The sequence below is a fragment of the Ensifer sp. R1-3 genome, assembly GCF_056739175.1.
On record NZ_CP096515.1, the window covers coordinates 788352 to 902652 of the forward strand.

100 protein-coding genes, 2 pseudogenes and 1 riboswitch (2 of these 103 only partly in view) are annotated in these 114301 nt (G+C 62.6%); of the genes and pseudogenes, 47 read left to right on the plus strand and 55 right to left on the minus strand.

What is annotated here, in order from left to right:
* From M1D43_RS03840 to M1D43_RS03855, 4 genes are all read right to left on the minus strand, one after another.
* Positions 1 to 444 carry the start of a hypothetical protein gene (locus M1D43_RS03840; protein ID WP_318853612.1) on the minus strand. It extends 495 nt beyond the left edge of the window, so 444 of the gene's 939 nt are visible here — the first part of the coding sequence; the start codon lies at positions 442 to 444; its stop codon lies beyond the left edge, outside the window.
* Positions 445 to 549: 105 nt separating this feature from the next.
* On the minus strand, positions 550 to 2283 hold the full coding sequence (locus M1D43_RS03845; RefSeq protein WP_153313523.1) for a TadG family pilus assembly protein: 1734 nt from the start codon (positions 2281 to 2283) through the stop codon (positions 550 to 552).
* Between the two features lies 1 nt (position 2284).
* Positions 2285 to 2707, minus strand: a complete 423-nt coding sequence (locus M1D43_RS03850) for a TadE/TadG family type IV pilus assembly protein (RefSeq protein ID WP_003535062.1) — start codon at positions 2705 to 2707, stop codon at positions 2285 to 2287.
* Between the two features lie 937 nt (positions 2708 to 3644).
* Complete coding sequence (locus M1D43_RS03855) at positions 3645 to 5564, minus strand: LTA synthase family protein (protein WP_153313524.1); 1920 nt, start codon at positions 5562 to 5564, stop codon at positions 3645 to 3647.
* 268 nt (positions 5565 to 5832) lie between these two features.
* Between M1D43_RS03855 and M1D43_RS03860 the strand changes: the two genes are divergently transcribed.
* On the plus strand, positions 5833 to 7515 hold the full coding sequence (locus tag M1D43_RS03860) for an NAD+ synthase (protein WP_010969513.1): 1683 nt from the start codon (positions 5833 to 5835) through the stop codon (positions 7513 to 7515).
* 2 nt (positions 7516 to 7517) lie between these two features.
* A complete protein-coding gene (locus M1D43_RS03865) occupies positions 7518 to 8345 on the plus strand; it encodes a TolB family protein (protein WP_153313525.1) in 828 nt (275 codons plus the stop codon).
* Positions 8346 to 8355: 10 nt separating this feature from the next.
* Here the strand turns inward: M1D43_RS03865 and M1D43_RS03870 are convergent, their stop codons facing one another.
* A complete protein-coding gene (locus M1D43_RS03870) occupies positions 8356 to 9378 on the minus strand; it encodes a LacI family DNA-binding transcriptional regulator (RefSeq protein WP_318853614.1) in 1023 nt (340 codons plus the stop codon).
* A gap of 97 nt (positions 9379 to 9475) precedes the next feature.
* On the opposite strand from M1D43_RS03870, the gene M1D43_RS03875 reads away from it, so the two are divergent.
* The 3 genes from M1D43_RS03875 to bluB all read left to right on the plus strand — a co-directional run bounded on the left by M1D43_RS03875 (position 9476) and on the right by bluB (position 12843).
* Positions 9476 to 10669, plus strand: a complete 1194-nt coding sequence (locus M1D43_RS03875) for a phytanoyl-CoA dioxygenase family protein (RefSeq protein ID WP_153313526.1) — start codon at positions 9476 to 9478, stop codon at positions 10667 to 10669.
* Positions 10670 to 11040: 371 nt separating this feature from the next.
* Positions 11041 to 11862, plus strand: coding sequence for an SDR family oxidoreductase (locus M1D43_RS03880; RefSeq protein ID WP_127540103.1), 822 nt, complete (start codon positions 11041 to 11043; stop codon positions 11860 to 11862).
* 39 nt (positions 11863 to 11901) lie between these two features.
* Positions 11902 to 12114, plus strand: a riboswitch (cobalamin riboswitch).
* 45 nt (positions 12115 to 12159) lie between these two features.
* On the plus strand, positions 12160 to 12843 hold the full coding sequence (gene bluB, locus M1D43_RS03885; protein ID WP_003534102.1) for a 5,6-dimethylbenzimidazole synthase: 684 nt from the start codon (positions 12160 to 12162) through the stop codon (positions 12841 to 12843).
* 457 nt (positions 12844 to 13300) lie between these two features.
* Here the strand turns inward: bluB and M1D43_RS03890 are convergent, their stop codons facing one another.
* The 4 genes from M1D43_RS03890 to M1D43_RS03905 form a co-directional block, all read right to left on the minus strand.
* Positions 13301 to 14428 (minus strand): DUF2865 domain-containing protein, encoded by a 1128-nt coding sequence (locus M1D43_RS03890; protein WP_127540099.1) that lies wholly within the window; start codon positions 14426 to 14428, stop codon positions 13301 to 13303.
* 167 nt (positions 14429 to 14595) lie between these two features.
* The gene (locus tag M1D43_RS03895) at positions 14596 to 15240 is read right to left on the minus strand and encodes an acyl-homoserine-lactone synthase (protein WP_003534106.1); all 645 of its coding nucleotides are present in this window, start codon (positions 15238 to 15240) and stop codon (positions 14596 to 14598) included.
* A 156-nt stretch (positions 15241 to 15396) separates the two neighbouring features.
* On the minus strand, positions 15397 to 16134 hold the full coding sequence (locus M1D43_RS03900) for a helix-turn-helix transcriptional regulator (RefSeq protein ID WP_003534108.1): 738 nt from the start codon (positions 16132 to 16134) through the stop codon (positions 15397 to 15399).
* Positions 16135 to 16338: 204 nt separating this feature from the next.
* Positions 16339 to 18651, minus strand: coding sequence for an NADP-dependent malic enzyme (locus M1D43_RS03905; protein ID WP_003534110.1), 2313 nt, complete (start codon positions 18649 to 18651; stop codon positions 16339 to 16341).
* A 242-nt stretch (positions 18652 to 18893) separates the two neighbouring features.
* On the opposite strand from M1D43_RS03905, the gene M1D43_RS03910 reads away from it, so the two are divergent.
* Together M1D43_RS03910 and M1D43_RS03915 are read left to right on the plus strand one after the other, a co-directional pair.
* Positions 18894 to 19739, plus strand: coding sequence for a UDP-2,3-diacylglucosamine diphosphatase (locus M1D43_RS03910; protein WP_153313564.1), 846 nt, complete (start codon positions 18894 to 18896; stop codon positions 19737 to 19739).
* 248 nt (positions 19740 to 19987) lie between these two features.
* On the plus strand, positions 19988 to 21211 hold the full coding sequence (locus M1D43_RS03915; RefSeq protein ID WP_153313566.1) for an MFS transporter: 1224 nt from the start codon (positions 19988 to 19990) through the stop codon (positions 21209 to 21211).
* Here the strand turns inward: M1D43_RS03915 and dgcA are convergent.
* Complete coding sequence (gene dgcA, locus M1D43_RS03920) at positions 21163 to 22146, minus strand: N-acetyl-D-Glu racemase DgcA (RefSeq protein ID WP_498814104.1); 984 nt, start codon at positions 22144 to 22146, stop codon at positions 21163 to 21165. The two genes, M1D43_RS03915 and dgcA, sit on opposite strands and share 49 nt — an antisense overlap.
* Before the next feature lie 185 nt (positions 22147 to 22331).
* On the opposite strand from dgcA, the gene M1D43_RS03925 reads away from it, so the two are divergent.
* The 6 genes and pseudogenes from M1D43_RS03925 (at position 22332) to M1D43_RS03950 (ending at position 26978) form a co-directional block, all read left to right on the plus strand.
* Entirely contained in the window at positions 22332 to 23471 is a 1140-nt protein-coding gene (locus M1D43_RS03925; RefSeq protein WP_003534118.1) for an ABC transporter permease, read from the plus strand.
* An 11-nt stretch (positions 23472 to 23482) separates the two neighbouring features.
* Positions 23483 to 24292: an ABC transporter ATP-binding protein gene (locus M1D43_RS03930; protein WP_153313569.1), complete on the plus strand. Its 810-nt coding sequence runs from the start codon at positions 23483 to 23485 to the stop codon at positions 24290 to 24292.
* A 90-nt stretch (positions 24293 to 24382) separates the two neighbouring features.
* The gene (locus tag M1D43_RS03935) at positions 24383 to 25753 is read left to right on the plus strand and encodes an MlaD family protein (RefSeq protein WP_003534122.1); all 1371 of its coding nucleotides are present in this window, start codon (positions 24383 to 24385) and stop codon (positions 25751 to 25753) included.
* Positions 25754 to 25834: 81 nt separating this feature from the next.
* A complete protein-coding gene (locus tag M1D43_RS03940; RefSeq protein WP_003534124.1) occupies positions 25835 to 26449 on the plus strand; it encodes an ABC-type transport auxiliary lipoprotein family protein in 615 nt (204 codons plus the stop codon).
* A 26-nt stretch (positions 26450 to 26475) separates the two neighbouring features.
* Positions 26476 to 26671: pseudogene (locus M1D43_RS03945) on the plus strand (type II toxin-antitoxin system RelE/ParE family toxin); the annotation flags it as partial.
* Between the two features lie 13 nt (positions 26672 to 26684).
* A complete protein-coding gene (locus tag M1D43_RS03950; protein ID WP_015007636.1) occupies positions 26685 to 26978 on the plus strand; it encodes an addiction module antidote protein in 294 nt (97 codons plus the stop codon).
* A gap of 75 nt (positions 26979 to 27053) precedes the next feature.
* Here M1D43_RS03950 and M1D43_RS03955 read toward each other — a convergent pair whose 3' ends face one another.
* Both M1D43_RS03955 and hemF read right to left on the minus strand, forming a co-directional pair.
* On the minus strand, positions 27054 to 27332 hold the full coding sequence (locus M1D43_RS03955; RefSeq protein ID WP_153313570.1) for a BON domain-containing protein: 279 nt from the start codon (positions 27330 to 27332) through the stop codon (positions 27054 to 27056).
* Between the two features lie 84 nt (positions 27333 to 27416).
* Entirely contained in the window at positions 27417 to 28328 is a 912-nt protein-coding gene (gene hemF / locus M1D43_RS03960; RefSeq protein WP_028011984.1) for an oxygen-dependent coproporphyrinogen oxidase, read from the minus strand.
* A gap of 202 nt (positions 28329 to 28530) precedes the next feature.
* Here hemF and M1D43_RS03965 point away from each other — a divergent pair, with 202 nt between their 5' ends.
* Together M1D43_RS03965 and M1D43_RS03970 are read left to right on the plus strand one after the other, a co-directional pair.
* Positions 28531 to 28791, plus strand: coding sequence for a hypothetical protein (locus M1D43_RS03965; protein ID WP_003534130.1), 261 nt, complete (start codon positions 28531 to 28533; stop codon positions 28789 to 28791).
* A gap of 140 nt (positions 28792 to 28931) precedes the next feature.
* Complete coding sequence (locus tag M1D43_RS03970; protein ID WP_153320629.1) at positions 28932 to 30119, plus strand: MFS transporter; 1188 nt, start codon at positions 28932 to 28934, stop codon at positions 30117 to 30119.
* Here M1D43_RS03970 and soxR read toward each other — a convergent pair.
* Positions 30116 to 30601: a redox-sensitive transcriptional activator SoxR gene (gene soxR, locus M1D43_RS03975; RefSeq protein ID WP_010969496.1), complete on the minus strand. Its 486-nt coding sequence runs from the start codon at positions 30599 to 30601 to the stop codon at positions 30116 to 30118. The genes M1D43_RS03970 and soxR overlap by 4 nt on opposite strands.
* Before the next feature lie 78 nt (positions 30602 to 30679).
* On the opposite strand from soxR, the gene M1D43_RS03980 reads away from it, so the two are divergent.
* Positions 30680 to 31252 carry an NADPH-dependent FMN reductase gene (locus tag M1D43_RS03980; protein WP_010969495.1) on the plus strand — a complete coding sequence of 191 codons (573 nt, stop codon included), beginning with the start codon at positions 30680 to 30682 and terminating at the stop codon, positions 31250 to 31252.
* Between the two features lie 52 nt (positions 31253 to 31304).
* Here the strand turns inward: M1D43_RS03980 and M1D43_RS03985 are convergent, their stop codons facing one another.
* The gene (locus tag M1D43_RS03985) at positions 31305 to 31766 is read right to left on the minus strand and encodes a tRNA (cytidine(34)-2'-O)-methyltransferase (protein WP_003534138.1); all 462 of its coding nucleotides are present in this window, start codon (positions 31764 to 31766) and stop codon (positions 31305 to 31307) included.
* A 474-nt stretch (positions 31767 to 32240) separates the two neighbouring features.
* Here M1D43_RS03985 and M1D43_RS03990 point away from each other — a divergent pair, with 474 nt between their 5' ends.
* The 5 genes from M1D43_RS03990 (at position 32241) to M1D43_RS04010 (ending at position 39172) form a co-directional block, all read left to right on the plus strand.
* Entirely contained in the window at positions 32241 to 34094 is a 1854-nt protein-coding gene (locus M1D43_RS03990; RefSeq protein ID WP_153313572.1) for an ABC transporter ATP-binding protein, read from the plus strand.
* 59 nt (positions 34095 to 34153) lie between these two features.
* Positions 34154 to 36076, plus strand: coding sequence for an ABC transporter ATP-binding protein (locus M1D43_RS03995; RefSeq protein ID WP_192923419.1), 1923 nt, complete (start codon positions 34154 to 34156; stop codon positions 36074 to 36076).
* 314 nt (positions 36077 to 36390) lie between these two features.
* On the plus strand, positions 36391 to 36969 hold the full coding sequence (gene petA / locus M1D43_RS04000; RefSeq protein ID WP_003534144.1) for a ubiquinol-cytochrome c reductase iron-sulfur subunit: 579 nt from the start codon (positions 36391 to 36393) through the stop codon (positions 36967 to 36969).
* Between the two features lie 14 nt (positions 36970 to 36983).
* A complete protein-coding gene (locus M1D43_RS04005; protein WP_003534151.1) occupies positions 36984 to 38264 on the plus strand; it encodes a cytochrome b in 1281 nt (426 codons plus the stop codon).
* Positions 38265 to 38296: 32 nt separating this feature from the next.
* Positions 38297 to 39172, plus strand: coding sequence for a cytochrome c1 (locus M1D43_RS04010; protein ID WP_003534153.1), 876 nt, complete (start codon positions 38297 to 38299; stop codon positions 39170 to 39172).
* Positions 39173 to 39840: 668 nt separating this feature from the next.
* On the opposite strand, the gene M1D43_RS04015 is transcribed toward M1D43_RS04010, so the two are convergent.
* Together M1D43_RS04015 and M1D43_RS04020 are read right to left on the minus strand one after the other, a co-directional pair.
* Complete coding sequence (locus tag M1D43_RS04015; protein ID WP_015007803.1) at positions 39841 to 40806, minus strand: IS110 family RNA-guided transposase; 966 nt, start codon at positions 40804 to 40806, stop codon at positions 39841 to 39843.
* Positions 40807 to 41220: 414 nt separating this feature from the next.
* Entirely contained in the window at positions 41221 to 47490 is a 6270-nt protein-coding gene (locus M1D43_RS04020; protein ID WP_153315068.1) for an apolipoprotein A-IV repeat region-like domain-containing protein, read from the minus strand.
* A gap of 616 nt (positions 47491 to 48106) precedes the next feature.
* On the opposite strand from M1D43_RS04020, the gene M1D43_RS04025 reads away from it, so the two are divergent.
* The 3 genes from M1D43_RS04025 (at position 48107) to M1D43_RS04035 (ending at position 49499) form a co-directional block, all read left to right on the plus strand.
* The gene (locus M1D43_RS04025) at positions 48107 to 48475 is read left to right on the plus strand and encodes an Hpt domain-containing protein (protein ID WP_003532977.1); all 369 of its coding nucleotides are present in this window, start codon (positions 48107 to 48109) and stop codon (positions 48473 to 48475) included.
* Positions 48476 to 48882: 407 nt separating this feature from the next.
* Positions 48883 to 49203: a 2Fe-2S iron-sulfur cluster-binding protein gene (locus tag M1D43_RS04030; protein WP_003532979.1), complete on the plus strand. Its 321-nt coding sequence runs from the start codon at positions 48883 to 48885 to the stop codon at positions 49201 to 49203.
* A 128-nt stretch (positions 49204 to 49331) separates the two neighbouring features.
* Entirely contained in the window at positions 49332 to 49499 is a 168-nt protein-coding gene (locus M1D43_RS04035; RefSeq protein WP_010969489.1) for a hypothetical protein, read from the plus strand.
* A 189-nt stretch (positions 49500 to 49688) separates the two neighbouring features.
* Here the strand turns inward: M1D43_RS04035 and M1D43_RS04040 are convergent, their stop codons facing one another.
* Complete coding sequence (locus M1D43_RS04040) at positions 49689 to 50324, minus strand: DUF922 domain-containing Zn-dependent protease (protein ID WP_003532981.1); 636 nt, start codon at positions 50322 to 50324, stop codon at positions 49689 to 49691.
* 196 nt (positions 50325 to 50520) lie between these two features.
* Between M1D43_RS04040 and folP the strand changes: the two genes are divergently transcribed.
* From folP to folK, 3 genes are read left to right on the plus strand one after another with little or no spacing between them, the layout of a single operon-like run.
* Positions 50521 to 51372, plus strand: coding sequence for a dihydropteroate synthase (gene folP / locus M1D43_RS04045; protein ID WP_153315070.1), 852 nt, complete (start codon positions 50521 to 50523; stop codon positions 51370 to 51372).
* Positions 51373 to 51386: 14 nt separating this feature from the next.
* Positions 51387 to 51758 carry a dihydroneopterin aldolase gene (gene folB / locus M1D43_RS04050; RefSeq protein ID WP_003532985.1) on the plus strand — a complete coding sequence of 124 codons (372 nt, stop codon included), beginning with the start codon at positions 51387 to 51389 and terminating at the stop codon, positions 51756 to 51758.
* Positions 51745 to 52269 (plus strand): 2-amino-4-hydroxy-6-hydroxymethyldihydropteridine diphosphokinase, encoded by a 525-nt coding sequence (folK, locus tag M1D43_RS04055; protein WP_153315064.1) that lies wholly within the window; start codon positions 51745 to 51747, stop codon positions 52267 to 52269. Before folB ends, folK begins: the two co-directional genes overlap by 14 nt.
* 39 nt (positions 52270 to 52308) lie before the next feature.
* Here the strand turns inward: folK and M1D43_RS04060 are convergent, their stop codons facing one another.
* The 4 genes from M1D43_RS04060 to M1D43_RS04075 form a co-directional block, all read right to left on the minus strand.
* Positions 52309 to 52860 carry a hypothetical protein gene (locus M1D43_RS04060; protein ID WP_003532990.1) on the minus strand — a complete coding sequence of 184 codons (552 nt, stop codon included), beginning with the start codon at positions 52858 to 52860 and terminating at the stop codon, positions 52309 to 52311.
* Between the two features lie 134 nt (positions 52861 to 52994).
* Positions 52995 to 54074, minus strand: coding sequence for a YcjF family protein (locus M1D43_RS04065; RefSeq protein ID WP_153315062.1), 1080 nt, complete (start codon positions 54072 to 54074; stop codon positions 52995 to 52997).
* The gene (locus M1D43_RS04070) at positions 54071 to 55570 is read right to left on the minus strand and encodes a YcjX family GTP-binding protein (protein WP_153315060.1); all 1500 of its coding nucleotides are present in this window, start codon (positions 55568 to 55570) and stop codon (positions 54071 to 54073) included. The genes M1D43_RS04065 and M1D43_RS04070 overlap by 4 nt, the downstream gene beginning before the upstream one ends.
* A gap of 168 nt (positions 55571 to 55738) precedes the next feature.
* The gene (locus tag M1D43_RS04075; RefSeq protein WP_153315058.1) at positions 55739 to 56275 is read right to left on the minus strand and encodes a SixA phosphatase family protein; all 537 of its coding nucleotides are present in this window, start codon (positions 56273 to 56275) and stop codon (positions 55739 to 55741) included.
* A 406-nt stretch (positions 56276 to 56681) separates the two neighbouring features.
* On the opposite strand from M1D43_RS04075, the gene dksA reads away from it, so the two are divergent.
* The gene (gene dksA / locus M1D43_RS04080; protein WP_003532995.1) at positions 56682 to 57101 is read left to right on the plus strand and encodes an RNA polymerase-binding protein DksA; all 420 of its coding nucleotides are present in this window, start codon (positions 56682 to 56684) and stop codon (positions 57099 to 57101) included.
* Between the two features lie 92 nt (positions 57102 to 57193).
* Here the strand turns inward: dksA and M1D43_RS04085 are convergent, their stop codons facing one another.
* On the minus strand, positions 57194 to 58159 hold the full coding sequence (locus M1D43_RS04085) for a flagellar biosynthetic protein FliO (protein WP_027990910.1): 966 nt from the start codon (positions 58157 to 58159) through the stop codon (positions 57194 to 57196).
* Between the two features lie 367 nt (positions 58160 to 58526).
* Between M1D43_RS04085 and cckA the strand changes: the two genes are divergently transcribed.
* Positions 58527 to 61136, plus strand: coding sequence for a cell cycle histidine kinase CckA (gene cckA / locus M1D43_RS04090; protein ID WP_003532998.1), 2610 nt, complete (start codon positions 58527 to 58529; stop codon positions 61134 to 61136).
* Between the two features lie 421 nt (positions 61137 to 61557).
* Here the strand turns inward: cckA and M1D43_RS04095 are convergent, their stop codons facing one another.
* A complete protein-coding gene (locus M1D43_RS04095; protein ID WP_015007623.1) occupies positions 61558 to 62490 on the minus strand; it encodes a pseudouridine-5'-phosphate glycosidase in 933 nt (310 codons plus the stop codon).
* 138 nt (positions 62491 to 62628) lie between these two features.
* The gene (locus tag M1D43_RS04100) at positions 62629 to 63588 is read right to left on the minus strand and encodes a carbohydrate kinase family protein (protein ID WP_153314894.1); all 960 of its coding nucleotides are present in this window, start codon (positions 63586 to 63588) and stop codon (positions 62629 to 62631) included.
* Positions 63589 to 63921: 333 nt separating this feature from the next.
* Here M1D43_RS04100 and recA point away from each other — a divergent pair, with 333 nt between their 5' ends.
* Positions 63922 to 65007, plus strand: coding sequence for a recombinase RecA (recA, locus tag M1D43_RS04105; protein ID WP_010969478.1), 1086 nt, complete (start codon positions 63922 to 63924; stop codon positions 65005 to 65007).
* Positions 65008 to 65246: 239 nt separating this feature from the next.
* On the plus strand, positions 65247 to 67910 hold the full coding sequence (gene alaS, locus M1D43_RS04110; RefSeq protein ID WP_127541536.1) for an alanine--tRNA ligase: 2664 nt from the start codon (positions 65247 to 65249) through the stop codon (positions 67908 to 67910).
* 144 nt (positions 67911 to 68054) lie between these two features.
* Here alaS and M1D43_RS04115 read toward each other — a convergent pair.
* From M1D43_RS04115 to M1D43_RS04125, 3 genes and pseudogenes are all read right to left on the minus strand, one after another.
* A pseudogene (locus M1D43_RS04115) lies at positions 68055 to 69516 on the minus strand (DUF1254 domain-containing protein).
* Between the two features lie 55 nt (positions 69517 to 69571).
* Positions 69572 to 71095 (minus strand): DUF1254 domain-containing protein, encoded by a 1524-nt coding sequence (locus M1D43_RS04120; protein WP_153314896.1) that lies wholly within the window; start codon positions 71093 to 71095, stop codon positions 69572 to 69574.
* Between the two features lie 88 nt (positions 71096 to 71183).
* Positions 71184 to 71750, minus strand: a complete 567-nt coding sequence (locus tag M1D43_RS04125) for an SMI1/KNR4 family protein (protein ID WP_153314898.1) — start codon at positions 71748 to 71750, stop codon at positions 71184 to 71186.
* A 153-nt stretch (positions 71751 to 71903) separates the two neighbouring features.
* On the opposite strand from M1D43_RS04125, the gene M1D43_RS04130 reads away from it, so the two are divergent.
* Complete coding sequence (locus tag M1D43_RS04130; protein ID WP_153314900.1) at positions 71904 to 72926, plus strand: helix-turn-helix domain-containing protein; 1023 nt, start codon at positions 71904 to 71906, stop codon at positions 72924 to 72926.
* A 107-nt stretch (positions 72927 to 73033) separates the two neighbouring features.
* On the opposite strand, the gene M1D43_RS04135 is transcribed toward M1D43_RS04130, so the two are convergent.
* On the minus strand, positions 73034 to 74248 hold the full coding sequence (locus M1D43_RS04135) for an NADP-dependent isocitrate dehydrogenase (protein ID WP_010969471.1): 1215 nt from the start codon (positions 74246 to 74248) through the stop codon (positions 73034 to 73036).
* 306 nt (positions 74249 to 74554) lie between these two features.
* Here M1D43_RS04135 and M1D43_RS04140 point away from each other — a divergent pair, with 306 nt between their 5' ends.
* The 8 genes from M1D43_RS04140 to M1D43_RS04175 all read left to right on the plus strand — a co-directional run bounded on the left by M1D43_RS04140 (position 74555) and on the right by M1D43_RS04175 (position 83876).
* Positions 74555 to 76570, plus strand: coding sequence for an FUSC family protein (locus M1D43_RS04140; protein WP_153314902.1), 2016 nt, complete (start codon positions 74555 to 74557; stop codon positions 76568 to 76570).
* Between the two features lie 50 nt (positions 76571 to 76620).
* A complete protein-coding gene (locus M1D43_RS04145) occupies positions 76621 to 77451 on the plus strand; it encodes an RNA methyltransferase (RefSeq protein WP_010969469.1) in 831 nt (276 codons plus the stop codon).
* Positions 77438 to 78271: a glutamate racemase gene (gene murI, locus M1D43_RS04150; RefSeq protein WP_015007614.1), complete on the plus strand. Its 834-nt coding sequence runs from the start codon at positions 77438 to 77440 to the stop codon at positions 78269 to 78271. The genes M1D43_RS04145 and murI overlap by 14 nt, the downstream gene beginning before the upstream one ends.
* Positions 78272 to 78408: 137 nt before the next feature.
* Entirely contained in the window at positions 78409 to 79923 is a 1515-nt protein-coding gene (locus M1D43_RS04155; protein WP_127541529.1) for an ATP-binding protein, read from the plus strand.
* 251 nt (positions 79924 to 80174) lie between these two features.
* Positions 80175 to 80792: a 30S ribosomal protein S4 gene (gene rpsD / locus M1D43_RS04160; protein ID WP_003533017.1), complete on the plus strand. Its 618-nt coding sequence runs from the start codon at positions 80175 to 80177 to the stop codon at positions 80790 to 80792.
* A gap of 145 nt (positions 80793 to 80937) precedes the next feature.
* Positions 80938 to 81885 carry a glutaminase gene (locus M1D43_RS04165; protein WP_010969466.1) on the plus strand — a complete coding sequence of 316 codons (948 nt, stop codon included), beginning with the start codon at positions 80938 to 80940 and terminating at the stop codon, positions 81883 to 81885.
* Between the two features lie 285 nt (positions 81886 to 82170).
* Positions 82171 to 83055: a tRNA 2-thiocytidine(32) synthetase TtcA gene (gene ttcA / locus M1D43_RS04170; RefSeq protein WP_340086682.1), complete on the plus strand. Its 885-nt coding sequence runs from the start codon at positions 82171 to 82173 to the stop codon at positions 83053 to 83055.
* Positions 83052 to 83876 (plus strand): inositol monophosphatase family protein, encoded by an 825-nt coding sequence (locus M1D43_RS04175; RefSeq protein WP_003531372.1) that lies wholly within the window; start codon positions 83052 to 83054, stop codon positions 83874 to 83876. Before ttcA ends, M1D43_RS04175 begins: the two co-directional genes overlap by 4 nt.
* A gap of 115 nt (positions 83877 to 83991) precedes the next feature.
* Here the strand turns inward: M1D43_RS04175 and M1D43_RS04180 are convergent, their stop codons facing one another.
* The 8 genes from M1D43_RS04180 to M1D43_RS04215 form a co-directional block, all read right to left on the minus strand.
* Positions 83992 to 85305 carry a multidrug effflux MFS transporter gene (locus M1D43_RS04180; RefSeq protein WP_013844494.1) on the minus strand — a complete coding sequence of 438 codons (1314 nt, stop codon included), beginning with the start codon at positions 85303 to 85305 and terminating at the stop codon, positions 83992 to 83994.
* Between the two features lie 57 nt (positions 85306 to 85362).
* A complete protein-coding gene (locus M1D43_RS04185; protein ID WP_017263637.1) occupies positions 85363 to 86610 on the minus strand; it encodes a multidrug effflux MFS transporter in 1248 nt (415 codons plus the stop codon).
* 341 nt (positions 86611 to 86951) lie between these two features.
* On the minus strand, positions 86952 to 87287 hold the full coding sequence (grxD, locus tag M1D43_RS04190; RefSeq protein WP_003531377.1) for a Grx4 family monothiol glutaredoxin: 336 nt from the start codon (positions 87285 to 87287) through the stop codon (positions 86952 to 86954).
* Between the two features lie 164 nt (positions 87288 to 87451).
* Positions 87452 to 87694 carry a hypothetical protein gene (locus M1D43_RS04195; protein WP_013844493.1) on the minus strand — a complete coding sequence of 81 codons (243 nt, stop codon included), beginning with the start codon at positions 87692 to 87694 and terminating at the stop codon, positions 87452 to 87454.
* 7 nt (positions 87695 to 87701) lie between these two features.
* The gene (locus M1D43_RS04200; RefSeq protein ID WP_003531391.1) at positions 87702 to 87935 is read right to left on the minus strand and encodes a BolA/IbaG family iron-sulfur metabolism protein; all 234 of its coding nucleotides are present in this window, start codon (positions 87933 to 87935) and stop codon (positions 87702 to 87704) included.
* Positions 87936 to 88060: 125 nt separating this feature from the next.
* Entirely contained in the window at positions 88061 to 90292 is a 2232-nt protein-coding gene (gene purL / locus M1D43_RS04205) for a phosphoribosylformylglycinamidine synthase subunit PurL (RefSeq protein ID WP_153314906.1), read from the minus strand.
* 395 nt (positions 90293 to 90687) lie between these two features.
* Complete coding sequence (locus tag M1D43_RS04210) at positions 90688 to 91278, minus strand: acyloxyacyl hydrolase (RefSeq protein WP_153314910.1); 591 nt, start codon at positions 91276 to 91278, stop codon at positions 90688 to 90690.
* Positions 91279 to 91369: 91 nt separating this feature from the next.
* Positions 91370 to 92788 carry an aminotransferase-like domain-containing protein gene (locus tag M1D43_RS04215; protein ID WP_153314912.1) on the minus strand — a complete coding sequence of 473 codons (1419 nt, stop codon included), beginning with the start codon at positions 92786 to 92788 and terminating at the stop codon, positions 91370 to 91372.
* A 175-nt stretch (positions 92789 to 92963) separates the two neighbouring features.
* Here M1D43_RS04215 and M1D43_RS04220 point away from each other — a divergent pair, with 175 nt between their 5' ends.
* Positions 92964 to 93113, plus strand: a complete 150-nt coding sequence (locus M1D43_RS04220) for a DUF1127 domain-containing protein (protein ID WP_017263638.1) — start codon at positions 92964 to 92966, stop codon at positions 93111 to 93113.
* 101 nt (positions 93114 to 93214) lie between these two features.
* Here the strand turns inward: M1D43_RS04220 and M1D43_RS04225 are convergent, their stop codons facing one another.
* From M1D43_RS04225 to purC, 4 genes are all read right to left on the minus strand, one after another.
* Positions 93215 to 93622, minus strand: a complete 408-nt coding sequence (locus tag M1D43_RS04225; protein WP_028010898.1) for a hypothetical protein — start codon at positions 93620 to 93622, stop codon at positions 93215 to 93217.
* 105 nt (positions 93623 to 93727) lie between these two features.
* Positions 93728 to 94399, minus strand: a complete 672-nt coding sequence (gene purQ, locus M1D43_RS04230) for a phosphoribosylformylglycinamidine synthase subunit PurQ (RefSeq protein ID WP_153314914.1) — start codon at positions 94397 to 94399, stop codon at positions 93728 to 93730.
* A gap of 81 nt (positions 94400 to 94480) precedes the next feature.
* Positions 94481 to 94723: a phosphoribosylformylglycinamidine synthase subunit PurS gene (purS, locus tag M1D43_RS04235; protein WP_318853871.1), complete on the minus strand. Its 243-nt coding sequence runs from the start codon at positions 94721 to 94723 to the stop codon at positions 94481 to 94483.
* An 18-nt stretch (positions 94724 to 94741) separates the two neighbouring features.
* A complete protein-coding gene (purC, locus tag M1D43_RS04240) occupies positions 94742 to 95506 on the minus strand; it encodes a phosphoribosylaminoimidazolesuccinocarboxamide synthase (protein ID WP_003531407.1) in 765 nt (254 codons plus the stop codon).
* Positions 95507 to 95734: 228 nt separating this feature from the next.
* Between purC and M1D43_RS04245 the strand changes: the two genes are divergently transcribed.
* Positions 95735 to 96049 carry a DUF1476 domain-containing protein gene (locus M1D43_RS04245; protein WP_003531408.1) on the plus strand — a complete coding sequence of 105 codons (315 nt, stop codon included), beginning with the start codon at positions 95735 to 95737 and terminating at the stop codon, positions 96047 to 96049.
* A gap of 64 nt (positions 96050 to 96113) precedes the next feature.
* Here the strand turns inward: M1D43_RS04245 and M1D43_RS04250 are convergent, their stop codons facing one another.
* Genes M1D43_RS04250 through M1D43_RS04280 form a run of 7 tightly spaced genes read right to left on the minus strand, consistent with a single transcriptional unit; the run spans position 96114 to position 102563 of the window.
* The gene (locus M1D43_RS04250; RefSeq protein WP_003531410.1) at positions 96114 to 97172 is read right to left on the minus strand and encodes a 4-oxalomesaconate tautomerase; all 1059 of its coding nucleotides are present in this window, start codon (positions 97170 to 97172) and stop codon (positions 96114 to 96116) included.
* A gap of 23 nt (positions 97173 to 97195) precedes the next feature.
* On the minus strand, positions 97196 to 97702 hold the full coding sequence (locus M1D43_RS04255; protein WP_153314917.1) for a tripartite tricarboxylate transporter TctB family protein: 507 nt from the start codon (positions 97700 to 97702) through the stop codon (positions 97196 to 97198).
* A complete protein-coding gene (locus tag M1D43_RS04260) occupies positions 97699 to 98688 on the minus strand; it encodes a tripartite tricarboxylate transporter substrate binding protein (RefSeq protein WP_014526839.1) in 990 nt (329 codons plus the stop codon). The genes M1D43_RS04255 and M1D43_RS04260 overlap by 4 nt, the downstream gene beginning before the upstream one ends.
* 25 nt (positions 98689 to 98713) lie before the next feature.
* Positions 98714 to 100231 (minus strand): tripartite tricarboxylate transporter permease, encoded by a 1518-nt coding sequence (locus M1D43_RS04265; RefSeq protein WP_153314920.1) that lies wholly within the window; start codon positions 100229 to 100231, stop codon positions 98714 to 98716.
* A gap of 1 nt (position 100232) precedes the next feature.
* On the minus strand, positions 100233 to 101117 hold the full coding sequence (locus tag M1D43_RS04270; RefSeq protein ID WP_153314922.1) for an NAD(P)-dependent oxidoreductase: 885 nt from the start codon (positions 101115 to 101117) through the stop codon (positions 100233 to 100235).
* Between the two features lie 40 nt (positions 101118 to 101157).
* Entirely contained in the window at positions 101158 to 101832 is a 675-nt protein-coding gene (locus M1D43_RS04275; RefSeq protein ID WP_003531418.1) for a 4-carboxy-4-hydroxy-2-oxoadipate aldolase/oxaloacetate decarboxylase, read from the minus strand.
* Positions 101829 to 102563: a PIG-L deacetylase family protein gene (locus M1D43_RS04280; RefSeq protein ID WP_027990662.1), complete on the minus strand. Its 735-nt coding sequence runs from the start codon at positions 102561 to 102563 to the stop codon at positions 101829 to 101831. Before M1D43_RS04280 ends, M1D43_RS04275 begins: the two co-directional genes overlap by 4 nt.
* 112 nt (positions 102564 to 102675) lie before the next feature.
* On the opposite strand from M1D43_RS04280, the gene M1D43_RS04285 reads away from it, so the two are divergent.
* Positions 102676 to 103914 carry a LysR substrate-binding domain-containing protein gene (locus tag M1D43_RS04285; protein WP_498814108.1) on the plus strand — a complete coding sequence of 413 codons (1239 nt, stop codon included), beginning with the start codon at positions 102676 to 102678 and terminating at the stop codon, positions 103912 to 103914.
* 26 nt (positions 103915 to 103940) lie between these two features.
* On the opposite strand, the gene M1D43_RS04290 is transcribed toward M1D43_RS04285, so the two are convergent.
* Positions 103941 to 104495: an RBBP9/YdeN family alpha/beta hydrolase gene (locus M1D43_RS04290; RefSeq protein WP_003531424.1), complete on the minus strand. Its 555-nt coding sequence runs from the start codon at positions 104493 to 104495 to the stop codon at positions 103941 to 103943.
* Between the two features lie 161 nt (positions 104496 to 104656).
* Here M1D43_RS04290 and M1D43_RS04295 point away from each other — a divergent pair, with 161 nt between their 5' ends.
* On the plus strand, positions 104657 to 105466 hold the full coding sequence (locus M1D43_RS04295) for a DUF2189 domain-containing protein (protein WP_003531425.1): 810 nt from the start codon (positions 104657 to 104659) through the stop codon (positions 105464 to 105466).
* A 73-nt stretch (positions 105467 to 105539) separates the two neighbouring features.
* Here M1D43_RS04295 and M1D43_RS04300 read toward each other — a convergent pair whose 3' ends face one another.
* The 7 genes from M1D43_RS04300 to M1D43_RS04330 form a co-directional block, all read right to left on the minus strand.
* Positions 105540 to 105845 carry a PilZ domain-containing protein gene (locus M1D43_RS04300; RefSeq protein WP_003531426.1) on the minus strand — a complete coding sequence of 102 codons (306 nt, stop codon included), beginning with the start codon at positions 105843 to 105845 and terminating at the stop codon, positions 105540 to 105542.
* A 254-nt stretch (positions 105846 to 106099) separates the two neighbouring features.
* Positions 106100 to 107407: an adenylosuccinate lyase gene (gene purB / locus M1D43_RS04305; RefSeq protein WP_003531428.1), complete on the minus strand. Its 1308-nt coding sequence runs from the start codon at positions 107405 to 107407 to the stop codon at positions 106100 to 106102.
* Between the two features lie 63 nt (positions 107408 to 107470).
* Entirely contained in the window at positions 107471 to 108028 is a 558-nt protein-coding gene (locus M1D43_RS04310; protein WP_153314924.1) for a hypothetical protein, read from the minus strand.
* Positions 108028 to 108765: a DUF2259 domain-containing protein gene (locus M1D43_RS04315; protein ID WP_127517156.1), complete on the minus strand. Its 738-nt coding sequence runs from the start codon at positions 108763 to 108765 to the stop codon at positions 108028 to 108030. Before M1D43_RS04315 ends, M1D43_RS04310 begins: the two co-directional genes overlap by 1 nt.
* On the minus strand, positions 108762 to 109442 hold the full coding sequence (rpe, locus tag M1D43_RS04320; RefSeq protein ID WP_027990667.1) for a ribulose-phosphate 3-epimerase: 681 nt from the start codon (positions 109440 to 109442) through the stop codon (positions 108762 to 108764). The genes M1D43_RS04315 and rpe overlap by 4 nt, the downstream gene beginning before the upstream one ends.
* Positions 109443 to 109504: 62 nt before the next feature.
* Positions 109505 to 110512, minus strand: a complete 1008-nt coding sequence (locus M1D43_RS04325) for a P1 family peptidase (protein WP_192923492.1) — start codon at positions 110510 to 110512, stop codon at positions 109505 to 109507.
* Positions 110509 to 111597, minus strand: a complete 1089-nt coding sequence (locus tag M1D43_RS04330) for a branched-chain amino acid ABC transporter substrate-binding protein (protein ID WP_153314926.1) — start codon at positions 111595 to 111597, stop codon at positions 110509 to 110511. The genes M1D43_RS04325 and M1D43_RS04330 overlap by 4 nt, the downstream gene beginning before the upstream one ends.
* A gap of 159 nt (positions 111598 to 111756) precedes the next feature.
* On the opposite strand from M1D43_RS04330, the gene M1D43_RS04335 reads away from it, so the two are divergent.
* The 3 genes in view from M1D43_RS04335 to M1D43_RS04345 are tightly spaced (at most 24 nt apart) and all read left to right on the plus strand, a layout consistent with a single transcriptional unit that may run on beyond the window.
* Positions 111757 to 112284, plus strand: a complete 528-nt coding sequence (locus M1D43_RS04335; protein WP_003531440.1) for a flavin reductase family protein — start codon at positions 111757 to 111759, stop codon at positions 112282 to 112284.
* A gap of 24 nt (positions 112285 to 112308) precedes the next feature.
* Complete coding sequence (locus M1D43_RS04340; RefSeq protein WP_003531441.1) at positions 112309 to 113238, plus strand: AAA family ATPase; 930 nt, start codon at positions 112309 to 112311, stop codon at positions 113236 to 113238.
* A 5-nt stretch (positions 113239 to 113243) separates the two neighbouring features.
* On the plus strand, positions 113244 to 114301 hold the 5' portion of the coding sequence (locus M1D43_RS04345; RefSeq protein WP_153314928.1) for a vWA domain-containing protein. 205 nt of this gene lie beyond the right edge of the window; the window shows 1058 of its 1263 coding nt (coding positions 1-1058); it begins with the start codon at positions 113244 to 113246; its stop codon lies off the right edge, out of view.

The window sequence follows — 114301 nt, forward strand, 5'->3', positions numbered from 1 at the left end:
TTCGCTGACCTCGGTCGGCTCGAGGGGACGCGCTCTCTTGGTACGTCCGCCGGATGCCGGCTGAAGCATCTTGTAAGCGACCAGTTCCGCGAGGAAAGCGGCGGCCGTGTTGCGGCTGGCGCCCCCGGTATCGCGCATGAATTTGAGCAACCGTGCGGCGGTGATGCCCGATTCCGGGTTGTTGACGTCCCGTTCGAGATGGAGCGAATAGGCCGCTTGCGTCAGCATCCACTTCTGGTGTGACGCCACCAGGCGCGCCACGCGCGGAAAGAGGTCATTGAGGGCGATCAGCGTTCGCGCGCCTGCCTGCAATATCTGCGGGAAATTAGGATTTCGCACCAAGTCGCTAACCGTCAAGCCGGTTGGCACCTGCTGCTCAGAGCTGCCCTTCTCCGCGACCCGCTGCATCTGCTGCGCGTGCCCCCACTCCTGCGCTGGGGGCACTGCATGGTCCCTTCGCCCCACATTTACCATTCACGCGTTATGCTCAATGCGCAAGGCCTGCGTTTTGTTTCACACGAAATTGAAATCTGCACGTGTGCGAGCGCTTTACTGAACAAGAACGGGCCGTTGGCATTTGACGCCGGTGACGCGCACGTCGGCCTCGCCGACGCGCACGCCGACCAGGAGCAGGAGATTGTAGAGCAATTGATCGACGGGTGCGGTCACGGCGCCGAGTGTTTGCGCCAGAGCCTGCTGCAACAAAGTCGGGCTTCCGATCGAGAGGAGACGGCCCACATTGATCTGCGCGTCGAGATTGCCGAGCAGGGTCTTGGTCGTCGATGAGAGGATATCCCTGGTCGAGACGGTCTTGATCGTCCGCGAGGAAACCTCGGCAGGGCTGAATGCCAGGCGAGAGGGTTGCAGGTTCTTGGACTCGACATGGGCGATGCCGTCGATCTTGATGAGACCGTCGAGGAGCCGCGCCCGCGTCACCCGGGCATCGGACGAAAAGCTCGACAGGACGGTGGGATCGACATCGCCGAGGGCGATCTCCGCCACGCCCGGGACCGCATCTATGATCACCGCCGCATTCTCCGGCGTTCCGCCGTAGCAGCGGATATCCGAGAGCTTTGCTTCCGCATGGGCGAGTTCGACATAGATCGGTAGCCGTATGCGGGTCCCGGCGAGAGCCGCGAGACCGTCGATGACGACTTCGACAGCGAGGCGCGTTTGTGCCGTTCTTACGGCCGCGCCGGGTGAACCCAGGCGATGGCTCGGCGTTTCCACGGGCGGTTCGCCGATCGCGAGCCTGACTTTTACCGAGGCGATGCCCGGCAAACCCGCAACGGCGTCGAGTGCGATCTGATGCTCGCCGTTGGCGATCACCGCAGCGGCGGAGACGATCTGCAATGCACTGACTTTCATCGCCCAGTCCGAGCCGGCATCGACGCTGAGGCTCTTCTTCGGGTCGATGTTGAGGATCTGCGCCAGAGTGAGTGTCTGCTTGTTCCCGACTGTCGCGAGTTCGACGGCCTTGAGCGCTGAAGTCACCGTTCCGGAGAGGCCCTGCACAAGCCGAAGCGACCCGAGCAATTGCGGCATCGTCAGCTCCGCCGTCAGCACGTCTTCGTAGGAAGCGGCCGTGAGACTGAGGCGGGTGGCGATGATCTTGAGGAATGGCTGGATATCGATGTCGGCGTCGATCAATGCCTCGTAATCCATGACCTTCAGCGCAATATTGGTGCCGAGCATCTGGCCGAGGATCGCGTTCAAGAGACCGCCGTTGAGGCTGGCAAGGCGGGAGCCGACGGAGAAGGCAGCGATCTTTGAACTCGCCGCGGTACCGATGACGCTCAAATCCGGCGGCTCGCTGAACAGCGCCGCGAGATAGATGTCGCCCTTCTTCTCAAGCGTAACCTGGACGGCGTCGGCGGGCAGGGCCCCCCTGATGAACCTTTGGCCGGCATCGATCGCCGGGTCGGGGACGTAGCGCCCGCGCACGATCGTCGCCACCCCCTTGGCGGCGGTTTCGACGTCGTTCGGCAGCAGCTTGCCGTCGACCGTCATCAGGCCCGAGGGAGTCGAGACGGCGAAGCCGAGATCGTTGCTCCGGAAGTGGGCGAGGACGGTCTCTTCGGCGGAGCTTACATTGGCGGCCGCCGCAATGGAGGCGAGGTCCGCGACAGACTGCAGCTCGCGCCGCTGAAGGGTAAGATAGCCGTAATCGATGCCGAGCCCCATCGACGCGACCACCAGCGGCATGACGAGCGCCGCCGAGACCCCAATATTGCCGGTGCGGGACTTCAGGCATCGGCGGAAGGCGGTTGTCGCTCCATGCATCTCAGATACCTCCCACGCGTATCGTCGCGTAACGCTCGATCTGCTCGCCCGGCAGGGCAAAGGTGAAAAGCTTCCAGATCGGAAGATCGCTTGCGTCGTAGGAAATGGTGACGGTGAACTGGTTGGTATTGTTGGCGTCATCGCGGACGGTGACGTTCATACGGGAGGAGTCGATGAAGGTCTGGTTCATCGTCGTGCGCCGGATGTAATCGGTGGCAAGGCGCTCCCGTTCTTCCTGCGAAAGGCCCGCAATCGCAGTCCGCGCCGCATCCGCGGCGACCTGCTGGATGGAATGTGCGGCGCTCAGATAGATCCCGTAGGCTATCAGCGTCAGCACGCACATGAAGAAAAGCGGCGCAATGATCGCGAATTCAATGGCGGCAGCACCCTTCCGACTGGCGAGCAGGCGGTTGAAAACGGACATGCAGCATCTCCGAGTATTCTGAGTATTTGTTTCCAATTGTCCCTGCAGCTTCAGGGTGCGCCACAATCGTTAATTTTCTTATACTTTTTCAACCCATTGTTTTTCCTCGTGGAATATTGCCTTTTAGGAAATCTTTATTCGCGTTTTAATTGATTCACAGGAGGTCTTGCCACATTTCATGTAGTTGAAAGCAGTCGCCGCAAGGACTTGGCCTGGCTGGATTCCTGTGACGAGCACAGGAATGAGGGAGGCGGGAAGCACGGCCTACGAGAAGTATTCCGAGGGACCGGGACCCTCTCTCCCCTCATCCCTGTGCTCGTCACAGGGATCCGTCAGCGCCGCGTCTGCGGCGCGGGAGAGTCTTTTCAGCCCAATGACTTGGCCTGGCTGGATTCCTGTGACAAGCACAGGAATGAGGGAGGCGGGGATGCAAGGCCTACGAGAAGTATTCCGAAGGACCGTACCCTCTCTACCTCATCCCTGTGCTCGTCACAGGGATCCAGCAGCGCCGCGTCTGCGGCGCGGGAGAGTCTTTTCAGCCCAATGACTTGGCCTGGCTGGATTCCTGTGACGAGCACAGGAATGAGGGAGGCGGGGATGCACGGGCGTTACGGCAACCTTCGCTCGAAGGACATGCGCGCCATCTCCTTCCGCACGGCCTATGAGAAGTATTCCGAAGGACCGTATCCTCTCCACCTCATCCCTGTGCTCGTCACAGGGATCCAGCGGCGCCGCGTCTGCGGCGCGGGAGAGTCTTTCCAGCCCAATGACTTGGTCTGGCTGGATTCCTGTAACAGGCACAGGAATGAGGGGGGCGGCGGGGAAGCATGACCAATGAGAAGTATTCCGACGGACCGCACCCGCTCCACCGTCATCCGGTGCTCGTCACAGGTATCCAGCGCGGAGCGCTTGTGCTTCGCCCTCCGACCGAGTCCGTTCACAAACCGGCGCTGTAAAGCTCGGCATGGGACTTGAAGAAGCGCTCGGTGCTGTAGCGCTTGCCGAACATCATGTCGTGCTGCAGGAAGCGGTAGTCACGCAGCGATGCGGGGACCTTCGGCTGGCGCAGCCAGTCGGCGACGTCCTTGCCGTTCTTGCGGATCAGCATGTAACGGTCGAGGACACGGTAGTGGTCGTAGACCTTGCCCAGGAACCCCGTGTAGTAGGGATGCTCGTAGCCGGCCTGTTTCAGGATCTGGTAGGAAAGGAAGGCCGGGCTGATCGTGCCGATGTTCTTCTTCGAACCCGTCTTGTTCGACCAGACGACGAGCGGCGTTTCATGCTCAGCCTTCATCTGATCCTTCGGTCCCTTGCGCTCCGCCGTAATGCCCTTCATGTAACCGGTGCTGGAATAGACCGTATTCAGCGGCGGCAGGTGGTCGCCAAAGAGAACGATGATCGTCTCCCGGTCGCGTTCTTTCGCCCAGTCCATCAGCATCTTGAGGCTGTCGTCAGCCTCCTTCACGCCTTGCGCATAGGTGGCGAGCACCTGGCGATCGGCTTCGGGAAGGTCGCCCTCGACCTTGATCGTGTTCTTCGCATAGCGGTTGGCCTCATACGGACCATGGCCCTGCAGGGTCACCGCGAAAAAGAAGAAGGGGTCCTCCACTTCGTCCGCCTGGCGGATGATTTCCTTCGTCAGGGACTCGTCCGACGCGAAGATGCCGCGCTTCTGCATGGCCGGCATGTTCTCTTCCGACCGGAACATGTCGAAACCGAAGGCCTTGTAGACGGCTGTGCGGTTCCAGAACCACCCCTGGAAAGGGTGAATGGCGCGCGAAACATAACCCTCGCCGCGGAAGAACGTGGCGAGCGAGGGAATGGGATTGCGGATATATTGCTGGTAGGGGATGCTGCCATAGGGCAGGAACGCGTTGGAAAAACCGGTCAGCGCTTCGAATTCGACATTGGCGGTCATGCCGCCGAACTCCGGAGAAAAGACGTTGCCGCCCTGCAGTTCACGGATTGTCGGCATGGGATCGGGCGTCAGCTTCACCTTGGGAAGACGGGTCGGATCCCAAAAGGATTCGCTCATCAGCACGATCACGTCCGGTTTGCCGCGATGGGTCGTGCCGGCGGGAAGCGGCTTTACCGGAATCCGGTCGATCGCGTCCGCCATATAGCCGGCCGGCGCGTTTACATTGGCCATCGGGAGGTTGATGGCAAAGGCAAGCGCGAAGCCGTTATGGCGGTAGTTCTCGGTCTGATCCCACATGATCGGGATGACCCGAAGCCGGTCACGGATCCACGAGAACTGGTTGTAGTCCATGATGTTCCAGAATGCGACCAACAGCGGCAGGGCGAATGCGATCCGCATCAGCCGCTCCCGACGTGTCAACTTGGGAAAGTTCTGCCAGGCGAACCGCAACAGGAGAGCGCCAACGACGATGGCCGCGATCAACCCGGCGACGACGCCGACCGCGGTCCACGGCCTGTCCTTCACGAGTACCGGCATCAGTTCCATGATCTGCCGGCCGAAAAGAAAATCGGTCGGATAGAGCGGATCGGACAGGAAGACCTGCTTCTGCTGACTGATGAATGCCGGCACGACGGCGAGCGGCGCGATGAGCAGCGCGGCCTTGTGTTCGCGACCGAACAGGGCATCGACGCCAAGCATGGCGAGGAAGAATACGGCGACCGTGGTCCAGGCCGGGCGCATGGGATCTGCGAAATAGGCGACGGTGTCGGGCCAGGACCAGCGCACGATCACTTCGACGGTGAAGACGAGCGCTATCGCAATGAGAAGCGTGAAGAGCGCACTGCGCGCGCCCGACAGGGTTCTCGTGTATCTTGCGGAAGAGCTTTCCCCGTCGGCGTAGACTTGAGAGCTGCTCACGGCGGAATCGATACGGGCCAACGGGCGTCTCCAGTTTCACAAATATTTCACTCCACCGTCATACGACTGTCATCTTGAACAGGGGATGAATGGCGGAAACGGCGCCGCCGCCGCCTGGTTCCTGTGGCCGCGCAAGAATTTCTGCACTTCGTGTAACGGTCCGAAAACACGGAGCTTTTCGGATTTTTTCCGCCGGATCTCGATTGAGTGTGGGTTTTTTCCCGCCGGATGCGGTAAGAACAACGCGAACGAAACATGCATTCGCTGACGAGAGACGACGGGCCCGCTCATGACTGCACAGAAAGCCGCTCCCTCAACGCTACGGATCGCCGTGGCACAGCTCAATCCGACGGTCGGAGACATTGCCGGCAACGTTGCAAAGGCACGCGAGGCACGGACGGCGGCGGCGCGCGAAGGCGCCGATCTGCTGCTTCTGACCGAACTCTTCATCTCCGGCTATCCGCCGGAGGACCTCGTCTTGAAGCCCGCTTTCCTGAAGGCCTGCGAACAGGCGGTGGAGAAGCTTGCGGCGGAGACGGCAGATGGCGGGCCGGGCGTCGTCATCGGCTTTCCGCGGCAGGCCGCCGGCCTCCGGCACAATTCCGTTGCGGTTCTCGACGGTGGCAGGGTCATCGCCATCCGCGACAAGGTCGACTTGCCGAACTACGGCGAGTTTGACGAAAAGCGCGTCTTCGACGCGGGTGAGATGCCGGGCCCGGTGAATTTTCGCGGCGTGCGGATCGGCATTCCGGTATGCGAGGACATATGGGGCGATCTCGGCGTCTGCGAGACCCTCGCGGAGAGTGGCGCCGAAATCCTCCTGTCGCCGAACGGCTCGCCATACTATCGCGGCAAGGTCGACGTGCGCCATCAGGTGGTGCTGCGGCAGGTGATCGAGACCGGCCTCCCGATGATCTACGCCAACCAGCTCGGCGGCCAGGACGAGCTGGTTTTCGACGGCGCGAGTTTCGCCTTCAACGCGGACAAGTCGCTGGCATTCCAGATGAGCCAGTTCGAAGAGGCGGTCGCCGTCTCCGAATGGAAAAGGGGCGCGGGCGGCTGGATCTCGGCCAACGGGCTCAAGTCGCGCATACCGGAAGGCGAAGAGGCGGATTACCGCGCCTGCATGCTGGGCTTTCGTGATTACGTCAACAAGAACGGTTTCAGGAACGTCGTTCTTGGCCTGTCCGGCGGCATCGATTCGGCGATCTGCACGGCGCTTGCGGTGGATGCGTTGGGCGAGGAGCGGGTTCGCACGGTCATGCTGCCCTACCGCTACACCTCGCGCGAATCGTTGCGGGATGCCGAGGCATGCGCCAAGGCGCTCGGCTGCCGCTACGACATCGTAGCGATCGAAGAACCGGTCGAGGGCTTCCTCAGCGCGCTCGCCGACACGTTCGAGGGAACCGAAGCGGGCATTACCGAGGAAAACCTGCAGAGCCGCACGCGCGGGACGATCCTGATGGCGATCTCCAACAAGTTCGGCTCCATGGTGGTGACGACGGGCAACAAATCCGAAATGTCGGTCGGTTACGCCACGCTTTACGGCGACATGAACGGCGGTTTCAATCCGATCAAGGATCTCTACAAGATGCAGGTTTACGCGCTGGCACGCTGGCGAAACGGCACCGTTCCGCCGGGAGCGCTAGGCCCGTCAGGCGAAGTCATTCCGCAGAACATCATCGACAAGGCGCCGTCGGCCGAACTCCGCCCCGACCAGACGGATCAGGATTCGCTGCCGCCCTATCCCGTGCTCGACGACATTCTCGAATGCCTGGTCGAGAAGGAGATGAGCACGGAGGAGATCGTCGCCCGCGGACATGAGGAGGCAACCGTTCACCGGATCGAGCACTTGCTCTACATCGCTGAATACAAGCGCCGCCAGTCGGCGCCGGGCGTGAAGATCACCAGGAAGAATTTCGGCCGCGACCGGCGTTATCCCATCACCAACCGCTTCCGCGACAGGGGGTAATCATGCGCAGTTCGGTGGAGATCTTCGACATTGCGACCGGCGAGACGCGCGTCGTCTGGCAGACGGAGCGGTTGGTCGAGGCACCGAACTGGTCACCCGACGGAAAATTCCTCATCATCAACGGCGACGGCAGGCTTTACCGGCTTGGCTTCGACGGTTCCGATCCCACGGAGATCGACACCGGCTTTGCGCGGCACTGCAACAACGATCACGGAATCTCGCCCGACGGCAGCACGCTCGTGATCAGCGACAAGACGGAATTCGGCAGTTCGGCAATCTATCTCCTGCCGGCAGAGGGCGGCACGCCGCGGCTCGTCACACGCAACCTGCCGTCCTACTGGCACGGCTGGTCGCCCGACGGGCGCATGCTGGCCTATTGCGGGATCCGCGATCAGGTCTTCGACATCTACACGATACCGGTCGATGGCGGGGAGGAACGCCGCCTGACGCAGGGGCAGGGCCGCAATGACGGGCCGGACTGGTCTGCGGACGGGGAGTGGATCTATTTCAATTCGAGCCGTACCGGCCGCATGCAGATCTGGCGGGTTAGGCCGGACGGCAAGGATGTCCAGCGCATCACCGACGGCCCTTATGGCGACTGGTTTCCGCACCCTTCTCCGGACGGCAGACACCTGCTCGTGCTCTCCTATGACGGCGATGTCTTCGATCACCCGCGCGATCTCGACGTGCGTCTCCGCCTGATGGATCCGGACGGCGGCAATGCGCGCGTACTGCTCGAACTCTTCGGCGGGCAGGGGACGGTGAATGTCCCGAACTGGTCGCCCTCGGGCACCGCCTTTGCCTTCGTACGCTACGAACCGGAGGAATAGCCAGCGGGGGTCAGATACGCGGCAGGTTGTAAGGGGTGATTACTTCGACCGCGGAAAGATGCCGCTTTTCGGAGGCGCGCAGTGCGCCCCGGCGCTCCATGACCGCGTGGAAAGCCATGTGGACGTCCGTTTTCAGGTCGTGGTGAAGAACGAACTGGACCAGGCCCTGACGCAGGAGATCCAGATTGTCCTCGTCGAGGTCATGAGCGACGAAGAGAGCGCAGCCGCGTTGCATCTGTCCGAAGGCGTCGAGCACAGCGCGATTGCCTCCGCCGATCGAATAGGCAGCATTGATCTCCGGATGGCTGGCGATTGCCTTGAGGGCAAGAGCGCCTGTCTCCTCGTTCCTGCCATGGCCCTCGCTGATCTCGACCACGCCGATATGCGGATATTTTTCCCGCAGCACGCGGCGAAAACCGATCTCGCGTTCCTCTTCGCCGCGGAAGCGGCTGCTCGATATGGTGACCAGCACAGTCGCAGGCCGGTCCGCGAAGCGCTCGCCGATCAGGTAGGCTGCGGTTTCACCGGCGGCGCGGTTGTCAGCCCCGGCATAGGCCGTCCGCGATGAATGCGGCAGATCGGTAACGAGCGTGACGACCGCAACTCCCGCATTTTCGAGCCGCGCCACGGCGGCCGCAATCTCCGGCACGTCGGGCGCCTTGAGGACTACTCCGTCGGCTCCCCGAAGCCGAATACGGTCGAGCAACTGGCTGATGTCCTGCGGCCGCATGGTCTCGGCGAAATGGAACCGGGACCGGAAAACCGTAGGCATGAAGGTCGCGGCTTCGCTTTCGAATGCCTTGCGCACCGCTTCGGTGAAGCGTTCCGGCGCCTCCATCACCACGTCGACGGCATATTTGCGTCCCTGTACCTCAAGGCCCGCCTGCTGTCTCTCGAGTTCACGAATGGCTGCATTGACGCGCATTACCGTTTGCTGGCGCACGCCCTGCCGGCCGTTGAGGACGCGATCGACGGTCGCCGTACTGAGTCCCGCCTGGAAGGCGATGTCCTTGACAAGAAACGGATGTGCCACCGATCCCTCCTGATGGCTTTTTGATGGATTCCTGCTCTATATCAGAAGCGGGCAAGCCGTATAGTCGCATCATCGTCATCCTTGAGGAGGAGAGCTGATGAAGACGGACAATCCCGCGCGGGCGCGTCTGGAACGCGTGTGGCTCAGTGAGGCGGCCTGCGATATCGAGGAATTTCGTGCGGCGGTCGAGCACCGTGTCAGCCTGGCGGACTATCCGTACGCGGCGGACTGCCAGAAGAACGTCCTGATTTATGACAGCGCCCGTCTTGCCGGCGATTGCGCCACGCAGGACGGCAGGCGGTCGGTGCTTGCGGAGATCTGCGAGGCGCTTGCGACGGGGCCGGGCGTGGCGGTCTTCAAGCGCGCCTTCACCGATACGCGGGTGATCGACGAAGCAAGCCGCATCTTCGACGAGATCATCGAGGAACAGCACCGCACCAACAGCGGCGGCGGCGATCATTTCGCCAAGCCCGGCGCCAACGACAGGATCTGGAATTCACTCGAAAAGCACTGCCTGAAGAACCCCGAGAATTTCGCGGCCTATTACGGCAACGCCATCATCGCGCTCGTCAGCGAAGCCTGGCTCGGTCCGAACTACCAGATGACGGCGCAGGTCAACCGCGTCAATCCCGGCGGCGCGTCTCAATCGCCGCATCGCGACTATCATCTCGGCTTTCAGACCTCGGCCGTTATAGAGCAGTATCCGGCGCATGTGCACAGGCTCTCGCCGGTCCTGACGCTCCAGGGCGCGGTCGCCCATTGCAACATGCCGGTCGAAAGCGGGCCAACCCTGTTCCTGCCCTATAGCCAGACGTATCTGCCCGGATATCTCGCTTTGAAACGGCCGGAGTTCCGCACCTATTTCGAAGAGAACCACGTGCAATTGCCGCTGGAGAAGGGCGACGTCGTGTTCTTCAACCCGGCGCTTTTCCACGCCGCGGGCAGCAACCGGTCTGCCGGAATCAAGCGTGTGGCCAATCTTCTGCAGGTATCCTCCGCCTTCGGCCGGGCGATGGAAACGGTGGATCGCGAACACATGTGCGCCGTGCTCTTTCCGGCTCTGAAAGTTCTTGCGGCCGGAGGCAAGCTCACGCAGGACGAAATTGCCAATGCGGTTGCCGCGTGCGCCGAGGGGTATTCGTTCCCGACCAATCTCGATCGTGATCCGCCGGTTGGCGGTCTGGCGCCCAGGACGCAGGCACAGCTGATGCACGAAGCGCTCGCCGGCGAATGGAGTGTTGAGGCGTTTGCCGAAGCGCTGGCCGATCAGGCGGCGAAAAAGCTAAGCTAGCCGTCTTGGCTTAAGGTCTTTTGAGATCTTGAGTTTATCACGGCTACTGCGAGATGGATGATGGCGTTGGTGCTCTGGTGGATTTGTCGGGGCGTAGGGCGGTGCGGACAAGGTTGCCGAGCACGTCGGTCAGCGTGGGGAGGACTGCAATCTCTCCTCCTCATCTCTGTGCTTGTCACAGAGATCCAGCAGCGCCGCGTCAGCGGCGCGGGAGGAGTTCTTTCAGCCCAAGGACTTGGTCTGGCTGGATCCCTGTGACGAGCACAGGGATGAGGAGATCAGACAAGTAGCGGCGGGTATCCCAAATCTCAACAGGCATTAATGCACGCTCACCAAGGCATATTCACCAACATCTCAAAGGGAGGATCAGGATGAGCACGGACCACGCCCGACTGGACGGGAAGATCGCCATTGTGACCGGGGGCACGCAGGGGCTCGGTGCCACGATTGCCGCACTCTTCGCGGAGCGCGGCGCCGCCGGCGTCGTCATTTGCGGGCGCAACGCGGCGAAGGGCGAGGCGAAAGCTGCCGAGATCGCCGCGGCGACGGGTTCGAAGGTCGTCTACGTACCGGCGGATCTCGAGCGGGTGGAGGATGCCCGTGCCGTCGTGGCGGCTTGCGACCGCGCCTTCGGCCGCGTCGATGCGCTGGTCAACGCCGCAGCGATCACCGACAGGGGTACGATCCTCGACACCAGCCCGGAACTCTTCGACCGGATGTTCGCGGTCAATGTGCGGGCGCCATTCTTTCTGATGCAGGAGGTGATAAAGGTGATGCGGCGCGAGAAGACGGAGGGCACGATCGTCAATATCGGCTCCATGTCGGCGAAGGCGGGTCAGCCCTTCATCGCAGCCTATTGTGCGTCGAAGGGGGCGCTGGAGACGCTGACCAAGAATACCGCCTATGCCGTCCTTCGCAACCGGATACGGGTCAACGGCCTCAACATCGGCTGGATGGCCTCGGAAGGCGAAGACCGGATCCAGCGCGAATATCACGATGCGCCGGCGAACTGGCTCGAAAAGGCGGCAGCGAGCCAGCCCTTCGGCAGGCTCGTCGACCCGGCCGAGGTCGCGCGTGCCTGCGCCTATCTCTCATCGGCAGAATCCGGCCTCATGACGGGTTCCGTCATCTGCTTCGATCAGTCGATCTGGGGTGCCTATGACGCCTCGCCTCATCCGGAGGCGCCGCTCTGAAGCTCCCGCTTGCTTGCCTTGCCTTTCGTGGGGACCTGTGGCCATATGCGCCCGTCAGGTGCCCGCGAAATGCGGGAGAATCGGGAAGCCGGTGCAGTTCCGGCACGTGCCCAACGCTGTGAAGGGGACGTTCTCGCCGAAAAGGGCTCTGAATCTTTTCAGAGCTTTGCCACTGAATATTGAAGCTATTCGGGAAGGCGGCGCGAACGGATGATCCGAAGTCAGAAGACCGGCCTGGCGAGATAGACCGGCCCCGCGCGGACGGCGGGAGGTTTCCGCATTGTTGGGGATCGAACGATGCTGCCTGACCCGAACGGCTGCCTTACGGCCGCCGGAGCTTTTTCGTCGGACGAGCGCGCCGCCGTCTATCGTGCCATTGAGACGCGTCGCGACGTGCGCGACGAGTTCCTGCCCGAACCATTGTCCGAGGAACTGATCGCCCGCCTGCTCGGTGCGGCGCACCAGGCGCCGTCCGTCGGCTTCATGCAACCCTGGAACTTCGTGCTCGTGCGCCAGGACGAGACGCGGGAGAAAGTCTGGCGGGCTTTCCAGCGCGCCAATGACGAGGCCGCAGAGATGTTTTCCGGCGAAAGGCAAGCGAAGTACCGGTCGCTGAAGCTCGAAGGCATTCGCAAGGCGCCGCTCAGCATTTGCGTGACCTGCGACCGGACGCGCGGCGGAGCGGTCGTCCTGGGCCGCACCCATAATCCGCAGATGGATCTGTACTCGACCGTTTGCGCCGTCCAGAACCTCTGGCTCGCCGCGCGGGCGGAGGGCGTGGGCGTCGGCTGGGTCAGCATTTTCCACGAGAGCGAGATCAAGGCTATCCTCGGAATCCCGGATCATGTCGAAATCGTCGCCTGGCTCTGCCTCGGTTTCGTCGACAAGCTGTATCAAGAGCCGGAACTCGCCGCGAAGGGCTGGCGACAGCGCTTGCCGCTCGAAGATCTCGTTTTCGAGGAAGGCTGGGGCGTCCGTTAGATGACGATGTTATTAGGTCGGTCGACCAAAAAACTTGAACGCGATCAATTCCAAGAGGTTAGAGCGGGATGCAGCGGAAAACCGCACACACTTTTCCTCACCCCGCCCCAAGGCCTGTTGAGTTTCGGGATACCCGCCGCGGCTTGTTGATCTCCTCATCCCTGTGCTTGTCACAGGGATCCAGCCAGACCAAGTCCTTGGGCTGAAAGGACTCTTCCCGCGCCGCAGACGCGGCGCTGCTGGATCCCTGTGACAAGCACAGGGATGAGGAAGAGGAGAGATTGCAGTCCTTCGATACGTACAGCGCCGCGCGTCTTATCAGACGCGCTTTGATCTTCTGCATGTTTTTGTCCTTTGATCGGCAACGGTCAAAGGACAAGTCCAGTAGGCCGCGCAGTCGGTACTCAAGGAATTCAAGAGCATCGCCATTCTTGCAGAATGCTCGCAACGGCGTATGTCAGTTTTCCTGCAGCGGCTGGTAACGGGGCCCAAGCGGATGCTTGAGGTCGATCGCGCTCTCTTCCTGCGGAAGGAAGGTCGGACCGACGACGCGGACCTTGTTTTTGGCCGGGTCGTAGGGCCGCTCTTCTATCGGCTTGGCCGGCGCCTTCTTCTCGCTGTCAATGGTTATGACCGACGGGCTGACGACGGTGAGCTTGCCGGCGGAGCCTGCCTTTTGCCCGTTGGCATCCGTTGCGGGGTCCGGGATTCCGCAGCCACAGATGCCGGGTGAGCCGACACTGCGCGCCCGGTAGGCGAAGGCCGTTGGGAGATCGGTGTAGGGCCGGCCCGTCGTCGCCGAAATCATCTGGTCGGCTTCTTCCGTCGCGAGCACATGATAGTAGAGCTCCGTCTCCGCACCCGGGCATCGCGCGCGGCAGAGATCGGCGTCGCGACCGAAGTCTGCCGGCGTGGCATGCGAGGAGATGGGAAAGAAGGCGCCATCGCATGTCCTTACGCACATGGTTCTGAGGCTGCCGGCGAAATCGTCATCCGTGAGCGGTAGCTCGGCCCGGGGGGCGTCGAGCAGAAGCGGATAGGCATCGCTGTCCGGCGGCAGGTCGCGCAGGATGTTCCGGTGAACCTCCTTTCCCTCGGCGGCGCTCGCAAACTGGCCTTCGGCGCTTCCGGCATCCCAGCCCTCTCGGGGCGCTCCCGAGCAGCCGTTGAGTTCCATGGCAGCGAGGATGCGCCGGCGAACGTCGTCGTCACCACCGCCGATCAGATGCCTACGCTGCGCCTTGAGTTGCCGCAGATTCTCCTCCATCCGCGCGATCGTGTCGTCGAGTTCGGCGCAAGCGGCCTCGTCATCGCCGCCGATGACGACGACGCTGTCGCTGCTGCATTCCATTCGGCGGCGATCGTTCTTGGCGCGGCGCAACTCGATGTTCTGGCGGGAGACCGCACCGGTGAAATCGCGCAGGCTGGCATTCGTCGTGAAACCTGTGGGAAGGCCGGCGAGGCGTGCGCCCAGCCGTTCGCAAACGCCGGACGCTGCGGCCGGGCCGGCTGCGGCCAGCGCCAGCGGTACGAGAACCGCCGCGATGCGCCGGATCTTGGATGCCACTTTCGGGGACGCGGACACGTGCTTCTTCCTGCATTGCAGCGGACCGTTGCCGATGTGTCCGCCTTACCGTCTCATCATAGGACCTTGTCGAGATGGCGCAACGGGAAGAGGGCATCTGCGTTAATTCGCAATGCCCGTGGATGGAAGCTGTGGGCCGTGCGATCTGCACGGCCCGGATTATCGGGTCAGGCGGCGCGTGCCGTTTCAAGCGACATCGGGCGATCGAGAACGGTGCCCTCGATGGAGGCCACCGCCTTCATCGTTTCGAGCAGGTTCCTGCTCACCTCCCACGCGATGGCGACCGCATGGACGGAGCCGATCCTGTGCGGATCGGCGATGCGCTCCCCAGGGCAACCCATGCGGCGGAACATTCGCTCCAGGAACACATCGGTGACCGTGACGATATGGCTGATGCCCGAGGCAAGGCTCATTTCGCCCACACCGCACATCAGTTCGGCCGCGGCGATGGTGACCTGGTTCGATGCGCGATCCTGGGAGATTTCGGGATCGATGCAGAAGCGGCTCGATTCCCACACCGACGCACTACGGATTTCCGGATTGTCCCCGAGCAGGATCGGGAACGTATCGTCCAGCATATTCGGACCGAGCGTCGGAAGGAGCCTGAGGGAGCCACGAATCTTGCCGGTGTCCGGCGAGTACGACATGACATAGAGCGGATTGGCCTTGTCGTAGTGGTCGATTTCCCAGTCCCCTTCGGTCTTGACGTCCCATTTCAAGAAGTCGTGGAACACGCGCTTACGCAGCCGGAACATCTCGTCGATGGCCTGGGGGTGCTGGCTGCGACCGTTTCCGTTCACTATCCTGATCATTTTTTCGCTCCATGCGTGATTACGCGATGTAGCGATGCTGTCAGGCTCGGATGACACATGTAACTGTCTATAGTGACAGTTTATTTCCTCATTTTTTCCCAATAGATTTGTGGGGGAATCTGCGAGTGGCCGGTCCTGTCCCGGGCCGGCAACCCGTCAGATGGTGGGGATCAGAGCATGTCGAACAGCGTGCGCTACAGCTTGCGTGTTGGACACTACATTGAGTTTGCGGCGGGCATTGGTCATGAAGAAACGCACCGTTCGCTCGGATATGCCGAGAATCGTTGCGATCTCCCAGTAGCTCTTGCCGGCCGCCGACCACGTGAGCACCTCCGTTTCCCGCCCGGTCAGGCGGAGATCGCGCTCGTCGAGCGCCCCGGCCATCGCCGAATGTTCGAGCATGGAGGCGTGGAAGAGGTTGGCAGCCAGCTGGAAATCGCGCAGATGGCAGCGGCGGTAGGCGGACCACTCAACCGGCGACATGTTTGCACCGATTGCGAGAAGCGCCATGCGGCCCGCAGGCGAGGGGAGCGGTAAGGCCACGCCTTCGGTGGAAAGCCCGATTTCTTCGGCCGCCTCGAAGAGGGGCTCGCATTCCGGAAAGCGGCGCCGCGCTGTCGCCCATTCCACCGGCCTGACGCCGCCGAGCGCAAGCTTGAGGATCGGGTCGATCCTGTAAAGCCCCCTGGCGGCGTAGATTTCGGCGGCGTAGGCGCCGAAAGTGTGATGCAGGCGGCAGATTCTCAAACCATCCGGAAGAGACTCCGCCTCCAGATACAGGAGATGCGAGATGTTGAAGGTTCGACGCATCAGGGCGAAGAAGCGCTCGGGGTCTGCGCAACCTCCATATTCCACGATATCCAGCAAATTGAGGACAGCCTGTTGATTAGCCATGCCGTAACACCGAAACTTGCCCCTATAATAAACATGGTTTACGGCGGCCGGTTTTGTCTAGTGCAATATTTCATAAACGGTGCAGTAATCCCGCTTATGCAATCATAAGTTGACTTTTTGGCCAAATATCGCTGACGCGGCTGCGTCGGTCCCGTGAAAGCGGCGTTTTTCCGCCCTCCAGTGAATGAGGAGGCGCGCCACCCCTCAGACGGGATGGCTTGATTCGACGACGGCCAGCGCTGCCATGTTGACGACGCCGCGCGAGGTGACGGACGGCGACAGAATATGCGCCGGCAGCGCCGAGCCCAGAAGGATCGGGCCGACATGCAGGCTGTCCGTCATGGTTTTGACCACGCCGAGCGTGATATTGGCCGCGTCGAGATTGGGGAAGACGAGCAGGTTCGCTTCGCCGTTCAGCGTGCTGTCCGGCATCACGCGTTGGCGCAGGACCTCGGAGATGGCGGAATCGCCGTGCATCTCTCCGTCCACCTCGAGATCGGGGGCGAGCTCGCGCACGAGCTGCAGTGCGGTGCGCATCTTGAAAGCGCTCTCGGAATCGCGCGAGCCGAAGTTCGAGTGGGAGACGAGGGCAGCACGCGGCGTGATGCCGAAGCGGCGGATTTCGTTTGCCGCCATCACCGTCGTCTGAGCGATCTCCTCCGCGCTCGGGCTGAAGCTCACATAGGTATCGGTGAAGAAGGTCGCGCCGCGTTGTGAGATCAGGAGGCTGAGCGCCGAGAAGTCGAGTACGCCCGAACGCTTGCCGATGATCTGCGATACATCGCGCAGATGCCTGCTGTAGCGTCCCTCGACCCCGCAGATCAGCGCGTCCGCCTCGCCGCGCTTGACGGCGAGCGCGCCGATGACCGTCGTATTCGTGCGCACGATCGTGCGGGCCGCCTCGGGAATGACGCCGAGCCGCCCGACGAGGGCGAAATAATCATCGACATAGTCGCGATAGCGGGGGTCGCCCTCGGGATTGACGACCTCGAAATCGACATCGGGGCGGATTCTGAGGCCGTAGCGCCGCAGGCGGGTCTCGATGATTTGCGGGCGGCCAATCAGGATCGGCTTGGCCGTGCCTTCTTCCAGCAGCACCTGGGCGGCGCGCAGCACCCGCTCATCTTCGCCCTCGGCGAAGATGACGCGGTTCTTCGCCGCGTTCTTCGCTGCAGCAAAGACCGGCTTCATGATGAAGCCGGAGCGGAAGACGAAACGGTTGAGCTTGTCGAGATAGGCGTCGAAGTCCTGGATCGGACGCGTGGCGACGCCGCTTTCGGCCGCCGCCTTTGCAACGGCCGGCGCAATGCGCAGGATCAGCCGCTGATCGAAAGGCGAAGGGATCAGATAGTCGGGGCCGAAGACCGGCGTTTCGCCGGAATAGGCGCGCGCGGCGACATCCGACGGTTCCTCGCGGGCAAGGCCGGCGATCGCGCGGACCGCCGCCATCTTCATTTCTTCGTTGATGGTGCGTGCGCCGCAATCGAGCGCGCCACGGAAGATATGCGGGAAACAGAGGACGTTGTTGACCTGGTTCGGGAAGTCCGAGCGTCCGGTGCAAATCATGGCATCGGGCCGCGCGGCGCGGGCCACCTCTGGCATGATCTCCGGCGTAGGATTGGCCAGCGCCATGATCAGCGGCTTTTCGGCCATCCGGGCCAGCAGTTCAGGCTTGAGGACGCCGGCGGCCGAGAGCCCCAGAAACACGTCCGCCCCGCCGATGCTGTCGGCGAGCACGCGATTGTCGCTCTCCTGCGCGTAGACGGCTTTCCACTCGTCCATCAGGGCCTCGCGCCCTTTGTAGACGAGACCTTCGATGTCGTGGACCCAGATGTTTTCGCGCCTGGCGCCCAGCGTGACGAGGAGGTTGAGGCAGGCAAGCGCCGCCGCCCCGGCACCCGAGGCCACGATCTTGGCCTCGGCAATGTCCTTGCCGGCGAGTTCCAGGCCGTTCAGGACGGCGGCCGCGACGATGATCGCGGTCCCGTGCTGGTCATCGTGGAAGACCGGTATTTCCATTTTCTCGCGCAGACGCCGCTCCACCTCGAAACATTCGGGAGCTTTGATGTCCTCGAGATTGATGCCGCCGAAGGTCGGCTCCAGCGCCGAGATGACGTCGACCATCCGATCGACCGTCGGTGCGTCGATCTCGATGTCGAAGACGTCGATCCCTGCGAACTTCTTGAAGAGAACAGCCTTACCTTCCATCACGGGTTTGGAGGCGAGGGGACCGATATTGCCGAGGCCGAGAACGGCGGTGCCGTTCGATACCACGGCGACGAGATTGGCGCGGGCGGTGAAATCGGCTGCGGTCTCGGGATTGTCCTTGATGGCGAGGCACGGTGCGGCGACCCCGGGTGAATAGGCGAGCGCCAGGTCGCGTTGGTTCCCGAGCGGCTTGGTCGGCTGAATCTCGAGCTTGCCGGGGCGGGGATAGCGATGGAAGAAGAGTGCCTGCTGATCGATGTCTCCGCTGGCGGGAACGGCCTGGGATTTCGCTTTATCGCCCGTGTTCATGCCTTTGCATTCCTTGAATTCTTGCGTGGACCCGAGAGCGCGTTTGTGAAATCGCGTTCACGTCCGGTGCTGATAGATGTCGTGCCTTTTGGCATGAATCGCCCGGCACGTACAGTTTCGACGCGGTTCTTTCCAGCATGGCTACTCGGCGCTCGCTGCGTGCTCGGCGTCCCATGTCATCTTCCTGAAACACGAGTCTGATTTTGACGGTCGTGAAACGGCTAAACCAGGATGAGGCTGGCATGGCGGCGGCATCGGCACCCCAACAGGATTCCGTTCGGAAACTGCGGACGCTTTTCATTTCCGATGTTCATCTGGGCTCGAAAGCGGCCAAGACGGACTTTCTCCTGGATTTCCTGCGGCACCACGAGGCGGAGACGATCATTCTCGTCGGGGATATCGTGGACGGCTGGCGTCTCAAACGCAGCTGGTATTGGCCGCAATCCTGCAACGACGTGGTCCAGAAGCTTCTGCGCAAGGCACGAAAAGGCACGCGCATCATCTACATCCCCGGCAATCACGACGAGTTCCTCCGGGACTTTCCGGGCGTTCACTTCGGCGGTATCGAAGTGGCGCAGCGCTATCTCCACAAGGGCGCGGACGGGCGGACCTATCTCGTGCTGCACGGGGACGAGTTCGACGTGGTCGTGCGCAACGCACGCGTTCTCGCCTATCTCGGCGACTGGGCCTACGACATGGCGATCGCCATCAATATAGGCCTTGCGGCGATACGTCGTCGTCTCGACATGCCTTACTGGTCGTTTTCCTCCTGGGCCAAGCTGCAGGTCAAACATGCGGTGAACTTCATCGGCGAGTTCCAGAAAGTCGTGACCGAGGAAGCCCGTCGTCACGACGCGCAAGGCGTGATCTGCGGCCACATCCATCATGCGGTCATCGAGGACATCGACGGCATCCGGTACATAAACACGGGCGACTGGGTGGAGAGTTGCACGGCGATCGCCGAGCATCACGACGGCACGATGGAGCTCATCACCTGGCACCAGATGCGCGGCGACACCGCCGCTGGGCAGCGAGCCGGGGAGGCCGAGACGATGCCCGTCAGGCGGTTGGCACCGCAGGCCGCCTGAGTGATTCTGCGGGGTAAGGGAAAACTCCCGGAGGGAGCCGGCTATCGTTCCGGTGGACAAGCACCCGCAGTGACGAGCGGGATGAGGAAAAGTGTGCGCGGTTTTCCGCCCGCATCCCGCGTCTCAACTTTTTGGTATCGATCACGTTCATGTTTTTAGGTCGACTCGACCTAAAACATCGTGATCTAGCCGATGGCAAACACACGCGCGGTTGTGCTAATGGTGGCCCACAGCCATCAGGTCCTTCCATGATTCCGTCATCTGCTCCCGCATTCGTCGCGGGGCCCCCGCCGCGCCATTTCGCACTCCGCATCGCGCTTCTCTTCTCAGCGCCGCTGATCGTCAACGGTTTCGCCATGCCGTACTTTCCGGTCTGGCTGAGCAGCCTGTCGCTCAGCGACTTCGAAATCGGCATAGTGCTTGCAGTTCCGATGTTCGTCCGGGTAATCACCGCACCACTGGCGGGCGTTCTCGCAGACCGCATCGGCGAGCGGACGATCGTCCTGATCTGGTCGGGTATCCTATCCTTCGCCGGAGCCGTCGTTCTTTTCTATGCGCAGAGCTTCTGGCCGGTGCTCGTCATCTACACGCTGCAATCTGCGGTTTATTCGCCCTATGTGCCGATCGTCGAGGCGATCGCCCTTTCGGGCGTGCGGCGCTGGGGCTTCGACTATGCGCAGATGCGTGTCTGGGGATCGGTCGCCTTTATCGGGGCGACGATGCTGGGTGGCTGGCTGATCGGAGTCGTCGGCGGGCAGATGGTCCTGCCCGCCATGGCGGCGGGCTTCGCGCTCACCATCCTTTTGGCGGTGGCCGCGCCGCGTGTCGGCCGTCCGCGCAGGCCATCACCGATTACCGCAATCACCGAGCCGCCGCCGCAATCGCTGCGACAGGCGGATCTGCAACTGCTGCTGGTCGGCGTGACGCTGGTCAACAGCAGCCATGCGATGCTCTTCGCCTTCTCTGCCATCTATTGGCAGCATATCGGCTACAGCGGCACCCAGATCGGCATTCTCTGGAGTGCCGGCGTCGCGGCGGAAGTGCTGATGTTCTTCCTCGCCAGGGCGATCGTCCGCCGTTTCAGCATCTGGACGATGATCTTCTCCGGCTGCCTGCTCGCGGTCGTACGCTGGCTGATCTTCCCGATGGATCTCGGCTTCTCGGGCTATTTCGTTCTGCAGTGCTTTCACGCCTTCACCTATGCGATCATGCATACGGGCATGCAGCACAAGCTGGTCGAGCGTGTCGCGGAGGAGCAGGAGGCGTCGGCGCAGGGGCTCTACTTTTTCTACACCGGCATCTTCACGGCGATCTTCACCTTTCTGTCGGGCTATTTCTACGCCTGGTTCGGCGTCGACGGCTTCTACTCCATGTCGGCGGTCGCGCTTTCGGGCTGCCTTTTCACCTTCCTCGGCTGGTATCTTCAGCCCCAGAGGCTGGCCTCCGGCGGAAAGACGAGCGAGGCCTCGTAGCGAAGGCCCGGCGAGCGGTCTTTCGAGAGCAGCAGCGGTCCGTCGAGATCCACGAAATCCGCGTCCTGCGCGACGAGTACCGCCGGCGCCATGGCGAGCGAACTGCCGACCATGCAGCCGACCATGATCTTCAGGCCGAGGGCTTCGGCCGCAGCGCGCATGCGCAGGGCCTCCGTCAGCCCGCCGGTCTTGTCGAGCTTGATGTTGACCGCATCGTAGCGGCCGACGAGCCTTTCGAGGTCCTCCGTGGCATGCACGCTTTCGTCGGCGCAGACGGGTACCGGGCGAGGCAGGGAGGCGAGTATCTCGTCGCGGCCGGCGGGCAGCGGCTGTTCGATGAGGCTGATGCCGTTCTCGGCGCAGGCGGCGAAGTGGGCGGCAATGTTGGCTTCCGTCCATCCCTCATTGGCGTCGAGAATGATGCGGCTCCCCGGCGCGCCGCTCCTGACGGCGCAAATGCGCGCCGTGTCGTCTGACGTTCCGACTTTCACCTTGAGAAGCGCCCGATGGGCGTGTTTCGCGGCCTGGGCCCTCATCTCCTCCGGCTCGGCGAGCGACAAGGTGTAGGCGGTGGTCAGAGGCGTCGGGCCAGCGATTCCGGCGAGCTCGGCAGCGGAGCTTCCGCTGCGCTTTGCCTCGAGATCCCACAGGGCGCAGTCGACCGCGTTTCGCGCGGCGCCGGCCTTCATCGCCGTCTGCAGGTCGGTGCGGGTCATGTCCTCTTCGATGAGGGGCCGCACGGTCTCGATGGCGCTCAGCACCGACTCGACCGATTCGCCGTAGCGGGCATAGGGCACGCACTCGCCCCAACCCGATAGCTCGCCGTCGGTGACGCGGCAGGTGACGACGCTTGCCGTGGTTTTCGAGCCGCGCGAAATGGTGAAAGCGCCTGCGATCGGGAAATGTTCGACGGTGGCTGTAAGAGTAATCGGCATAGGGACCCCATGACTTCATCCGCTCCGGACCGCGAATGGCGGAGTTTTGCGAAGCTTGCGGCCCATTGTGTCATTTCTGTCGCACCAAGGGCACTGTACGACTTTGAATTCCCGCATGATTTTGTCATCAAATCGATTCTGGTTTAAGAGACTATGCGGAGAACGAACTGAAAGACCGATATCACGTGACGCGTGCCCAAACAGAGACCGCTGCCGACGTCGTCGTCGATGAGGGCGCCGCCGGAAACGGTCGGCGCTATGTGTTCAGCGGCGACTGGCGGCACGAGACGGCGGAGGCGATGGCCGCCAAGCTGAAGCGGCTTGAAAAGCCCGCGGGCGGCCAGAGCGAATTCGACTTCTCCGGCATCACCCGGATGGATACGGCGGGTGCGTGGATCATTCGCCGCTTCATGAATGGGACAGCCGACGAAGTTCGTTTCACGGGCGGCGAGCGCTACGCCGAATTGGTCCGCGCACTGCCGAAGCAACTGCGTCGCCCGGAAGAGAGTGCGACGAGAATGCCGCTTTTCCAGCGGCTGTTTACGCCCGTGGGCGAGCTGACGGTCTCCATCTGGACCGACACGGTGGCTGCCATGTTCATCCTGGGCTCTGCGGTACGCGGCGCGCAGATGAAGCTCGGGCGTCACGCCGGCGTTTCGCCTGCTGCGATCGTCCACCAGATCGACCGTATGGGCGTCATGGCGACGCCGATCATCACCCTGATGTCGTTCCTGATCGGCGCCATCATAGCGCAGCAGGGAGCGTTCCAGCTCCGCTCATTCGGCGCGGAGATTTTCGTGGTCGATCTCGTCGGCATCCTGCAATTGCGCGAGATCGGCGTGTTGCTTACCGCGATCATGATCGCCGGTCGGTCGGGCAGCGCGATTACTGCCGAGATCGGCTCCATGAAGATGCGCGAAGAGGTCGATGCGCTCAAGGTCATGGGCTTGAGTCCGGTCGGCGTTCTTGTCTTTCCGCGTCTCGTGGCGCTGACGATCGTCCTGCCGCTCCTGACGATCATCGCAAACTTCGCCGCGCTTGCCGGCGCCGCCATGGTGGCATGGACCTATTCCGACATCACGATACCGACCTTTTTGGCGCGGTTGCAGGAAGCGGTCGATTTCTCCTCGGTCGCGGCCGGCATGATCAAGGCGCCCTTCATGGCCCTCATCATCGGCGTCGTTGCCGCAGTCGAGGGACTGAAGGTCGGAGGCAGCGCCGAGTCGCTCGGGCGGCGCGTGACCTCCTCCGTCGTCAAATCCATATTCGTCGTGATTCTGATCGACGGATTGTTCGCCATGTTCTACGCGGCAATCGATTTCTGAGGTAGGCGAACATGGTTCAGGCGGTCATCGAAAAGCAAGCGGATGCGGGGGGCAAGCGAGAGGCGGTCCTCTCCGTTCGCGATCTGACCGTCGGCTTCGGCGACCATGTCGTTCTCGACAATCTCAATCTCGAAGTGCTGCGGGGTGAAATTCTCGGCTTCGTCGGCGCCTCCGGTACCGGCAAGTCCGTACTGATGCGCACGGTCCTTCGGCTTCTGCCGAAACGTTCCGGCACGATCGAAATTCTTGGCGCCGACTACGACAGCATGGGCGAGGCCGAGCGCATCGCACTTGATATGCGCCTCGGCGTGCTGTTCCAGCATGGCGCGCTTTTCTCCGCCCTGACGGTGCGTGAGAACATCCAGGTGCCGATGCGCGAATATCTCGATCTGCCGCAAGACCTGATGGACGAGCTCGCGCGCCTGAAAATCGAACTGGTCGGCCTCGCACCGGAGGCCGCGGAGAAATACCCTTCGGAGCTTTCCGGCGGCATGATCAAGCGCGCGGCGCTTGCGCGCGCGCTCGCGCTCGATCCCGACCTCGTCTTTCTCGATGAGCCGACGTCCGGCCTCGATCCGATCGGTGCTGCGGAGTTCGACGAGTTGATCGCCAAGCTGCGGGACACGCTTGGATTGACCGTGTATATGGTGACGCACGATCTGGACAGCCTGTTCTCGGTCTGTGACCGGATCGCGGTGCTCGGCAAGAAGCGCGTTCTCGTCGAAGGCACCATCGAGGATATGCTCACCTGCGACGAGCCCTGGGTGAAGTCGTATTTCCGGGGCAAGCGCGCAAGGGCAATCGTGCGCGAGCAGGATTGAGCCGGGAATGCGCAGGCGGGGGAGCTACGGCAAGCCTGCTCGCAGAAGTACATGAACAGGCGGCAAGGGCCGCAAAGGTAGGTAATGCCGATGGAAACTAAAGCGAATTATGCCATTGTCGGCTTCTTCACCGTCCTGGTCATCGCCGCGGCCTTCGGCTTCGTCTACTGGATGTCGCAATATGGCCGGACCGGCCAGATGGTCGAACTCGTCGTCAACATTCCCGGATCGGCCAATGGTCTGTCGGTGGGCTCACCGGTGCGCTTCAACGGGATCAACGTCGGCAGCGTGCGTAATCTTGCGATCGACGCCAACGATCCTCGCTATTCGATTGCGATCACCGAAGTCTCGGCCGATGCCCCGGTCATGAAATCCACGACGGCGACGCTCGAGGTGCAAGGGCTGACGGGAGCGGCCTATATCGAGCTCAGCGGCGGGCGCAAGGGGGACGAAAACATCCTCAAGACCGCGCTGGAAAAGGGCACCCAGGCGCATATCCTTGCCGATCAGTCGAGCGTCACCAGCCTGCTGGCGACCGCGGACCAGATCCTCGACCGAGCGAATTCGGCGATCACGGATATCCAAAGCTTCGTCACCGACGTCCGTGGCCCGCTGACGTCAACCATCGGCAACGCGGAGCGCTTTTCCAAGGCGCTGGCGGACAATTCCGGTGCGATCGACCAGTTCCTGAAAAGCGTCGAACAACTGTCGGGCTCCGTCAATGCAGCATCGAAGAAGCTCGACGATACGCTTGCGAGCGCCGACAGGCTGATCAAGTCGGTGGACCCGAAGAAGATAGACAACATCGTCAGCAATGCCGAGCAGGTGAGCAACAATCTGAAGGATGCTTCGGGCGGGGTATCGGAAGCGATCGCCGGATTCCGGCGTACGGTGGAAACTTACGATCAGTTCGGCAAGAGCGCGCAGGAGACGTTGAAGCGGGTCGATACGCTGGTAGCCGCCGTCGACGCGCAGAAGGTCGGGCTGGTTGTCAACGACATCACGGCCGCGAGTGCGGACGCCCGCAAGGTCGCCGCACAGGTTTCGGACTTTGCCGAAAAGATTTCCGCCCGGCAGGATGATATCGATCAGACGATCACCGATTTCACGCAAATGTCCAACAAGCTGAATGCGGCATCGAACCGGGTCGACAGCATCCTGGTGAAGATCGACGGCTTCCTCGGCGACGCGGATGCTCCGTCGCTTTCTGCGCAGGCACGCGAAACGCTCGAGTCCTTCCGGCGGGTGGCGGAAAACCTGAATGCGCAACTGGGCCCGATCGCGGAAAATCTCAAGCGTTTCTCCAATTCGGGACTGCGGGACGTGGAGGCGCTCGTCGGCGACACGCGCCGCACGGTTCAAAGCCTGCAGAATACGATTTCCGATTTCGATAAAAATCCGCAGCGCCTTTTGTTCGGCGGCGAAACGGTTAAGCAATATGATGGCCGCACGCGGCGGTGATTCGTTTATCGAGGGTCGCGGGCAGGTTGCGTTGAGGGCGGGGAGCTGAACGGCGCCGCGTTGTTAGGGGATATTTGGCGTATGGGTTTTCCGGGTCTGGTAGGTTTTCGTGGCGCGGCGGCGTCCCGGTCTGCGGTGGTCCTTGCATTGGCGGCGATGCTGGCAGGGTGCGGCTCGCGCCAGGCGGCGAACGACACGTTCAGCCTGGCGTCCGTTCCTGCCGTGGAGCGTCCGGGGGCTACAAACCGCCAGCTTCTCGTTCCGGAACCGACGGCGCTGAAGACCCTGGGCAGCGACCAGATCGTGGTTCGCCTTTCGAGATCGGAACTGCAATATCTCGCCAGGGCCCAATGGGGAGACAGTCTGCCGCGCATGGTGCAGGACAGGCTCGTCCAGACCTTCGACAATACAGGCAGGATTCGCGTCGGCAAGCCCGGCCAAGGGCTCGCCATCGATTATCAATTGATAACCGAGCTCAGAGCCTTCGAAATATCTACCGATGGAGCGGCAACGGCGGTCGTCGAGATATTCGCCAAGATACTGGATGACCGGAACGGCACCGTCCGCAAACAGCAGGCCTTCCGCGCCGTCGTGCCCGTGCGAGGCGCCGGCAATCCCGCTTTCGTCGCCGCGCTCGATGCCGCGTTCGCCCGGGTCGCGGCCGATATCGTGGGCTGGACGCTCAGCTCCATCTGAAGGAAGTCCTCCAGGAGCTATCGCCCCTGTGCCGGCTGGCGCAAGGGAATCCCGGCGACGTCTCGCCGGTTGGAGAAGGTATCAGTGAACTGCGCATTCGTCACGGCCCTGGGTATCGGGTTTATCCAGAAGCGCGGGGAACTGATCATTCTGCTCTTGTGCGCTGGGGACAAGGGCACACAGGATAGAGACATCGGAACGGCGAAAGAGATCGCCGCCTAATGGAGTGATATCGATGTCTGAAAAGTTTACCGAGTTTGACGTGTCAGATCTGCTCACCAGCGAAGGCGCCATTGAGGCTTTTCTGACCGAGGCAATGGAAACGGGGGATGCGCAACATATCGCTTCCGCCCTCGGTGCGGTTGCTCGCGTCAAAGGGATGACCAAGATCGCCCGCGAGACTGGCCTTGCTCGTGAACACCTGTATCGCTCGCTTAGCGAGAACGGGAATCCGACACTCGAGACAACGCTTGCCGTGCTCAAAGCCTTCGGTTTTCACCTGATGCCGAAACACGATGCGGCCGTCTGACGCTGGATGAAAGCCTGAACTGAATTTATTGTTCCTGATCTGAGATCAGCCGCTTTTCTGCAGGTGAAAGGCTGTTCAACCCCTCCCGACCTTCGCGAGTTCGATGCGATTGACCACCTCGGCGACCCCTTCGACCGATCGGGCCGCCTCTCCCGCGCGGGCGATCTCCTCTTCGGTCGCCACTGTACCGGCGAGCAGGATCGTACTGCCCGAGCCGGTCACCGTGACCTCTATGGCGTCGAGGCCGGGCGCGACTGCAAGACAATGAGCGACTCGGCGCTCGAGTTCGGCCGGATCTTCGGCAGGCAGCCTCTCGGGGTCACCGCCGAAGAATGTCCGTTTCTTGAAGACCATGCGTCGCTCCTTCTCTCCTGGAGAGGGAAACGCCGAGGCGGCGCATTTGTTCGCCGTCTCAAGGGAGGCCGAATAAGCTGCGATTCACGGCCAGCGTACGAGTGGGGGCAGGGAGGAGAGAATCGACTCCACATTGCCACCGGTCTTGAGACCGAAGATCGTGCCACGGTCGTAAAGAAGGTTGAACTCGACGTACCGGCCACGGCGCACGAGCTGCTCGTTTCGATCCTGCTCGGTCCAGGGCTTGTTGAAATTTGTCCGGACGATTCTCGGATAGACGAGTGCGAAGGCCTTGCCGACATCGCGCGTGAAGGCGAAATCCGCATCCCAGCCGCCGAGCTCCTCCGCAGAACGCAGCCAATCGTAGAAAATCCCGCCGGTGCCGCGCGGCTCGTTCCGGTGCTTCAGATAGAAATACTCGTCGCACCACTGCTTGAATTTTGCATGATCGGCGACGGGGTGCCGATTGCAGGCGATCTCCATGGCACGATGAAAGAGCACGGTATCCGGATCGGTCATGATGCGCCGGCGGTCAAGGACCGGCGTGAGGTCCGCACCGCCGCCGAACCAGTTGCTGGTGGTCACGACCATGCGCGTGTTCATGTGCACGGCGGGGACATTGGGATTGACCGGGTGGGCGATCAGCGAAATGCCCGATGCCCAGAAGCGCGGATCGTCGCTCGCGCCGGGTATCTGTTCGCGGAACTCCGGCGAGAACTCGCCGAAGACGGTGGAGGTGTGAACCCCCACTTTCTCGAAGACGCGTCCTTCCATCATGGACATGCGACCGCCGCCGCCGGCGCCTTCCTCGCGCAGCCAGTCCTTGGCGACGAACCGGCCTGCGGGACGATCCGACAGCGGACCCGTCAATTCGTCCTCTATCGCCTCGAAGGCGGCGCAGATCGTGTCGCGAAGGCTCTCGAACCAAGCCTTTGCCGCTGCCTTCTTGTCTTCGATGTCGGCCGGCAGGCCCTGTGGCAGTTGCGGTCTTTCCATGGGGATGCACTTCCGTTCGCGGATTTCCCTACTGAAAACCGCCGATTCGATGTCGCCGCCACAGTCCATATTTTCAGCTGCTTGGCAACGGTGCCACGGCGACAGCGACAGTCTACCGCAATCAAGGCCTCAGCGGAGGATCGGGACAAATGACTGGCAATAATGCGGCGCTCATCCTATCTTTTCGCCAGAGGTATGGCCCATGGCGAAGATACCCCCAGGACCGCCGCTGGACGGCTTGCGGCGCCAGATCGCCCGGCATCGCCGGGAGCATCCCACACGAAGAGACGGGCTTTTCGTGCGCGAGACGTTTCGGCTCGAGCGCGACGCCGCGCGGGCCAAGGCGCGGGAGTGGTTCGATACCTGGCCAAAGGCTGCCTATTGGACCGAAGTCGAGAGCTGGCGCCAGCTCGAAGGCGGCGAGATCGAGTTCACGATGCGCCGTCTCCCGAGCGCAGACTGATTGCGCCCAATCCCACCGCTGGCACCGACAGGCAAGAAAAATCTTCGGCGATCGATAATAGCGTGGCCAAGGTCATGGAGGCGCGCTAAACCATTTGGTGTTTCCCTCTCGCCATTGCGCGTACTCCCGAACCTGCCCCGATGCCCGTTCTCCGTTCCATCATCGTGCTCTCCATCACTCAGATCATCGCTTGGGGAGCGATGTTCATGTTCGTCTCGGTGACGGCGGCCGGAATGGCGGACGATCTTCTCCTGAGGCCCTCGGCAATCTATCTCGGCCCGACCGTCATGCTGGTCGCGATGGCCTTCTGCTCACCATTGCTTGCGCCGGTCTACGCGCGCCACGGGGCGCGGCTCGTGCTCGCTTTCGGTTCTGCAGCCGCGGCTCCGGGGCTGTGGTTGCTGGCCGGCGCCGGAGGTCCGGTTTCCTATTTTGCGGCCTGGGGCATTCTTGGTCTGGCCGGGGCCGCAGCACTCACGACTTCGGCTCAGGTGTTCCTGACAGAGATCGCGGGCGAGGGCGCGCGTCGTGCCATCGGGGCGCAGATGCTCGCCATGGCGCTCGCGCCCACGATCGCCTGGCCGGTCACGACTTTCTGCGAGGCGGCTCTCGGTTGGCGCGGCACATTCGTCCTCTATGGCGCGGTCATGCTCCTCGTCTGCGCGCCCTTGCATTTGTTCGCCTTGCCCAGACGCGAGCCGCCGAAACGCAATCCCCGGGTCCCCAATTCGAATCGATCTGCGTCGCCGGCTGCTGTTCGTCGCCAGTGGCGCGTCGTTGCCCTGATCACGGCGGCGGTCGCGCTCAACGGCTTTGTTACCTGGGGCTTTCAGCTCGTGGTGATCGATCTTTTCCGCAGCTTTGCCGTGCCCGGCTACCTGGCGGTCGGCTTCGGATCGGCCATCGGTTTCATCCAGCTCTCGGCGCGGCTTTTCGATTTCCTCGGCGGCAATCGCTGGGACGGGTTGACGACGGGCCTGGTAGCCGCGGCGATCATGCCGCCGGCACTGCTGGCGCTCGCGCTTGGCGAAGGGGCGGAATGGTCGATCATTCTCTTCCTCGTGCTCTATGGCCTTTCAAGCGGCGCCATGTCCGTCAGCCGGGCGACGATGCCGCTCGTCTTCTTTTCCTCTGCGGAATATGGGGCGGTGGTGGCGCGCCTCGGCCTGCCGCTCAACCTCGCTTTCGCGGCGGCCCCGCCGTTCTTCTCCTTCCTGCTTGGCGAGGCGGGCAACAGGTGGACGCTGGCGTTCGCGCTTCTCTGCTCCCTCGGTGCATTGGCCAGCATGGCTCTGCTCTCCCGTATGAGGCCTGCGAAGCCGGGTTAGCTCGCCTCATGCTCCGTCCCGTCGGCGGGATCGATGAGGCGCGGCCCCGTTCCTTCGGAGGCAAGAACGTCCCATGGATTGCGCAAGGGACAGTCGCGCATCGACAGGCAACCGCAGCCGATGCAGCCTGTGAGCTGATCGCGCAGCGCCGTCAGGTTTGCGATCCGCTCATCGAGCTGCTGCCGCCAGGTCTTCGAGAGCCGTCCCCAGTCTTCGACCGTCAGCGGCCGGTCGTCGGGGAGCACCGACAGGGCCGACTGGATCTCGGCAAGCGGGATACCCGTACGCTGGGCAACCTTGATCACGGCCACCCGCCTCAGCACGGAACGCGGGTAGCGCCGCTGATTGCCCCGGCTGCGATTGCTGCGGATGAGCCCCTTGGCCTCGTAGAAATGAAGCGTCGACACCGCGAGGCCGCTGCGTTCGGCCACTTCGCCGACCGTCAGCTCGCGCTTGATATCATTGGGCTTGTCTTTTTTCACGGCTGCTATTGACCTCAACTATAGTTGAGGTTCTATAGCATGAGCTCCCTGCAACCGACAACATGGAGCCGACACAGCATGACTGAGAAGATGACCCTTGCCTTGATCTACGGCAGCGCACGGCAGGGCCGTTTCTGCGATACGGTCGCCAGCTGGCTCATTCGTGAGCTCGAGACATCCGACGTGTTCAGCCTGACGATCATCGATCCCGTCAGAATGAAAAGCGCTCGCGGCGACAAATCCGCCGGACCAGCCGAGTGGATGGAACGGAAGGTCGCCGAAGCGGACGCATTCATCGTCATCACTCCGGAATACAACCACGGCTACCCGGCGGCGCTGAAGGAGATGATCGATGCGGTCTATGAGCCCTGGCACGCAAAACCGGTCGCCTTCGTTTCCTATGGCGGCGCATCGGGCGGCATAAGGGCCGTCGAGCAATTGCGGCAGGTCTTCGGCGAATTGCATGCCGTCACCCTGCGCGACGGCATCTCCTTCGCCAAGGCCTGGTCGAAGTTCGATGCGGCGGGAAATCTCTACAAACCGGAAGAGATGCGAGCGCCGCTGTTCCTGATGATCGACCGGCTGACCTGGTGGGCGCGCACGCTGAAATACGCGCGCAAGGCGACCCCTTATAACGAGATCGCCGCATGAGCGCCGTCAGGATCGCCGGACTCCCGTACCGTTGATGGCCGCCCGTTTCGGCTCAGAAAGCACCGGTCTGCCGCAGCGCTTCGCCGGCGATCATGGCGGCTGCCATGGCGATGTTGAGCGAACGCTGGCCGGGCGCCATCGGTATGAGGATGCGCGCGTCGGCCCGCTCGTGGACGTGATCGGGAACCCCGGCGCTTTCCCTGCCGAAGAGAAGGACGTCGTCCGGCCGGAAGCTGAAGCGCGTGTAGGGAGCGGCCGCCTTGGTGGAGGCGAGCACGAGGCGTCTGCCGGTGCTCGACCGCCATGTTTCGAAACGCTCCCAGCTGACGTGCCGCGTCATGGTTACCGCCGCGATATAGTCCATTCCCGCACGCTTGAGATTGCGGTCCGAAAGATCGAAACCGGCCGGCTCGATGATGTCGACCGAAAGACCGAGGCAGGCGGCGAGCCGCAGGATCGTTCCGGTATTGCCAGGAATGTCAGGCTGGTAGAGGGCGATGCGGAGGTCGTTCATGCGCTTGCCGAAAGATTGATCGTGGGAGTGATTGTGATGACCGTCTATGCCACCGATCGGCCTCACGATCCATGGTCGGGTGTGCTCCGACGCGGTTCATTCGGGGGCGCTGCTTTTGCCGCCGCTAATTTGTGCCGTATTGGCAACAGACCACCGGCCGGTGAAAAAATGGGCAAGAAAATGCCTGCGACAATCTGGCATGGCGGCGCGAATGAGGATAAAGCTCAGTCCTCTTCAACGCGAACCGAAGGAGGCATGCATGACTGTTCTGATGTTGACGCGCCTCCCACGAGTAACACGGCCTTTCCTGGCCTGACCGGTTCCGCGCCTCTGCTTCTTTCGATCGAGCGATGCGCGCTCCGGTTCATCCGGAGGTCATGGCCCGCTCGCGGGCGTCATTTCCGGGTTGCATTTTTCAAGATAAAGAATGCGGGGCGACCCGCTTTCCTTCAAGATATCTGAAGGGGCTAGACAATGTTCGGCTGGTTTGAATCCCGCCTCGATCCTTATCCGACGGAGGAGCCGACGCTTCCGCCGAAGGGTCTCTTTGCCTTTTGCTGGCACTACACCAAGCCCGCGGCTCCGTGGCTCTTGATCATGTCGATCTGCACCATGCTGATCGCGATCGGAGAAGTGGCCCTGTTCCAGTTCCTGGGCAATGTGGTCGATTGGCTGTCCACCGCCGATCGCGAAACCTTTCTTGCGACCGAGGGCGGCAGGCTCGCCTGGATGGCAGCGCTGATCCTCATCGGCCTGCCGGGGCTGGTGGCGCTCGACTCCTTCGTCATGCATCAGGTGTTGCTCGGCAACTATCCGATGATCGCGCGTTGGCAGATGCATCGCTATCTGCTGAGGCAGAGCATGACGTTCTTCGCCAACGAATTTGCCGGGCGCGTGGCGACAAAGGTCATGCAGACGTCGCTTGCCGTCCGTGAAACGGTGATGAAGATCCTCGACGTCTTCGTCTATGTGGTGAGTTATTTTGCGACGATGTTGATTGTCGTGGCGGCCGCGGATTGGCGCCTCGTGATGCCGCTCGGGTTGTGGCTCGTCATCTATATCGTGATCGTCACCTATTTCGTTCCGCGGCTGCAGAAGATCTCCAAGGAACAGGCCGACGCGCGCTCGATGATGACCGGCCGCATCGTCGACAGCTACACCAACATAGGCACGGTCAAGCTTTTCTCCCATGCAGGGCGGGAGGAGACATACGCTCGCGCGGGCATGGACGAATTCCTGGGCACTGTTTACCGGCAGATGCGGAAGGTCACGCTCTTCCACATATTCGTCTACGCAAACAACTGTATCGCCCTTTTCTCCGTCGGCGCCCTCGGAATCTATCTGTGGCTGACGAGCGGAATCTCCATCGGCGCGATCGCCGTTGCGATCGGTCTTGCGATGCGTGTCAACGGCATGTCGCAATGGATCATGTGGGAAGTTTCGGCGCTGTTCGAGAATATCGGCACGGTCTATGACGGCATGGGCATGATGACCAAGGCGCATGACATCGTCGACAAGCCGACTGCCGTGACGCTCAAAGCCGACCAGGGTGCGATCAGCTTCGAGGACATCCGCTTTCACTACGGTAAGTCCAAGGGAGTCATAGACCGGCTGTCGCTGGATATCCGGCCCGGGGAGAAGATCGGTCTGGTCGGCCGCTCCGGCGCCGGCAAGACGACCTTGATGAACCTGCTTCTGCGCTTCTACGATCTGGAATCCGGCGCGATCCGGATCGACGGCGTGGACATCTCGACGGTCACGCAGGACAGCCTGCGTTCACAGATCGGCGTCGTGACGCAGGACACGTCGCTCCTGCACCGCTCCATTCGCGACAACATCGCCTATGGGCACCCACAGGCAAGCGACGACGACATCATTGCCGCCGCGAAGAAGGCGAATGCCTGGGACTTCATCCAGACGCTCGAAGACAATCTGGGCAGGCGAGGGCTCGACGCTCAGGTCGGCGAACGCGGCGTCAAGCTTTCGGGCGGCCAGCGGCAGAGGATTGCGATCGCCCGCGTTTTCCTGAAGGACGCACCGATCCTCATCCTCGACGAAGCGACCTCTGCGCTCGACTCGGAGGTAGAGGCCGCGATTCAGGAAAATCTCTTCGCGCTGATGTCCGGCAAGACGGTGATTGCCATCGCCCACCGCCTGTCCACGCTGACGGAGATGGATCGCCTGGTTATCCTCGAAGCCGGCCGGATCGTCGAGACCGGTTCTCACAGCGAACTCGTCGCCAGGCGCGGCATCTATGCCGATCTCTGGTCTCGCCAGTCCGGCGGCTTCATCGCCGACGAGGTCGAAAAGGAGGAGGCGGCGGAGTAATCCGCGGCCTCCCGCGCCTCAGCGGGCCGAGTCCAGCGGTCCGGAGTTACGCAATTGTAATGGGCGCGACAGCGAAAACGGATTGCCCGGATTTCAGAACCGCCTATATCGGAACAATGCTGCGCGCCATCGTCAAGATTTTCGAGAACTGGATTGACCCCTTTGCGCCGCGCGAGCGGTTGCAGCCGCCGCGATCGCTCTGGGGTTTTGCCTGGTTTTACGCCAGCCAGGCGAAAGGTCCTTTTTTCGCCATGGCCGTTCTCGGCGGGCTGGTGGCAATGCTGGAAGCCGGCCTGTTCTATTTCGTCGGCCGGCTTGTCGATGTGCTCGATACGATCCGGCCGGAGGACGGCTGGCAAGGGTTGATTTCGACCAACGGGCCGGAACTGCTCTTCATGCTGCTTACGGTCCTGGTGTTCCGCTTCCTTGCGGTGACGCTTGCCGCACTCGTGGAGGAGCAGTCGATCATCACGGGCTTCCTCAACCTGGTGCGCTGGCAATCCTATGTCCATGTCGCGCGGCAGTCGCTCGCCTTTTTTCAGAACGACTTTTCCGGGCGGATCGTTACCAAGGTCTGGACCGGCGCACAGGCGACGAGCGACCTGATCGTCTCGCTGCTGCAGGTGGTCTGGTTCATCGTCATATACACGGCTTCGACCATGGCGCTGATCGCCCAGTTGGACTGGCGGTTGGCGGCGATGGTCGCCTTCTGGATCGTGGTCTTCCTGGTGCTCGCCCGCTATTTCGTCCCGCGTGTACGAAAGCATGCCCGCGACACGGCGGAGATGGCGTCGATGCTGAACGGCCGCATGGTCGATGCCTATGCGAACATCCAGACGCTGAAGCTCTTCGGCAGTGACGAGGAGAACGATCGTTACATTCGGGGGGGCTTTCACCGTTTCCAGGGAGCAGTCATCCCTTTCACACGTCTGCTCACCGGCGTGAGGGCATCGCTCGCGCTTTTGTCCGGCATGATGATCGCGGCGATCGCGGTCTACGCGGTTCACTTGTGGCTGGCGGGCGCGGTCAGTTCCGGCGCCGTCGCGTTCACCCTTGCGCTGGTCCTGCGCCTCAACATGCTGCTCGGGCGGATGATGTCGCAATTCAATGCGATCATGCGCAATATCGGCACGATCCAGAATTCGGCCGAACTGGTATCGCAGCCGATCGGGCTGACCGACCGGCCGGGCGCACCGGAACTGCAGGTCACCCGTCCGGAAATCCGCTTCGAACATGTGACGTTTCACTACGGCAGGGGCGGCGGGGTCATCGACAACTTTTCCCTTACCATCCGCCCGGGCGAGAAAGTCGGCATCGTCGGCCGTTCGGGTGCCGGCAAGTCGACCCTCGTCAATCTGCTGTTGCGCTTCTACGACCTCGAAGGAGGGCGAATCCTCATCGACGGACAGGACATCGCTGCCGTCCGGCAGGAATCGCTGCGCAGCCAGATCGGCATGGTCAGCCAGGACACGTCGCTCCTGCACCGATCGATCCGCGACAATATCCTCTTCGGGCGACCGGGGGCGGGCGAGGAGCAGTTGATCGAGGCGGCGCGCAAGGCGGAAGCCTATGACTTCATCGTCGATCTGCAGGATCAGCGCGGCCGTAGAGGCTTCGATGCACATGTGGGCGAGCGCGGAGTCAAGCTTTCCGGCGGCCAGCGCCAGCGTATCGCGATCGCCCGGGTCATGCTCAAGGATGCGCCGATTCTCGTGCTGGACGAGGCGACTTCGGCGCTCGATTCGGAAGTGGAAGCGGCGATCCAGTCCAATCTGGAGCGGCTGATGCAGGGCAAGACGGTGCTGGCCATTGCGCATCGGCTATCGACGATCGCGGCGCTCGACCGGCTCGTCGTCATGGACAGGGGCCGTATCGTCGAGGACGGCACGCATGCCGAACTGATCGCCAATGGTGGTCTCTACGCCGATCTCTGGTCGCGCCAGTCGGGCGGTTTCATCGCGCGCGAAGAGGCCGCGGAATAGGGCGCTCCGCGGTGCGGCTATAACCCGTCAAGTCCTTGTGCCAATTGGTCGCGCCTTTCCCCGCGACAATCTGCCCGCGGCCCCTTGTCAAGGCTGGACATAATCTGCGATCAGGCATAGAACGCGCCGGATTGATGGGGAATCTGCGTGCAGAATTTTTCCCGGATTCTGACATCCGATCCGTGGCTTGCCTCAAGGGGCCGGATGGGGTGCCAGCGTTTGACGGGGCGTGATTCCAGGCTCGGGACGGGGCAGGAAGCGCGCCGGGGGCGGATGCGGTTTCCGCAACATTTGCGTGAGAGGATGTTTTAGCCGTGAGCGAACACGAGACTTCAAGCGAGACCATGGGCGAGCCCACTCGCCGCGATTTCCTATACCTGGCTACCGGTATGGCCGGCGTCGTCGGCGCCGGTGCGGCGGCATGGCCGTTCATCGACCAAATGCGTCCGGACGCATCCACGCTGGCGCTTGCTTCGATCGAAGTCGACGTTTCGAGCTTGCAGCCGGGCATGTCGCTGACGGCGAAGTGGCGCGGCAGACCGGTCTTCATCCGCAACCGCACCGATAAGGAAGTGGAAGAGGCCAAGGCCGTCGCACTCGAAGAATTGAAGGATCCGGTGGCCCGCAACGCCAACCTTCCGGCCGATGCCGAGGCAAGCGATCTCGATCGTTCCGCCGGCGAAGGCAAGGAAAACTGGATCATCATGGTGGGTGTCTGCACCCATCTCGGTTGCGTGCCGCTCGGTCAGGCGGGCGACTTCGGCGGCTGGTTCTGTCCCTGCCACGGCTCGCACTACGACACGGCCGGCCGTATCCGCAAAGGCCCGGCACCGGAAAACCTCGCCGTGCCCACCTTCTCGTTCGTTTCCGACACAGTCATCAAGATCGGTTGAGGGGACTACTGATAATGAGTGCTGATCATTCAACCTACACGCCAACGACGGGCATCGAGAAGTGGGTTGACTCCCGTCTTCCTCTGCCCCGGCTCGTTCACGACTCGTTCGTCTCCTATCCGGTTCCGCGCAACCTGAACTATGCTTACACCTTCGGTGCGATGCTCTCGGTGATGCTGATCGTGCAGATCCTCACCGGCATCGTCCTGGCCATGCATTATGCCGCAGAAACGAGCGTCGCCTTCAATTCGGTCGAGAAGATCATGCGCGACGTCAATCACGGTTGGCTGCTGCGTTACCTGCACGCCAATGGCGCGTCGTTCTTCTTCATCGCGGTCTACCTGCATATCGCCCGCGGCCTCTATTACGGCTCCTACAAGGCGCCGCGAGAGATCCTCTGGATCCTCGGCGTGGTCATCTATCTCCTGATGATGGCGACCGGCTTCATGGGCTACGTTCTGCCCTGGGGGCAGATGTCCTTCTGGGGTGCAACCGTCATCACCGGCTTCTTCTCGGCCTTCCCGCTGGTAGGCGAGTGGATCCAGCAGTTCCTGCTCGGCGGCTTCGCCGTCGACCAGCCGACGCTGAACCGCTTCTTCTCGCTGCACTACCTTCTGCCCTTCATGATCGCCGGCGTCGTCGTCCTGCACATCTGGGCGCTGCACGTTACCGGCCAGACCAACCCGACCGGGGTGGAGGTCAAGTCCAAGTCCGACACCGTGCCCTTCACGCCCTATGCGACGCTGAAGGATGCGCTCGGCGTATCGGTCTTCCTGATCGTCTATGCCTGGTTCGTCTTCTACATGCCGAACTTCCTCGGACACCCGGACAACTATATTCCGGCGGACGCGCTGAAGACCCCTGCTCATATCGTTCCGGAATGGTACTACCTGCCGTTCTACGCGATGCTGCGCGCGATCACCTTCAACGTCGGCCCGATCGACTCCAAGCTCGGCGGCGTTCTGGTGATGTTCGGCTCGATCCTGATCCTGTTCTTCCTGCCCTGGCTCGATACGTCGAAGGTCCGGTCGGCCGTCTACCGCCCGTGGTACAAGCTGTTCTTCTGGATCTTCGTTGCTGACTGCATCCTGCTCGGCTGGCTGGGTTCGCGCCCGGCGGAAGGCCTCTATGTCGTGATGTCGCAGCTCGGCACGTTGTACTACTTCGCCTTCTTCCTCGTCATCATGCCGATCCTCGGTCTGATCGAGACGCCGAAGCGCATTCCGAACTCCATCACCGAAGCGGTGCTGGAAAAACAGAATGCCAAGGCGCAGTTGAAGCCCGCACGCGCCTGACCGGAACAGCGATCGATAAGGAATCCACAACAATGAAAAAGCTTGTTACAGGCATTCTGTCACTCGCTGTCGTCGCCGGTCTCGGTTTGGGGGCGGCGTTGGCCCAGGGAGAGGAAGAGGGCGGCGAAGAGCACGCTGCCGGCGCCACGCCTCACTATCCGATCCACAAGCCGGAACAGCAGGACTGGACCTTTGCCGGCCTGTTCGGCCACTACGACAAGGGTCAGTTGCAGCGCGGCCTGAAGGTCTACACCGAGGTCTGTTCGGCCTGCCACTCGATGGAGCTCGTCTCCTTCCGCACGCTCGAGGACCTCGGTTACTCCGAAGCACAGGTGAAGGCCTTCGCAGCGAACTATGAAGTCGAGGACGGTCCGAACGCGGATGGCGAGATGTTCACGCGCAAAGCCGTTCCGTCCGATCACTTCCCGCCACCCTTCCCGAACAAGGAAGCGGCGGCTGCATCGAACAACGGCGCGGCACCGCCGGACTTCTCGCTGATCGCGAAGGCACGCGGCATCGAACGCGGCTTCCCGCAATTCGTCTTCGACATGTTCTGGCCCTACCAGGAAGGCGGTCCCGACTACATCCATGCGCTTCTGACCGGCTACCAGGATCCGCCGGCGGGCGTGGAAGTGGCCGAGGGCACGCACTACAACCCGTATTTCGCCAGCGCCGCGGCACTGGCGATGGCACCGCCGATCTCCGACGACCAGGTCACCTATGACGACGGCGCCCCCCAGACCGTCGACCAGTACGCCAAGGACGTCTCCGCGTTCCTGATGTGGGCTGCCGAGCCGCACCTGGAAGATCGCAAGCGCACCGGCTTCATGGTCATGGTGTTCCTGCTCATCTTCACCGGCCTCATCTACCTGACGAAGAAGTCGGTCTACGCGAACAAGGAACATTGATCCGTTTGCTGGTCAGCAGGCGCGATTGACAGGAAGCCTCGGTTTTTACCGGGGCTTTTTTGTTGCGGGGCAGCCGATCGTTCGAGCAGTGCGTTCGCCGCCGCCGCTAATCCGCCTGCCGGCACCTTCTCCCCATTTCATGGCTACGGCATGCACATATCTCTTGCGGTCCGGTGCGGCGGATACTGCTCATGAAAGGATCCCTCGGGAACCCAACCGCCTCAACCCCGCTCAGTCGGGGTTGCCCCTCAACCGGCTGCCGCCACCTTCTCCCCGCAGGCGGGGAGAAGGGATATGCCGCGCCCGCTCGCTCCCTCGGGCGCGCGGTGAATGCGGGGTTCAGTTGGCGCCGCTTGTCCCTTCTCCCCGCCTGCGGGGAGAAGGTGCCGGCAGGCGGATGAGGGGCGGGTGACCGCTAATGCCAATGTCAGCGCATACGGGTTTGATCCCAAGGACCCATCCGCAAGCCTCGCCACTGCTGGAAATACAGATGCCGCCACTCCGGAGTAAGTCCGCGAGGGGCTGGACAACAAGAGATATGTGCATGCCGTAGCATCGAAATGGGGAGAAGGGACAAGCGGCGCGCCCTTCGCCCTGATCTGAATATGTGCGGAGCCTTGCCGCGAGTCCCCTTCGCCCCGCTTGCGGGGAGAAGCGCAACCATTAGACTAAGCGCAAGAATTTTGTTGTGGCGCGCTTTTCGTCCATGGGGTTTGGCGCTTGACGACGGTGTTGGCGAAGATGATGAGTTTGCGGACGCAGGCGATGAGCGCCGCTTTGTGGGATTTGCCTTTTGCGGTGAGACGGTCGTAGAGCTCAACCAGCGTCTCGTTCCAGCGCTGCGACGCCGGTAAGGCGGCATTGAACAGGGCCCTGCGGACGCGCGCCCGTCCGCCGGCGATATGGCGCTCGCCTTCACGCTTGCCGCTCTGGTCGTCATAAGGCGCCACGCCGGTCAGCGCGGCGATCTCCTCACGGTCGACCCTGCCGAGTTCGGGCATCAGAATGACCAGGGTGAGTGCCGTACGGATGCCGATGCCGTCGATGCTTTCGATCAGATCAAGCTTCCGGGCGAGATCGTCATGCTCGCGGACAGCGGCCTGCAACAGCGCGAGCTGGGCTTTGCAACGGCTCTTGAGCTCACCGATGGAACGATCGATCTCCTCGAGGATCCGCCTGTCGGTGAAACGCTCGCGGCGGGTCTTGAGGCAGGCTATATCGGCTTCGATCTGCTCGATGAACAGCAGCCATTCGCCAAACGCGATCAGCCGGCTATCCGGCGCATGGCATCGCGCATCCGAACGGGCAGCGCACTCGGCGATCAGCGCGGCGTCGAGCTGGTCGTTCTTGGCTCGGCGCAGCTTATAGAGGCCGAAAGCGCGCACTTGCCGCGGCTGCAGCAGGACGACCTCAAAGCCTCTCTGATGCAGATACGCAATCACGTCGCGCTCATATCCGCCGGACGCTTCGATCCCGACCCGTCCGATCCCCTGCCGCTCGAGCCAGTCAGCCAGAGTCTGCCAGCCGTCGGCGTTGTTGGGCACTTTCTGTTTGTCGCTCACCGGGTAGGTGGCGACATCAAGCCATGTCTTCCCGGTATCAATACCGGCCGCTTTCATGCTAATCTCGGTCATCCTTGTCGTCCCTGCCTTGCATACGAACCAGGTTGTTCCAGCAACCATTCGGGCCACGATGAGGAACCGACCGCGATCCTGCTTCTCCGTAACCCCCAAAGGTTCTGGTGCCGGCGATCCGACGGTCGGCGCCTTTGGCCGGGCGGCCGCCCGGCCAAAGGCATACCGAATCCTTTACAACATTTCTTATGCAAGGTGCCGGCAGGCGGATGAGGGGCTGGAGCAGTCCACCTCATCCTCTTTAGATCACGATGATTTTAGGTTGGGTCGACCTGAAATCATGAACGTGTCGATTTCAGAATTGAGACGCAGGATGCGGGTCAAAGACCGCATACACTTTTCCTCATCCGCGCTAACCCAATAAAAAACGGCCCCGTCTTGCGACGAGGCCGTTCCCGAGAGACCGATTGCGTGTCAGCTGAAGCGCCCTGCCGCGTGGGCAAGCATGGTGTAGACCTTGCCGGTATCGGACGTCAGATAGGTCTGCGTGATGCGCTTATCCGGATCGTTGCGCGCCACATCGGCGAGCAGCTTCTCGAAATCGGCGATATACCGGTCGACGGCGGTGCGGAACTCCGGCTCGCGATCGTATTTGCGCTTGATCTCGTCGAAGGTCTGCTGCCCTTTCAGCGTGTAGAGCCGGCGGGTGAAGACGTCCCGTTCGCCGCGCTGATAGCGCCGCCAAAGCTCGACGGAAGCGTCGTGGTCGATCGCGCGCGCAATGTCCACCGAGAGCGAATTCAGCGACTCGACCACATGGCGGGGGTTGCGGCTGTCCCCGGCCTTTGCGACCGGCTGGCTTTCCGCCGACCGCGGCCGTGCTGCTGCGGGCTCTTCCTCGCGGGACGCGGCGCGCAGGAGATCGCGCATCCAGCCGCCGCCTTCTTCGGCACGTTCCTCCGTTGCCGGCGGCCGGGCAGGCTGCAGCGGACGGGTGGCCTGCTCTATGCCCAGGCTTCCGCGCAGAGCGGCATTCGGGGCCGGCTGAGGTGCGGCAGGCTGCGGCGCGGCGACTTGCGGTGCGGCGGCTTGTGGGGCGACGACGCGGGCGGCCGGGGCAGCGGGGGCTTCCTGCTGGCGAACCGGCTGGGCGACTTCGAGCTGCGAGGACGACTTGCCGATGATCTCGGACAATTCCTGCAGCGCCTTGATCTGCTCGCCGACGGCGCGCCGCATCAGCGCGGCATTTTCCTTGGCCTCTTCCGGAAGGTCGAAAGCACCGCGCTTCAATTCTTCGCGGGTCATGTCGAGTTCCTTGCGGATTTCGCCGGCGGAACGACGGATGTCGTCGGTTGCGCCGTTGAAACGGCCGATCGCATCTTCGATCGCCTGGCGGACTGCTTCGCGCAGCTGCGCCGCGACGCCGTCGGACTTCTTGCCGCTCTCCGCCAGCATGCGCTCGACGTCGGAAACCGAGGCACCGATAGTGCCGCGCAGCCGCGACGCGGCGTCCTTGGCACGCTCTTCCACGGAGGCGAACGCTCCTTCGAGCGCCTGGCCGGCTTCCTCGCCGGTCTTTGCCATGACTTGACGCAGGGCCTCGGACGCGCTGAGTGCACGTCCCTCCACCTGCGAAAGCGTCTTGTTTGCGTCGGCGAAGGACGTTTCGACGCCGGAGCGCAGCCTGTCGGCGATCTGGCGTGAGCGTTCTTCGGCCTGCGAGAAGACCCCTTCGACCGAAGCGGCAGCTTCATCGCTCGCCTTCACAAGCGTATCGCGCAGGGCTTCGGCAGCTTCGGTTGCCCGCTGTTCGGTGTTCGACAGCAGTCGGCCCACATCGGAGAAGGAGGATTGGATGCCACTGCGCAGATTGCCGGCAACCTGGCCGGAGCGTTCCTCAGCGCGTTGGAACGCGCCGTCGACGAAGCCCTCGAGTGCCCGCATGGTCCGCTCGATCTCCTCCGAACGCTGGACGAGCCCGACAGACAGCGTCCGGAGAGCGTCCTGGCGCTCTTCGAGTGTGCTGACCAGGTTCGACTGGGCGGCGGCGAGGAGGTCGGAAGCCTGTCCGAGAACCTTCGAATGGTCTTCGAAGCGGCCGACGATGCCGCCGATCTGCGACAATGTCGAGGAGGAAATGTCCGACAGCTTGTCGACTTTGCCTTCGATCAGGCGGGTCGAGGTGGAAAGCATGTCGGAGGCTTGCCGCGCGGTCTCCGAGACCTTTGCGGCGGTCGCCTCGAGCCGCTGGTCCATATCTCCGAGATTGCCGCTCGCCTGGTCGATGACCGTGGCGATCGCCGAATTGCTTGACGCAAGCTGGTCGATCAGGCCCATGGCCGTCGATTGCAGCCGGTTCTCGACCATCTTCATCGCCTTGGCGGTCTCTTCCGCACGCAACGAGATGGCGTCGAGCGTCTCGCCGGTCCGTTCGGTGATGGCGTTGATGAGCGCGGCGTTTTCGGCACGCAGGCGGTCGGCGCTTTCCTGGGTGAGGGAAGCGATGCGCTCGGCCGCCTCCTTGCCGGTAGCGGCATATTGTTCGATAACCGGGCGAGCCTGCTCGTCGAGAAGACGCGACAATTCCATCGAGCGCCCGGCGAGCATCGAGTTGAGTTCGCGGGTGCTTTCGTCGAGCGTGCTGCGGATGGACTGACCGCGCGCATCGAGCGCTTTCTCCGCCTCGGTCAGGCTCTGCTGAATGCTCTTGGCATGGGTCGCGATCTGGCTGTTGGTCGAGGCCAGTCGGGCGGTCGCCGTGTCCGCGGCCTCCGCGACCGAGCGGGCGAGATCGGCGTGGCGTGCGGCCGTGGCCGATGCGGTTTGTTCGATCGACGATGCAAATTCGGCGTTGCTCGCCGCGAGCGCGCCGGCGAAATCCGCGCCCGCCTTGGACAGGAGCCCGGCCGAGCGGGCGGCTTCCGCGTCGATCTCCTGGGTGGCGTCGCTGACGGCACCACGCAGGCTGGTGACGAGCGCGGCGGCTTTCCCCTCGATCGTGCGGTTTACGTTGTCGAGGCCGATATTGAGGGCCCGATCCATCGTGCCGAGCCGCTCCTCGATCCGGCCGGTGCCGGCTTCGATGGCAGTCGATATGCGCGTTGCCGCTGCCTCGCTGATCCGGTCGATCTCGCCTGCGCGCTCACCGAGACTGTCGGCGATCCGCTGGCCGGCATTGTCGACGATGGCATTGACGCTGCCGACGCTGTCGCGGATGCGCTCTTCGAGGGAGCCGAGGCTCGTTTCGATGCGGGCGCCGGTATCACCGAGAATGGCGTCGACGTCGCCGACGCTGCCGCGGATACGTTCTTCCAGGGAGCCGAGGCTTGTTTCGATGCGGGCGCCGGTTTCGCCGAGAATGGCGTCGACGTCGCCGACGCTGCCGCGGATGCGTTCTTCGAGCGAACCGAGGCTTGTCTCGATGCGAGCGCCGGTTTCGTCGAGGCGGCTATTGACGCCGCTGATCGAAATGTCGACGCGGTTGGTGAGCGTGTCGGCCGCCAGACTGATCTGATCGGCTGTTTCGGCCAGGCGTTCGGCAATCTCGCCCGTCGTCGAGCGCATGCGGGAGTCGAGCGCCTCAGCGCTGCGATCGATCGCTCCGGCGATCGATGCCTGGCGCTCCTCGAGCGACATTTCGAGCATGCTGGCGCTGGTCGCCAGAGTAGTGGCCATCGCTATCGACTGGTCGGACAGCAACTCTTCGAGCCGCTCGCGTCCCTGGCCAACCGACAGGTTGATGGTGTTGATCCGATCGTCAAGTGTCGTGCGCAATTGCTCATGGGTCGTCGCCAGCGTGTCGCGCAGTTGCGCGGCCTTGCCGGAGAGCGTCCGATCGATCTCGGTCGCCTTGTCGGCAAGCGACGCGGTTGCTTCCGACGTGCGGGCGGCGAGCGCCTCGGTGCTGCGCTCGATCGCTCCGGCAATCGAGGCCTGGCGCTCTTCCAACGACATTTCAAGCATGCTGGCGCTGGTCGCCAGCGTCGTCGCCATCGCCATCGACTGATCCGAGAGCAGCTCTTCCAGCTGCTCGCGGCCCTGGCCGACGGCAAGGTTGATCGCGGTGATCCGGTCGTCGAGCGTCGAGCGGATCTGGTCGTGCGTCGTCGTCAGCGTATCGCGCAGGTGTGAGGCCCTGCCGGTGAGCGTCTGTTCGATCTCGGCCGCTTTTCCTGCAAGCGAAGCCGTTGCTTCCGACGTGCGGGCGGTAAGCGCCTCCGCAATCTCGGCGCTGGTGCCGGCCAGCGTCTCGGAAATCTTTCCGACGCGGCTGCTCAGGTCCTCGGCGATGCGGGCGCTGGTATCGGTGAGCGTATCGGCGATCAGGCTGACGCGACCGCCCAGGTTTTCGGCGACTTCGGAGACGCTCTGCGAAAGCTTGTTCTCGATCTCGCCGACGCGGTCGGTCATGGTCTCGGCGACCGCCATGGCGCGGAAAGTCAGGCTGTCTGCGACGTCCTCTGCATGACGGCTGAGCGAGTCAGCCATTTCGCTGGCGCGGGCCGACATGGTGGAGTTGATCTGCGTCGCGCGTTCGGCGAGCACGCCGTCGAGCGCTGCGGTCTGGGTGGACAGCGCGTCGGTAATCGTCTGGCCGCGCTCTGAGAGGACGCGCTCCAGCCGGTCTGCGGTGCCGCCGACGGCACTTTCAATGACGCTTGCTCCGGAGGTGAGGGCGGTCGACAGTGCAGCCGTACGCTCCGAAAGCGTGTTGTCGAGGCGATGCTGGCTCGCGGCGATCGCGCTCGTGATTTCGTCGGTGGAGCCGGTAAGGGTCTGCTCGATGCGGGCATGAGCAGACTGCAGGCCCTCGATGAAGGCGGACGTACGGGAGTCGAGTCCGTCCGTCAGGCTTCGTTCGCTCGTCGTCAGCGCGTTGGCTAGCGCATCGGCGCGCTGGCCGAAGCCGTTTTCGATGCGCTCCTGCGCTTCGGTCAGGGCGCCCATCAGCGAACCGGTCTTGTCCGAAAGTACGCTCTCGATGCGGTTGTGCGCGTTGCCGATCAGGCTGCTGAGCTCGGAGGTGCGGCTGCCGATCGTCTCCTCGATGAAGTCCTGCGTCGCGCCGAGCGCCGTTGCCAGGGTGAGCGACTGCTCGGAAAGCGCCGAATTGATCTTGTCCACACTGCTGTCAAGGGCGCCGCCGATGGCCTCCGAGCCGCCGGAAACGGTCTCGTTGATCCGGTGGAGGCTTTCCATGAGCTTGGTGTCGAGCTGGCTCGCCCGCTTGTCGAAGGCGCTTGCAAATTCGTGGAAGCGTTCGTCGAAGGCGCTTGCCAATTGGCCGACCGTCGTCTGCAGCTTTTCCTCGAAAAAGCCGCCGCGCAGATCGAGATCCATGATGGCGTCGTCGGCGCTCGACTTGAGGCTTTGGCGGAAGCTCGCTCCCTTTTCGTCAAGGGCCGAGTTGAGCGAGGAAAGCACGTCGTCGAGGCCGCCGGAAATCGCCTGCTGGCCTATCCTGAGGCTCTCATTGAGATCGCGCGTCCGGGCGATCAGCGTCTCGTTGAGCTGACGGGCGCGTTCGTTCAGGGCGGCGTTGAGCTTCTCGGTATTGGCGTCGAGCGTCGAGGCACGGGTTTCGAATTGGCTGAGCAACTGCTCGCCACGCTGCGTCAGGTTATCGCTGAGTGCATCGAGACGCGCGTCGAATTCGTTGCTGAGCGCCACTCCGGCGGTCGTCAGGCCCGAAAGCAACGCGTCGGTCCGGGTGGTCAGCATGGTGCTCAGATTTTCGAGCGCATGGTCCGATTTGTCGGTAAGTGCCGCGGCCCGGGTATCGATGAGCGAAGCGAAGGCCTCGCCGGAGACGGCGATGCGCGACGCAATGTCCTCGCTTGCCGTTTCGAGGTCGTCCTTCAGCTTGGTATGCGCGCCAGCGATCGCCGTGCGGATCCGATCCGAATGGCCGATGATCGCTTCGCGTTCGAGACCAAGCTCCTGGACGAGCGTGCGGACACGCAGTTCGTTTTCGCTGTAGCTGCGCTCGAGTGCGCTGACTTCCGAATGCACGAGCGCTTCGAGCTCGGTCGCCCGGGCGATGGTGCGCTCTATGCCCTCGTTCATCGCCGAGACTTCGCGGCGCACGGCCTGGCCGACCGTCATGACGCGGTCGGCGGCATTGGTTTCCGGCTCGGCGAGGCGCATCGCAACCTCGGCCATCGAACGCGCGGCGCTGCGCAGTTCCTGAGCACGCGCGATCATGATCGCGAAGGAGAAGAAGAGCATGACGGGCAGGGCGATGCCGAGCAGGATGCCGATTGCTCCAGGCATGGCCGCGAGATCGCCGAGAGAGCGGATCTGCCAGATCCCGGGCGCATAAAGAAGGTGGGCGACGCCAAGCCCGGCAACCGTCCAGACCAGTGAAATGATGGCAGCGACCCGGATTGCCGCGCGGCTCGAGCGAACCTCCAGCGAACGCAGCATGGCGGCTGGAGATTTGCGCGTGTCGTCGTTGGCGGGCGCCAGGGGAGGCTGCTTCGGCGCCATCTCGCTCGCAAAACTGCGCGGTGCTTCCGCGCCGCGCGCGGACTTCGGAGCTTCCTGTTGCGCTCGTGCGGCGCGGGCCTCACCGGATCCGGCGGCCTGCCGGGCGGTCTCGGACACATTTTCCGGCACCGGCTCGTCCAGGGAAGTCTCGTCGTTCAAGGCCGACTTCAGGTCGTCAAAGTCGATCTTCAGGGCAGCTTCCAGCGCCTGGAATGCCTTTTCGTCGATCGACTCGTTGGTCTTCTTCGTCGCCATACGGATACGCCTCACTACTATTGCCCGATGATGGCCGTCTTCCTGTGCCGCCAGGTGCCCAGCAGAACATCCGAACCAGGGCGGTGACCGCAAGGTCCAAGCTTCGCAATGAAGCCATAGATTGACTGATCACCCATTACATCGCCTCGATGGATAGCCGCAGCCTATGCCCTGCGACACCTTGTGACGCAGCTTATCCACCGGAACAGTTGCCATTTTCATATACGGACCCGTTCCTAATCGTATCGTAGTGACACATTAGCCGGGCTCTTACAATTATGAGCGTTCCCCATTCATTAAAATCCTAATGATTTCTTAACGGAAACACGGTCTCCGGACCCGAAAAGCCAAGGGAATCAGCCGGTTTAATGGCCGTTAACCATTTCCTCAATTTTTCTGCCTCCATTGCGCCGCGTTTTAGGTCAATGGCAGTGCCGCGCACCGATAATCCTGTTTGAAAACGGTGCGATTGTTTAGAGCGGGATGAGGAAAGTGTGTGCGGTTTTCCGCCCGCGTCCCGCTCTAATTTCTTGGTGACGATCACGTTGATGTTTTTAGGTCGACCCGACCCAAAAACATCGTGATCTAGGCGAAATCGATTGTAGGAAACGAGCCCATGGCGGCACTCAAGATAGCCTTCGAGGTACCGGACACCCCCGCAAATTCCATTCCCTCCAGCAAGAATCCCATCGACCTTGCGCATCTCTACAAACAGACGATGGGGGACACGGCGCTCGAGATCGAGGTTTTGAAGCTCTTCGCCCGTCAGGCACGCCAGGCGATGGCCGAGATGGCGGAGCGTGACGCAGAGGCCTGCAGCCAGGAGGCCCACCGTCTGAAGGGGGCGGCTCTCGCGGTCGGTGCGGTCGCAGTCGCCGAGGCTGCAGCCGCCATCGAGAAATGTCCCGCCGACGCTGCACTGCAGAGCGCTCTCGGCGCTGCCGTTCTCGAGGCAGAGCTCTTCGTTTTGAAACTCTGCCGTTGAGCTGCAGCACGCCCTGATCGGGCGCAGGACCGGGATGAGGAAAAGTGTGGGCGGTTTCCGCCCGCATCCCGCGCCTCAACTTCTTGGAATCGATCACGTTCATGTCTTCAGGTCGACCCGACCTGAAAACATCGTGATCTGGTCGCTGCTGCGGCTTGTCGCTATTGTGCATGTCGTTGTCCCAAAACCGCTGCGCACTTTTGGGCCGGATGCCTTAAAACCTATCATCAAACGCGATCTGCCCAACCGCCGCGGCAATTTGAGGCTGTGCGGATGGGCCGCATCGTGTTGACTGGCCGGATGATTTGTTGGAAGAACGTGCCCTGAATTCAAAGCCGGGGCACCGCCTAGTCCTGACAAGCCCTGTGCCAGCCGGCCGGCCCCTTCAATTCGTTCCGGAAAGAGAAATGACAAAACTTACGATCGTAGCCTTTGACGGCGCGCGCCACGAACTCGATGTCGAGAACGGCTCCACGGTCATGGAGAATGCGGTTCGCAATTCGGTCCCCGGGATCGAAGCGGAATGCGGCGGGGCCTGCGCCTGCGCGACCTGTCATGTCTATGTCGACGACGCCTGGGCGGCCCAGGTCGGCACGCCCGAAGCGATGGAAGAGGATATGCTGGACTTCGCCTACGACGTGCGTCCGACCTCGCGTCTCTCCTGTCAGATCAAGATGAGCGAAGCTCTGGATGGGCTCGTCGTTCATGTTCCCGAGCGCCAGGCCTGACCGGCTCGAAGGGCCATCGTCGCAAAAAAAAAGCCTCGCCGGTCAATCGACAAGCGAGGCTAGGAGGGCGCATCGCATGCAGATGAGGGAGGGAACATCTGCCGCACCAGGACACGCCAGGAGAACCTGTGCTGCCTCATCGCCCGGATAATGCTGCATTAGCCGAAGACGACGAAGCCAAACTCACGCCGGTTGCCACTAAAACGCGAGATCTCGGTATCGATCCGCAATCCAATGTCAACTTCATCGAGCAGTTGAACTTCGGTTCCTCCGCTCGTTGCATGATTTTAATATAGCTGAGTCGGCTGCTGCTCGCTATCGTTAGATTCCGCCAGTAAAATACTGTGGGTTTCTGGCGCTTTCTTCTGAAGCTGAATTTATATCCTACCGTTTCTTTGGGGTATTCCGATCCAAAGAGCAAACACGGTCCCGCGTATCGCGCGGCGGCGATGCACGGCCTGCCTCACGTCATCAGCAGGTCTTGATCAGCGGGTCTTGGCGTTCTTCTTCAGGCTTTCGAGGCGGTATTGCAGCAACCGGATCATCCGCCGGTCGAAATTCGCCGCCTCGGTGCGGTCGAAGCGCGCCTGGTCCTTGTCGTGCCGCTCGACTTCCTCGGCGCTCACTTCCGCTACCCGGGCCTGCATGCGCTCGCAACTGTCCTCGGCTTTCAATGAAAGCAGCGCCTTTTCCATCTGGCGCGCGTGAATGCGCGCGATCTCCGCATGGCGTTCCTCGTGGCGCTTGATGTCGCTCGCCAGCGTGTCCCAGACCAAGGCCAGATCGCGACCCGCCTGTCGACGATACTTCCAGCGCGGCAGAATGATGCGCGTGTTGAGCGTGACCTTGGCCGAGCCCACCGCGCAGCGGTCGTCGCGACTGACATAGGTGACCGTGCCGCCGAACTTGATCCGGGTGGCGCCCGGATGCCGCGTTCCGGTGCTCTTCATCATGGGGCCGGACGCCGAAAGCGCCTTGTCGAGTTCTGCGGCCGTGCGCCCGCCGATCGAGAAGTAGGAGATTCTCTTGCTGATCAGTGTTTCGCCCGAGGCATTGCCAAACGGGACGCCGACGAGCAATGCGACCAGGGCTGCACGCAGCGGGATATGTAGTCGGGACATGGAAGCGCGTTCTCGCCGGTTGAACTTCATTGAAGCTTGGGGCATAGCCAAAGCCAGCGCAACACAAATCGGCCCCAACCGACGTCGACAAGCTTGCATGGTATGTGAGGAAGACGTCATAAGATGTTGCTTTCGAAAGATATATTTGCACCATGACGGGCGGTTAATTCGAGCCGTTCAGCTGCGGACCGGAACAATGACATACGATCCATTTCAGCCTTCTCGCTGGCATTTGGCGCATGGACGCGATCTCGAACTGGGCCCGCGTGGCGTTTTGATGGCGATCATCAATGTTACACCGGATTCATTTTCCGACGGCGGGCGCTTCGCTGATCCTGACGCTGCTGTCAGAGCCGCGCTGCGCGCACTGGAGGCGGGCGCGGAAATCCTGGATATTGGCGGCGAATCCACGCGCCCGGACGCCAAACCGGTCAGCGCCGACGAGGAACAGGCCCGCATCCTGCCCGTTATCACGGCGATCGCGCGGCAGTCCCAGGCCGTCATTTCGGTCGATACTTACCGCGCGGAAACCGCCCGTTTGGCGGTTGACGCCGGCGCCCACATCGTCAACGACGTGCACGGGCTCCAGCGCGAGCGGGCGATCGCGACCGTGGCGGCCGAGACGGGGGCCGGGCTCTGCATCATGCATACCGGACGCGACCGGGAAAAACTGAGCGATGTGATCGAGGATCAGTTCCATTTCCTGGAGCGATCCCTGCAGATCGCCGCCGCCGCCGGCGTAGCGCGGGAACGGATCGTGCTCGATCCGGGCTTCGGATTCGCGAAGGACACGAACGAGAACCTCGAACTGATGGCGCGCTTCCGGGCGTTGCATGAGTTTCGACGTCCGCTTCTCGTCGGAACGTCGCGCAAGCGCTTCGTCGGCGCGGTGACCGGCCGGGAGGCGGGAGGCCGCGACGTCGGTACCGCCGCGACGACGGCGCTCCTCAGAACTGCCGGCGCTGCGATTTTTCGGGTACATGATGTCGCAATCAACAGGGATGCGTTAGCGGTGGCCGATGCTATGCTGGCCGCAAAGAACAGCTGACGGGACATGAAGCCATGACTGCGACCTACACGATCACACTGAAGAACTGCGCGTTCTTTGCCCGCCATGGCGTGCTCGACGAAGAGGAGTTCCTCGGGCAGCGTTTCTTCGTCGATGCGGAACTCGTGGTCGATCAGGGGACGGCGCTTGCCGAGGACTGCATCGACGACACCGTGCATTACGGCATCGCCTTCGCCGAGATCGAGAGGATCGTCACTGGACGCCGGCGTTACCTGATCGAAGCGCTGGCGCTTGAGGTCGCCAAGACGCTTTGCGCCCGTTTTCGCCAGATTCGCAAAGCGAAAGTCTCCATCCGCAAGCCGAACGCGCCGGTTCCGGGCATTCTGGACTACGTGGAAGTCACGGTCGAGCATGTCGCCGAATAGGAGCTGGCGGCACGCGATACTCGGTCTCGGCGGCAATCTCGGCGATCCGCGCCGGTCGATGGCAGAAGCCCTGCGGGCGCTCGACGCGCGGTCCGATTGCCGGGTCGTCGCGGTGTCGCGGCTCTACCGCACGCCGCCATGGGGCAAGACGGATCAGGATTGGTTCTTCAACGCCTGTGCGGAAGTCGAAACGACGCTGGATCCGGAGGCATTGCTTGCGGCCTGTCTCGATATCGAACGGGCCATGAAGCGCGTGAGAATGGAGCGCTGGGGTCCCCGAACCATCGACATCGATCTCCTGACCTTCGGTGACCTCAACAGGGCGAGCGCGACGCTCACGCTGCCTCATCCGCGCATGACCGAACGGGGCTTCGTGCTGAAGCCGCTCGCCGACTTCGCGGCAGACCTTGCCGTCGAAGGACGGACAGTCATTGAATGGCTGGGCCGGGCGGATGTGACGGGCATCGAAGTGGCCGACGAAAACGTCGAATGGTGGCGCGCGGAGGAATAGGCAGAGAGGCCGTGATCGCGTATCTGTCGGGAAGGGTGGCTACTCGATCGAACCGACGGCGATATCGTCCATCTGCCGGTTGAGGCTCACGCCGATGACCGGGACCATGGTGTCCTCGACCTTCACCGAGATCGTGATGTTCATGGTTTCTTCGCCCTGCAGGCGCGCGATCATCGCACCATTAAGCTTTTTGCGGTTGATCCCGACGACCACCTTGTCCTTGGCAACGCTGCCGGACACGACATCGAGACCCTTGCCCTCGGCTCCGTCCAGGAACTTTCCAGTGTAGCTGTTGCCCTTCCGAACGATCGTCGCCGACATCGGCTGCTTGAACACCCCGACGCGGCAGAAACCGTCCAGTTTCAGGCCGGCTTCATTTCCGGGGGCCGCTTCACCGGTGAGATCGCAGGTAAACTTCGTGCCCTTGTACTTGCCGGCAACGATTTCGCCCGGGCCTTTCCATTGCCCGGCAATCCTGTCGAAGAACGCCTTGTCGCGGGCGCCGGAGAACGCGGGTGTCGCAAGGCCCGCGGCGGCGACAAGCGCGATAACGGCAACGCCGCGAACAATCGGAGAAGGGCGCGAGAGCATGAGCAGTCCTTGATGGATCAAGCTGGAAACTGACGCCTACATTGCCGTGAAAATGGTTAACGGATGGTTTCATTCCGGCTTCCATGCCGCCTTATCTTGCGAAGAGAGCAGGGCGCCGGCGATGTGATCGACGATCAGCCGGCTGAGCCCTCGGACCGTGCGGTGCCCGGCGCCAGGTCGCCCAGAAAGTCGCCGATGCTGGGGCGCTTCAGCGCGCGAAACGGCATCGGCCTGCAGAGATCCATCGCCGCGATCCCGATGCGCGCCGTCATCAGCCCGTTGATCACGCCCTCGCCGAGGCGCGCGGACAGCTTGGATGCCAGGCCGTGGCCGAGGATCTGCTGGATGAGGCTGTCGCCGACGGCGATCGAGCCCGTGACGGCGAGATGTGCGATGACATCGCGCATCAGGCGCAGCAGGCCGAGCGTGCCCGGGCGGCCGCCATAGAGTTCGGCCATGGCACGGATCATCCGCGCGGATTCGTAGATCACGTAGCCGAGGTCCACGAGAGCGCGGGGACTGACGGCAGTCACGATCGACACCCGCTTCGCGGCGCCAAGAATGATCCGCCGCGCCTCGCGGTCGAGAGGCGCCAGCAATTCACGTTCCGTCAGTTCGATGAGATGGGGTGCATCGATGATGTCGCCCTCGGTCTCCGCCAAGCGGGCGCGGCCCTTGGCCGTCCGGGGATTGCCGGCGAGCAGGTGAACGAGCCTCGCGGTCGCAGCGCGCGCGGCTTGCGTCTTTCCGGATGCGGCGGCCGCGGCGAGATCGGCCTTCAGCGTCTGGACGGCGGTCAGCTGCATCATGCCGAAGACTTCGCGCGCGACCACGATCAGGAAAGCGATGACGCCGATCGCCACGACTGCGACGGCTCCATAGCCAAGCCAGTCGGCGCGCGAAAAGAGATCGCGCACGAGCCGGTCGATCCAAAGCCCGAGCGCAAGCGAAACGAGGATGCCGAACGCCCCCGCGGCGATCTTGCCGAAGGAGAGCCGGCGCCGACGCGGCATTGCTTCCGGCAGGTTGAGCGATTCGACAGCCGCGGTGGTCCCGATGAACGGGTCCTCGGCATCGGGCTTCATGACGACCTTTTCGCTAAAACTTCCCGGTGCGCGCCGCGGCCTCTGTTCCATCCCGCGTTCGGTGGCCTCCTCGGCTTCCACGGAAAAGGCGGCCGGCCTGCGTCGACGGTCGTTGAAATCATCACTCATGCCAGGCGATCTCCGAGCAGGAACTGCATGGCCCTGTCGAGCCGGATATGCGGCACGGAGAGTTTCAATCCGCCGCGCGTCTGTTCGAGGTGCGGCGGTCGGAAGCGGACGAAATTCAGTTCCGGCATCGCTTGCTCTGGAGCGGAGGCGGATAGGGCGGATGCGGAGACGCGGTCGACGGCTTCAAAAAGAAGTTCAGGATCTTCCGGTAAGTCTCCTGGAAATATCGCTGTTTTCTTTTCGCCGTCGAATATCTCGCCATTGATCTTCTCACCGGCGATCGGCGTTCCGACGATCACGGGCAAACGATGGCCATCGTGGTCCACGGTTGCCTCGCGCGTTGCTCTGACAGATGCGAGCGCCATGACCTCAAGGCCCGCGCCGCTCATTCCTATTCGCTCGGTCGCCCGGCTGACGAGGCGAGCCGTGATGCGTTCGAGCCGGTCGTGACTTTCGTGGTGCAGGTGATCGGCCTTGGTGGCGGCGATCAGTACGCGGTCGATCTTGCGCGTAACGAACGAGGTCAGCCAGGAATTGACGCCGGGCCGGAAGCAGGCAAGCACGTCTGCCAGAGCCTGTTCCAGATCCTTCAGCGCCTCCGTGCCGCGGTTGACCGCCTGGAGCGCGTCGACAAGCACGATCTGGCGGTCGAGGCGGGCGAAATGTTCGCGGAAGAACGGTTTTACGACATGCGTCTTGTAGGCTTCGTAGCGTCGCTCCATCATCGCCCAGAGCGAACCCTTTGGCGCGCGGCCGGGCGGCAAGTCGGGGAGCGGCGAGAAGGTCAGCGCCGGCGACCCTTCCAGATCGCCCGGCATGAGGAACCGGCCAGGCGGCAGGGTCGAGAGGGACCGGTCGTCCTCCTTGCAGGCCTTGAGATAGGCGGTGAAACTCTCGGCAAGCCGGCGGGCGCTGCCTTCCTCGGCCGGCGTCGAAGCTCCGAGCGCGTCGGCAAGTCCCAACCAATCGCTCGACAGTTCGGCGCGCATGCCGGTGCGCGCGCGTTGAACCGTTGCGTCGCTGAACTGCCGGAAGTCCTGGCTGAGCAGCGGCAGATCGAGCAGCCATTCGCCGGGGTAATCGACGATGTCGATCGACAGCCGCCCGGGAGAGAGCAGGCGACTCCAGCCGCTGGCGCTTTCGTAATCGAGCGTGATCCGAAGCTGCGATATGGCCCTGGTCGAATCCGGCCAGGACCGATCCCGAACCAGCGCCGCAATGTGATCCTCATATTGAAAGCGCGGCACCGCGTCGTCGGGCTGCGGTTCGAGCCGGATCTTGGACACACGGCCCGAGCGGACCGGTTCGAAAACCGGCAGCCGCCCTCCGTTCAGCAGGTTGTGGACGAGCGACGAGATGAATACGGTTTTGCCGGCCCGCGAAAGGCCGGTGACGCCGAGCCTGACGGACGGGGTGACGAGACCCGCTGCGCGGTCGGCGAGATTGTCCAGGGCGATCAGCGCGTCGTCTTTGAAGCTGGTGAGAATGGGCGCCAAATTCTTTCGTCCCTTCGGGAATGATGAGCGGTACGGTTGATTTGCCGATATCCCAACCGGGGCGCGGGCATCCGCGTAGCGTCTGGAGCGATATAGGAAATGTTTCCGTCAGCGCAACAACGCGAAGCGAATTCGCCGTTTCCGCAGGCGGAAGCGGCTGGCAAGGCCTCATCCTTTCTCGGCTTCTTCAGGGGCGGGAACGAGGAACTTCGAAAGTGTCGCGGTCCATGCTGTTCCGGCTTTCGGCCGCGCCGCAAAATCGATCACCGCCATTCCGGCCGGCGGATATCCGTCAGCGAGTGCCGCAGCTGCCCGTTCTTCACCCAGAGTTCGTCGAAAGAGCTCCTCCATCATCGGATTGTGCCCGATGATCATCAGCGAGGGTCGGCTCGCATGTGCCTCGACAAGGTCGGCATAGACGGTTGTGGGTCCGGTATAGAGTGTGTCGAGGTAACGAATGTCGATATCTTCGTCAAATGCGCGGTATAGCGGTTCGGCCGTCTGCCGGCAGCGGACGGCTGTCGAGCAAAGGATCAGGTCCGGCCTGATGCGATGGTCGGCTGCGGATTGTGCCGTCAGTTCCGCCTCCGCAAAGCCGACATCGTCGAGTGCGCGATCGAAGTCGCTCTGGCCGGGCAGAGCCCAGCCCGATCGGGCATGGCGAAGCAGCAGAAGCTGGAAGGCCGGGACGACGCTGTCTTGCATGTATTCACCCGGTGTTGGAAATCCCCAGGATGGTGGCGTCCGTCGTGCCGACGGCTCGAAACGCCTTGCGGATGCTCCGTTGTCCCGCCGGTCGGCGTAAAGATCAAGCCGCGCTTCGCGGTTTTTTGATCCGGCGGGCCCATTGAACCGACGCCCGTCGCGCACCAAATGTCGCAATCCGAAACGCCGCCTTGCTCGCCCATGGAACGTCAAACGGCTGGCGCCGTCGGCGGTGAGCGGTGTTTCGGCGTTTAAGACTATGCGTGTAATTGTGATGAAATATTAGCCGGTTAGCCTGCGATGCGGGCAGTGTTAAAATGCAGTTAAGCACTGATTACAAGGCTTGAATCAGAGCTTCCATAGGTCTATACACCGCCGCAATGAGATGTTCTTCAGGAGAATCGCGTTGAGTGAGAAGATCGATCTTAGTACCTATGTCCTGTCGGAGGACGAGGATTTTATGAATGCGAACCACCGGGCATACTTTCGTGCGAAGCTGAATGCCTGGAGAAACGACATCCTTCGCGAAGCCCGCGAGACACTGGATCACCTGGCGGAGGAGAGCGCCAATCATCCTGATCTTGCGGACCGCGCCTCATCCGAAACGGACCGGGCGATCGAATTGCGCGCTCGGGACCGTCAGCGGAAGTTGATTGCCAAGATCGATGCCGCGTTGCAGCGGCTCGATGAAGGCACCTACGGATACTGCGAGGAAACCGGGGAGCCGATCGGACTGAAGCGCCTGGACGCCCGACCGATCGCAACTCTCTCGATCGAGGCGCAGGAACGTCACGAGCGTCGCGAGAAGGTCTACCGGGACGAATAAGTCCGGGGACATCGTTGGGACTATCGAAAACGGCGCGGTTCGACCGCGCCGTTTTCATTTGTGCATCGATGCGTTGTTCCGGGATGTACGAATTACAATTTGCGGCTCACGGAGATATCGGCGAGCATCCTTTCCATCTCCTCTTCGATCGTCGGCTCCTTGCGGGTGTCCTGCGAGGGCGATCCGAGTACCGGTTCCTGGCGACCGGCGGGCCTGATCTCCGGACGCGGCGGCCCCGAAGGTGTGAAGCGTTGGAGATCGCCGCTGATTTCCGCATCGAGCATGCGCTCGAATTCTGCGGCTGCTTCCGGCGCGGCGGGCCGAGGCGGGAGAGATTGGCCCGGCATGCCCTTTACCGGTTCGATCGCCGTAAGCGGGACGGGGCGCTCGTCGCGAGCCGCGGGCTCCACCGGAAGCGGGCGGTCACGCACCGCGCCGAAATCGGTATGCGACGGCTCGATGGCGGATACGGGCGGAATGTGAGGTGCAGGTAGAGGCCTGGAGACCTGCTGCGGCTGCGACGAGCCGAGTGCGGGGGCCTGCTGCTGATCCGGGACCACGCGCACTGGAGGCTCCGGGCGCGCGGCGACCCGCGGCGGCTCACTCGGGCGCGCCGGTTGCCGCACGGGTTCGGCCGCAGCTTCCGTCGGGAGAGGGGGCTCGGGCGGGACAGGGGAAGGAACAGGCCGGGGCCGGACTTCCGCAATCGGGGCGCGGGTCGTCTTTTCTTCCGGCTCCGCCTGAAGCGTGGCCGGAACCGGGTTTTCTCCCTCGGGCGCGATGCGGCTTTCGATCACGATGTCCGTCGGGCCGCCGATCATGATCAGGTGTTCGACGTCGTCGCGGCGGACGAGCACCAGGCGCCGACGCGTGTCGACTGCGGCGGCATCGAGCACCGCAAGCCGCGGCTGTCTGTTCTTGCCGCCGCGGACGAAGGGAGAGGAGGGCTTGTTGCGCATGAGCCGAAGCACGGCCACGAGGCACAAGAGACCGATCGCAACCGCTCCGGCCGCGATCATGAACCGGCTGGCGTTGTCCCCGAGGATTGTTTCCATCATAGGCTGAACTCCTTACTGCCGCTTCGCATGGCAACATTTGACGGCTTTTTTCGGGCTTGGACAAGCTTCGGCCCGACATTCCCTGTGAATTGACCGCAGCGCTTCCGCAGAGACGCTTTTTGCTGTTATCTCTGATTGTTAAAGATGATTCCAGGTCGATGCGCGAAAGCGCCGAGGGCGGCCATCGATTTCGCGACGATGCCTTCGGACCCGGCCACCGCATGGTTCCTTAACCGGAAACGGATTGGGGGATAAATCATGCGGCAATTCAAAGTATTGCAGCGGCCCTTGTGCATCCACGGGGATGTACGGCACTGCAAGCGCTCGGGATCGCGTTCGATGCGACCCGGCAGCAGGTGAGGACCCGATGACGAAATTGCGGCAGGCAGGTGACTACCAGATGCCGGTCGTTGACCGGGGCGTTCGTCCGGGAACCATCCTCAGGATCATCCTGCTTGCGATCGTCCTCACCGCGTCGGCCGCCGCTTTCGTCGTCTTCAAGGACCAGCTCGAAAACGAGATCGTGCTCGGTATTCTCGGCGTGCTGGCCATGGTGGGCATATTCTTCCTCGTTTCTTCCGTCATCGGCTTTATCGAGGTGATGCCGCAATCGCGGCCGGACGAACTGGCGCGCGCCTTCCTCGACGCGCATGAAGACGGGACGATCGTGACCGACCGCAAGGGGCGCATCATCTATGCCAACGCCGCCTATGGTGCCCTGACCGGCACCAAGAGCGCGGCAGGCATTCAGTCGCTCGAAACGATCCTGTCGCGCAACCGCGAGGCGACGGAAGCGATCTATCGCCTGACCAACGGTCTGCATGAGGGCAAGCAGGGTCACGAGGAGTTCCGGCTGCTGAAACCTCTGGCGAACGGCAAGGTGGCTGGCTCCGGCGCCCATTGGTATCGGCTGAAGGCGCGGGTATTGCCGCTCGAGGATGCGGGCAGCAATCCGCTCTACCTGTGGCAGATCGCGGATATTACCGCCGAGCGCGACGAGCAGGAGCGCTTCTTCAAGGAGCTGCAGAACGCGATCGACTATCTCGACCACGCACCCGCGGGCTTCTTCTCCGCCGGGCGAAAGGGCGAGATCTTCTATATCAACGCGACGCTCGCCGATTGGCTCGGAATCGACCTGACGAAGTTCCAGCCCGGCTCCGTCAGCATTGCCGATCTGGTCGCGGGCGAGGGGCTGGCGCTCGTACAATCGGTACAGGCGGAGCCCGGTCTCAAGAAGACCAAGATCCTGGACCTCGATCTCAGAAAGGCCAACGGCCAGAGCCTGCCGGTACGCTTGATTCATCGCGTTTCCTCAGCGCGGGACGGTGCGCCAGGCGAAAGCCGGACGATCGTGATGTCCCGGGAAGGCGACGATGGCGATCAGTCGGCGTCGAATGCCGCGATGCGGTTCACCCGCTTCTTCAACAACACGCCCATGGCAATCGCCTCGGTGGATGGAAACGGCCGCATTCTCAGAACCAACGCTCCGTTCATGAAGCTCTTCGCCGGGCTCGTTTCGCAGGACGAGGTCGAGCGCGGGGCGCTGATCGACGCTGTCGTGCATCAGTCCGAAAGAGGGCGTCTGCAGGAGTCGCTGGCTGCCGCGAAGGACCGGCAGAGCGATATCGCACCGATCGACGCGCTTCATCCCAAGGATGAGGGGCGTCACTTCCGCTTCTATGTCAATGCAGTCATCGACCAGAGCGATCAGGCGCCCGAGGAGGCTGCGATCATCTACGCCCTGGAGATCACCGAGCAGAAGGCGCTCGAAAACCAGATGGCGCAGACGCAGAAGATGAATGCCGTCGGAACGCTCGCCGGCGGCATCGCCCATGATTTCAACAATGTCCTGACGGCCATCCTGCTTTCCGCCGACCATCTCCTGCTGTCGGCGCGGCCGGCGGATGCGACCTTTGCGGATCTGATGGAGATCAAGCGTAACGCCAACCGGGCAGCCGTGCTCGTGCGGCAACTGCTCGCCTTCTCGCGCAAGCAGACGATGCGTCCGACGGTGCTCAATCTCACCGACGTTATCGGCGATCTCAGGATGCTCGTCGACCGGATGACCGGCACCAACGTCAAGGTCGAGGTGGACTACGGCCGCGATCTCTGGCCGGTCAAGACGGACCTCGGCCAGTTCGAACAGGTGCTCCTGAACCTCGCCGTCAATGCCCGCGACGCCATGCCTGCCGGCGGGATCATCACGCTTAGGACACGCAATCTGCCGGCGAGCGAAGTGGCGGCGCTTGGACGGCGCGAACTGCCCGAGGAAGACTTCGTCATGGTCGAGGTGTCCGACCAGGGTACCGGCATTCCGCCGGAAATCATGGACAAGATTTTCGAGCCCTTCTTCACCACGAAGGATGTCGGCAAGGGCACCGGGCTCGGACTGTCGATGGTTTACGGCATCGTGAAGCAGTCCGGCGGCTATATCTATCCCGAGTCGGAGATCGGTAGCGGGACAACCTTCCGCATCCTGCTGCCGCGCCATGTCGACATTCCCGAAACGCAGGATGAGGACGCGTCCGCAGCGCAATCCGCGGCGCCGGCGAGGAGCGAACCGGTTGCGGTGCCCATGCCTCGGGCCGAGCCTGCCGATCTTACCGGGGATTCCGCGGTCGTGCTGCTGGTCGAGGACGAGGAAGCGGTCAGGCGCGGCGGCAAGCGCATGCTGGAGACGCGCGGCTATACGGTTCACGAAGCGGGATCGGGTATCGAAGCGCTGGAGATCATGGACGAACTCGACGGCGCCGTGGATATCGTCGTGTCCGACGTCGTGATGCCGGAAATGGACGGGCCGACGCTGCTGCGCGAGCTGCGCAAGACGTATCCGGACCTGAAGTTCATCTTCGTATCCGGCTATGCCGAAGATGCTTTTGCGCGAAATCTGCCGGCCGACGCGAAGTTCGGCTTCCTGCCGAAGCCCTTCTCGCTGAAGCAACTTGCGGTCGCCGTGCGCGAGATGCTCGACAGCTGACGAGGCTTCTCCTCTGCGGAGCGAATGCCCCTCATCCGCCTGCCGGCACCTTCTCCCCGCAGGCGGGGAGAAGGGACAAGCGGCGCCAACCGAACCCCGCATTCACCGCCCGCCGAGGGAGCGAAGCGGGCGCGGCATATCCCTTCTCCCCGCCTGCGGGGAGAAGGTGGCGGCAGCCGGTTGAGGGGCAAGCCCGACCGAGCGGGGGTTGAGGCGGTTGGGTTCCCGAGGGATCCCCTTCATGAGCAGTATCCGCCGCACCGGCGCGCAAGAGATATGTGCATGCCGTAGATTTTCGATGGGGAGAAGGGGACAAGCGGCGGCGCAGCGGATCCCCTTCGCCCCGACTGCGGGGAGAAGGTGCCGGCAGGCGGATGAGGGGGGAAGTGGGCCGAAAGGCCCCATTTGCCTTACCGTTGCGTCAGTCGTTAGCAGCGAGAGCGACGGCGATCCCGGCGGCAAGGCGTGCATTGTTCTCGACCAGCGCGATATTGGTTTCGAGGCTGCGCCCGTCCGTCAAACGGAAGAGGTTGTCGAGCAGATACGGGGTGACCGCCTTGCCGGAAATCCCCTCGCTCGCCGCATTGTCCAGCGCGCGGGTGATGTAGATCTCCATCTCCTCGCGCGGGATTTCGCTTTCTTCCGGCACCGGATTGGCGACAAGCATTCCGCCGTCGATTCCGAGCAGCTCGCGCGTCCGCTGGAAACTGGCGATCGCCGCCGGGCTGTTCAGCATCAGCGGGCTCTTGAGGCCGGATTCACGCGACCAGAAGGCGGGGAAGTTCTCGCTGTCATAGGTCACGACAGGGACACCGCGCGTTTCGAGCACTTCCAGCGTCTTGGGAATGTCCAGAATGGCCTTGGCGCCGGCGCAGACGACGATGACGCCGGTACGTGCGAGTTCGTCGAGATCCGCCGATATGTCGAAGCTCTGTTCCGCCCCGCGGTGAACGCCGCCGATGCCGCCGGTCGCGAAAACCCGGATGCCGGCGCGGGCGGCGGCGATCATCGTTGCGGCAACGGTCGTGGCGCCGGTGCGGCGTTCGGCGATCGCAAAGGCGAGATCGGCGCGCGACAGTTTCATGGCGCCCTGCGTCTTCGACAAAGCCTCCAGTTTGGCATCGTCCAGACCGATATGCAGGACCCCGTGGATCACGGCGATGGTTGCGGGCACGGCACCCTGTTCACGGATGATCGCCTCGACGCTGCGGGCCATGTCGAGGTTGCCGGGATAGGGCATGCCATGCGTGATGATCGTGGATTCCAGCGCGACGATCGGCGCACCTCGTTGCTTGGCGGCTGCGACTTCATCTGAATATTCCATCGGCAGGGACGGGGAGGAGGGTTTGGTCATGATCGTTTCCTTGATTGATGACATCCTCGACGGCAAAATTGCTCGGGGATGCCTGATCGATTCCGGTGCCTGGAGCGGAGGATGCGGAAGTACCGCTCGCATTCCGTGCCGCGCGGCTCCCAATTCAGCCGCCAAATCTCATGACAGCATTTCCGTTTCCGGCACAAGCTGCAGAACCTGCTCCAGCATGTCTTGCGACATCTCGTCGGAAGCCGCGAATGGCGAATGCAGCGTTATGACGGCGGCCGCCATGCCGAAGCGAAGGCAGGCGGAAAGATCCGCACCTGCAAGCCGGGCGGCGAGAAAGCCCGAGGCGAGCGCGTCGTCGGCGCCGGTGACGTCGGCAAGTGCTGAAAGAGCCGGCGGCGTAGCGACGCAGGCACCCTCAAGATCAAAAGCGACCGCGGCCCGGCCTCCGCGCGTCACGACACCGCCGGAAAGGCCGGCGGAGCGCAGCAGCAACGGCCATTCCTCGGCGGTCGCGGCCTCGGTTCCGGTAAGCGCGCGCGCTTCCGCCTCGTTCATGAACAGGAAATCGAGCCCGTCGAGGCAGTCGCGGTAGCGGACCACCTTTGCAGGCGAAACGGCGATACCGGCACGTAGCGGGCAGAACTTCGCAGCGGTGCCGACGAGGGCCGCCAAGGTCTCCTGCGGCAGATTGGCGTCCATCAGCACGAGTTCGCTCGCAGCCAAGATCTCGCGCGTCGCCCGCTGCTGCAGCCGGCGCGGCGTAAACAGAGTATAGAGGTCCATGTCCGCGAGCGCGATGACGAGGTTGCCGTCGTTTTCGAGGATTGCCGTATAGCTCGGCGTCTTGCGATCGAGAAAGGTGAAGGGGCGATCGATCACACCGGCAGCTTCCGCAGCGGCCGCTACCGTGTCGCCGGCGGGATCGCCGCCCCGCGGGCTGATCATCGTCACGCGATGGCCGAGGCGCGCGAGATTTCTCGCGGCATTGAAGCCGCCGCCCCCGGCTTCCTCGAACCAAGCGCCCGGATTGCTCGCGCCCGGTGCCGTCGCGCCGCTGATCCGGCCGCGCCTGTCGATATGAGCGCCGCCGAAAACGGCAATGTTCTGCGACTTCACCTGTGCTTGCATCTGGTCCTCGATGAAGGGCGGAGAAAAGGTGGCGAAGTCTCTCTTCCGCCGGCATTCCGATCTATCGTTTCGGACTACCTTTTAGGGCTTTGTCCGGATTTGATCCATCGTGAATCACGAGCGAATCGGGGCGGCGCGTCAAAGCCGGCATGCGTTGACGCGCTGCCTGTGGATACAGTGGATGAAAGGCGTGAACAAGAATCGAACGTGATGAAATATGGCAAGCGTTTTCAAATACTTGACGTGCCATTGCCAAGTTGGAACAAAACATGTACAAAAAGGCTTGCGGCGGCTTCATTGCCTCGATAGCTCCAATAACCTAAAGGTGGACCAATGGCACAAAATTCTTTGCGGCTCGTAGAGGACAAATCGGTGGACAAAAGTAAGGCACTTGAAGCGGCTCTTTCCCAGATCGAACGTTCGTTCGGCAAGGGATCGATCATGAAGCTCGGAGCGAAGGACAGCGTAGTTGAGATCGAAACCGTCTCCACCGGTTCGCTCGGCCTCGATATCGCGCTCGGCATCGGCGGCCTGCCGAAGGGCCGCATCATCGAGATCTATGGTCCGGAAAGCTCGGGCAAGACGACGTTGGCGCTGCAGACCATTGCCGAGGCACAGAAGAAGGGCGGCATCTGCGGCTTCGTCGATGCCGAGCATGCACTCGATCCGGTCTATGCGCGAAAGCTCGGGGTCGATCTCGAAAATCTCCTGATTTCGCAGCCTGATACGGGCGAGCAGGCGCTGGAAATCACCGATACGCTGGTCCGCTCGGGTGCGATCGACATTCTCGTCATCGATTCGGTGGCCGCACTCGTGCCGCGCGCCGAAATCGAGGGCGAGATGGGCGATAGTCTGCCGGGCATGCAGGCGCGCCTCATGAGCCAGGCGCTGCGCAAGCTTACGGCATCGATCTCCAAGTCGAACTGCATGGTGATCTTCATCAACCAGATCCGCATGAAGATCGGCGTGATGTTCGGCTCGCCGGAAACGACGACGGGCGGCAATGCGCTCAAGTTCTACGCTTCGGTGCGCCTCGACATTCGCCGCATCGGTTCGGTCAAGGAGCGCGAGGAAGTCGTCGGCAACCAGACCCGCGTCAAGGTCGTCAAGAACAAGATGGCACCGCCCTTCAAGCAGGTCGAGTTCGACATCATGTATGGCGAAGGCGTTTCGAAGACCGGCGAATTGATCGATCTCGGCGTCAAGGCGGGCATCGTCGAGAAATCGGGCGCCTGGTTCTCCTATAACAGCCAGCGTCTCGGCCAGGGACGGGAAAACGCCAAGCTCTTCCTGCGGGAGAATCCCGAACTGTTGCGCGAAATCGAGACGGCTCTGCGGCAGAATGCCGGTCTCATCGCCGACCGGTTCCTGGAGAATGGCGGGCCGGAAAGCGACGGCGACGAAGCCGCCGATATGTAATCGGCTGCAGCCGTCTCGTTGAAGCATGCAAAACCGGCCGTCGCCACCCGCGGCCGGTTTTTTGCTGCCCGCTGGACAGCATGATATGCGGACGATAAAAGCCTGTGGTTCCGACGGCTCGGCCGGCGGAAAGCGTGACTTGATTGAACGCGACGCGCTTTATGCGCGGGGGTGAAGAGTGCGGCTGGCAGCCTGGAGAGATCGGGCTGCCGCCGGAGTGTACACAGATAGGACGCAAGATGAGCGGCGTGAATGAAATCCGGTCGATGTTCCTCGACTATTTCCGCAAGAACGGTCACGAGATCGTGTCGTCCAGCCCCCTCGTGCCGCGCAACGACCCGACATTGATGTTCACCAATGCGGGCATGGTGCAGTTCAAGAATGTGTTCACCGGCCTCGAGCAGCGACCCTATTCGACCGCGGCGACGGCGCAGAAATGCGTGCGCGCCGGCGGCAAGCATAACGACCTCGACAATGTCGGCTACACCGCCCGGCACCACACCTTCTTCGAGATGCTCGGCAATTTCTCCTTCGGCGACTATTTCAAGGAGCGCGCGATCGAGCTTGCCTGGAACCTGATCACGAAGGAATACGGGCTCGATGCCAAGCGTCTGCTCGTCACGGTGTACCATACCGACGACGAAGCCTTCGGCCTCTGGAAGAAGATCGCCGGCCTGAGCGACGACCGCATCATCCGCATTGCGACGAGCGATAACTTCTGGGCCATGGGAGATACCGGTCCATGCGGTCCGTGCTCGGAAATATTCTACGATCACGGCGACCATATCTGGGGCGGACCTCCCGGCTCGGCCGAGGAAGACGGCGATCGCTTCATCGAGATCTGGAACCTCGTCTTCATGCAGTACGAGCAGATCACCAAGGAAGAGCGCGTCGACCTGCCGCGGCCCTCGATCGACACGGGCATGGGGCTGGAGCGCGTCGCCGCCGTGCTCCAGGGCCAGCACGACAATTATGACATCGACCTTTTCCGCGCCTTGATCGCTGCTTCCGAAGAGGCGACCGGCGTCAAGGCCGAAGGGGACCGGCGCGCGAGCCATCGCGTGATCGCCGACCATCTGCGTTCCTCGGCCTTCCTGATCGCCGACGGGGTTCTACCGTCGAACGAAGGCCGCGGTTACGTGCTGCGCCGAATCATGCGCCGCGCCATGCGCCACGCACAGCTGCTCGGCGCGCGCGATCCGCTGATGTGGAAGCTGCTGCCGGCGCTCGTGGGCCAGATGGGCCGGGCCTATCCGGAACTCGTCCGCGCCGAAGCGCTGATCTCGGAAACGCTGAAGCTGGAGGAAACCCGCTTCCGCAAGACCCTGGAGCGCGGCCTCAACCTTCTGGCGGAGGCTTCGGCCGATCTTTCCGAAGGCGACCAGTTCAACGGCGAGACGGCCTTCAAGCTCTACGACACCTATGGTTTCCCGCTCGACCTCACCCAGGACGCGCTGCGCGCCAAGGGCATTGGGGTCGATACGGACGCATTTACGGCGGCCATGCAACGGCAGAAGGCCGAGGCCCGTGCCAATTGGGCCGGTTCCGGCGAAGCCGCGACCGAGACCATCTGGTTCGAGCTCAGGGATAAGCACGGCGCGACCGACTTCCTCGGCTACGACACCGAGTCGGCCGAAGGGGTCATCCTGGCAATCGTCAAGGACGGTGCCGTCGTCGACTCCGCTGCCAAGGGCGAGAACGTCCAGCTGGTTTTGAACCAGACGCCTTTCTACGGCGAATCCGGCGGGCAGGTGGGCGACACCGGCGTTATCACCACCGAGACCGGCAAGCTTACGGTGACCGACACGCAGAAGCGTGGCGAAGGGCTCTTCGTCCACTATTGCACCGTGGAGGAAGGCAGCGTGAAGACCGGCGAGGCGGCCGCCTTGACGGTCGACCATGCGCGCCGTGCGCGCCTGCGCGCCAACCATTCCGCGACGCACCTGCTGCACGAGGCGCTGCGCGAGGTCCTCGGCACCCATGTTGCCCAGAAGGGCTCGCTCGTCGCGCCTGAGCGCTTGCGCTTCGACGTCTCGCATCCGAAGCCGATGACGGCCGAGGAGCTGAAGATCGTCGAGGAGATGGCAAACGAGATCATCGTCCAGAATACGCCGGTCGTCACACGGCTGATGAGCGTCGACGATGCGATCGCCGAGGGCGCCATGGCGCTCTTCGGCGAGAAGTACGGCGACGAGGTGCGGGTCGTGTCCATGGGGCAGGGCCTTCGCGGCTCCAAGGCCGGCAAGCCCTATTCGGTCGAGCTCTGCGGCGGCACGCATGTGTCCGCCACGGGCGATATCGGCCTCGTCCGCGTCGTCTCGGAGAGCGCGGTCGGAGCGGGTGTCCGCCGGGTGGAAGCGCTGACCGGTGAGGCGGCGCGCGCCTATCTCGGTGAACAGGACGAACGGGTGAAGACACTCGCCGCCGCACTCAAGGTCCAGCCTGCGGATGTTTTAGGTCGGGTCGAGGCTCTCCTGGACGAGCGGCGCAAACTGGAGCGGGAGCTTACAGAGGCGAAGAAGAAGCTCGCGCTTGCGGGCGACGGCCAGAACGGTTCCGGGGATGCCGCCCGCGACATCGGCGGCGTCCGTTTCCTCGGCAGGGTGGTATCCGGGGTCGAGCCGAAGGATCTGAAGAGCCTTGCGGACGACGGCAAGAAGTCGCTCGGTTCGGGCGTCGTCGCCTTCGTCGGCGTCAGCGGCGACGGCAAGGCAAGCGCCGTCGTGGCCGTCACCGACGACCTCACCTCGAAGGTCAGCGCCGTCGATCTGGTGCGCGTCGCTTCGGCGGCACTTGGCGGCAAGGGCGGTGGCGGACGCCCCGACATGGCCCAGGCGGGCGGCCCGGACGGCGGACGTGCAGCAGAAGCGATCGAGGCTGTTGCGGGCGCGCTCGCCGGTTAAGCCGGGGGCGCGCTGAACTTCCGGAGGGCGCTGCGGCGCCCTTTTTCATGGCACCCGTTCGGTCCGGATGGTGTCCAGCGCCTGCCGCGCTGGACCTGGGTGGTCACCGAGCCAGAGTCGCCGACCACTCAGGTCACCATCGAACTATTTGACCTTCTCGATATCCGGCAACGACCAGGATTTATCGAAGAAGGGCTCGGTCGGTCCGTAGAACCGGAAATACGCGAACCATCCCTTGTCGGCATTTGTCTGCACCCAGTTCGCCTCGTGACCTTTCGGTGCAGTGGGACCGAAATATACGTCAATCGATCCATCTTCGTTTTTCACTATGTCTTCTTTTCGCGACGAGATGTCCGGCCGTCCCTGTTCGGTGACTGGCATCTGCCGGGTCGACTCGTCGTAGGCCGTCACAGACCAGAAGCCCTTGGCCGGCGGATCGGCAGGGACATGAAGCCGATAGTTGTTCTCGCCCGAGAGCCATGCGCCGTCTGCATCCTTGTAGGAGGCTATGTACCGCTGGCCGACGCCCGGAGTTTGGGTGAGCATTGCCTTGGAGATCACGACCGCTTCGTAGAACCAGGCAGCACGCTCATCGAGCTGGTCATAGGTGTTGGCCTTCTGGTCGGTCGCAACCACAAGCGCATGTTTCCAGTTCGTGCCCTCCCAGAAGGGCGGTTCGACGCGCTTGTCTGTCGTATTTGCCTTGGCCATGGCTTCGCCGACGATCGCGCCGTCCTGAAGAATCTTCTTCTGGCGTTCGTCGGGTTGATAGGGTTTCCCTTTTTCAATGCCGAGGAACTTCAACTGCGCCATCATGAAGCGATCACGCTCTTCGACGGGTTCTCGTTGAATGACCTCGTTCAGGCTGTCCCAATAGGCCATTCCATGGGGCGGCATTTGGGTCCACTTGACGTCTCCCGCAGCGCGCACGGGCATCGGCTCGCCAGTTCCGTCAAGCGTCCAAGTGTAGGTCTTGATCTGCGGGATGAGTTCGGCAATTGCCTTTTCCTTGTCGGCGTCGAGCAGGCGGAACCCCGCCAGCACGTCCCGGCTCGTGGATTGGATGACAAAGTATCCCTCGGCCTCCACCGGGCCGTATCCGGGCGGGAGGATCAGATACTTTCCGCCCTTGCCCATCCGGGCCGACCACGCCTAGATCGGCCATGACGCGCTGCCACTGGTCAAGCACCATGCCTGCAATCAGCCCCGGCGGTACAACCACGACCATCGGCCCGGATTCTTTGAGATCGATGAACGTCGCGATGTAAGGCGTGGTGTAGTTCGGCGTCAAAATGCCAAGCTTCTCGGCAAAATCGAGATAGGAAAGCATTTCACCGTTCTTGGCCTTGAAGACGTTGAAATGGGCCTTTCGCCATTCGTTGAGGCCGACGGCAGGAATGCCCCACAGGTAAGCTTGCGACGCTCGCTGGAAATCCATTTCGTCGTAAAGCTTGGCCACGGTTTCCTTCGAGGGGTAGCCGCTCTCGAATGTCAGTTTGCCGATGCGGGTATCGAGTTCGTCGGGCGTTTCCTGAGCATGAGCGCCAATGCCTGCCACGCTATAAAGCAGGGCGGCAGCCAGGGTCGTGCGGGCAAATCTTCTCATTGCAGCCTCCATCGAGGGTTCGGGATTCACGGGTGCGCTTGTCGGGGTCGATGACCTATTCAACCTTTTCCACGTCCCCGGGCTTCCAGGTGCCATCGATCGCCGCTTCGGCCGGAGCATAGAGGCGAAGGATCGCGAAGAAGCCTCGCCCCGACACCGTTGCCAGCCAGTTGCCCTCCTTGCCCGCCGGTGCTTTCGGACCAATGTAGATGTCGGTACTGCCATCTTCGTTCTGCGCCGGCTTGTTGAGTTTGCCGAGCGAGGGGAAAGGCTGGCCGTTATCGAGGCCGGATGCGTTCTCCGCCTCGTAAAGCGTCACGGACCAGAAGAGTTCTGCCGGAATGTCCTTCGGCAGATTGACCTTGTAGCTGTGCTCGCCATCGAGCGGATCGCCGTCAGCGTCCTCGAAAGCGATCATGTAGAACGCGCCCTTGCCGGGTGTCATCGACACCATGCCGGGGCTGATCGAGTAGTAGTCGGTAAAGAACCAGGCGCGGGCGTCCAGTTCCCTGTAGTTTCCGTTGCTTACAAGGAAGCTCAGGTCGATTCCTGCATTCGGCCAGCGCCCGCTCAGATTGTTGATGGGATTGAGCCAGCGCCGATCCTCGTAAACCCGGAAATCCGCGCCGCCGATACCCTTTTCAAAGCCGGTCACGCGGCTCATCTTGTAGCCGGTCTTGGCGGCAGCATCGAGGATCGCGCGCGTTTTCTCGTCCGGCGAGAATGGCTGGTTGGCGGCAATGCCGATACTTTTCAGCATGCCCAGCCAGTCGGGATCCGCCAGAACAGCCCCCTCTGCATCCAGGAGATTCTTGATGTGTTCGAAGGCGCTCACATCGGCGCGGGGAAGCATATTGAGTGAACGGCCCGATGCGTCCGGAAACTCCATCGGTTTCGCCGTCTGCTCTTGCCCGAGCGGATAGATTTTCGATTTTTTCATCACCTCGACGGCCGGCTCGATATTGTCCAGCGACTGGTAGAACGAGCGAAGGAAAATGAAGACGCTGTTCGTCCCCGAGCGGTAGACATAATAGCCTTCGGGCACGTCGCCCTTGTATCCTGGCGGAAGCAGCAGGAACTTGCCGCCTTTGCCGCCATCGGGCCCCGGCAGACCGACGTCGCCTGCAAATTTGCCGCTGTCTTCCGGGATGGGTCGTTGCCAGAAATCGAGCAGAATTCCCTGCAGTTTCTCCGGCGATTCAAAAACCAGCGGCCCGGTTTTCGACAGGTCCACAAAGGCCATGCCGTAGATGAGGTCCGAGTTCGGCGTGGTGACGTGGGTCTTTGCGTCCAGACGTTTGGTCCAGATCGGCATGACGTTGTAGCCGGTGCCGAAAGCCTCCTCCGCGCCGACCTTCATGCCGAGCGTGTTGATGAGCGGCAATGCCCAAAGATAGGTCTGCGTGGCCCGCTGAAACAACAACTCGTCTTTCAGCGTCTGAGCCGTTTCCGAAGTGGGCCGATTTTTTTCGAACGGCAGATTGGCGATACTGTCGAAACGCGACTGATCTGCGAAGGCGGCGCTCAACGGCGCAAGCGACAGGCCGATGGCAGTGGTCAAAGCAAATAGGTGTTTCATCTCGAAGGCTCCTTACTTGGTCTTCACGATGCCTCCTCCGGGCTGGAACCCCGGATACGGGAAACATCGACGTCGCTGTTGCACTCGTTCAATCACTTAACCCATCGTACCCGTCGTCCAACGCCCATCGCCCGGTGCTGACCCCATTCGCAATCCGCGAAAGGAGCTCGGCGATGCTTTGAGCAACCACAGGGCGATCGGCTTCGTCATAAAGAAACCAGATGATCTGGCCGTATCCGTTGGTAAGTTCGGGACGAAGATCGATACAGTAGTGATCGCCGCGCGGGCTGCCGAAGAGCGGAAGCCAGTTTGGAGACCAAACCACGGTACCTAGAAATTGCCGGCCGTCGCCGCAGGCGGGATAAACCCCGCCCCCGTATCGCAGGCAAAGGTCTTCCCAGGCAATGATGACAAGATCGAGCGGCAGCCACCGTTGATTGAGGTAAAGGGCGGGGCTGCCTGCGGGCTGTCCATCATGGGCTGCGTACAAGCGTCGGATATCCGGAGGTAACCTTCTCCCGAATTTGGCCTCGACCCGCTGGACAGTCCCGCAATCCGCGCCGGGTCTCACGAAGGGCAAGCGATCGGGGTGGTGGCGGGCAACCCAGGTATCGATGCGTTTCAGTGCAAGCACGGGTTCAAGCTGGTTCGGCATGGGGTCTCCATGGAGGCGCTAAACTCTAGGTCTTGCCCATCCATCGAATTTCGCGTCGAAGGATATGCGCGCTCCCACTATCCTCAAGACCACGTCCGTGCCAAAATTTGGCTGAGCGTGCCAATCTTGAAGAAACTGTAGGACGAATTTCCTATGAGTGGTTCGGCTATTGAGAGCACCCATTTCTCCTGCCGGGATTTCGATGTCTGGCGGGAGAGCATCAACGTCGTCTTCGACGTCGAGCGGCGTTCGCAAGACGGAAACGCGCCATTCACGGCGAGCGTCGAGGCTTTCCAATTGGGCGACATGGTCGTGACTGATGCGGTTCTCGGTGCGCAACGCTACGTGAGATCGTCCGCACGCGTGCGGCGGGACGGCATGGATCACTTTGTCCTCAATCTTTATAGGACGGGTGGCTGGAGAGCTGAAACGGCAAGAGGCGAGTTTGAAGGAAGAGCGGGTCAGGTGTCCGTGCTCGACCTTTCCTGTGAACTGATCAGCGACGAACCGGACTGTCACCTCGTTGCACTGTTCCTGCCGAGATCGCTGATAGAAGACCGGCTCCCCAATCTGGGAGGCCTCCACGGTTCGGCTCCGACTGGCCCCTACGCCATGCTTCTGGCCGAATATCTGGACATGCTGGCACGGCGATTACCGTTCTTGCACTCTGGGGACGAGACGGCTCTGGCAGGAGCCGCATGCCAAATGCTTGCTGCCTGCCTGGCTCCGTCACTTGCCAATGTCGAAGCGGCGCGCCCCGGTCTTGAACTGGTGCTGCTACGTCGCGCGAAGCGCTATATCGAAGGTCATCTAAATTCCAGCGCGCTGAACATCGATGCGATCTGCAATATCGTCGGCGTGTCCCGCAGAACGCTTTTCAGATTGTTCGAACAGGAAGGAGGCGTGCTGCACTACATCCAGGGCCGTCGGCTGGAGCGAATCAGAGCCGTTCTGTCGGATCCCAACGAAACGCGTCGCATTTCCGACATCGCTGCCGAGTTTGGATTTTTGCGCGGCGATCACTTCGCACGGGCATTCAAGCACCAGTACGGGGAGACCGCACGCGAGACTAGAGAGTTTCTGCACCAGAATTCGGACGACCGACGGGACACCTCGCCGGTGCAGCAGAGCCGACGTCAAGGGTTTGACGACTGGATACGGCGGCTTCCGTCGTAGCGCGCAAGGTGAGAACGACGGTTACGATGGAACGCCGCCGGCTCCCACGACAAAAAGAAACCCGGCGCCAGGCCGGGTTTCCAAAATCTGGCGATAGATCACGCTGATTACGCCGCCATTGCCTTCCTGAGGTTCTCGTCGATCTTGTCGAGGAAACCGGTGGTCGACAGCCAGGGCTGGTCGGGACCGATGAGAAGTGCCAGATCCTTGGTCATGAAGCCGGACTCGACCGTATCCACGCAGACGCGCTCCAGGGTCTCGGAGAACTTCGCGAGTTCGGCGTTGCCGTCGAGCTTGGCGCGGTGGGCGAGGCCGCGGGTCCAGGCGAAGATCGATGCGATCGAGTTGGTCGAGGTTTCCTCGCCCTTCTGATGCTGGCGGTAGTGGCGCGTCACCGTGCCGTGGGCGGCTTCCGCCTCGACCGTCTTGCCGTCCGGCGTCATCAGCACCGAGGTCATCAGGCCGAGCGAGCCGAAGCCCTGCGCGACGATGTCGGACTGCACGTCGCCGTCGTAGTTCTTGCAGGCCCAGACATAGCCGCCGGACCACTTCAGCGCCGAGGCGACCATGTCGTCGATAAGGCGGTGTTCGTACCAGAGCTTCTCGGCCTTGAACTGGGCGGCGAATTCCTCGTCGAACACCTTCTGGAAGATGTCTTTGAAGCGGCCGTCATAGGCCTTCAGGATCGTGTTCTTGGTCGAGAGATAGACCGGAACCTTGCGCTGCAGGCCGTAGTTGAACGAGGCGCGGGCGAATTCGGTGATCGATTCGTCCAGGTTGTACATGGCGAGTGCCACGCCGGCGCCCGGCGCGTCGTAAACGTCATGCTCGATCGTCTGGCCGTCTTCGCCGACGAATTTGATCGAGAGCTTGCCCTTGCCCGGGAACTTGAAATCGGTCGCGCGGTACTGGTCGCCGAAGGCGTGGCGGCCGACGATGATCGGCTTGGTCCAGCCGGGGACCAGGCGCGGCACGTTCTTGCAGATGATCGGCTCGCGGAAGATGACGCCGCCGAGGATGTTGCGGATCGTGCCGTTCGGCGACTTCCACATCTTCTTCAGCTTGAACTCCTCGACGCGACCCTCGTCCGGCGTGATCGTGGCGCATTTTACGCCGACGCCGTGCTTCTTGATTGCGTTTGCGGCGTCGATCGTCACCTGGTCGTCAGTTGCATCACGGTTTTCGACGCCCAGGTCGTAATATTCGAGATCGAGGTCGAGATAAGGGTGGATCAGCTTGTCCTTGATGAACTGCCAGATGATGCGGGTCATCTCGTCGCCGTCGAGTTCGACGACCGGATTGGCGACCTTGATCTTTGCCATTGATATGCCTCGTAGCTTGCGGAACACCGCGCGCGGCATTCCGACGGTGGGAGAAATCCAGAGCCCTATAGCACTGTGAGCCGGCAAGGCAAAGCATGCTTGGCCGAAACTTTGGGCCAAGGCGGCGGGCTCGGAATCGGCTCCTCGCGCCCGGTCTTCAGACCGGGAACCGATCACCTCACAGCTTTGAAAAGACGGCGGGAAAGGCTATTCAGAGATCGAGCGGCGGCATGCTTCAACTGTTTTGTGCGCGTCGTCATCCCGGAAACGCTGCACGCTGCGGGCGTGCGGAGAGGCGGAGGCGCCATGACGTTCAGGCTTCGCTTGCGGGACTGGCTGCTGGCCAATGATCCGGCCTTTTCCAGGCTGCGGCAGGCGTCCCGCATAACGGCGACCGTGGTGATCTCGGTCGCTCTGCTGATCGCCTTCCATTTCATCGCCACCCCGCTGCCGCCGGCCGCCTACGGGCTTGCGATTACCCTTTCGATCGAAGGCGGTCTGGCGGTTCGCGACCGGACGGCATCGGAACAACTGGTCACGCGTATACTGGCAGTCGTCACCGGCGTTGCGATGGTCACGCTCGCCTCGGCGCTGGAGGGTTACCGGCACGTTTCCGATCTCGTTTTTCTCGTAGTCATCTTCGTGGCCGTCTATGGCCGCGCCTTCGGCCAGCGCTGGTTCGCCATCGGCATGTTCGCCTTCATGTCCTATTTCACCGGAGCCTATCTGCGCCCCTCGCTGGACCAGTTGCCGGCGCTCGTTCTCGGCGCCGGGATTTCAGCGGCTATCGCGCATCTGGTGCGGACCGTCCTTCTCCCGGACGACCGCTACCGCGATCTCCTGCGGGCGATCGCGAGCGTCCAGCAGAGGGTGGATGAAATCCTTCATGGGATAGCGGCGGCTGCGCGCAGGCCCATTCTCAGGGCTGCCGATCGCCGCAGGCTGCATGCGCTGGAAGAGAGGTTGAAGGAAGCCGTGTTGATGGCGGAGAGCTTCATTGCGACGGACACCCGCCGCCCGGCGCCGGAACCCGGGGACGTGTCTGCGGACCTCGCCATCGGGCTCTTCGACATTCATCTTGCGGCCGAGAGTGTGATCGTGCTCAGCCTTCAGGCAATGCCACCTGCGGCTGTTGTCGACGCGGTTCTGGCGCATGATGCGGGCGAGATGGAACGGGGAATGCAGTCGCTGGGCGAGGCGAACGTCAAACAGCTCGAGGCTGCCAGGGCTCTGTTTTGGCTTCATACGGTTCGAGATCGCCTCAACCGCAGTCTGGCCGACCTGGAGGCGGCGGACCTCGATGAACCGCCTCCGGCGCCATCTCCAGAGCCACCGGCGGCAACGGCTCGCTTTTGCCTCGCCAACCCGGCTTTACGAAGCGCTATCCAGATTACCCTCGCCTCGGGCATCGCAATGGTGTTCGGCCTGATGCTTTCACGCGAGCGCTGGTTCTGGGCGGTTCTCGCTGCCTTCCTCGTCTTCACCAATACGCGCTCCCGCGGCGACACCGCAGTGAAGGCCCTGCAACGGTCGGCCGGCACACTGGCGGGCATCGTCGTCGGACTTGCGGCGGCAAGCGCGATCGGCGGGACCGTCTATATAGTCCTGCCCCTGGGGGCGGCCTGCATCTTTCTGGCCTTCTATTTCCTCCCGGTCTCCTACGCGACCATGACTTTCTTCGTCTCGGTCGTCCTCTCTCTCGCATACAGCCTCCTCGGCGTTTTGACGCCGCAGCTCCTGGAACTGCGTCTCGAGGAGACGCTCGTCGGCTCCGTCGCCGGCGCGGCGGTGGCTTTCGTCGTGTTTCCGACGAAGACCCGCACGACGCTCGATGCGGCGATCAGAAACTGGTGCGACAAGCTCTCCGAGTTGCTGGAGGAGGCAAGGAGGGGGACGTCCGGCCTTGATCTCGTCAGCCGGTCGCAGGCGCTCGACCGCGCCTACAGGGAACTGGCCGCTGCCGCCAAACCGCTCGGCGTTTCCTGGCAGCTCGTCACCCGCCCGGGGCACGTGCGCCAGACGCTGGCGGTGTTCATGGGCTGCACCTATTGGGCGCGCATAGTCGCGCGTAAGATGTCGCAAGACCCGGAAAGCCCGAACGACTTCGCGGCGCAGATCGAGGAAAATCTGAAGCTCGCAAGCAAGGTGCGCGAAACCGGAGCGGACTATTTCTATCGGTCCCGCAGCGTCGCTGCGCCGGTCGAGCGTCATCTGCCGGTATCGCGCGACGATGCCGGCCTTGGACTGGAGATGGTTGCCGTTTCGCTCGAGCGTCTTCATTCGCCGCGCGTTCGGCCCGCCGGGGAGGAGCGCGGGCTTTAAATCCGCGTCCATATATGCGAGGGAAGCGCCGAACAGAAGGCACACAGGCGATGGCAGGCACCAACAGCGAGCGCGAACTTTTGACGGAAGGTCCGGCGATCATTCTCGCCTTTCCCCAGCTCGGCGAGAATATCGGCATGGTGGCGCGCGCCATGGCGAATTTCGGCCTGTCCGAACTGCGCCTCGTCAGCCCCCGCGACGGCTGGCCGAGCGAGAAGGCACGCTCCGCCGCCAGCCGTGCCGATCACGTCATCGACGGCGCCAAGCTTTACGAAACGCTCGAAGAGGCGCTCGCCGATCTCAATTTCGTCTACGCGACCACCGCGCGCGACCGCGACGGCTTCAAACCCGTGCGCTCGCCGATCGTCGCCGCCCGGGAACTCCGCCACCGGTTCAAGGAGGGTGAGAAGGTCGGCATCATTTTCGGCCGCGAGCGTACCGGACTGACCAATGCCGAGGTCGCGCTTGCCGACGAGATCGTGACGTTCCCGGTCAATCCCGCCTTCGCTTCGCTGAACCTCGCCCAGGCAGTGCTGCTCATGTCGTATGAGTGGCTGAAGACCGGCATGACCTCCGAGGACGAGACGTCTTTCCAGGCGAGCCAGCAGCGTCCGGCGACGAAGGAGCAGTTGCATGGGCTCTGCGAGCATCTGGAAGAGGCGCTCGACGCGCGCAACTATTTCCGTTCCGCCGACAAAAAGCCGAAATTGGTCGAGAATCTGCGCGCGGTTCTGACCAGGCCATCCTTTACCGAATCGGAAATCCAGGTGCTGCGCGGCGTCATTTCATCGCTCGACCGTTTCACGCGGGAAAATCCGCGTGGCTCCGCCGCACCGCCCGGGCACAGCAGAAAAGAACAGGGCGGCGGTGACAAAGACTGAGCTGAAGCCCATCCTGGTCTTCGACAGCGGGATCGGTGGCCTGACGGTGCTGCGCGAGGCGCGCGTGCTGATGCCGGAGCGGCATTTCATCTATGTCGCAGACGATGCCGGTTTTCCCTATGGCGGCTGGGAGGAGGGCGCTCTGAAGGAGCGGGTGATCGCTCTTTTCGGTCGGCTGCTTGCCGAGCTTGATCCGGAAATCTGCATCATCGCCTGCAACACGGCCTTTACGCTCGTCGGCGCGGATCTGCGCGCCGCCTATCCGCAGATGACCTTCGTCGGCACTGTCCCGGCCATCAAGCCTGCGGCCGAGCGCACCCGTTCGGGTCTCGTTTCGGTGCTTGCGACGCCGGGTACCGTGAAGCGCGCCTACACCCGCGATCTCATCCAGTCCTTCGCCTCGCAATGTCACGTCAGGCTTGTCGGCTCGGAGAACCTTGCGCGCATGGCGGAAGCCTATATTCGCGGCGACGCATTGGCCGATGAGGCGGTCCTCGCCGAGATTGCGCCTTGCTTCGTGGAGGCGGAGGGAAAGAGAACCGATATCGTCGTGCTGGCCTGCACGCACTATCCCTTCATGGCCAATGTTTTCCGCCGGCTGGCGCCCTGGCCGGTGGACTGGCTGGATCCGGCCGAAGCGATCGCAAGGAGGGCGCGCTCCCTGGTGCCGCTGCCGAACGGGTTCGAACCATTGAACGGCGAGGACCCGGCGATCTTCACGTCAGGCAGGCCCGATTTCGCGACGCGCCGGCTGATGCAGGGCTTCGGGCTGAGAGTCATGGCGGATGCCGTATCTGCGGACCGGCGCGAACGGATCTAGATCGGCTGCTGGGCCGCCCGATTATTCCCTGTGGGTTTCGATATTCGGCGGCGCTTGGGGGCACGATCCATGCTAGGTGTTGCCCGTTTTGGCGGTCCAGGCGTGGCTGCGAATCAATCCGCGAAGATGAGGTAATGATGAAAGTCGGCATCGACATGGGAACGACGTCCGAAGGGACTTCGGCCTCGCTCGATATCGAAGAGCTTCTGGCGACACGTCTTCTGGTGCAGGGCAATTCCGGCTCCGGCAAGTCGCATCTGCTCCGCCGTCTGCTGGAACAGTCCGCACCCTGGGTGCAGCAGTGCATCATCGATCCGGAAGGCGATTTCGTCACGCTTGCCGACAAGTTCGGCCATGTGGTGATCGAGGGGGAGCGTACCGATGCGGAGCTCATCGGCATCGCCACCCGCATCCGTCAGCACCGCGTTTCCTGCGTGCTTTCTCTCGAAGGGCTGGATGTCGAGCAGCAGATGCGCAGCGCCGGCGTGTTTCTGAATGCGATGTTCGATGCGGACCGGGAATATTGGTATCCCGTTCTGGTGGTCGTCGACGAGGCGCAGATGTTCGCGCCGTCGGTCGGCGGCGACGTTTCGGAGGAAATACGCAAGGTTTCGCTCGGCGCAATGACCAATCTCATGTGCCGCGGCCGCAAGCGCGGCCTTGCCGGCGTCATCGCCACACAGCGCCTCGCCAAGCTCGCCAAGAACGTTGCCGCCGAAGCCTCGAACTTCCTGATGGGACGCACCTTCCTCGACATCGACATGCTGCGCGCCGCCGATCTGCTCGGCATGGACCGGCGCACGGCCGAGATGTTTCGCGACCTGAAGCGCGGCTCCTTCGTGGCGCTCGGTCCCGCGCTTTCCCGTCGCCCCTTGAGGGTGACGATCGGTTCGGTCGAGACCTCGGCACGGTCGATGAGCCCGAAGCTGATGCCGCTGCCCGAAGCGCCGCAGGACGTGGCGGATCTGATCTTCACGCCCGACCCGGAGGAATTCACCCGCCCGGTCGTCCGCCGGACAGCGCCGCAGCCGCGCCCCGCCAGCGATATTCTCGCGGAGCTGTCGCGCCCAAGGCCCGAGCCCGCAGCGCCCGTGGAAGCCAAGCCGGCGCAACCGGAAATCTCGGCGGAGGAGAGGGAGGCGCTGATCGGCAGCCTCTTTGCCGAAATCGTCGCTAATCCGGAGGCCGCGTTCAGGCCCGATGCGGAGCTCTACCAGGATTTTCTCGTGCGCTGCCGCATTCGCCGCGTCCCCGGACCGGCACTCTCCTTGAGCGCATTCCGCCGCAAGATGGCCGTCGCCCGATCGGGCATCGATGCCGAGACGGCGGCAAGCGAGGATTGGGCCTCGGCGCTTGGGTTGGCCGACCGGGTGACGGAAGACCTGCAGGCGGTTTTCCTGATGCTGGCACAGGCGGCCCTGCGCGGGCTGCCGTGCCCATCGGACGCCATGATCGCCCGTGCCTACGGAACGCATTCGGCCCGTCGCGCACGGCGATTGCTCGGTTATTTCGAAGAGCAGGGGCTCGTCGTGGTGCATGCGGATTTCTCCGGCAAACGCATCGTCGCTTTCCCCGATCTCGGCAAGGAAACGGCGCCCGGCGACGCCAATGCCCCTGAAACGGGAGATTCAGCGCGCGCGGCCGCCGAGTGAGATTGCATTCGGAAGTACGGCTGAATTTGCCATTGTTCCTGTCATATTCCGTTGACAATTCGCCGCCCAGTGCTTAAAGACCCGCTCAACGCCGGGCAGTGATGCCCGGGGTTTCATTTGACATGTCCCGTGGTTTCTCCGGCAGCGATCGTGAGAGGCCTGTCAGAATCCCAAAAATGGGTTCAGAGGAGGGCGTGTTTCCTTGATCCGGTTTGGCAACAAACCGGTGTAACACCTTGAAAGGAAATGCGATGAGCAAGCGCGAATCGTCCAAGTACAAAATTGACCGCCGTATGGGCGAAAACATCTGGGGCCGTCCGAAGTCCCCGGTGAACCGTCGCGAATATGGCCCGGGCCAGCACGGCCAGCGCCGCAAGTCCAAGCTTTCCGACTTCGGCGTGCAGCTGCGCGCCAAGCAGAAGCTGAAGGGCTACTACGGCGATATCCGTGAAAAGCAGTTCCGCGCGATCTTCGCCGAAGCATCGCGCCGTAAGGGCGACACCCCGGAGAACCTGGTCGGCCTGCTCGAGTCGCGCCTCGACGCGATCGTCTACCGCGCCAAGTTCGTCCCGACCGTTTTCGCCGCGCGCCAGTTCGTCAACCATGGCCACGTCAAGGTCAACGGCGTTCGCGTCAACATCGGTTCCTACCGCTGCAAGCCGGGCGACGTCATCGAAGTCAAGGAAAAGTCCAAGCAGCTCGTTACGGTTCTCGAAGCCGTACAGCTCGCCGAGCGCGACGTTCCTGATTACATCGAAGCCGATCACAACAAGATGGTCGCGACCTTCGTTCGCGTTCCCGCTCTCTCCGACGTGCCGTACCCGGTCGTCATGGAGCCGCACCTGGTCGTCGAATTCTATTCGCGTTAATCGGGCTTCGCCTGAAAGAATTTGGAAAACCGCCCGGAAACGGGCGGTTTTTTTGTACGAAGTTGCCGGACGAATCCCATAAGCTGGACGCGGGTGCAGGACGGAGTGTCCTGACCGAGACCGCTTCCGAAGTGAGAAGTGCCGTATGCGCGAGCCGAAACCGCAAGAAGACCTCCAGGCGATCATCGACGACATCTATCGGGAACTGACGCCGCGCCTCGGCGAAGGGAAGGTCGCGGACTATATCCCTCAGCTCGCACGCGTCGATGCCCGTCACTTCGGCATGGCGATCGTCACGACGGGTGGCGAGGTCTATCGCGTTGGCGATGCGGAGATGCCGTTCTCCATTCAGAGCATCTCCAAGGTGTTCACGCTCACGCTGGCGCTGGGCAAGCACGGCGAAAACATATGGAACCGGGTGGGGCGAGAGCCTTCGGGCTCGGCCTTCAATTCGATCGTCCAGCTCGAGCATGAGGGTGGCAAGCCGCGCAACCCCTTCATCAATGCCGGCGCGATCAGGATAAGCGACCTCATTCTCGCCGGCCACACGCCGAAGGAACTGATCGGCGAGATCGTTCGCTTCGTCCGTTACCTCGCGGATGACGAGAACATCGTGATCGACCACGAAGTCGCACGCTCGGAGACTGCGACCGGATACCGCAACATCGCGCTTGCGAATTTCATGCGGTCCTTCGGCCGGCTCGATCATCCGGTCGAGCACGTGCTTGGCGTCTATTTCCATCATTGCGCGCTCGCCATGACCTGCAGCCAGCTCGCCAAGGCCGGGCTGTTTCTAGCCGCCGGCGGCACCAACCCGCTGACCGGGCATTCGGTCGTGTCGCGCCAGCGCGCGCGGCGGATCAATGCACTTATGCTCACCTGCGGCCATTATGACGGCTCCGGCGATTTTGCCTACCGCGTCGGTCTGCCGGGGAAGAGCGGCGTCGGCGGCGGCATCATGGCGGTGGCGCCGGGCAAGGCATCCATTGCCGTCTGGTCGCCGGGACTCAACGATTACGGCAATTCGCTGCTGGGGTCGCTGGCGCTCGAAATGCTGGCAGCGCGTACGGGTTGGTCGGTGTTCGGGCCGTAAGCACGCGGAATGCAGCCGCCCCTCATCCGGTTGCCGCGACCTTCTCCCCGCAGGCGGGGAGAAGGGGACTCGCGGCACCACCTTCGCCACCATGACCATGACCGCCTGCGAACCATCGGGCACGTCCTCTCCCCGTGCGCGGGGAGAGGGTTAGGGTGAGGGGCAAACTGGTTGAGGCCAAGGCTCGCACGCCCGTTTTTTCTTGATCTTCCCGGCCGGACGGGGCAAGTGCTGCTTCAGAAAACAGAGCGCAACCTGCGCTCTGCACAATCCGAGATTGCCGCCATGGAACTCGCACAATCCTCCCCGGACGGGACAGACAGCGTCATTGACGGTGACGCCGCCTTCGAAGGTGCGGCCCATCCGCTTTTTTCGCGCATGCCGTCCTCCGTCTCCTTCAACAAGCTGCGCAAGCGCCTGCTCAGGCAGGTGCGCCAGGCGCTCGACGATTTCGGCATGCTCAAGGGCTCCAGGCGCTGGCTTGTCGGGGTGTCGGGTGGAAAGGACAGCTACAGCCTGCTGGCGCTGCTCATGGATCTGCAGTGGCGGGGTCTGCTTCCCGTCGAACTCGTCGCCTGCAATCTGGATCAGGGGCAGCCGAACTTTCCGAAGCATGTCCTGCCCGACTATCTCCGGTCGATCGGCGTCAAGCACCGCATCGAATACCGCGACACCTATTCGATCGTGAAGGAGAAGGTGCCGGCGGGCGCGACCTATTGTTCGCTCTGTTCGCGGCTTCGGCGCGGCAATCTTTATCGCATCGCCCGGGAGGAGGGCTGCGACGCATTGGTGCTTGGCCACCATCGGGAGGACATCCTCGAGACCTTCTTCATGAACTTTTTCCATGGCGGGCGCCTGGCGTCCATGCCGGCGAAGCTTCTCAACGACGAGGGCGATCTGACGGTCCTGCGGCCGCTTGCCTATGCAGCGGAAGACGATCTTGCGAAATTCGCCGCGGCCATGGAGTTCCCGATCATTCCCTGCGACCTCTGTGGTTCGCAGGACGGGCTCGAGCGCAACGCGATGAAGGCGATGCTTGCGGATATCGAGCGGCGCATGCCGGGCCGCAAGGACACGATGCTGCGCGCGCTCGGACACGTGAACGCCTCGCATCTGCTCGACCCAAAGCTTTTCGACTTTCAATCCCTCTCTCCGGAGCCCAAAGAATGAGCCATTCCGTCGACATCGCCGCACTTGCCAATCTGCTGCAGGAAGCGGCGGTAAAGGAAATCCTTCCGCGCTTTCGCAATCTCGGCTCCGGCGATGTGCGGATGAAGTCGGAAGCGATCGACCTGGTGACGGAAGGCGACGAGGCCGCCGAGAGGCTGATCAAGGCGAATATCGACGCGATTGCGCCGGGGGCCGTGTTCATCGGCGAGGAATCCGTCGCCGCCGATCCGGCGCTCCTCGACAAGCTCGCCGGTGCCGATCTGGCCATCGTCGTCGATCCGATCGACGGCACCTTCAACTTCGCGGCCGGCCTGCCGCTCTTCGGTGTGATGGCGAGCGTCGTCGCCGGGGGAGAGACCGTCGCCGGGATCATCTACGATCCGCTCGGCAACGACTGGGTCATCGCCGAGCGGGGCTCCGGCGCGTGGATGTGCCGGCCCGACGGCACGCAGGAGAGACTGTCGGTCACAGCCGGGGTCACCGTCGAAAACATGGTGGGCGTCGCATCGGCCGGGTTCTACGCGCAGGCCGAGCGCCGCATCGTCATGGGCAATATGGCGAAGGTCCGGATGGCCACGAGCTATCGCTGCGCGGCGCATGAATACCGCATCTTCGCCGGCGGTCATCTGCACTTCCTGATGTATCAGAAGCTTATGCCGTGGGACCACCTTGCCGGCACCCTGATCGCCGAGGAAGCCGGCGCCTATGCGGCCCGTTTCGACGGCTCACGTTATCTGCCCGCGCATACGAATGGCGGGCTGCTTCTGGCGACCGACAGGGATAGCTGGGAGGAGTTGCGGCGGGAGGTCTTCACCGTCTGATCGGAAAAGACCACCCTTTACATGACAGAGGCCGCCCGGTCTTTCCGGGCGGCCTCTGTCATTAGACCCAATGCAATCCGGACGGAAAACCGTTCACATTTTTCCTGGAAGCGCTCTAAAGGTGTCCGCCGCCGTGTTCGTGCGTCGCATCGCTGTCGCCCGGATGGGTGAACAGCTTTCCATTCTCCGCCCAGAGCGTCGCCAGGATGGTCAGCAGGCCGAATAAGGCGTAGCCGCCGAAGAGCGGCTGCAGCGTGCCGTCGAAGAGCTGGCCGACGGCACCGCCGATCAGCGCACCGCCGGTGGTGGAGACGAAACCCGTGACGGCGGTTGCCGTACCCGCCAGATGTCCCATCGGCTCGAGGCTGATGGCGGTGAAGTTGGTGGCGATAACGGCGAAGAACATCAGCAATAGCGAAAACAGGAGATAGCTGATGGCGAAGGCCGGAGTGCCTGCGAGCGACAGGACGTAACCGATCGCAGCAAAGAGGGTGAAGAGGATCATCGCGGCATGCGAGATGCGGCGCATGCCGAAACTGCGTACGAAATAGCCGTTGGCGAAGTTCGCGACCGCTATCCCGCCGGCAGTGCCCGCAAAGGCGATCGGCATCCAGTCGCTGAGGTTGTAGACCTCGCCGAAGACCTGCTGAACGCTGACCACATAGGCGCAAATGACGGCGGTAAACAGGGTCATTCCGATCATGTAGCCGCAGGTGATGCGGTTCGTGAGCACCGTGCGGAATCCGGAAAGGACCGCGCCCACCGATAGCGGCAGACGTTCCTCCTTCGGCAGGGACTCCTTCATCCGTGTCAGCGCCCAGACAAACAGGGCGGCGCCGACGACGCCGATCAGGATGAAGATCCAGTGCCAGTCGGCATAGGCGATCACCACCTGGCCAAGTGTCGGCGCGACGATCGGCACGATCATGAAGACGATCATGACGTAGGACATGACGCGCGCCATGTCGCGGCCGCCGAAACAGTCGCGGACGATCGCCATGGTCGTGATGCGCACTGCGGCACCGCCGATCCCCTGGATGAAGCGGAGCAGAAGCAGCGTCTCGATGCTTTCGACCCAGGAGGCGGCGAACATCGACAGGCTGAAGAGCGCAAGGCCGCCAAGGAGAACGGACCGGCGCCCGAAGGCGTCCGAGAGGCTCCCGAAGAATATCTGGGAGAGGCCGAAGCCCAGGAAGAAGACGCCGATCACGAGTTGCGTATCGTTGGCGTTGGCAACGTCGAGCGTCTGGCCGATGCTTGGCAGAGCCGGCAGCATGCTGTCGATCGCGAGCGCAATGCTCGCGGTCATGACCGCAATGGTGACGATGAATTCGACAAGGCCCATTCCGAGGCGCGCGGCGCCCGAGGCCTGATCGGCGTGGCCCGACGATTGTTCACCGAGCGAAGATTGTTGGGAAACGGAAGTCATGTTGAAAATATCCAAAATGGACTGGGAGGAAAAATCGGTGTCCTGGAGCCAATCCGGCTAGCCGGCCGGATTGTGCGGTTTGAAGAGCTTGCCGCCCTCTGCGATCAGCACGCAGACAAGCGCGACGACGGCGACCGTGAAGAAGCCGACCGCAAGGGGCGTGACGCTGTTATTGAAGGCCTGGCCGATGAAGGCGCCGATGATGCCGCCGCCGATCGTCTGCGTGAAGCCGAGAACGGAAGAGGCGGTGCCGGCCACGTGGCCGAGCGGCTCCATCGCCATGGCGTTGAAGTTGGCGGCGATCAGCCCGAACTGGAACATGGTGGCGGCATGAAGGAGCATGAAAAGCGGCAAAGGCAGCGGCCCGATCAATGAAGCCGACATCCAGATGAAACTCGCCAGCGTGAAGCCGAGAAGTGCTGCATGCGACAATGCCCGCATCCCGAACGTCCGGACGAGTCGCGAATTGGTGAAGGAGGCGACCGCCATCATGCCGGCGAAAGCGGCGAAGACGGCCGGAAACCAGACGCCGAGACCATAGACGCCGACGAGAATCTGCTGCGCCGAGTTGATGAAACCGAAGAGAGCGCCGAGGAGGGCCGACGTCGCGAGCGTATAGAACAGCGCCAGCCGGTTCGTCAGCACGATGCGGAAGCCCGCAAGTATGGACGAGGCCGTGAAGGGGCGCCGGTTGGCGGGAGCCAAAGTCTCCCGAAGGCGCAAGGCGACCGGAAGCGCTACGGCAACCGCGAACAGAGCGATCACGACGAAGATCATGTGCCACTCGGAAAAGAGCATGATCAATTGTCCGATGCTCGGTGCGATGACCGGAACGATCATGAACACCATCATCACCAGCGACATGATCTCGGCCATCTGCCGCCCGCCATAGACATCGCGCACGATGGAAACGGTGATGACACGGGTTGCAGCCGCGCCTATGCCCTGCACGAGCCGAAGGAACAGGAGTGCCCCGAAGGTCGGTACGAACACGATCGCAAGAGCGCTGACGCCGTAAAGTGCCAGCCCGCCCAACAATGGTGCCCTTCGCCCGAAGCGATCGGACAGCGGGCCGAAGAAGAGCTGCGCGAACCCCATGCCGAGCAGGTAGGCGGTTATGACGTATTGCCGATGGTTCTCATCCGCCACGCCGAGGCTCGCGCCGATTTCCTGCAGCCCCGGCAGCATGATGTCGATCGAGATCGCGTTGATGGACATCAGCATGGCCATCAATGCAATGAACTGGACTTTCGTCAGTCCGGAGATGGTGGCGGCTTGGTCTATGGGCCTTGTCATTTCATACATCCTGCCGGCTGCAGCTTTCCTGCAGCCGGTTCTTCGCCACGCCGAGCCAGTGCGTGGCACGTTTCGCAATGATTTGGATCTGCTGAATAAACTCAGTCTTTTGTTGTGTCGGATCGAAAAGGACGCAGTACTTGCCGGTGGAAATCGGAGCAGGCCGCACGCCGGACAGGGCTGCATGCGAGACCGCGCGCCCGCTCGTCCATGGCGATTCATGACTGGCGTGAATTTCGCCGCCCGCTCATGAAGCGTATTGAAAATTAGATGCGCGGCATATTGCTTCGGAATCAAAAAAGGCGGTTACCCGCCTTTTCCGATCATCGCGAAGATGCGGTTCGGAAGTGTCAGGCGGCGCCCTTGACGGAGATACCCTGTCCCTGAAGAAGCGACTGCAACTCGCCAGCCTGGAACATTTCCCGCACGATGTCGCAACCGCCGACGAATTCGCCCTTCACATAAAGCTGCGGAATGGTCGGCCAGTTGGAATAATCCTTGATGCCCTGGCGCAGATCGGCATCGGCGAGCACGTTGATGCCCTTATAGTCGACGCCGACGTAATCCAGGATCTGCACCACCTGGCCGGAGAAACCACACTGCGGAAACTGCGGCGTTCCCTTCATGAAAAGAACGACGTCGTTGCTCTTGACCTCGTTATCGATGAAATCGTTGATTCCGCTCATCTCGTCTTCCTTCCTGCGCCGGTTTCAAGGACCGGATATCGATTGGGGTCTAGATAGCACGCATGGACGTGGTTTTCACCACCCAATCGCAAAATTATTGATGGTCCCTCAAAGTTCGGCTTCCGCACCACTCTCGGGGCGGGATGAGGCTTAGAACACGTGATCTAGGCCGAGCGGCGGCGCAGTTTGCTCCGGGAAGCCGCGGTCCGGCGACGGCTCACCTGCTTCTTTGCCGGTTTACGGAAGGCCGCCTCGACGATGTCAGCCAGTATGCCGCCTGACTTGGCTTTCCTGCTTCGCCGTTTCGCCCGCTTGGCCGCGGTTCCGGTCGCTCTGGTTTTCTTGAGGATCTCTTTCAACGCGCTGTCAACGACCCCGCTTACGAGCTCCTTGATCAGGTCGGCCATTTCCGTCTTACTCCGGCGCGCTGGTTTGAAGGGCAAGTGCATGGAGTATGCCGCCCATGTTGCCCTTCAAGGCATTGTAGACCATCTGGTGCTGCTGCACGCGCGTCTTGCCACGAAACGCTTCGGCCACGACTTCGGCGGCATAGTGGTCGCCGTCACCGGCCAGATCACGAATCGTGACCTTTGCGCCGGGAATCCCGGCCTTGATCATGTCTTCGATATCGCCTGGTGCCATGGGCATGATACGCCAACTCCCTTGTTATTCTTGCGGCGCGGCCGCATTGCCGCCGCCCGCTATGAGCTCAAGGGAAACACGATTCAGGGGCCGAAGGCAAATGCTGTTTCGGCCGCCTGCCGGCCGGCGGGTCAATTGTCCGGTGCGAGATCGCCGCCCATGTAATTGGGGAACCACGCTTCATGTGCGGAACGCAATTCATCGACGGATACGGGCCTGGCGTCTCCGAGCTGCACCGCATTCCCGCCTGTCCTGCCGATCACCGGCAGCGCAACGCCGGCGGCTTTTGCACGTGCGGCCACCGTCTCGGCCGAACCCTCGGCCACGGTTACGACATAGCGGCCCTGGTCTTCGCCGTAGAAGACCGGGATCGGGTCGTGTTCCGCAGGTGCATCGATCGTCGCGCCGATGCCGGAAGCGATGGCCATCTCGGCGACGGCGAGCGCAAGTCCGCCCGAGGAACAATCGTGTACGGCCGTAACCAGGCCGTCCTCGATCAAGCCGCGAACGAAATCGCCGACCTTGCGTTCATGGCCGAGGTCGACATGCGGCGCCGGACCGTCGGTGCGGCCGTGTATATCGCGCATGTAGACCGACTGGCCGATATGCGTTCCCCAGCTCTCCGGAGCGCCGGCGAGCAGGATGCTTTCGTTCGCCGCCGCAAAGCGAATCCGCGCCATCTTCGACCAGTCGCGGACGAGGCCGACGCCTCCGATGGTGGGGGTCGGCAGGATCGCCTGGCCGTTGGTCTCATTGTAGAGCGAGACGTTGCCGGAGACGATCGGGAAGTCGAGTGCCTGGCAGGCTTCGCCGATGCCTTTGATCGCATGGACGAGCTGGCTCATGATCTCCGGCCGTTCGGGATTGCCGAAGTTCAAATTATCGGTCGCGGCGAGCGGTAGCGCGCCGGTCGCAGTCAGGTTTCGCCAGCACTCGGCGACCGCCTGCTTGCCGCCCTCGAACGGATCGGCTTCGACATAGCGCGGCGTAACGTCCGAAGAAAAGGCAAGTGCCTTCGTCTCATGGCCCTCGACGCGGATTACGCCGGCGTCGCCGCCCGGCAGCTGCAGCGAATTGCCCTGGATCAGCGTGTCATATTGCTCATAGACCCAGCGGCGCGAGGAATTGTTGGCGGAGCCGACGAGCTTCAGAAGCGCATCGGAAACATCAGCCTGCGGGACGTCGTTGGTGGCGAGCGGCGAGGGTGCCCTTGCCGGCGTCCAGGGGCGGTCGTATTCCGGCGCTTCGTCGCCGAGCTCCTTGATCGGCAGGTTCGCCACTTCTTCGCCCTGGTGCAGGATGCGGAAACGCAGGTCGTCGGTGGTCTTGCCCACGATCGCGAAATCGAGGCCCCATTTGACGAAGATCGCCTTGGCTTCCTCTTCCTTTTCCGGGCGCAGCACCATCAGCATGCGCTCCTGGCTTTCGGAAAGCATCATCTCGTAAGCCGTCATGCGCTCTTCGCGCACCGGCACCTTGTCGAGATCGAGTTCGATGCCGAGATCGCCCTTGGCGCCCATTTCGACGGCCGAGCAGGTGAGGCCGGCAGCGCCCATGTCCTGGATCGCAATGACCGCGCCGGTCTGCATCAGCTCCAGGCAGGCTTCGAGCAGGCATTTCTCGGTGAAGGGGTCGCCGACCTGAACGGTCGGGCGCTTCTCCTCGATCGACTCGTCGAACTCGGCCGATGCCATCGTCGCACCGCCGACACCGTCGCGTCCGGTCTTGGCGCCGAGATACACGACCGGGAGGCCGACGCCTTCCGCCTTCGAATAGAAGATCGCGTCGGTCTTGGCGAGCCCCGCCGCGAAGGCATTGACGAGGATGTTGCCATTGTAGCGCGCGTCGAACTCGACTTCGCCGCCGACCGTCGGCACGCCGAAGGAATTGCCGTAGCCGCCGACGCCTGCAACGACGCCCGAGACGAGGTGGCGGGTCTTCGGGTGATCCGGCGAACCGAACCGCAGCGCGTTCATCGCCGCTACCGGACGCGCACCCATCGTGAAGACATCACGCAGGATGCCGCCGACGCCCGTTGCCGCTCCCTGGTAGGGTTCGATGTAGGAGGGATGGTTGTGGCTCTCCATCTTGAAGACGACGCAGTCACCGTCGTCGATGTCGACAACGCCGGCGTTCTCGCCAGGGCCCTGGATGACGCGCGGCCCCTTGGTCGGAAGCGTGCGCAGCCATTTCTTCGAGGATTTGTAGGAGCAATGCTCGTTCCACATCGCCGAGAAGATGCCAAGCTCCGTAAAGGTCGGCTCGCGCCCGATCAGGTTCAGGATGCGTTCGTATTCGTCGGGCTTGAGCCCGTGCGAGGCGATCAGGTCCGGGGTGATTGGGCGGGTGTTGGAAATCGTCATCGTCGACCGTCAAATCCTTCGGGCGGCGCGCAACCCTCGCTTCAAGGGAAGGCGCGTGCGTACCGCAACGTAACAGGGGCGCTTTGCGGCTTCTTTAGCCTATGCTGCGGCGCGGCGCGACAGAAAAATACGGTCGATCAACAGGGCGGCAGCCCGGATTTCAGCCAGGCGGACCGGGGCTCTAGATCACGATGTTTTCAGGTCGGGTCGACCTGAGTTTATGACGGCTGCTGCGAGATAGATGATGGCGTTGAGGCTCTCGTGGGTTTGTCGGCGTTCAGGGCGGTGCGGACAAGATTGCCGAGCGCGGACTTGGTCTGGCTGGATCCCTGTGACGAGCACAGGGATGAGGAAATCAAACAAGTAGCGGCGGGTATCCCAAATCTCAACAGGCCTTAGAACGTGTAGCCCAGCATCAGCCCCGCACGCGTGAGCCCGTCGTTAGGGCCGTCGCAGAGGTTGGCATTGGACGCATGCTCGACCGTGGCCGAGAGATTCCAGTGGTCGTCGAACCGGTAGCCCGCGGCCGCATATTCGCGAAACAGCAGCCGGCAGCCGAGTTTCGGTCCGTCCGATCCATCGTCATTGAGATCGCCGTCATGCACCGTGGCGCCGGCGCCGAGCTCGATGAAGAAGCGCTCGGTGATGTCGGCATCCCAACTCAAGCCGGCGTAGATCTCGCTCGCGCCGCTCGACGAGGTCGCGACGGAGGCGCCGGCATGGATCCGCGGCCGCAGGATTTTTTCGGCAAGGCCGTTTGCGCTGCCGGCGCCGAGCGGATCGAAGAACACTGTAACGGAGGGGAAAACCCCGTCCTCCTGATTTGAGCCGTCGCCGATCGAGGTCGTTGCGCCGAACCGCAATTCATCGAAGACATTTTCTGCTGCACCGGCCTGAGAACTACCGATGAGTGCGCTCGAAAGTGTCAGGGCTGCTGCAATGAATGTAAGCGGTCCCCGACCTGCAAACGAGCGGAAATCTTTCATGCTCAAACCTTCCAGTGCGAATCAATCTCTGCGGGATCAAAAGCAAGAGTAGATTGCCGAGGCTTGCGCGAAAGTCACCTTTAAAAACTAATCAATCGAAACTGTCGTATCCGGCCCGCCCGCTGTCGAGAAGCCGGCGCAGTATTTCGAAGCCTCTTCGCACCTCGGATCGTTCGATGGGCGAGGAGAAACCGACGCGGATACGATGGAAAACCCGGTCGGAGCGTCCGGCCTTGAATTCATCCTCATCGTCGATGAGCACGCCCTCCTGCAGGGCGGCCTGCTTGAAGGTTCCGGAAAGCCAGGGCTCGGGCAGCTTCAGCCAGAAAAACGGGATCTTCGGATGCGAGTTGAAATCGAAGCCCGTAAAGATCTCGCGCGCCAAAGCTTCGCGTGCGCCAATTTCCTCGACGCCGCGATTGCGCAATACCGACGCCGATCCGGAGAGGACCAGACGGGCGCAAAGCTCCGCGAGAATGAAAGGCAGGCCGCCGCTCACCATCTTGTGGGCGACGCGGATGCGCTGGCTGAAATGCGGCGGGCAGGCGACCCAGCCGCCGCGTACGCCGGCAGCAACGGACTTCGAAAGACCGCCGACGAGGAAGGTCCGCTCGGGCGCTAGTTCCATCAGCAACGGGAGCGGGTCTCCGGTCATGGAACCGTAGAGATTGTCCTCGACCAGCCAGACGCCGTATTTGCGCGCGATGACTGCGATTGCCCGGCGCCGGTCGAGCGGCATGACCGCGACCGTGGGGTTCTGCGCGCCCGGCATCAGAAAGGCGAGTTTCGGGTGCTGCTGGGCACAGACACGCTCGAAATCTTCCGGCCGCATCCCGAACTCATCACTTTCCACCAGCGCGATCCGCCGGCCGATGAGGCCGGCGCTGCGGCTGATCTGGGAATAGGTCAACGTCTCGAATGCGATGCGGTCGCCGGGGGAGGTGACGGCCGAGATCACCGCGACGACGGCGGCATGAGCCCCAAGCGTCGGAACGACCGTTTCCGGCCCCGGCCGGAAATTGCCGCGTGCCAGCCATTGAGACCCGGCCTCGAACCAATGATCCGGAAAGTTGCGGGCATAGCTCGCAATGTCCCCGTGATGCTCGCGGCTGATATCTCCAAGCAATTGCGCCAGAATGTCGCCCTGTCCGATATCAGGAGCGGCGGTGCTGTCGAAGCGGAGCTTGCCGGCTGGGGCTATGAGCGGGCGTGTCCCTGAAAGCGACGTCGTCAGCGGATCCGACTGCTCCGGCGGCCGGCTTTCCGGATGATCGAGAACGTAGGTGCCGCGGCCGACCTCGCCGCTGACGAGACCACGTTCGCGCACAATGCCGTAGGCACGGCCGATCGTGCCGATCGTCACGCCGACATCGAAAGCGAGATTGCGCTGGGGCGGCAGCTTCGTACCCGCGGGCAGGGTGCCGTTGCCGATCGCCTCTTCGATCTGGTCGGCAATGCGCGCGTAAAGCGGCCCGTGACCTTGTTCAATGTCGGGAAGCCAAGTTGTCATAGTGACAATTCTCTATATTGCGCGACATTCTGTGTCAATTATCTCTAAGGCAGCAGATGCAATGCGAGCAATGGTGATGACAATGGGTGCAATTGATGCAATTCGGCCCTCGGAGCGAAATCCGCGGCCACCGGCCCGCTTCGGCATTGATTCACGATGTGGCGCGGGAAACGTGTTGTCGCGGCTTTGGCAGCTTTATTGCGCGCTCGCGTCCAAAAGGCGCAGCCGGCTGGCGCTCGACGAACTGAGCACGCATCTGCTCGACGATATAGGCGTGAGCGAAAAGGAGGCGCGGCGCGAGTCGGCCGTCCCTTTCTGGCGGTAGGGTGTCCGGCAAATGTTTCCTCCCTCACCCCTGAGAGACACGGGAATGAGGGCAATGAGAGCGTCGCCACGCGGAAGGTGGCGTTGCCGAAGATGGTCGGATCAGCTGCAGCCTTTGCCGCCGGCGGCCCAGCGGCGCACATCCGCGGCGATGCGCGTCCCTACGGGCTCGCTCATCAACGGGCCGAAGGCCTGCAGGCGGGCGGGTTGACCCTCGGCCTCGACCACGGCAAGCGGGCGCGATTCCGGTGATTTGCGCGGGACAATCAGGATGCGCGGGCGTCCGGAGAAGGAGTTGAGTTCGGGGGCGAGGCGATAGGCTTTGAACGCCGCATCACCCGACTTGAACCAGCAGCCGCTCGCGCCGAGAGCGACGCGCTCCATCGTCGGCAGCGCCGCGGAATTTGCGGCCGGTGCGGCGGGACGCCCCGACTGGCAAGCGGCGACAAGCGTCAGGCTTGACGCAACGCAGGCGAGCGCAAGGGAACGTCCGTTGAAAATGGATGACATAGGAGGTCTCGCGGAACTGGTGGCGAACGCCGCCTTCCAGCGGCGACCGGAGCAATTTCAAAAAGTACGAAGCGGTTTTCCACCCGTATTGCTACATGACAAAACTTAAGCAGCAATTACGTCCAGCGCGGAGGCGAAGAGTCCTCGGCCGTCCGCGCCGCCATGAGCGGACTCGATCAGGTTTTCCGGGTGCGGCATCATGCCGAGCACATTGCCCTTCGCGTTCAGGATGCCGGCAATGTCGTTGACGGAGCCGTTCGGATTGGTTCCTTCGGCATAGCGGAACACGACCTGGCCATTGCCTTCGATTGCCTTCAACGTTTCAGCATCGGCGAAATAGTTGCCGTCATGGTGGGCGACGGGGCTGCGGATCACCTGGCCCTTGGCGTAGGCGCGGGTGAAAGCGGTGTCGGCGTTGACGACTTCGAGCTTCACCTCGCGGCAGACGAACTTCAGCGAGGCGTTGCGCATCAGCGCGCCTGGCAGGAGGCCCGCCTCGACGAGGATCTGGAAACCGTTGCAGACGCCGAGTACGCGCACGCCTTGCTCTGCCTTGGCCTTGATCGCCTGCATCACCGGCATGCGTGCAGCGATCGCGCCGCAGCGCAGGTAGTCGCCATAGGAGAAGCCGCCGGGAATGACGATCAGGTCCACATCCGGGATTTCGCTCTCGGTCTGCCAGACGGTGACCGGCGCCTTGCCGGAAATCTTCGTCAGCGCCGCGATCATGTCGCGGTCGCGATTGAGACCAGGAAGCTGAACGACGGCGGACTTCATGACGTACCTATCTTGCCTTTGCCCCCGGCATATAAGGATTTCCGGGGCTGTTTCAACGCAGTGCAATGGCCGCCCCCGCCGTCAGGCGAGGGAGATGCTGTAGTTTTCGATAACGGTGTTGGCGAGCAGCTTTTCGCACATGGCCTTGAGGTCGGCTTCCGCCTTGGCCTTGTCGGCGGTTTCGAGCTGAAGATCGAAGACCTTGCCCTGCCGCACCTGGCCGATGCCGCCAAAGCCGAGGGCGCCGAGCGCGCCTTCGATCGCTTTGCCCTGGGGGTCGAGAACACCGTTCTTCAGCGTCACGGTTACGCGTGCCTTGATCACTTTTGCTTATCCCCGAAATTACTTGACCAGCACCGGACCCGAACCGCGCGGCGGCTCGTTTTCATTGATGATGCCGAGGCGGCGGGCCACTTCCTGATAGGCTTCGACAAGTCCGCCCATATCGCGGCGGAACCGGTCCTTGTCCATCTTTTCCTTCGTCTCGATGTCCCAGAGACGGCAGCTGTCGGGGGAAATCTCGTCGGCCAGGACGATGCGCATCATGTCGCCCTCATAGAGGCGGCCGCATTCGACCTTGAAGTCGACGAGCTGGATGCCGACGCCGAGGAAGAGGCCGGAAAGGAAATCGTTGATGCGGATGGCGAGCGCCATGATGTCGTCGAGTTCCTGCGGGCTCGCCCAGCCGAAAGCCGTGATGTGCTCTTCGGAGACCATCGGGTCGTCGAGGGCGTCGGCCTTGTAATAGAATTCGATGATCGAGCGCGGCAGTACGGTGCCTTCCTCGATGCCGAGGCGCTTGGCAAGAGATCCGGCAGCAACATTGCGCACGACGATCTCGAGCGGAATGATTTCCACTTCCTTGATCAACTGCTCGCGCATGTTGAGGCGGCGGATGAAATGGGTCGGAATGCCAATCTTGTTCAGATGGGTGAAGATGTACTCGGAAATCCGGTTGTTGAGCACGCCCTTGCCGTCGATGACGTCATGTTTCTTCTTGTTGAAGGCGGTGGCGTCGTCCTTGAAGAACTGGATCAGCGTGCCCGGTTCCGGACCCTCGTAAAGGATCTTGGCCTTGCCCTCGTAGATACGGCGGCGACGATTCATGGATCTGTCTCTGTGGTTGTTGGCGCTCTTGGGAGGCGCATTGGGAATTTTCTCAGCGGGTCCATATCCGAAAAGAAGACAATTAACAATCGGCGTGTCTTTCCATCCCCGGATTAGATTAGGCTATCATGAAAGTCGCCGAAGGCGAAAAGGCGCATTGCACTTTCGAGAGCCTTTTGGTTTATGCGATGGTGCTTCGGGCAGTATGTTTTTGAGGGAGATCGATTGATGACCACGATGCAGGATCGCGAGAAGGCTTTCGAGGCGAAGTTCGCACTGGACGAGGAGTTGAGGTTCAAGGCGACCGCACGCCGCAACAAACTGCTTGGCCTTTGGGCCGCCGGTCTGCTCGCCAAGTCGGACCCGGAAGCCTATGCGAGCGAAATCGTCGCCGCGGACTTCGAAGAGGCCGGGCACGAGGACGTCGTGCGCAAAATCAAGACCGATTTCGATGCGGCCGGCGTTGCAATATCCGAAGACGACATTCGCGTCCGCATGATTGAGTTGCTCTCGGAAGCGGTCGCACAGCTACAGAAAAACTGAACCGATACCTCCATGCCGCCGCCCGGCAGAGACCGGGCGGCGTTTCTTTGTGCCGCGCCCGCTGTCATGCGAAGACGCGACCATCGAAGAGCTTTCGCGCGGTGCGCAGAAACGAGCATTCCTCCACGCTGCCGGCGTTGTCGAGCCGAAGCAGGATTTCCATACGTCCCGTCGGGTGCTCGACGGCCACGGTCTTTTCCTCGCCCTCCGGCAAAATGGCCAGGGACGCTGCGGGACTGTTTGGCAGCAGGCACGCCGTGGCCACGCTGAGTGCGCCAAAGACGCCGATCGAAGCATGTACGCGGTGGGGAATGAAGCTGCGGGTCATGATGGCGCCGCCATTCACCGGAAGGGCGACCAAGGTCATCTTGGGTACGGACTTTTTCGTGACGTCGCCCAAATTCATCAGCGGTCCTGCGGCGAGGCGGATGCGCTCGATACGCGCCTTGACGGACTCGTTCGCCTCGAGCTCTTCGCGGCTCTCATACCCCGTCAGGCCGAAATCCGCCGCCCGCATGACAACGACCGGCATTCCGTTGTCGATCAGCGTGCAGGCAACACCCTCGATCTCGTTTGCGGCCGAGCCGGTCGGCAGCAATGCGCCACAGCTTGAACCGGCGGCGTCCGTAAAGGTCAGATAGACGGGTGCTGCGGGAGTCGGCACTCCGTCGATCGATGCGTCGCCCGCATAGACCGGTCGGCCGTTCGCGGTGCGGATGCGCGCGACAGCCGACTGGGACGTGTTCTCCATGTAGATTCGGATGGCGGTTTCGCCTTCCGCGGCTTCGACCAGCCCGCGCTCGACGGCAAAAGCGCCGACTCCGGCAAGTATATTGCCGCAATTCTGGCTGTCGCTTACCAGTGCCTGATCGACGAAGACCTGGAGAAAGAGAAAGTCTACGTCGAAATCGGGCCGCGCCGAGGCGCGAACGACGGCCACCTTGCTCGTCAGCGGATCGGCCCCGCCGATGCCGTCGATCTGACGCGGGTCGGGCGACCCCATGATGCGCAGCAGGAGCCGGTCGCGCTCCCCGGCGTCGGCGGGAAGATCGTCGGCGAGGAAATAGGCGCCTTTCGACGTGCCGCCCCTCATCATCATGCACGCGATGCCATCCGGCGTCATGTGTTCACTCCTGTCAGGTCGTTTCAAGGAAGAGGAAGCGCGAGCAGCTTGCCGAAGACCAGATAGGCGATCGCCCAGAAGCCGGCCCCGGTTGCGACCGCTCGGACCAGCGGTTTCTCGCCGGGAAAGAGCAGCGTCGCCACGCCCCCGCCGATTCCGAGGCAAAGGGCCAGCCCGATCCAGTTCGCGCCGAGACACACCGCGACGAAGAGAGCCATCAGGCCGCTGACGCGTGCAATGTCGACCCTGCCGTGCGTTCCGCCGAGATCGACGCCCCTCAGGACCTGAACGAGATAGACCGCCGACACGGCCGTACCGAAGACAGCAACCTGAATGGGCAGCGAACCCGGCCCGACATCGCCTCGTGAATGTCCAGCCGGCAGTCCGAGGCTCAACAGCAGGAAGCCCACGTTCCAGCCGATGCATACAAGGGCCGCGACGAGGTTTTGCCAATAATGCCCGTGCGGTGCCTCCCCGCCGTGCCCGGCGGAGAGGACATGTATCGAAGTACCCGATGCGTGATCGCTCATTCGACGTATCCGTTGGCCTTGAGGAATTCGAGCTGGTTGGCGAGGTCGCTCTGCGCCCGTTTGGTGAACTCCTCTTCCTTCCAGTCGGGGCTATCCTGGAACTGCTCGGTCTGGAACTTCTTCCAGTCCTCGGATGCGGTCACTTTGTCCACTGCAGCCTGGATGGCGCCGACGGCGTCGTCGGGTGTTCCCGCCTTTACCGCGACACCGCGCCAGATCGCCCCCTCGATGTCGTAGCCCTGCTCCTTGAACGTCGGTACGTCGGGCAGGAACGCGCTACGCTCGTCGGTCGAAACGCCAAGCAGCTTGATCTCGCCGCTTTTGACCTGCGCAAGGCCGGTCGATGGCGTCATCATGGCAGCATCGAGGTGCTTGCCGAGGAGGCCGAGCGTCACCTTGCCTGACGCGTCATGCGGGATCCAGCCGCTCTCGAAACCGCCCTTCTTCATGAGCTGGTACAGCATGTACTGATGAAAGCCGCCGGGCGCATGGCCGCCGACCTTCAGCCCGTTCGGATTGTCCTTCATGTATTTGGTGAAATCGTCGACGGACTTGAATTGGCTGTCGGAAAGCACCGCAAGCGAAGACGGCTCCGACTGCATGGCCCGAAGCAGGCGGAAATCCTCGAGTTCGAAGGGAATGAGCCCCTGGGCGATGCCGAAGGTCAGCGTTCCGGTGAGGACGAGGATGTTGTAGCCGTCGGCCGGCTGCGTCATGATCTGCGAGACGCCGACGGCGCCGCTCCCGCCCGGCCTGTTGTCTACCTTCACCGTCCACCCTGCCTCCTTTTCCAGGAGCTCGGCGAGCTTGCGGCCGTAAGTGTCGAGCGCTCCTCCGGCACCCGCCCAAACCACCAGCGTCACCGGCTTTTCCGGAAATTCCGCGGCGATCGAGTTCGCCGGTACGGCAAATCCCGACAGGGCGAGGGCCAGTCCCACAGCCGCGCCTGCCATGCGCGTCCCAAACGTTCTTCTTGTAATACTCATTTCTTCTCCTCCAGTTGGATGCTTTTCAACGGACGGTGCCGTCCGCCGTTTCTTCGGTCCGCGCACTGGCGCGGTGCGCCTGGATCCGCCGCCAAAGCGGCGTCAGCAGGCTGACGAGGCTCAGGATGAGGAAGATCAGGCTGATCGGATCGGTGACGAAGATCGTGTAGTCGCCTTGCGAGGACACGAGCGCGGTACGGTAGTTCGACTCCACCAGATAGCCGAGCACCATAGCCAGAATGACGGGGGCGACCGGGAAGCGGAGCTTCTTCATGAGATAGCCGACGACGCCGAAGCCGAGCATCAGATAAACGTCGAACATCAGGTTGCGGATGGCGAAGGCGCCGAGAACGGCAAAGGCCATGATGCCGACGGCGATCACCGCATCGGGCAGTCGCATCACTCGGGCCATGAGCGGCAGGAAAAGAGAGCCGGCGGCATATTGCACCAGCGACGCGATGATCGTACCGAAAAGAATCGCATAGACCAGCGATGGCGCCTCGTTGAAGAGCTGCGGACCGGGATGCAGACCGTGCATGATAAGTGCGCCGACCATGATTGCAGTCGTTGGGGAACCGGGAACACCGAGCGCAAGGAGAGGCACGAGTGCGCCGCCGACTGTGGCGTTGTTGGCGGCTTCAGGTGCCGCGATGCCGTTTGCGGAGCCATTGCCGAACTCTTCGGGATGACGGTCCCGGGCGCGGGCATAATCTCGGGCGACCCAACAGGCGATGTTGCCGCCGACGCCTGGAAGAATTCCGAGCAGCGTGCCGATGACCGAACCGGAGAGCATGGAGCGCCAGGTTTCCTTCCACAGCGCCGCTGACATGAAGACGTGGCCAACCTTGTCCTTGATGGACGGCGCCGACACCACGCGGCTCTCGACCATCGCTAGCGCTTCCGACACGGCGAAGAGGCCGATGAGTGCCGCCAGAAACGGTACGCCCTCATAGAGCTGGAAAAGTCCGAAGGTGAAGCGCGGCGTGCCGGCGATCGGATCTATGCCCACCGTCGCGAGCGCAAGACCGAAGGCCGCACAGGCAAGACCCTTCACCAGCGAACCGCCGGACAGTGCCGCGACCGAGCTCAGGCCGAATACGCCGACGGCGAAATATCCGGCCGGGCCGAACTTCAACGCCAGCGAGGCGAGCGGCATGGCCAGCAGCAGCAGCGCGAGCCCGCCGAGAACCCCGCCGACGGTGGAGGCCGTCAGTGAGATCGAGATCGCCTCGTTCGCCTTGCCCTGTCGAGCCATGGAATAGCCGTCGATCGCGGTCGCCGCAGCGGCGGCCGTGCCCGGCGTCGACAGGAGGATCGCGCTTATCGAGCCACCATATTCGGCGGAGGTATAGAGCGAGATCATCAGCAGCATGCTGAGCTCGGGGCCGAGATTGTAGGTGAACGGGATGAGCAGGCTCAATCCGATCGACGGACCAAGCCCGGGCAGGGCGCCGATGACGATCCCGAGCAGGGCCCCGGTGACGAGTACGGCAACTCCGGAAAGGCTGAAGATGACGCCGAGCGACTGTAAGATACCGTCCATCTCAACTGTCCCTCGCCAAGCGGCGTGCGAGCACCGGCACGAAACCGCGATAGCCGTCATTCACGGAGAGCCCCTGATCCTTCATCGCCGCATGGGCGGCAGCGATCGTCTCGCAGGCAGCCCGCGACATGGGGGCATTCAAGCCGAAGGATTCGATCGTTTCGGCCGCTTCGGTCATCTCTGTCACGCGACGGGCGCCGTGCTCGAAGGTTCGGGAAAGGTAATAGTCGGCGACGTTACGCCAGTCGAGACCGGGAAAGGTCTCTTGGACCGAATCGAGAATGCGCTCGGTAACGCCGGCCCGTTCCGCCGAGGACAGAGCTTCGATCAGCAGGGCCTCGACGCCTTTGATCATCACCGAACGGATCATCTTCAGCGACGAAGCTTGGCCCGGGGTCTCACCGACCGCTTCGAGGTTCATGCCGAGCGCGTTTAGGCGCTCCGCCACCTCGACGGCGCGCCTGCCCGCGACGAGGATCGGAACCTTCTCCGCATAGGGTGGCACACGCGCCATGACGGCGCCTTCCACGAAGCTGCCCTTCCCGGTCGCGATGGCGCCGGCTGCGAGTGCCTTGGTGTCGGGCCCGACGGAGTTGAGGTCGATGAAGACTGCCTCGTCGGAAAGATGCGGCGCTGCCGAGGCGGCGACGGCCTTCGTCGCGGCACCCACGACGAGCGACAGCACGACATCCGCGCAAGCAATGCCGGCCACGTCGTCGAGCGGTTCGACTCCGAGTTCCGACGCTCGTGCCCGCAGGGCGCCGGAAGCAGCCGGGTCGTTGAAGCGCAAATCGTAAGCGGCGAGCCGCGCGGCGTTCCGGCCGCCAAGCCCGCCGGCGATGGACTGCGCTGCCTCGCCGAAGCCGATGAATGCAATCGTGGTCATTCGTCCTCCCTGCAGAAATGGCTCCTGCGCCATCTCCCGCTCAATCGATATATTTCAGTCCTTTGGCGGCGAGTGCGCCGCGCATGTCGTAGATGTCCAGTCCCAGTTCGCCGGCGGCCAGCCGCTCACGCGTCTTGCGCTCCTTCTCAAGCCGCGCGCGCGAGGCCGCCACTGCTTGTTCAGCCTGCGCTTTCGGCACGACCATGACCCCGTCGTCGTCGGCGATGACGACATCGCCGGGTGCCACGGTGGCGCCTGCGCAGACGATCGGCACGTTGACCGAACCAAGCGTCGCCTTCACCGTTCCCTGTGCCGAGACGAACCGCGACCAGACGGGAAAGCCGATTTCCTCCAATTCGCTGACGTCCCGTACCCCGGCCTCGATGATCAGTCCGCGCACGCCACGCACCATGAGGGAGGTCGCAAGCAATTCGCCGAAATAGCCGGCGTCGCAAAGTGAGGTCGGTGCGACAACGAGAATGTCGCCTTCGCGGCATTGCTCGACCGCCACATGGATCATCCAGTTGTCGGCAGGCGGTATCGAGACCGTTACCGCCGTACCCGCCACGCGCGCCCCGCGCCAGACGGGCCGCATATAGGACTGCATCAGGCCGGTACGGCCCATCGCCTCGTGCACGGTCGCAACGCCGCACTCCGCCAGGGCGTCGGCAAGGCTTCTATCGGTGCGCTCAATATTCCGGTGAACCACGCTCATGCCAGCGCTCCATGGCCGAGGGTACCGGTGACATGCGGGAAGACGGCCTCGTAGGCCTCTCCATAGGTGATCTTGTAGTCGGAATTGCGCGAGGCCTGGACGCCTCGCTGGAGGGCGACACGGGTATAATATTCCCAGAGATGCTCTTGTCCCTCCATGCACTTGATCGCGGCCAGTTTCTTCTCCCAGACGTCGGTGATGTCGAGCAGGAAGTTTGGCTTCCAGTTGCATTGTTCCGGCTGGTGCGGCTCGAAGAGATAAACCGGCGGGGCGCCGAGTACGGGCGTGCCGGGCTTGTGCCCATGCGCCTGGGCTATGACACGCGCATGCTGGGCGAATTCGGTCGCCATCGGATGATCGAAGTTGTACGGGTCCTGCCGCGAGTGCGTCAGCATGAACTCCGGGCGTATTTCGCGGTAGAGCTCCACCAGCCGATCGAAAGCTTCCGGCGTCACCTGCATGGGATAATCGCCAAGATCGTAGAACAGGATATCGTGAACGCCGAGCGCCTTCGCGGCGTTCTCCGCCTCGCGCCGACGGTCCGCCTTCACGGTCTCCAGGGTCATTCCCGACTTCTTCCAGAGCTTCGCCGACTCGCCGCGCTCGCCGAAGGACAGGCAAACGACGGTGACTGCATAACCCTGTCTTGCGTGGGCCGCGATCGCGCCGCCAGCCCTCCAGACGAAGTCGGCCGAATGGGCGCTGACGACGAGTCCGGTCTTTTGATGCATATCCATGCTCCTTCATTCTTCGGAGTGGACACTGGCACCCAACAGGATCCGGGTGCTAATACGAAAGCCGAGCAGAGCTATAGTTTTTTTCGAATCTGCCTCTGGAGCAGAGATGATCGCAATGGATATCAACCTCCGGCATCTGCGGGTCTTCATGCAGGTCTGCGAGACGGGCAGCCTCAACCGGGCGGCCGCCGAGCTGCACATTTCACAACCCTCCGTCTCGGTTGCGCTGGCGGGTATCGAGCGCCGCTTCGGCGCGAAACTCCTGTCACGCTATGCTGCCGGCAGTCAGCCGACGGCGGCCGGCGAGGTTCTCTTGATGCGGCTTCGCCGCATGGAGAACCAGATCGCCTCGGCGCTGGCCGAACTCTTCGGCGTGAGTTCGCAGCGAGACCCGACGCTGGTCGCCAAATGTCTCGCCCGGATCGGCTTTCGGCAGATCGAGGCGCTGATCGCCCTTTCCGGCAGCGGTTCGATTACCGAGGCCGCGCGCAGCGGCGGCGGCTCGCCGGCAGCGCTGCACCGGGCCTTGCACGACCTGCAGACCAATATCGGCAGGGCCATCCTTATGCGCAGTCCGGCCGGCGTGGCGCCGAATGCGCTAGGCCGCCGCCTTGCGATCCGCTGGCAGGTCGCTCTCACCGAACTGGAGCAGGCTCTGGATGAAATCCGTGAAAACGAGGGGCGCATGGAGGGGCGGATCAAGATTGCAAGTCTTCCGCTTGCGCGCACCCTGTTGCTTGCGCGCGCCGTCAACCCGCTTATGGCGGCTCACCCGAATGCTCGGGTGGAAGTCATGGATGGCTCTTACGAGGCTCTGTCGCAGCAGTTGCGCACCGGCGCGAGCGACATTCTGATCGGAGCGCTGCGTTCGGGCAGCGACCTCGAGGGGCTGCGGGCGGAGCCCCTTTTCGAGGACCCCTATGCGGTCGTCGGACGATCCGGGCACCCGCTTCTCAACAGCGACGGCAAGGGCGCATCGCTTGACCAGCTCGCCGCCCAGCAATGGGTCGCCCAGCGGCCCGGCACACCTATCCGGGCCGCATTCGACGCGCTCTTTGCTGGTTGCCGGGATGCGCCAAGGGCGAGCATCGAGACGAGCTCGCTCGTTCTCACGCGTGCCATCATTCTGGAAAGCGACCGGCTGTCGATGCTCTCTCGCCGCCAGATCGCCATCGAGGAAAGAGAAAACCTTCTTGGCTGCGTTCCGGTCGCCGACGAGGTGCGCAGCCGGCTCCGGACGCGAACCATCGGTATCACCGTTCGGGAGAACTGGTTGCCGAGCAGGCTTCAGAAAACTTTTCTGGAATGCCTGCGCGTCGCGGCAGCGGGTCTCGGCCAGGTGTGAGTTCCGGTGTCCAACACGGACGTGCCTTACGCCCGCAGGCGGCTCAGGAACTGGGCGAAGACCATCGAGCCTTCCGGCCAGGGGCCGTGGCCGGACTCCGTGTTGATGTGGCCGGCGTCGCCGGCATCGACGAGCAGCGATCCCCAGGCGTTGGCGATGTCGCCGGCGTGCTCGTAGGAGCCGAAGGAATCGTTGCGGCTGGCCACCATGACCGACGGGAAGGGCAGGGGATCGCGCGGATAGGGGCCGAAGGTCATCAGGTGTTTCGGCCGGATCTTCGGATTGGCGACGTCCGGCGGAGCAACCAGGAATGCGCCGGCAATCTGCCGCGTGCAGTGAGGCAGTGCGTGGATCGCCGTGGCAACGCCGAGCGAATGCGCGACGATGACGACAGGCTTCTCAGCGGCGTTGACCTCCTCGATCATGCGCGCCACCCAATCCTCCCGCACTGGCTTCGACCATTCTGCCTGCTCGACGCGGCGCGCGGTCGACAGTTTGCGCTCCCATCGGGTCTGCCAATGGTTCGGGCCCGAGTTGGTGTAGCCGGGAACGATGAGGATGTGCGTTTCGGAAACCTTCATGATCGTCGCGATTTGAAGTCGAAAAAGGCCGAAGTCAAGGCGGAGGCGACAGAGGCCGCATTTTCTGTATAATCGCACTCACAGCCGCGGTTCGACAGCGGCCCATCTTTTACCGCTGTCGCGGGTCCGTGGCTGCTCTGGTTCGTTGAGGAGTGTGAGCCATGACAACCTTCCATGTTCTGTCGGGGGCAGATCCGACCGTCACGCATCCCGGCATACGAAAGATTGGCATTGCGGATGTGTTCGACGCGTTGCGTCTCGGGCTGGATGACTTCCGGGAAAAGCCGTCGCATTATGTTTTTCTGTGCCTCATATATCCAATCGCCGGCGTCGTGCTGATGACGTGGAGTGCGGGAGCGAACATGCTGCCGCTGCTCTATCCGCTCGCTTCCGGCTTTGCCCTCATCGGGCCTGTTGCTGCCATCGCCCTCTACGAGGTCAGCAGGCGTCGCGAACTCGGCATGGACGCGCGATGGCCGCATGCAATGCGGCTGCATCGCCATCCGGCAATCCCGTCGATCCTCGCGGTTGCCGCTGTCCTCTTCGTGATCTTCGTCGTCTGGCTGCTCGTCGCCCAGGGTCTTTATATAACCATGTTCGGTCCGACGCCTCCGGCTTCTATCTCGGAGTTCTGGACCAGTGTGACGACCACCGAGCAGGGGTGGAACCTGATCCTCGTCGGCAATCTCGTCGGATTCGTCTTTGCCGTCGTCGTGCTGTCGATCAGCGTCGTGACCTTCCCGCTGCTGCTCGATCGCGACGTCGGTGCGCTGACGGCGATGGAAACCTCCGTCAGAGCGACGCTCGCCAACCCGGTGCCGGTGGCCCTGTGGGGTTTGATCATCGCAGCCGGACTGGTGATCGGCTCCATCCCGATCTTCGTCGGTCTTGCCGTCATCATGCCGATCTTCGGCCACGCGACGTGGCATCTCTATCGCAAGCTGGTGGAACCTGTCGGGGCGGCGCGATAGCGTCTCTCGAGCGGGGCGTTGGACGGCAGCAGCCCTCAACGCCCCGTGCCTCGATCCGGTCCTTCACTCAAGGTCAGCGAAAGAACTTGTAATAGGACGAGATCTGGGCCGCCGTGTTCGAGGACAGGTTCAGCTTGATGCCGATCCTGTCGCCGCGAGCCCAGCGCACCATGCCGGAGAGAAAGCCGAGCTCCTCGCTCCGGATCGTCACTTCCTGGCCGGTCCGGGCGCCGATATCGAAGAGCAGCCTGAAGCAGATGCCTTCGTCGGAAAGATCCACCACAATCCCGTTGGTCGAACCCGTCTTGCAGGTGACGGTTCCGGTTATCTTGGTCTCTTCGCGCGAAGAGGCACGCTGAACACTGTCCTTGTAAACCATGGTTTCCTCGAAACCTGATTGAGACAGCTGCAATCTTCACATGGAGCACCTAAAGGAACGCTAAAGACTTGGCCCGCATTTGAGCGAAGGACGTCAAATGCGGGCCATGGAAGGACGCGCGCCAACCCGGGATAGGCGGTTTCTGTTCTACAGCGCCGCGCGTCTTATCAGACGCGCAAAGGTCGCTGTAGCACTTTGATCTGCTGCATGTTTTTGTCCTTTAACCGGATACGATTAAAGGAAACATGCAGTAGCTAGACGGAACCGAAAACCCGCCGGAAGATCGTGTCGACATGCTTGGTATGGTAGCCGAGGTCGAATTTCTCCCGAATGTCCTCTTCGGAAAGAGCCGCACGTACTTCCGTGTCGGCGAGCAGTTCTTCGAGGAAGTCCTTGCCCTGTTCCCAGACCTTCATGGCATTGCGCTGTACGAGGCGGTAGGCGTCTTCGCGCGATACACCGGCCTGGGTGAGGGCGAGAAGGACACGCTGCGAATGAACAAGCCCGCGGAACTTGTTCATATTCTTCAGCATGTTGTCCGGGTAGACGAGAAGCTTGTCGATGACGCCGGTCAGGCGGGCGAGCGCGAAATCGAGCGTAACCGTCGCATCCGGACCGATCATCCGCTCGACCGACGAGTGCGAGATATCGCGTTCGTGCCACAGCGCCACGTTTTCCATGGCCGGAACGACGAAGGCGCGGACCATTCGGGAGAGGCCGGTCAGGTTCTCCGTCAGCACCGGGTTGCGCTTGTGCGGCATGGCGGAAGAGCCCTTCTGGCCCGGAGAGAAATATTCCTCCGCCTCGAGTACCTCGGTGCGCTGCAAATGCCGGATCTCGGTCGCAAGGCGCTCGATCGAGGAGGCGACGACGCCGAGTGTGGCGAAATACATCGCGTGGCGATCGCGCGGGATCACCTGGGTCGAGACGGGTTCAGGCTTGAGGCCGAGCGCCTTTGCCACGTGTTCCTCGACGCGCGGATCGATGTTGGCGAAGGTGCCGACCGCTCCGGAAATGGCACAGGTCGCAATCTCCTCGCGGGCAGCGAGAAGGCGTTGCTTGCAGCGGTCGAACTCCGCATAGGCGAGCGCGAGCTTGACGCCGAAGGTCGTCGGCTCGGCGTGGATGCCGTGCGAACGACCGATGGTCACCGTGTCCTTGTGCTCGAAGGCACGCCGCTTCAGCGCTTCGAGCAGCTTATCGAGATCGGCAAGCAGGAGATCGGTGGCGCGGACGAGCTGAATGTTGAAGCAGGTGTCCAGCACGTCGGAAGAGGTCATGCCCTGATGGATGAAGCGGCTGTCGGGGCCGACGAATTCCGCAAGATGGGTGAGGAAGGCGATGACATCGTGCTTGGTGACGGCTTCGATCTCATCGATGCGGGCGACGTCGAAGGTTGCCGCGCCGCCCTTTTCCCATATGGTCTTTGCAGCTTCCTTGGGGATCACGCCGATCTCGGCCAAGGCGTCGCAGGCATGCGCCTCGATCTCGAACCAGATGCGGAACTTGGTTTCCGGCGACCAGATGGCCACCATTTCCGGCCGGGAGTAACGGGAGATCATGGGCTTCAAGCTTTCGTCGAGAGTGGAGGATGGCTGTGCCTCTATCAAAGATGGCGGTGAAGCTCAACGCCGTTGCCGCGCGTCCGATCGCGCGAGCAGCAGACTCGTTGCTACGAGCGCGACTGCACCGAGGGGTAGGTAAAGGCGAACGCCGAGGACCAGAAACTGGTAGAAGGCGGCAAGCGACGTGAACGCGAACTGGAACAGCCAGGTGCGTGTTCCGGTCATCGCATGCCACTGCGCATAGAAAGTGCGGTAGTCGAGCGCGAACAGGAATGCCGTCGTTCCGATCGTGCCTGCGGCGAGGCACAGGAAAAAGGCCGAAAACCGTGTCTCGGCCGGTCGGTTCTGCGACAAGCAGCGGGCGGCAAACAGCGAAAGCGGCCATGCGACGATGCCGCCCCATGCGTAAAGCCCGAGAATGCTTTTCAGGTGGAACGTGGCGTCATTTTCGCGGAACCAAAGTGCAAGCCACGCCGAGAGAGCCATCGCGAAGCCCCAGCAGAGCGCGCCCAGGATCGCTTCCCGCAAGCTCGGAACCGAAAGCGCGAGACGGTAGCGCTTCGGCCGGTCCGGGTCTGCGATGAGCACCTTTGCCCGGACCGCGGCCTTCCCCTCCATCAACCGGGAATCCGCACCGGTACCGCGATCCAGCGGCCGTCGGTCGTGCCCTCGAAGCCGAGCGACTCGACCAGGATCATCACTGCATGGACCTCGGAGCCGTCGGCCTTGACATGGGTCACGACGCCGCCGATGCGGTAGCCTGTCGGGCAGCGGCGGCTCAGCGGGATGCGCTGATCGTCTTCGAGTATGTCCGATGCGGGCTTCCCGGCCTTTTCGGTCATCGTCAGACGGAAGCCTTTGACCTCTTTCAGAAAGCCCTCGCAGATCCCTTCCGGTTCGAAGACCTTCTCTTCGAGCTTCAGCGCATAGGTCTTGCGGAAGGATGCATCGGCGGGAAATGAGGAATAGGTCAGTGTGCGCGGCTCTGCATCGAGCTCGGTCACGGGATTATATGCAGCGAGCACTCCCGGCGTGTCGTGGAGACGATAGGCATCGATGAGCGGCGCAGAGCGCCTGTGGGCTTCACCGCGCGCCCTGTGCAGATCGGCTCCGTCCTCCTCCGCAACGGCGCGCACGGGAGCGCCGGGCAGGAAGGCGTCGGTATTCGTGTCGAGAACGTAGATCGTCGAATAGGGAAAGCCGGAGCCGTCCTGGATACCGTATTCCTCGAAGGCGAAGACATCGCCGTCCGACGAAAAGCCGATCGGTTGGAAGGCGGCGTAGTCGCCGGCCGCCGCACCCGATGCGGCAAGCAGCGCCAGAATGATGCCCGCAGTCGCTGCCCGCGCCGTCATCCGCGTGCCTTTTGCGCCTGCGTGCGGAGCACTTCGATGGCGCTGCGATACGCATCGACGGAGTCGCCCTTGAAGATGGCGGAGCCGGCTACCAGCACATTGGCGCCCGCTTTCGCCGCGACGCCGGCCGTATCGGGCGCGATACCGCCATCCACCTCGATCTCGATCGGGCGGCTGCCGATCATTGCCTTGATCCGCCGGATCTTCTCCTCAGTCGCGCCGATGAACTTCTGGCCGCCGAAGCCGGGATTGACCGTCATCACGAGAACGAGATCGACGGTGTCGAGGACATATTCGATTGCGCTTTCCGGCGTCGCCGGATTGATCGAGACGCCGGCTTTTTTTCCGAGCGACTTCACCGTCTGCAGCGACCGGTGCAGATGCGGGCCTGCTTCGGCATGGACGGTTATGATGTCGCATCCGGCCTTCGCAAAGGCTTCGAGGAAGGGATCGGCCGGCGCGATCATCAGGTGGCAGTCGAAGGTCGCCCGGGTGTGCGGGCGCAGCGACTTGATCACGTCGGGTCCGAAGGTGATGTTCGGTACGAAATGTCCGTCCATGACATCGAGATGGATCCAGTCGGCGCCGGCCTCGGCGACGTCGCGAACCTCCTGGCCGAGTTTGGAGAAGTCGGCCGCCAGGATCGACGGGGCAATGCGAATGGGGTGGGTCATCATCGTGCTCCGGCTCTTTCCCGCGCCATAGCATTCTCGGGCCTCCCGAACAACCGGCGCGAAGATCAGGAGCGTGAGGACCAGGCAGGTATCAGATCGTCTCCGGCGTCTCGTGCGTCGTATACGCCGCGCGCGATCGCACGGGCCATTGTGGCGGCTGCCGCGGCGCTGAGATCGATGAAATCCTGAAGCAGTGGCGTCTTTCCGCTCGTGCCCGTCGAAAGCGCAAAGACCAGATCGCCGTCAAGCGGCGTATGAGAGGGCCACAGGGCACGCGAAAAGCCGTCATGGGCCGCGATCGCCAGACGCTTAGCCTCCGCCTTGGTGAGCAGCGCATCGGTGGCGATGACCGCGATGGTCGTGTTCGTCGCCGACGCTTGCCGCTCCCGAAACTTGAAGCGAGGGGTAGCGGCGTCCTGCGGCCAGGGCGTGGGCTGGCCCAGCCCGCCGAACTCGTCGTCCATCTCGAAGGGTGCTGCCCAGAAATGACGTGTGTCGCCGACGGTCGCCGAGCCGATGGCATTCACTGCCACGAGCGCGCCGACGGTGATCCCGTTGGACAGCACCGTCGACGCGGAGCCGAGACCGCCCTTGAAGGTCGCAGTAAGCGCGCCCGTGCCTGCGCCGGCGCTGCCGGTCCCGAAATCCGCCGATACCGCACGCGCCGCTTGGTAGCCGAGATCGCGATACGGAGCGTAGCGTCCCCAATCCTTGTCGCCGCCATTTGCCAGATCGAAGAGGATCGCCGCGGGCACGATCGGCACACGGTGCGGGCCGACGGCGAACCCGCGCCCCATCTCGCGCAGCGCGGCCTGGACGCCCGACGCGGCATCGAGGCCGAAGGCCGAGCCACCGGAGAGCACGATCGCGTCGACCGCCTGGACCGTATTGTGGGGAGCGAGCAGATCGGTCTCGCGCGTGCCGGGAGCGCCGCCCAGAACCTGGACGGCGGCCGTCGCCGGCGGATCGCAGAGCACGGCCGTAACCCCGGATTTCAGCCTGACATCCTCGGCATTGCCGACCAGCAATCCGGGCACGTCCGTGATGAGATTTCTGGCCCCTTTCCGCATCATTCCGTACTGCCCGTAGCGGCTGCATCGACGAAACGCCCGTCCTGCCATCGCATCAGCCTGTAAGGGGTTTCGGCCAGCTCGTGCGCACTATTGAATCCGATCGGGCCGAGCACTGTGGGATAGGGTCCTTTCGTCAGGGCGTCGGCAAGCGAGCTGCCGTCTTTTGCCGCCTGGTCCTTCGCCTGCTCGAGGAGCGACACTGCGGCAAAGGCGGGGAGAACATATCCCTCGGGCTCGATCTTGGCGGCGCGCATGGCCTTTGCCACCGCCGCAGCCTCCGACGATCGTGCGGGGTCGGGGATCGTCATGGCAAGGACGCCGTTCTCAAGCGGGACGTCGAGATCGGCAGCGTTCAGCGTGTCGCCGCCAAAAAGGGTTATCGGCACGTTTTCCGCTTTCGCGTCACGCGCGATGACCGCCGTATCGTTGCGGTCGCCTCCGGTGAAGACATGCGTTGCGCCGCTCTTCGCCAGCCGCCGCACGAGGCTCACCTGCTGCTCCTGCGAGGGGCGGTAGGTGTCGGTGAAAACCGGTGTTATGCCGATCTCGGCCAACCCGTTGCGCACGCTCTCGACAAGCTCGCGGCTGTGGATCGTCCCGTCGTCGATCAGAGCGAGCGGCCGGCCTTTCCAGTTCGCGACGATGGCATCGGTGATCGCCGCCGCTTCGGCCTTGCCGCTTGGGGCCAGGCGATAGAACGGCCACTCTTTCTTGAGTGCGTCCTCCATGAGGATGTCGGAACGGACGCTGACGGTGATCGCCGGAATGCCGGCTTCGGCGAGCGCCGGCAGTGCGGCTTCAAGGCTCTCGGTGCACAGAAAACCGATTGCCACTTCCGCGCCGCTTGCAAGCAGGGCTTTCGTCAGCGCCTCGCCGCCGGCAGGATCGCAGTTTTCGTTGATCGGGATCACCTGGCTTCCGCGGTCGCCGGCCTGGAATGCTGCCCCGGCAGAAATCTGCCTTCCGAGAGAGGCGAAAGCCCCTTCCTCTGGAGCCACGACCGCGACCTTCACGTCGGCAGCGAAAGCAGGACCGGTCAGCGCAAGCGCAGCGACGAAGAGGCTGGTGACGAGTGATTTAGGCATGTTTTTTCCCGCTATCGACCGCCATGTTTTAAGGATGTGGCCGCGCCCGTCAAAGGAAAAGATCGAGGCATAACGAGGCTTTGTCGCCGCATCGATTGCAAGCGCCGCTGATCCGCAAGATTCTCGCGCCGCCGGGTTTCATATTTTCCGCGAGAGTCTATGTATGTGCGAGATATCGTTCCGGAGCGAGATGTGTTGGAGAAGACCCGGCTGGACCCGATAACCTACCGTGATGCGATGAGCCGCATGTCGTCGCATGTGCAGCTGATCACGGCGGCCGATGGCAAGGAGCGGCGCGGCGTGACGATCACCGCGTCCTGCTCGGTATCCGACGATCCGCCGACCGTGCTCGCTTGCCTCAACGCAGCCAACCGGCGCAACGACATCTTTTCGCGTGGCGGCAGCTTCGCGCTCAACCTGCTTGGCGCCCAGCATCACGCCCTGGCTCACGCCTTTTCGGGCCGCGACCAGCTCGACATGGAACGGCGCTTTGCCCTCGGCCGATGGACGCAGCGCACGACCGGTGCGCCCATCCTCGTCGAGGCGATCGCTGCCTTCGATTGCCGCCTGATCGAAGTCAAGGAAGTGGCCACACATCTCATCCTTATCGGCGAAGTCGTGGACGTACAGCTCGGCCCGAAGCAGCCACCGCTCATTTATGTGGACCGCGGATATCACACGCTATAGGTTTTCGTCCACGCGGGAGGAAGCATGGCGAGACAGGTGACAGGAAAGCTGCCCCAGTCCATCGATGAGACGAGGGCGATGCTGGAGGCGCAGGATTATCTCGCCGGAACCGCGCTTGCGACCGTTCTCTTCCTGGCCCTCAGGATGAAGCGCCCGCTATTCCTCGAAGGCGAGGCCGGGGTCGGCAAGACCGAGATCGCCAAGGTACTGGCGCGCGCCCTCGACCGCCCCCTTATCCGGCTTCAGTGCTACGAGGGTCTTGATGTCGCCTCGGCCGTCTATGAATGGAACTATCCGGCTCAAATGCTGGAAATCCGCCTGTCGGAAGCGGCGGGCACCGTCGACCGCCAGAGAGTGGAAAGCGACATCTTCTCCGAGCGGTTCCTCATAAGACGGCCGGTGCTGCAGGCGATATCGACGACTGCCGGGAGGGCGCCGGTGTTCCTGATCGACGAGCTCGACCGCACCGACGAAGCCTTCGAAGCCTTTCTCCTGGAGGTGCTTTCCGATTTCCAGGTCACAATCCCCGAACTCGGGACGATCAAGGCCGACGAGCCGCCGATCGTCATCATCACCACCAACCGGACCCGCGAAATCCACGATGCCTTGAAGAGGCGCTGTCTCTATCACTGGGTCGACTATCCCAAGGCGGCGCAGGAACTGGAGATCATCCGCCGCAAGGTTCCGGGCTGCAACGCGGCGCTTTCACGCGAGATCGTTGCCTATGTTCAGAGGTTGAGGGCGCTCGACCTCTTCAAGAATCCCGGCGTCGCGGAAACGATCGACTGGGCCACGGCGCTCACCGAGCTCGACGCGCTGGCGCTCGATCCCGAAACGGTGGCCGACACGCTCGGTACGCTTCTCAAATATCAGGACGACATCGCCCGGATCGAAGGTGCCGAAGGCCGCCGCCTGCTTGCCGAGGTGAAAGCCGAATTGCTGGCGCAGGACTGAGCAGGATGACCGGCGGATCCCATTCGGATGAAGGAAGGCTTGCCGACAACATCGTCTTCTTCGCCCGTGCCCTGAGGCGGGCTGGACTGCGGATCGGTCCGGCCGCCATCGCCGATGCCATCGGTGCCGTAAAGCTGATCGGCATCGGCTCCCGTGGCGAATTCTACGCAGCGCTCCAATGCATCTTCGTCAAGCGTCATGAAGACCAGGCCGTATTCGACGAGGCGTTCCGGCTCTTCTGGCGTTCGCCGGATCTGGTGAACAAGATGATCGCGCTCATGTCGCCCATTGCCATGCCCCGCTCCGGGGAGGATCGGCGTCGGCGCGCCGGCGAAGAACGCGTTCGTGATGCGCTTCTTGCCGGCCGGGACGGCGCGCAGCAGCCGAGCGAAGCGCCGGAGGTGGAGGTCGATGCACGCTACACCGTCTCGGGCCGGGAACTCTTCCGCAAGGCGGATTTCGGCCAGATGACGGCCGCGGAGATCGCCGAGGCAAGAAAGGCATTGTCCGCGATCCTGCTGCCGCTCGACCGGGTACGAACGCGCCGCTATCGACGGTCCCATCGCCCGGTGCGGATCGATCCGCGCTCCACCATGCGCGATGCCATGCGGTTTGGCGGGGACTTCATCCTGCCGCGCTTTCGCGAGCCGCGGCTCGTCCATCCGCCATTGGTCGTGCTTGCGGACATTTCCGGATCGATGAGCAAGTATACCCGGATCTTCCTGCACTTTCTGCACGCGCTGACCGAACAGCGCCATCGCGCCCATACTTTCCTTTTCGGGACGCGGTTGACGAATGTCACGAGGCAGATGCGCAACCGTGACCCGGACGAGGCGCTGGACGACTGCATCGCGGCGGTCAAGGACTGGTCGGGCGGCACGCGTATCGGAGAGACGCTGCACGATTTCAACCGCCGCTGGTCGCGGCGGGTGCTCGGGCAGGGGGCCGTCGTCCTCTTAATGACCGATGGGCTCGAGCGCGACGATACGGCCGAACTGGAGACCGAGATCGATCGTCTGCATCGTTCCTGCCGGCGTCTCGTCTGGCTCAACCCGTTGCTGCG

Coding starts and splice junctions, on each gene's coding strand:
- M1D43_RS03845 (WP_153313523.1), bottom strand. CDS start 2,283: ATGCATGGAGCGACAACCGCCTTCCGCCGATGCCTGAAGTCCCGCACC.
- M1D43_RS03850 (WP_003535062.1), bottom strand. CDS start 2,707: ATGTCCGTTTTCAACCGCCTGCTCGCCAGTCGGAAGGGTGCTGCCGCC.
- M1D43_RS03860 (WP_010969513.1), top strand. CDS start 5,833: ATGACTGCACAGAAAGCCGCTCCCTCAACGCTACGGATCGCCGTGGCA.
- M1D43_RS03865 (WP_153313525.1), top strand. CDS start 7,518: ATGCGCAGTTCGGTGGAGATCTTCGACATTGCGACCGGCGAGACGCGC.
- M1D43_RS03875 (WP_153313526.1), top strand. CDS start 9,476: ATGAAGACGGACAATCCCGCGCGGGCGCGTCTGGAACGCGTGTGGCTC.
- M1D43_RS03880 (WP_127540103.1), top strand. CDS start 11,041: ATGAGCACGGACCACGCCCGACTGGACGGGAAGATCGCCATTGTGACC.
- bluB (WP_003534102.1), top strand. CDS start 12,160: ATGCTGCCTGACCCGAACGGCTGCCTTACGGCCGCCGGAGCTTTTTCG.
- M1D43_RS03895 (WP_003534106.1), bottom strand. CDS start 15,240: ATGATCAGGATAGTGAACGGAAACGGTCGCAGCCAGCACCCCCAGGCC.
- M1D43_RS03900 (WP_003534108.1), bottom strand. CDS start 16,134: ATGGCTAATCAACAGGCTGTCCTCAATTTGCTGGATATCGTGGAATAT.
- M1D43_RS03905 (WP_003534110.1), bottom strand. CDS start 18,651: ATGAACACGGGCGATAAAGCGAAATCCCAGGCCGTTCCCGCCAGCGGA.
- M1D43_RS03910 (WP_153313564.1), top strand. CDS start 18,894: ATGGCGGCGGCATCGGCACCCCAACAGGATTCCGTTCGGAAACTGCGG.
- M1D43_RS03915 (WP_153313566.1), top strand. CDS start 19,988: ATGATTCCGTCATCTGCTCCCGCATTCGTCGCGGGGCCCCCGCCGCGC.
- dgcA (WP_498814104.1), bottom strand. CDS start 22,146: ATGCCGATTACTCTTACAGCCACCGTCGAACATTTCCCGATCGCAGGC.
- M1D43_RS03930 (WP_153313569.1), top strand. CDS start 23,483: ATGGTTCAGGCGGTCATCGAAAAGCAAGCGGATGCGGGGGGCAAGCGA.
- M1D43_RS03935 (WP_003534122.1), top strand. CDS start 24,383: ATGGAAACTAAAGCGAATTATGCCATTGTCGGCTTCTTCACCGTCCTG.
- M1D43_RS03940 (WP_003534124.1), top strand. CDS start 25,835: ATGGGTTTTCCGGGTCTGGTAGGTTTTCGTGGCGCGGCGGCGTCCCGG.
- M1D43_RS03950 (WP_015007636.1), top strand. CDS start 26,685: ATGTCTGAAAAGTTTACCGAGTTTGACGTGTCAGATCTGCTCACCAGC.
- M1D43_RS03955 (WP_153313570.1), bottom strand. CDS start 27,332: ATGGTCTTCAAGAAACGGACATTCTTCGGCGGTGACCCCGAGAGGCTG.
- hemF (WP_028011984.1), bottom strand. CDS start 28,328: ATGGAAAGACCGCAACTGCCACAGGGCCTGCCGGCCGACATCGAAGAC.
- M1D43_RS03965 (WP_003534130.1), top strand. CDS start 28,531: ATGGCGAAGATACCCCCAGGACCGCCGCTGGACGGCTTGCGGCGCCAG.
- M1D43_RS03970 (WP_153320629.1), top strand. CDS start 28,932: ATGCCCGTTCTCCGTTCCATCATCGTGCTCTCCATCACTCAGATCATC.
- M1D43_RS03980 (WP_010969495.1), top strand. CDS start 30,680: ATGACTGAGAAGATGACCCTTGCCTTGATCTACGGCAGCGCACGGCAG.
- M1D43_RS03985 (WP_003534138.1), bottom strand. CDS start 31,766: ATGAACGACCTCCGCATCGCCCTCTACCAGCCTGACATTCCTGGCAAT.
- M1D43_RS03990 (WP_153313572.1), top strand. CDS start 32,241: ATGTTCGGCTGGTTTGAATCCCGCCTCGATCCTTATCCGACGGAGGAG.
- M1D43_RS03995 (WP_192923419.1), top strand. CDS start 34,154: ATGGGCGCGACAGCGAAAACGGATTGCCCGGATTTCAGAACCGCCTAT.
- M1D43_RS04005 (WP_003534151.1), top strand. CDS start 36,984: ATGAGTGCTGATCATTCAACCTACACGCCAACGACGGGCATCGAGAAG.
- M1D43_RS04010 (WP_003534153.1), top strand. CDS start 38,297: ATGAAAAAGCTTGTTACAGGCATTCTGTCACTCGCTGTCGTCGCCGGT.
- M1D43_RS04015 (WP_015007803.1), bottom strand. CDS start 40,806: ATGACCGAGATTAGCATGAAAGCGGCCGGTATTGATACCGGGAAGACA.
- M1D43_RS04020 (WP_153315068.1), bottom strand. CDS start 47,490: ATGGCGACGAAGAAGACCAACGAGTCGATCGACGAAAAGGCATTCCAG.
- M1D43_RS04025 (WP_003532977.1), top strand. CDS start 48,107: ATGGCGGCACTCAAGATAGCCTTCGAGGTACCGGACACCCCCGCAAAT.
- M1D43_RS04030 (WP_003532979.1), top strand. CDS start 48,883: ATGACAAAACTTACGATCGTAGCCTTTGACGGCGCGCGCCACGAACTC.
- M1D43_RS04040 (WP_003532981.1), bottom strand. CDS start 50,324: ATGTCCCGACTACATATCCCGCTGCGTGCAGCCCTGGTCGCATTGCTC.
- folP (WP_153315070.1), top strand. CDS start 50,521: ATGACATACGATCCATTTCAGCCTTCTCGCTGGCATTTGGCGCATGGA.
- folB (WP_003532985.1), top strand. CDS start 51,387: ATGACTGCGACCTACACGATCACACTGAAGAACTGCGCGTTCTTTGCC.
- folK (WP_153315064.1), top strand. CDS start 51,745: ATGTCGCCGAATAGGAGCTGGCGGCACGCGATACTCGGTCTCGGCGGC.
- M1D43_RS04060 (WP_003532990.1), bottom strand. CDS start 52,860: ATGCTCTCGCGCCCTTCTCCGATTGTTCGCGGCGTTGCCGTTATCGCG.
- M1D43_RS04065 (WP_153315062.1), bottom strand. CDS start 54,074: ATGAGTGATGATTTCAACGACCGTCGACGCAGGCCGGCCGCCTTTTCC.
- M1D43_RS04075 (WP_153315058.1), bottom strand. CDS start 56,275: ATGCAAGACAGCGTCGTCCCGGCCTTCCAGCTTCTGCTGCTTCGCCAT.
- M1D43_RS04085 (WP_027990910.1), bottom strand. CDS start 58,159: ATGATGGAAACAATCCTCGGGGACAACGCCAGCCGGTTCATGATCGCG.
- cckA (WP_003532998.1), top strand. CDS start 58,527: ATGACGAAATTGCGGCAGGCAGGTGACTACCAGATGCCGGTCGTTGAC.
- M1D43_RS04095 (WP_015007623.1), bottom strand. CDS start 62,490: ATGACCAAACCCTCCTCCCCGTCCCTGCCGATGGAATATTCAGATGAA.
- M1D43_RS04100 (WP_153314894.1), bottom strand. CDS start 63,588: ATGCAAGCACAGGTGAAGTCGCAGAACATTGCCGTTTTCGGCGGCGCT.
- recA (WP_010969478.1), top strand. CDS start 63,922: ATGGCACAAAATTCTTTGCGGCTCGTAGAGGACAAATCGGTGGACAAA.
- alaS (WP_127541536.1), top strand. CDS start 65,247: ATGAGCGGCGTGAATGAAATCCGGTCGATGTTCCTCGACTATTTCCGC.
- M1D43_RS04120 (WP_153314896.1), bottom strand. CDS start 71,095: ATGAAACACCTATTTGCTTTGACCACTGCCATCGGCCTGTCGCTTGCG.
- M1D43_RS04125 (WP_153314898.1), bottom strand. CDS start 71,750: ATGCCGAACCAGCTTGAACCCGTGCTTGCACTGAAACGCATCGATACC.
- M1D43_RS04130 (WP_153314900.1), top strand. CDS start 71,904: ATGAGTGGTTCGGCTATTGAGAGCACCCATTTCTCCTGCCGGGATTTC.
- M1D43_RS04135 (WP_010969471.1), bottom strand. CDS start 74,248: ATGGCAAAGATCAAGGTCGCCAATCCGGTCGTCGAACTCGACGGCGAC.
- M1D43_RS04140 (WP_153314902.1), top strand. CDS start 74,555: ATGACGTTCAGGCTTCGCTTGCGGGACTGGCTGCTGGCCAATGATCCG.
- M1D43_RS04145 (WP_010969469.1), top strand. CDS start 76,621: ATGGCAGGCACCAACAGCGAGCGCGAACTTTTGACGGAAGGTCCGGCG.
- M1D43_RS04155 (WP_127541529.1), top strand. CDS start 78,409: ATGAAAGTCGGCATCGACATGGGAACGACGTCCGAAGGGACTTCGGCC.
- rpsD (WP_003533017.1), top strand. CDS start 80,175: ATGAGCAAGCGCGAATCGTCCAAGTACAAAATTGACCGCCGTATGGGC.
- M1D43_RS04165 (WP_010969466.1), top strand. CDS start 80,938: ATGCGCGAGCCGAAACCGCAAGAAGACCTCCAGGCGATCATCGACGAC.
- ttcA (WP_340086682.1), top strand. CDS start 82,171: ATGGAACTCGCACAATCCTCCCCGGACGGGACAGACAGCGTCATTGAC.
- M1D43_RS04175 (WP_003531372.1), top strand. CDS start 83,052: ATGAGCCATTCCGTCGACATCGCCGCACTTGCCAATCTGCTGCAGGAA.
- M1D43_RS04180 (WP_013844494.1), bottom strand. CDS start 85,305: ATGACTTCCGTTTCCCAACAATCTTCGCTCGGTGAACAATCGTCGGGC.
- M1D43_RS04185 (WP_017263637.1), bottom strand. CDS start 86,610: ATGTATGAAATGACAAGGCCCATAGACCAAGCCGCCACCATCTCCGGA.
- grxD (WP_003531377.1), bottom strand. CDS start 87,287: ATGAGCGGAATCAACGATTTCATCGATAACGAGGTCAAGAGCAACGAC.
- M1D43_RS04195 (WP_013844493.1), bottom strand. CDS start 87,694: ATGGCCGACCTGATCAAGGAGCTCGTAAGCGGGGTCGTTGACAGCGCG.
- M1D43_RS04200 (WP_003531391.1), bottom strand. CDS start 87,935: ATGCCCATGGCACCAGGCGATATCGAAGACATGATCAAGGCCGGGATT.
- purL (WP_153314906.1), bottom strand. CDS start 90,292: ATGACGATTTCCAACACCCGCCCAATCACCCCGGACCTGATCGCCTCG.
- M1D43_RS04210 (WP_153314910.1), bottom strand. CDS start 91,278: ATGAAAGATTTCCGCTCGTTTGCAGGTCGGGGACCGCTTACATTCATT.
- M1D43_RS04215 (WP_153314912.1), bottom strand. CDS start 92,788: ATGACAACTTGGCTTCCCGACATTGAACAAGGTCACGGGCCGCTTTAC.
- M1D43_RS04225 (WP_028010898.1), bottom strand. CDS start 93,622: ATGTCATCCATTTTCAACGGACGTTCCCTTGCGCTCGCCTGCGTTGCG.
- purQ (WP_153314914.1), bottom strand. CDS start 94,399: ATGAAGTCCGCCGTCGTTCAGCTTCCTGGTCTCAATCGCGACCGCGAC.
- purC (WP_003531407.1), bottom strand. CDS start 95,506: ATGAATCGTCGCCGCCGTATCTACGAGGGCAAGGCCAAGATCCTTTAC.
- M1D43_RS04245 (WP_003531408.1), top strand. CDS start 95,735: ATGACCACGATGCAGGATCGCGAGAAGGCTTTCGAGGCGAAGTTCGCA.
- M1D43_RS04250 (WP_003531410.1), bottom strand. CDS start 97,172: ATGACGCCGGATGGCATCGCGTGCATGATGATGAGGGGCGGCACGTCG.
- M1D43_RS04255 (WP_153314917.1), bottom strand. CDS start 97,702: ATGAGCGATCACGCATCGGGTACTTCGATACATGTCCTCTCCGCCGGG.
- M1D43_RS04260 (WP_014526839.1), bottom strand. CDS start 98,688: ATGAGTATTACAAGAAGAACGTTTGGGACGCGCATGGCAGGCGCGGCT.
- M1D43_RS04265 (WP_153314920.1), bottom strand. CDS start 100,231: ATGGACGGTATCTTACAGTCGCTCGGCGTCATCTTCAGCCTTTCCGGA.
- M1D43_RS04270 (WP_153314922.1), bottom strand. CDS start 101,117: ATGACCACGATTGCATTCATCGGCTTCGGCGAGGCAGCGCAGTCCATC.
- M1D43_RS04275 (WP_003531418.1), bottom strand. CDS start 101,832: ATGAGCGTGGTTCACCGGAATATTGAGCGCACCGATAGAAGCCTTGCC.
- M1D43_RS04280 (WP_027990662.1), bottom strand. CDS start 102,563: ATGCATCAAAAGACCGGACTCGTCGTCAGCGCCCATTCGGCCGACTTC.
- M1D43_RS04285 (WP_498814108.1), top strand. CDS start 102,676: ATGATCGCAATGGATATCAACCTCCGGCATCTGCGGGTCTTCATGCAG.
- M1D43_RS04290 (WP_003531424.1), bottom strand. CDS start 104,495: ATGAAGGTTTCCGAAACGCACATCCTCATCGTTCCCGGCTACACCAAC.
- M1D43_RS04295 (WP_003531425.1), top strand. CDS start 104,657: ATGACAACCTTCCATGTTCTGTCGGGGGCAGATCCGACCGTCACGCAT.
- M1D43_RS04300 (WP_003531426.1), bottom strand. CDS start 105,845: ATGGTTTACAAGGACAGTGTTCAGCGTGCCTCTTCGCGCGAAGAGACC.
- purB (WP_003531428.1), bottom strand. CDS start 107,407: ATGATCTCCCGTTACTCCCGGCCGGAAATGGTGGCCATCTGGTCGCCG.
- M1D43_RS04310 (WP_153314924.1), bottom strand. CDS start 108,028: ATGGAGGGGAAGGCCGCGGTCCGGGCAAAGGTGCTCATCGCAGACCCG.
- M1D43_RS04315 (WP_127517156.1), bottom strand. CDS start 108,765: ATGACGGCGCGGGCAGCGACTGCGGGCATCATTCTGGCGCTGCTTGCC.
- rpe (WP_027990667.1), bottom strand. CDS start 109,442: ATGATGACCCACCCCATTCGCATTGCCCCGTCGATCCTGGCGGCCGAC.
- M1D43_RS04325 (WP_192923492.1), bottom strand. CDS start 110,512: ATGATGCGGAAAGGGGCCAGAAATCTCATCACGGACGTGCCCGGATTG.
- M1D43_RS04330 (WP_153314926.1), bottom strand. CDS start 111,597: ATGCCTAAATCACTCGTCACCAGCCTCTTCGTCGCTGCGCTTGCGCTG.
- M1D43_RS04335 (WP_003531440.1), top strand. CDS start 111,757: ATGTATGTGCGAGATATCGTTCCGGAGCGAGATGTGTTGGAGAAGACC.
- M1D43_RS04340 (WP_003531441.1), top strand. CDS start 112,309: ATGGCGAGACAGGTGACAGGAAAGCTGCCCCAGTCCATCGATGAGACG.